The organism is Salmonella sp. SAL04162 (genome assembly GCF_046551535.1).
Lineage (GTDB): Bacteria > Pseudomonadota > Gammaproteobacteria > Enterobacterales > Enterobacteriaceae > Salmonella > Salmonella enterica.
Window position 1 is genome coordinate 1 of record NZ_JBGDVX010000011.1, and the last position, 115,343, is coordinate 115,343.

103 protein-coding genes (1 of these 103 running past the window's edge) are annotated in these 115,343 nt (G+C 53.2%); 32 read left to right on the forward strand and 71 right to left on the reverse strand.

Annotated features, from left to right (window positions below; translation table 11 throughout):
• From ACLJRH_RS19355 to napF, 8 genes are all read right to left on the reverse strand, one after another.
• A partial coding sequence (locus ACLJRH_RS19355) for an ATP-binding cassette domain-containing protein (RefSeq protein ID WP_046346559.1) occupies positions 1-152 on the reverse strand: 152 nt, incomplete at its 3' end.
• A gap of 20 nt (positions 153-172) precedes the next feature.
• On the reverse strand, positions 173-775 hold the full coding sequence (gene napC / locus ACLJRH_RS19360; protein WP_000431778.1) for a cytochrome c-type protein NapC: 603 nt from the start codon (positions 773-775) through the stop codon (positions 173-175).
• A 9-nt stretch (positions 776-784) separates the two neighbouring features.
• The gene (napB, locus tag ACLJRH_RS19365) at positions 785-1,234 is read right to left on the reverse strand and encodes a nitrate reductase cytochrome c-type subunit (protein WP_000835182.1); all 450 of its coding nucleotides are present in this window, start codon (positions 1,232-1,234) and stop codon (positions 785-787) included.
• A gap of 115 nt (positions 1,235-1,349) precedes the next feature.
• Positions 1,350-2,219, reverse strand: a complete 870-nt coding sequence (napH, locus tag ACLJRH_RS19370; RefSeq protein WP_023136731.1) for a quinol dehydrogenase ferredoxin subunit NapH — start codon at positions 2,217-2,219, stop codon at positions 1,350-1,352.
• Positions 2,206-2,901 (reverse strand): ferredoxin-type protein NapG, encoded by a 696-nt coding sequence (napG, locus tag ACLJRH_RS19375; RefSeq protein WP_000091679.1) that lies wholly within the window; start codon positions 2,899-2,901, stop codon positions 2,206-2,208. The genes napH and napG overlap by 14 nt, the downstream gene beginning before the upstream one ends.
• Positions 2,902-2,907: 6 nt before the next feature.
• Positions 2,908-5,394, reverse strand: a complete 2,487-nt coding sequence (gene napA, locus ACLJRH_RS19380) for a nitrate reductase catalytic subunit NapA (protein WP_000778097.1) — start codon at positions 5,392-5,394, stop codon at positions 2,908-2,910.
• Positions 5,391-5,654, reverse strand: a complete 264-nt coding sequence (napD, locus tag ACLJRH_RS19385) for a chaperone NapD (protein ID WP_001260056.1) — start codon at positions 5,652-5,654, stop codon at positions 5,391-5,393. Before napD ends, napA begins: the two co-directional genes overlap by 4 nt.
• Positions 5,644-6,135: a ferredoxin-type protein NapF gene (gene napF / locus ACLJRH_RS19390; protein WP_000228072.1), complete on the reverse strand. Its 492-nt coding sequence runs from the start codon at positions 6,133-6,135 to the stop codon at positions 5,644-5,646. The genes napD and napF overlap by 11 nt, the downstream gene beginning before the upstream one ends.
• Positions 6,136-6,548: 413 nt before the next feature.
• Here napF and eco point away from each other — a divergent pair, with 413 nt between their 5' ends.
• Positions 6,549-7,043, forward strand: coding sequence for a serine protease inhibitor ecotin (gene eco / locus ACLJRH_RS19395; protein ID WP_023223167.1), 495 nt, complete (start codon positions 6,549-6,551; stop codon positions 7,041-7,043).
• Positions 7,044-7,234: 191 nt separating this feature from the next.
• Here the strand turns inward: eco and ACLJRH_RS19400 are convergent, their stop codons facing one another.
• From ACLJRH_RS19400 to ACLJRH_RS19420, 5 genes are all read right to left on the reverse strand, one after another.
• Positions 7,235-8,878: a multidrug ABC transporter permease/ATP-binding protein gene (locus ACLJRH_RS19400; RefSeq protein ID WP_023136918.1), complete on the reverse strand. Its 1,644-nt coding sequence runs from the start codon at positions 8,876-8,878 to the stop codon at positions 7,235-7,237.
• 75 nt (positions 8,879-8,953) lie between these two features.
• Complete coding sequence (gene alkB / locus ACLJRH_RS19405) at positions 8,954-9,604, reverse strand: DNA oxidative demethylase AlkB (RefSeq protein WP_023223168.1); 651 nt, start codon at positions 9,602-9,604, stop codon at positions 8,954-8,956.
• 2 nt (positions 9,605-9,606) lie between these two features.
• Positions 9,607-10,668, reverse strand: coding sequence for a bifunctional DNA-binding transcriptional regulator/O6-methylguanine-DNA methyltransferase Ada (gene ada / locus ACLJRH_RS19410; RefSeq protein WP_031604504.1), 1,062 nt, complete (start codon positions 10,666-10,668; stop codon positions 9,607-9,609).
• An 80-nt stretch (positions 10,669-10,748) separates the two neighbouring features.
• Positions 10,749-11,801 (reverse strand): FAD:protein FMN transferase ApbE, encoded by a 1,053-nt coding sequence (gene apbE / locus ACLJRH_RS19415; protein WP_000784296.1) that lies wholly within the window; start codon positions 11,799-11,801, stop codon positions 10,749-10,751.
• A 114-nt stretch (positions 11,802-11,915) separates the two neighbouring features.
• The gene (locus ACLJRH_RS19420; RefSeq protein ID WP_023136791.1) at positions 11,916-13,052 is read right to left on the reverse strand and encodes a porin OmpC; all 1,137 of its coding nucleotides are present in this window, start codon (positions 13,050-13,052) and stop codon (positions 11,916-11,918) included.
• Between the two features lie 727 nt (positions 13,053-13,779).
• Between ACLJRH_RS19420 and rcsD the strand changes: the two genes are divergently transcribed.
• Entirely contained in the window at positions 13,780-16,449 is a 2,670-nt protein-coding gene (gene rcsD, locus ACLJRH_RS19425; protein ID WP_000083205.1) for a phosphotransferase RcsD, read from the forward strand.
• A gap of 16 nt (positions 16,450-16,465) precedes the next feature.
• Entirely contained in the window at positions 16,466-17,116 is a 651-nt protein-coding gene (rcsB, locus tag ACLJRH_RS19430) for a response regulator transcription factor RcsB (RefSeq protein ID WP_001061919.1), read from the forward strand.
• Between the two features lie 103 nt (positions 17,117-17,219).
• Here rcsB and rcsC read toward each other — a convergent pair whose 3' ends face one another.
• The 4 genes from rcsC to ACLJRH_RS19450 all read right to left on the reverse strand — a co-directional run bounded on the left by rcsC (position 17,220) and on the right by ACLJRH_RS19450 (position 25,772).
• Positions 17,220-20,066 carry a two-component system sensor histidine kinase RcsC gene (gene rcsC / locus ACLJRH_RS19435; RefSeq protein ID WP_023223171.1) on the reverse strand — a complete coding sequence of 949 codons (2,847 nt, stop codon included), beginning with the start codon at positions 20,064-20,066 and terminating at the stop codon, positions 17,220-17,222.
• A gap of 117 nt (positions 20,067-20,183) precedes the next feature.
• The gene (gene gyrA / locus ACLJRH_RS19440; RefSeq protein ID WP_001281271.1) at positions 20,184-22,820 is read right to left on the reverse strand and encodes a DNA topoisomerase (ATP-hydrolyzing) subunit A; all 2,637 of its coding nucleotides are present in this window, start codon (positions 22,818-22,820) and stop codon (positions 20,184-20,186) included.
• Positions 22,821-23,229: 409 nt separating this feature from the next.
• Positions 23,230-24,432, reverse strand: coding sequence for a mandelate racemase/muconate lactonizing enzyme family protein (locus tag ACLJRH_RS19445; protein ID WP_023136792.1), 1,203 nt, complete (start codon positions 24,430-24,432; stop codon positions 23,230-23,232).
• A gap of 14 nt (positions 24,433-24,446) precedes the next feature.
• Positions 24,447-25,772, reverse strand: a complete 1,326-nt coding sequence (locus tag ACLJRH_RS19450; RefSeq protein WP_023136793.1) for an MFS transporter — start codon at positions 25,770-25,772, stop codon at positions 24,447-24,449.
• Between the two features lie 49 nt (positions 25,773-25,821).
• Between ACLJRH_RS19450 and ACLJRH_RS19455 the strand changes: the two genes are divergently transcribed.
• From ACLJRH_RS19455 to yfaE, 5 genes are all read left to right on the forward strand, one after another.
• Entirely contained in the window at positions 25,822-26,706 is an 885-nt protein-coding gene (locus tag ACLJRH_RS19455) for a GntR family transcriptional regulator (protein WP_000944714.1), read from the forward strand.
• An 82-nt stretch (positions 26,707-26,788) separates the two neighbouring features.
• The gene (ubiG, locus tag ACLJRH_RS19460) at positions 26,789-27,517 is read left to right on the forward strand and encodes a bifunctional 2-polyprenyl-6-hydroxyphenol methylase/3-demethylubiquinol 3-O-methyltransferase UbiG (protein ID WP_023136794.1); all 729 of its coding nucleotides are present in this window, start codon (positions 26,789-26,791) and stop codon (positions 27,515-27,517) included.
• Positions 27,518-27,872: 355 nt separating this feature from the next.
• Positions 27,873-30,158: a class 1a ribonucleoside-diphosphate reductase subunit alpha gene (gene nrdA / locus ACLJRH_RS19465; RefSeq protein ID WP_001528471.1), complete on the forward strand. Its 2,286-nt coding sequence runs from the start codon at positions 27,873-27,875 to the stop codon at positions 30,156-30,158.
• A gap of 112 nt (positions 30,159-30,270) precedes the next feature.
• The gene (nrdB, locus tag ACLJRH_RS19470; protein ID WP_000332026.1) at positions 30,271-31,401 is read left to right on the forward strand and encodes a class Ia ribonucleoside-diphosphate reductase subunit beta; all 1,131 of its coding nucleotides are present in this window, start codon (positions 30,271-30,273) and stop codon (positions 31,399-31,401) included.
• Positions 31,401-31,655, forward strand: coding sequence for a ferredoxin-like diferric-tyrosyl radical cofactor maintenance protein YfaE (yfaE, locus tag ACLJRH_RS19475; RefSeq protein WP_000533921.1), 255 nt, complete (start codon positions 31,401-31,403; stop codon positions 31,653-31,655). The genes nrdB and yfaE overlap by 1 nt, the downstream gene beginning before the upstream one ends.
• 1 nt (position 31,656) lies before the next feature.
• On the opposite strand, the gene ACLJRH_RS19480 is transcribed toward yfaE, so the two are convergent.
• Positions 31,657-32,847, reverse strand: coding sequence for an MFS transporter (locus ACLJRH_RS19480; protein WP_000660248.1), 1,191 nt, complete (start codon positions 32,845-32,847; stop codon positions 31,657-31,659).
• Between the two features lie 161 nt (positions 32,848-33,008).
• On the opposite strand from ACLJRH_RS19480, the gene ACLJRH_RS19485 reads away from it, so the two are divergent.
• Complete coding sequence (locus tag ACLJRH_RS19485) at positions 33,009-33,887, forward strand: LysR family transcriptional regulator (RefSeq protein WP_000176719.1); 879 nt, start codon at positions 33,009-33,011, stop codon at positions 33,885-33,887.
• A gap of 115 nt (positions 33,888-34,002) precedes the next feature.
• Here ACLJRH_RS19485 and glpQ read toward each other — a convergent pair whose 3' ends face one another.
• Together glpQ and glpT are read right to left on the reverse strand one after the other, a co-directional pair.
• A complete protein-coding gene (gene glpQ, locus ACLJRH_RS19490) occupies positions 34,003-35,073 on the reverse strand; it encodes a glycerophosphodiester phosphodiesterase (RefSeq protein WP_023136795.1) in 1,071 nt (356 codons plus the stop codon).
• A gap of 4 nt (positions 35,074-35,077) precedes the next feature.
• A complete protein-coding gene (glpT, locus tag ACLJRH_RS19495; RefSeq protein WP_000948739.1) occupies positions 35,078-36,436 on the reverse strand; it encodes a glycerol-3-phosphate transporter in 1,359 nt (452 codons plus the stop codon).
• 272 nt (positions 36,437-36,708) lie between these two features.
• On the opposite strand from glpT, the gene glpA reads away from it, so the two are divergent.
• The 4 genes from glpA (at position 36,709) to sseL (ending at position 42,221) form a co-directional block, all read left to right on the forward strand.
• Positions 36,709-38,337, forward strand: coding sequence for an anaerobic glycerol-3-phosphate dehydrogenase subunit A (gene glpA / locus ACLJRH_RS19500; RefSeq protein WP_000857205.1), 1,629 nt, complete (start codon positions 36,709-36,711; stop codon positions 38,335-38,337).
• On the forward strand, positions 38,327-39,586 hold the full coding sequence (gene glpB, locus ACLJRH_RS19505; protein WP_000667152.1) for a glycerol-3-phosphate dehydrogenase subunit GlpB: 1,260 nt from the start codon (positions 38,327-38,329) through the stop codon (positions 39,584-39,586). The genes glpA and glpB overlap by 11 nt, the downstream gene beginning before the upstream one ends.
• The gene (gene glpC, locus ACLJRH_RS19510) at positions 39,583-40,773 is read left to right on the forward strand and encodes an anaerobic glycerol-3-phosphate dehydrogenase subunit GlpC (RefSeq protein WP_001285726.1); all 1,191 of its coding nucleotides are present in this window, start codon (positions 39,583-39,585) and stop codon (positions 40,771-40,773) included. Before glpB ends, glpC begins: the two co-directional genes overlap by 4 nt.
• Positions 40,774-41,198: 425 nt before the next feature.
• Positions 41,199-42,221, forward strand: coding sequence for an SPI-2 type III secretion system effector deubiquitinase SseL (sseL, locus tag ACLJRH_RS19515; RefSeq protein WP_023136796.1), 1,023 nt, complete (start codon positions 41,199-41,201; stop codon positions 42,219-42,221).
• 233 nt (positions 42,222-42,454) lie between these two features.
• Here the strand turns inward: sseL and ACLJRH_RS19520 are convergent, their stop codons facing one another.
• A complete protein-coding gene (locus ACLJRH_RS19520; protein WP_023136797.1) occupies positions 42,455-43,651 on the reverse strand; it encodes a nicotinamide mononucleotide deamidase-related protein YfaY in 1,197 nt (398 codons plus the stop codon).
• 114 nt (positions 43,652-43,765) lie between these two features.
• Entirely contained in the window at positions 43,766-44,308 is a 543-nt protein-coding gene (locus ACLJRH_RS19525) for a YfaZ family outer membrane protein (RefSeq protein ID WP_001562414.1), read from the reverse strand.
• A gap of 278 nt (positions 44,309-44,586) precedes the next feature.
• Here ACLJRH_RS19525 and nudI point away from each other — a divergent pair, with 278 nt between their 5' ends.
• Positions 44,587-45,012, forward strand: coding sequence for a nucleoside triphosphatase NudI (gene nudI / locus ACLJRH_RS19530; RefSeq protein ID WP_001249897.1), 426 nt, complete (start codon positions 44,587-44,589; stop codon positions 45,010-45,012).
• A 45-nt stretch (positions 45,013-45,057) separates the two neighbouring features.
• On the opposite strand, the gene pmrG is transcribed toward nudI, so the two are convergent.
• Positions 45,058-45,663 (reverse strand): lipopolysaccharide core heptose(II)-phosphate phosphatase PmrG, encoded by a 606-nt coding sequence (gene pmrG, locus ACLJRH_RS19535; protein WP_000879257.1) that lies wholly within the window; start codon positions 45,661-45,663, stop codon positions 45,058-45,060.
• 298 nt (positions 45,664-45,961) lie between these two features.
• Here pmrG and arnB point away from each other — a divergent pair, with 298 nt between their 5' ends.
• The 7 genes from arnB to arnF are packed head-to-tail and all read left to right on the forward strand — an operon-like array spanning position 45,962 to position 53,314.
• The gene (arnB, locus tag ACLJRH_RS19540; RefSeq protein ID WP_023136798.1) at positions 45,962-47,101 is read left to right on the forward strand and encodes a UDP-4-amino-4-deoxy-L-arabinose aminotransferase; all 1,140 of its coding nucleotides are present in this window, start codon (positions 45,962-45,964) and stop codon (positions 47,099-47,101) included.
• A gap of 2 nt (positions 47,102-47,103) precedes the next feature.
• Positions 47,104-48,087 (forward strand): undecaprenyl-phosphate 4-deoxy-4-formamido-L-arabinose transferase, encoded by a 984-nt coding sequence (gene arnC, locus ACLJRH_RS19545; protein ID WP_000458893.1) that lies wholly within the window; start codon positions 47,104-47,106, stop codon positions 48,085-48,087.
• The gene (gene arnA / locus ACLJRH_RS19550; protein ID WP_001630041.1) at positions 48,084-50,066 is read left to right on the forward strand and encodes a bifunctional UDP-4-amino-4-deoxy-L-arabinose formyltransferase/UDP-glucuronic acid oxidase ArnA; all 1,983 of its coding nucleotides are present in this window, start codon (positions 48,084-48,086) and stop codon (positions 50,064-50,066) included. Before arnC ends, arnA begins: the two co-directional genes overlap by 4 nt.
• Positions 50,063-50,962, forward strand: coding sequence for a 4-deoxy-4-formamido-L-arabinose-phosphoundecaprenol deformylase (arnD, locus tag ACLJRH_RS19555; RefSeq protein WP_000169775.1), 900 nt, complete (start codon positions 50,063-50,065; stop codon positions 50,960-50,962). Before arnA ends, arnD begins: the two co-directional genes overlap by 4 nt.
• Entirely contained in the window at positions 50,959-52,605 is a 1,647-nt protein-coding gene (arnT, locus tag ACLJRH_RS19560; protein WP_023892213.1) for a lipid IV(A) 4-amino-4-deoxy-L-arabinosyltransferase, read from the forward strand. Before arnD ends, arnT begins: the two co-directional genes overlap by 4 nt.
• The gene (arnE, locus tag ACLJRH_RS19565) at positions 52,602-52,937 is read left to right on the forward strand and encodes a 4-amino-4-deoxy-L-arabinose-phosphoundecaprenol flippase subunit ArnE (protein ID WP_000580688.1); all 336 of its coding nucleotides are present in this window, start codon (positions 52,602-52,604) and stop codon (positions 52,935-52,937) included. The genes arnT and arnE overlap by 4 nt, the downstream gene beginning before the upstream one ends.
• Positions 52,937-53,314, forward strand: coding sequence for a 4-amino-4-deoxy-L-arabinose-phosphoundecaprenol flippase subunit ArnF (gene arnF / locus ACLJRH_RS19570; protein WP_000538694.1), 378 nt, complete (start codon positions 52,937-52,939; stop codon positions 53,312-53,314). Before arnE ends, arnF begins: the two co-directional genes overlap by 1 nt.
• Here arnF and pmrD read toward each other — a convergent pair.
• The 9 genes from pmrD to ACLJRH_RS19615 form a co-directional block, all read right to left on the reverse strand.
• Complete coding sequence (gene pmrD, locus ACLJRH_RS19575; RefSeq protein WP_000455132.1) at positions 53,309-53,566, reverse strand: signal transduction protein PmrD; 258 nt, start codon at positions 53,564-53,566, stop codon at positions 53,309-53,311. The genes arnF and pmrD overlap by 6 nt on opposite strands.
• Positions 53,567-53,663: 97 nt before the next feature.
• Complete coding sequence (gene menE, locus ACLJRH_RS19580) at positions 53,664-55,031, reverse strand: o-succinylbenzoate--CoA ligase (RefSeq protein WP_023136800.1); 1,368 nt, start codon at positions 55,029-55,031, stop codon at positions 53,664-53,666.
• Complete coding sequence (gene menC, locus ACLJRH_RS19585; protein WP_023136801.1) at positions 55,028-55,990, reverse strand: o-succinylbenzoate synthase; 963 nt, start codon at positions 55,988-55,990, stop codon at positions 55,028-55,030. Before menC ends, menE begins: the two co-directional genes overlap by 4 nt.
• Positions 55,990-56,847 (reverse strand): 1,4-dihydroxy-2-naphthoyl-CoA synthase, encoded by an 858-nt coding sequence (gene menB / locus ACLJRH_RS19590; RefSeq protein WP_000640013.1) that lies wholly within the window; start codon positions 56,845-56,847, stop codon positions 55,990-55,992. Before menB ends, menC begins: the two co-directional genes overlap by 1 nt.
• Positions 56,848-56,861: 14 nt before the next feature.
• The gene (gene menH / locus ACLJRH_RS19595) at positions 56,862-57,620 is read right to left on the reverse strand and encodes a 2-succinyl-6-hydroxy-2,4-cyclohexadiene-1-carboxylate synthase (protein WP_023136802.1); all 759 of its coding nucleotides are present in this window, start codon (positions 57,618-57,620) and stop codon (positions 56,862-56,864) included.
• The gene (gene menD, locus ACLJRH_RS19600) at positions 57,617-59,287 is read right to left on the reverse strand and encodes a 2-succinyl-5-enolpyruvyl-6-hydroxy-3-cyclohexene-1-carboxylic-acid synthase (RefSeq protein ID WP_000116398.1); all 1,671 of its coding nucleotides are present in this window, start codon (positions 59,285-59,287) and stop codon (positions 57,617-57,619) included. Before menD ends, menH begins: the two co-directional genes overlap by 4 nt.
• Positions 59,288-59,372: 85 nt before the next feature.
• Positions 59,373-60,668, reverse strand: a complete 1,296-nt coding sequence (gene menF, locus ACLJRH_RS19605; RefSeq protein ID WP_023136803.1) for an isochorismate synthase MenF — start codon at positions 60,666-60,668, stop codon at positions 59,373-59,375.
• A gap of 101 nt (positions 60,669-60,769) precedes the next feature.
• Positions 60,770-61,075: a stress response protein ElaB gene (elaB, locus tag ACLJRH_RS19610; RefSeq protein WP_001522308.1), complete on the reverse strand. Its 306-nt coding sequence runs from the start codon at positions 61,073-61,075 to the stop codon at positions 60,770-60,772.
• Positions 61,076-61,129: 54 nt separating this feature from the next.
• Positions 61,130-61,591 (reverse strand): GNAT family N-acetyltransferase, encoded by a 462-nt coding sequence (locus tag ACLJRH_RS19615; protein WP_000568155.1) that lies wholly within the window; start codon positions 61,589-61,591, stop codon positions 61,130-61,132.
• Between the two features lie 60 nt (positions 61,592-61,651).
• Here ACLJRH_RS19615 and rbn point away from each other — a divergent pair, with 60 nt between their 5' ends.
• Positions 61,652-62,569, forward strand: a complete 918-nt coding sequence (gene rbn / locus ACLJRH_RS19620) for a ribonuclease BN (RefSeq protein WP_000419093.1) — start codon at positions 61,652-61,654, stop codon at positions 62,567-62,569.
• A gap of 65 nt (positions 62,570-62,634) precedes the next feature.
• The gene (locus tag ACLJRH_RS19625; protein WP_000368564.1) at positions 62,635-63,639 is read left to right on the forward strand and encodes a chemotaxis protein; all 1,005 of its coding nucleotides are present in this window, start codon (positions 62,635-62,637) and stop codon (positions 63,637-63,639) included.
• 140 nt (positions 63,640-63,779) lie between these two features.
• Here ACLJRH_RS19625 and nuoN read toward each other — a convergent pair whose 3' ends face one another.
• The 15 genes from nuoN to lrhA form a co-directional block, all read right to left on the reverse strand.
• Positions 63,780-65,237 (reverse strand): NADH-quinone oxidoreductase subunit NuoN, encoded by a 1,458-nt coding sequence (gene nuoN / locus ACLJRH_RS19630; protein WP_000156669.1) that lies wholly within the window; start codon positions 65,235-65,237, stop codon positions 63,780-63,782.
• A 6-nt stretch (positions 65,238-65,243) separates the two neighbouring features.
• Positions 65,244-66,773: an NADH-quinone oxidoreductase subunit M gene (gene nuoM, locus ACLJRH_RS19635; RefSeq protein ID WP_000926430.1), complete on the reverse strand. Its 1,530-nt coding sequence runs from the start codon at positions 66,771-66,773 to the stop codon at positions 65,244-65,246.
• Positions 66,774-66,849: 76 nt separating this feature from the next.
• Entirely contained in the window at positions 66,850-68,691 is a 1,842-nt protein-coding gene (gene nuoL, locus ACLJRH_RS19640) for an NADH-quinone oxidoreductase subunit L (RefSeq protein ID WP_001056581.1), read from the reverse strand.
• Positions 68,688-68,990 carry an NADH-quinone oxidoreductase subunit NuoK gene (gene nuoK, locus ACLJRH_RS19645; RefSeq protein ID WP_000612687.1) on the reverse strand — a complete coding sequence of 101 codons (303 nt, stop codon included), beginning with the start codon at positions 68,988-68,990 and terminating at the stop codon, positions 68,688-68,690. The genes nuoL and nuoK overlap by 4 nt, the downstream gene beginning before the upstream one ends.
• On the reverse strand, positions 68,987-69,541 hold the full coding sequence (nuoJ, locus tag ACLJRH_RS19650) for an NADH-quinone oxidoreductase subunit J (protein ID WP_000393522.1): 555 nt from the start codon (positions 69,539-69,541) through the stop codon (positions 68,987-68,989). Before nuoJ ends, nuoK begins: the two co-directional genes overlap by 4 nt.
• A 10-nt stretch (positions 69,542-69,551) precedes the next feature.
• The gene (gene nuoI, locus ACLJRH_RS19655) at positions 69,552-70,094 is read right to left on the reverse strand and encodes an NADH-quinone oxidoreductase subunit NuoI (RefSeq protein WP_000172747.1); all 543 of its coding nucleotides are present in this window, start codon (positions 70,092-70,094) and stop codon (positions 69,552-69,554) included.
• Positions 70,095-70,108: 14 nt separating this feature from the next.
• A complete protein-coding gene (nuoH, locus tag ACLJRH_RS19660; protein ID WP_000118515.1) occupies positions 70,109-71,086 on the reverse strand; it encodes an NADH-quinone oxidoreductase subunit NuoH in 978 nt (325 codons plus the stop codon).
• The gene (gene nuoG, locus ACLJRH_RS19665; protein WP_001528469.1) at positions 71,083-73,809 is read right to left on the reverse strand and encodes an NADH-quinone oxidoreductase subunit NuoG; all 2,727 of its coding nucleotides are present in this window, start codon (positions 73,807-73,809) and stop codon (positions 71,083-71,085) included. The genes nuoH and nuoG overlap by 4 nt, the downstream gene beginning before the upstream one ends.
• Positions 73,810-73,838: 29 nt before the next feature.
• The gene (nuoF, locus tag ACLJRH_RS19670) at positions 73,839-75,176 is read right to left on the reverse strand and encodes an NADH-quinone oxidoreductase subunit NuoF (RefSeq protein WP_000800048.1); all 1,338 of its coding nucleotides are present in this window, start codon (positions 75,174-75,176) and stop codon (positions 73,839-73,841) included.
• Positions 75,173-75,673 carry an NADH-quinone oxidoreductase subunit NuoE gene (nuoE, locus tag ACLJRH_RS19675; RefSeq protein WP_000545038.1) on the reverse strand — a complete coding sequence of 167 codons (501 nt, stop codon included), beginning with the start codon at positions 75,671-75,673 and terminating at the stop codon, positions 75,173-75,175. Before nuoE ends, nuoF begins: the two co-directional genes overlap by 4 nt.
• 2 nt (positions 75,674-75,675) lie before the next feature.
• Positions 75,676-77,478, reverse strand: coding sequence for an NADH-quinone oxidoreductase subunit C/D (gene nuoC / locus ACLJRH_RS19680; protein ID WP_000247855.1), 1,803 nt, complete (start codon positions 77,476-77,478; stop codon positions 75,676-75,678).
• An 86-nt stretch (positions 77,479-77,564) separates the two neighbouring features.
• A complete protein-coding gene (gene nuoB / locus ACLJRH_RS19685) occupies positions 77,565-78,227 on the reverse strand; it encodes an NADH-quinone oxidoreductase subunit NuoB (RefSeq protein WP_000386728.1) in 663 nt (220 codons plus the stop codon).
• Positions 78,228-78,242: 15 nt separating this feature from the next.
• The gene (gene nuoA / locus ACLJRH_RS19690; RefSeq protein ID WP_000062993.1) at positions 78,243-78,686 is read right to left on the reverse strand and encodes an NADH-quinone oxidoreductase subunit NuoA; all 444 of its coding nucleotides are present in this window, start codon (positions 78,684-78,686) and stop codon (positions 78,243-78,245) included.
• A gap of 394 nt (positions 78,687-79,080) precedes the next feature.
• On the reverse strand, positions 79,081-79,233 hold the full coding sequence (locus ACLJRH_RS19695) for a hypothetical protein (RefSeq protein WP_001121022.1): 153 nt from the start codon (positions 79,231-79,233) through the stop codon (positions 79,081-79,083).
• Between the two features lie 79 nt (positions 79,234-79,312).
• On the reverse strand, positions 79,313-80,251 hold the full coding sequence (lrhA, locus tag ACLJRH_RS19700; RefSeq protein WP_023136804.1) for a transcriptional regulator LrhA: 939 nt from the start codon (positions 80,249-80,251) through the stop codon (positions 79,313-79,315).
• Between the two features lie 932 nt (positions 80,252-81,183).
• On the opposite strand from lrhA, the gene alaA reads away from it, so the two are divergent.
• The gene (alaA, locus tag ACLJRH_RS19705; RefSeq protein WP_000074540.1) at positions 81,184-82,398 is read left to right on the forward strand and encodes an alanine transaminase AlaA; all 1,215 of its coding nucleotides are present in this window, start codon (positions 81,184-81,186) and stop codon (positions 82,396-82,398) included.
• Positions 82,399-82,491: 93 nt separating this feature from the next.
• A complete protein-coding gene (yfbR, locus tag ACLJRH_RS19710) occupies positions 82,492-83,091 on the forward strand; it encodes a 5'-deoxynucleotidase (RefSeq protein WP_000813882.1) in 600 nt (199 codons plus the stop codon).
• A gap of 105 nt (positions 83,092-83,196) precedes the next feature.
• Here yfbR and ACLJRH_RS19715 read toward each other — a convergent pair whose 3' ends face one another.
• From ACLJRH_RS19715 to yfbV, 4 genes are all read right to left on the reverse strand, one after another.
• Entirely contained in the window at positions 83,197-85,023 is a 1,827-nt protein-coding gene (locus tag ACLJRH_RS19715; protein WP_001012861.1) for an SLC13 family permease, read from the reverse strand.
• A gap of 76 nt (positions 85,024-85,099) precedes the next feature.
• Positions 85,100-85,777: a sugar phosphatase gene (locus tag ACLJRH_RS19720; RefSeq protein WP_001555201.1), complete on the reverse strand. Its 678-nt coding sequence runs from the start codon at positions 85,775-85,777 to the stop codon at positions 85,100-85,102.
• Positions 85,770-86,264 (reverse strand): YfbU family protein, encoded by a 495-nt coding sequence (locus tag ACLJRH_RS19725; protein ID WP_000426135.1) that lies wholly within the window; start codon positions 86,262-86,264, stop codon positions 85,770-85,772. The genes ACLJRH_RS19720 and ACLJRH_RS19725 overlap by 8 nt, the downstream gene beginning before the upstream one ends.
• An 82-nt stretch (positions 86,265-86,346) precedes the next feature.
• On the reverse strand, positions 86,347-86,802 hold the full coding sequence (yfbV, locus tag ACLJRH_RS19730; RefSeq protein WP_000106617.1) for a terminus macrodomain insulation protein YfbV: 456 nt from the start codon (positions 86,800-86,802) through the stop codon (positions 86,347-86,349).
• Between the two features lie 339 nt (positions 86,803-87,141).
• Here yfbV and ackA point away from each other — a divergent pair, with 339 nt between their 5' ends.
• The 3 genes from ackA to yfcC all read left to right on the forward strand — a co-directional run bounded on the left by ackA (position 87,142) and on the right by yfcC (position 92,303).
• Positions 87,142-88,344, forward strand: coding sequence for an acetate kinase (gene ackA, locus ACLJRH_RS19735; protein ID WP_000095689.1), 1,203 nt, complete (start codon positions 87,142-87,144; stop codon positions 88,342-88,344).
• Between the two features lie 76 nt (positions 88,345-88,420).
• The gene (pta, locus tag ACLJRH_RS19740) at positions 88,421-90,565 is read left to right on the forward strand and encodes a phosphate acetyltransferase (RefSeq protein ID WP_000086690.1); all 2,145 of its coding nucleotides are present in this window, start codon (positions 88,421-88,423) and stop codon (positions 90,563-90,565) included.
• Between the two features lie 217 nt (positions 90,566-90,782).
• Positions 90,783-92,303 carry a putative basic amino acid antiporter YfcC gene (yfcC, locus tag ACLJRH_RS19745; protein ID WP_023136749.1) on the forward strand — a complete coding sequence of 507 codons (1,521 nt, stop codon included), beginning with the start codon at positions 90,783-90,785 and terminating at the stop codon, positions 92,301-92,303.
• A gap of 48 nt (positions 92,304-92,351) precedes the next feature.
• On the opposite strand, the gene ACLJRH_RS19750 is transcribed toward yfcC, so the two are convergent.
• The 5 genes from ACLJRH_RS19750 to ACLJRH_RS19770 form a co-directional block, all read right to left on the reverse strand.
• Positions 92,352-93,305 (reverse strand): transketolase family protein, encoded by a 954-nt coding sequence (locus tag ACLJRH_RS19750; RefSeq protein ID WP_023136748.1) that lies wholly within the window; start codon positions 93,303-93,305, stop codon positions 92,352-92,354.
• Positions 93,298-94,128: a transketolase gene (locus ACLJRH_RS19755; RefSeq protein WP_001103265.1), complete on the reverse strand. Its 831-nt coding sequence runs from the start codon at positions 94,126-94,128 to the stop codon at positions 93,298-93,300. The genes ACLJRH_RS19750 and ACLJRH_RS19755 overlap by 8 nt, the downstream gene beginning before the upstream one ends.
• Positions 94,125-95,516, reverse strand: a complete 1,392-nt coding sequence (locus tag ACLJRH_RS19760) for a PTS ascorbate transporter subunit IIC (protein ID WP_001518515.1) — start codon at positions 95,514-95,516, stop codon at positions 94,125-94,127. The genes ACLJRH_RS19755 and ACLJRH_RS19760 overlap by 4 nt, the downstream gene beginning before the upstream one ends.
• 20 nt (positions 95,517-95,536) lie before the next feature.
• The gene (locus ACLJRH_RS19765) at positions 95,537-95,809 is read right to left on the reverse strand and encodes a PTS sugar transporter subunit IIB (RefSeq protein WP_000699818.1); all 273 of its coding nucleotides are present in this window, start codon (positions 95,807-95,809) and stop codon (positions 95,537-95,539) included.
• Between the two features lie 80 nt (positions 95,810-95,889).
• Positions 95,890-96,333 (reverse strand): PTS sugar transporter subunit IIA, encoded by a 444-nt coding sequence (locus tag ACLJRH_RS19770; RefSeq protein WP_023136747.1) that lies wholly within the window; start codon positions 96,331-96,333, stop codon positions 95,890-95,892.
• A gap of 252 nt (positions 96,334-96,585) precedes the next feature.
• On the opposite strand from ACLJRH_RS19770, the gene ACLJRH_RS19775 reads away from it, so the two are divergent.
• On the forward strand, positions 96,586-97,605 hold the full coding sequence (locus ACLJRH_RS19775; RefSeq protein WP_000026949.1) for a LacI family DNA-binding transcriptional regulator: 1,020 nt from the start codon (positions 96,586-96,588) through the stop codon (positions 97,603-97,605).
• A 5-nt stretch (positions 97,606-97,610) separates the two neighbouring features.
• Here the strand turns inward: ACLJRH_RS19775 and yfcD are convergent, their stop codons facing one another.
• The 3 genes from yfcD to yfcF are packed head-to-tail and all read right to left on the reverse strand — an operon-like array spanning position 97,611 to position 99,473.
• Entirely contained in the window at positions 97,611-98,165 is a 555-nt protein-coding gene (yfcD, locus tag ACLJRH_RS19780) for an NUDIX hydrolase YfcD (protein ID WP_000230214.1), read from the reverse strand.
• Between the two features lie 56 nt (positions 98,166-98,221).
• Entirely contained in the window at positions 98,222-98,773 is a 552-nt protein-coding gene (yfcE, locus tag ACLJRH_RS19785) for a phosphodiesterase (protein WP_023136746.1), read from the reverse strand.
• A gap of 55 nt (positions 98,774-98,828) precedes the next feature.
• On the reverse strand, positions 98,829-99,473 hold the full coding sequence (gene yfcF, locus ACLJRH_RS19790) for a glutathione transferase (protein ID WP_000043010.1): 645 nt from the start codon (positions 99,471-99,473) through the stop codon (positions 98,829-98,831).
• A gap of 142 nt (positions 99,474-99,615) precedes the next feature.
• On the opposite strand from yfcF, the gene yfcG reads away from it, so the two are divergent.
• Entirely contained in the window at positions 99,616-100,263 is a 648-nt protein-coding gene (gene yfcG, locus ACLJRH_RS19795; RefSeq protein WP_000566563.1) for a GSH-dependent disulfide bond oxidoreductase, read from the forward strand.
• 125 nt (positions 100,264-100,388) lie between these two features.
• A complete protein-coding gene (locus tag ACLJRH_RS19800; RefSeq protein WP_001166272.1) occupies positions 100,389-101,282 on the forward strand; it encodes a TIGR01777 family oxidoreductase in 894 nt (297 codons plus the stop codon).
• A gap of 51 nt (positions 101,283-101,333) precedes the next feature.
• On the opposite strand, the gene hisP is transcribed toward ACLJRH_RS19800, so the two are convergent.
• The 10 genes from hisP to ACLJRH_RS19850 form a co-directional block, all read right to left on the reverse strand.
• Positions 101,334-102,107 carry a histidine ABC transporter ATP-binding protein HisP gene (hisP, locus tag ACLJRH_RS19805; RefSeq protein WP_023136745.1) on the reverse strand — a complete coding sequence of 258 codons (774 nt, stop codon included), beginning with the start codon at positions 102,105-102,107 and terminating at the stop codon, positions 101,334-101,336.
• A gap of 13 nt (positions 102,108-102,120) precedes the next feature.
• Positions 102,121-102,828 (reverse strand): histidine ABC transporter permease HisM, encoded by a 708-nt coding sequence (gene hisM, locus ACLJRH_RS19810; protein ID WP_000569771.1) that lies wholly within the window; start codon positions 102,826-102,828, stop codon positions 102,121-102,123.
• Positions 102,825-103,511, reverse strand: coding sequence for a histidine ABC transporter permease HisQ (locus ACLJRH_RS19815; RefSeq protein ID WP_000965498.1), 687 nt, complete (start codon positions 103,509-103,511; stop codon positions 102,825-102,827). The genes hisM and ACLJRH_RS19815 overlap by 4 nt, the downstream gene beginning before the upstream one ends.
• A 180-nt stretch (positions 103,512-103,691) precedes the next feature.
• A complete protein-coding gene (hisJ, locus tag ACLJRH_RS19820) occupies positions 103,692-104,474 on the reverse strand; it encodes a histidine ABC transporter substrate-binding protein HisJ (RefSeq protein ID WP_023223172.1) in 783 nt (260 codons plus the stop codon).
• A gap of 237 nt (positions 104,475-104,711) precedes the next feature.
• Positions 104,712-105,494 (reverse strand): lysine/arginine/ornithine ABC transporter substrate-binding protein ArgT, encoded by a 783-nt coding sequence (gene argT / locus ACLJRH_RS19825; RefSeq protein ID WP_000754418.1) that lies wholly within the window; start codon positions 105,492-105,494, stop codon positions 104,712-104,714.
• Positions 105,495-105,782: 288 nt separating this feature from the next.
• Positions 105,783-106,352, reverse strand: coding sequence for a UbiX family flavin prenyltransferase (locus ACLJRH_RS19830; RefSeq protein ID WP_000825682.1), 570 nt, complete (start codon positions 106,350-106,352; stop codon positions 105,783-105,785).
• A gap of 26 nt (positions 106,353-106,378) precedes the next feature.
• Complete coding sequence (locus tag ACLJRH_RS19835) at positions 106,379-107,785, reverse strand: amino acid permease (RefSeq protein ID WP_000380353.1); 1,407 nt, start codon at positions 107,783-107,785, stop codon at positions 106,379-106,381.
• A gap of 63 nt (positions 107,786-107,848) precedes the next feature.
• Positions 107,849-108,952, reverse strand: a complete 1,104-nt coding sequence (locus ACLJRH_RS19840) for an alanine/ornithine racemase family PLP-dependent enzyme (RefSeq protein WP_000281907.1) — start codon at positions 108,950-108,952, stop codon at positions 107,849-107,851.
• A gap of 1 nt (position 108,953) precedes the next feature.
• Entirely contained in the window at positions 108,954-110,375 is a 1,422-nt protein-coding gene (locus tag ACLJRH_RS19845) for an APC family permease (protein WP_000072512.1), read from the reverse strand.
• A 90-nt stretch (positions 110,376-110,465) separates the two neighbouring features.
• Positions 110,466-111,863, reverse strand: a complete 1,398-nt coding sequence (locus ACLJRH_RS19850; RefSeq protein WP_000132314.1) for a diaminopimelate decarboxylase family protein — start codon at positions 111,861-111,863, stop codon at positions 110,466-110,468.
• A 210-nt stretch (positions 111,864-112,073) separates the two neighbouring features.
• On the opposite strand from ACLJRH_RS19850, the gene ACLJRH_RS19855 reads away from it, so the two are divergent.
• Positions 112,074-113,501: a sigma-54 interaction domain-containing protein gene (locus ACLJRH_RS19855; RefSeq protein WP_000168925.1), complete on the forward strand. Its 1,428-nt coding sequence runs from the start codon at positions 112,074-112,076 to the stop codon at positions 113,499-113,501.
• Between the two features lie 35 nt (positions 113,502-113,536).
• On the opposite strand, the gene purF is transcribed toward ACLJRH_RS19855, so the two are convergent.
• Together purF and cvpA are read right to left on the reverse strand one after the other, a co-directional pair.
• Complete coding sequence (gene purF / locus ACLJRH_RS19860) at positions 113,537-115,054, reverse strand: amidophosphoribosyltransferase (protein WP_000334205.1); 1,518 nt, start codon at positions 115,052-115,054, stop codon at positions 113,537-113,539.
• Positions 115,055-115,091: 37 nt separating this feature from the next.
• Positions 115,092-115,343 carry the 3' portion of a colicin V production protein gene (gene cvpA / locus ACLJRH_RS19865; protein ID WP_000262102.1) on the reverse strand. It continues 237 nt past the right edge of the window, so the window shows 252 of its 489 coding nt (coding positions 238-489); the start codon falls outside the window, past its right edge; the stop codon is at positions 115,092-115,094.

The following is a 115,343-nucleotide window of genomic DNA, read 5'->3' on the forward strand; positions in this document are numbered from 1 at the left end:
GCCAGCCCGGTCAGCAGGCGCAGCAGGGTGGTTTTTCCGGCGCCGTTGCCGCCGGTGACCTGCACCCACTCCCCGGCCTCCACGGTGAACGACAGCCCACTGAACAGCGTCCTCTCGTCCCGCTCGCAGTACAGATCTCTGGCTTCAAGCATTCCCACTCATCAACGTCCTGTCAGAAACCTGGTTTAACATCACGCATATCCGGCAGTTTATGCGCGATCCCTTTGTGGCAATCGATACAGGTCTGTCCGTCTTTGACCGCCTGATCGTGCATTTTCGCCGCGACGCCTTTTTGCGCGGTCAGATCCATAAAATCGAAATTGTGGCAGTTACGGCATTCCTGCGAGTTGTTGTCTTTCATGCGCCGCCACTCATTTTGTGCCATTGTCAGGCGATGAGCTTCAAATTTCTGCGGTGTATCTATCAGCCCAAATACCTTCGCGTACAGCTCTTTACTGGCTTTGATCTTACGGATCATCTTCGGCCCCCACTCATGCGGCACATGGCAGTCAGGACAGGTGGCACGAACGCCGCTACGGTTGTTGTAGTGGACGGTTTCCATATACTCCTCATACACCGTGTTGCGCATTTCATGGCAGCTAATACAAAACTCTTCGGTGTTAGCCTTTTCCATTCCGGTATTGAAGCCGCCCCAGAAGATGATGCCGCCGATAAAACCGATTAACAGCAGCGTCCCCAACGCCAGGCGGCTGGGGCTGCGCCACCATCGCCAGACGCGCTTTATCCAGCCGGGTTTACGGTTAGAATTTTCCATAATGACCTCTTATTTCCCGTAACCTTGCGAGGGGGTAAAGGTATTGTCGATAATCGGCGCGGTATCAGACTGCGGTACGTGGCACTGCAGGCAGAAATAACGACGCGGCGCGACATTGCCCGACACTTTACCGTCGCTGTCCATAAAGTGCGTCGGGCTGATACGCGGCGCGCCCGTCGTACGATAACTTTCCACGCCGTGGCATTGCAGACAGCGGTTGGTATTGGTCGTCACCTGGTAGCCCTCGACGCTGTGCGGGATCATCGGCGGCTGGTTGACGTAATTTAGCGGCATACGTTCCTGCTCTTTCGGCATACGAATCGCCCCTTCCTGCGTCCCGGATACTTCCGGCGACTGGCTCAGATCCACTCCGTTTGCCGCCCAAACCGCACCACTTACCACCAGGGCAAGCGTGGCCATCCATTGACACAGCGCTTTCATCAGGTCATGGCTTTTCATTGTTTCGCTCCCGAACTCCATCGCATTTACACTTCATCCTTCGAGCTGCCTCTTTGTTGGCTGCGCTCGAAAATCCCAGTCACATCGTTATCTATGCTCCTGGGGATTTCCTCGCTTACCGCCGCGATGCATCCCGAATGATGTTGTGTATCGTTATTGTAAAAACATCCTCAGAACAGACATCCACACAGCGACCGCAGGTCATGCAGTCGCGGTGAGTGACCTGCGCCGGGCTTTGCTCATCCAGCACCGGCGCACGTAGCACATGCGGTTCCGGGCAAACATGAAAACAATCCATACAGCGATTACATTTCTCACGTTTTTTGGCCGTCACGGTCACTACGCCTTTACTGCCCAGCACGCCATACAGCGCGCCCATCGGGCAAATATGACCGCACCAACCGTGCTCAACGACTAATAAATCAAATAAAAACAAAGCAATAATCAGCAACACGCCGCTACTAAATCCCATAACCAGACTACGGCCTAACAGCGACACGGGATTAATCCATTCCCACAGCAGCGTGCCGGTCAACGCCGAACCGATTAACACCACCACCAGAAGGACGTACCGTATATGGCGTGGAATCGTCGCAGACTGGTTCAGGTCAAATTTCCTGCGCATCCAGTTAGCCAAATCGGTAACGGGGTTTAGCGGGCAAACCCAACTGCAAAATAATCGCTTTCCCGCCAGCGCATACAGCACAGTGATAATCACTGCTCCCGTCAGCGCCACGGTAGCGGGAAGATGTCCACTGGCGAGACTTTCCAGGGTAATCAGCGGATCGGTCAACGGGAGGGTATCGAACAGCAAACTACTGCTGTAGTTGCCATGCAAAACCCAAAAGCCCAGCCATGGGCCGCTGAGAAACATCCCCAGCACCATAAACTGGCTGATACGGCGTAACACCAGCCAACGGTGGCTACGCCACCAGCCTTTTTTCGCCCGCGCTTCTCGCCCAGCGTCGCGTTTACGATTTGCCATCTTTCCCCTCCAGCCAGCCGAAGCGGTAATGGTGTCCTAACTCCCCTTTCGCCAATGACAACGGCAACACTTTTATCGCTGGTTGCTCCAGTACGCAGACTTTTTCGCATTTGCCGCAGCCGGTACAGGCGTCGCTGTGTACGGTGGGCAGAAAGCGCGCATGTTTGCCGGTGCGCATGTTGCGATCCAGCTCCAGCGTGATGGCCTCATCGATTTTCGGGCATTCGCGGTAACAAACGTCGCAGCGCAGCCCCTGAAAGTTGAGGCAGTTTTCCTGATCCAGCAGCACCGCCAGCCCCATGCGCGAGTCATCAATGGAGGCGATATCTTTATTCAGCGCCCCGCTGGGGCAGACTTTGGCGCACGGAATGTCTTCACACATTTCGCAGGGGATGTCGCGAGCGACGAAATAGGGCGTACCTGCCGATAGCCCGGAGGCCAGCGTCGCCAGTTTTAGCGTGTCGTATGGACACGCCTGAACGCACTGCCCGCAGCGCACACAGGCGCTGGCGAAGACATTTTCATTCAGCGCGCCAGGCGGACGCAGCCGCACGCCCGTTGCGCGCGCGGTTTGCTGTTGCAAGCCCAGCGCCACGCCAACCGCCGCCAGCCCGCCCGCAGTGCGCACAACATCACGCAGGAAGCGGCGGCGGCCATTTTGGGGTTTCGCTGTACGGGACATAACGCGTTACACCTTCGCCAGTTTAACGGCGCACTTCTTGAAGTCCGTCTCTTTAGAGAGCGGGTCCGTCGCATCCAGCGTCAGGTTGTTCACTAGCTGAGCGGCATCGAAGAACGGCATATACACCAGTCCCTGCGGCGGACGGTTACGTCCACGCGTTTCGACAATCGAAATCACTTCGCCGCGGCGGGACGACACTTTAACCTTATCCCCACGACGCAGATCGCGCGCTTTCGCATCCAGCGGGTGAATAAAGACCACCGCTTCCGGGAAGGCGCGATGCAATTCAGGCACGCGGCGCGTCATACTGCCGGTATGCCAGTGTTCCAGCACGCGACCGGTGGAAAGCCACAGATCGTACTCGTTGTCCGGCGACTCCGCCGCGGGTTCAAATGGCAGCGCGAAGATCACCGCTTTGCCATCCGGTTTACCGTAGAATTTGTACCCTTCCCCCGCTTTTACATACGGGTCGTTGCCTTCGCTGTAACGCCATTGCGTCTCTTTGCCTTCGACGACCGGCCAGCGCAGACCGCGCGCGTTGTGGTAATCGTCGAACGGCGCCAGATCGTGCCCGTGGCCACGTCCAAACCAGGCGTATTCTTCAAACAACCCTTTTTGCAGATAGAAGCCCAGTTCACGAGACTCATCGTTTAACTGATCCTCTTTCAGCTCGCTCAGCGGGAATTTGCTGACCGCCGGCGTGGCGAACAGAACGTCATACAGCGTTTTACCGCGCAGCTCCGGCTTCTGGGCCAGCAACGCCTCCGGCCAGACCTCCTCGGTTTTAAAACGACGGGAGAACTGCACCAGTTGCCAGAGGTCGGATTTAGCTTCGCCCGGCGCTTTAATTTGCTGACGCCAGAACTGCGTGCGGCGTTCGGCGTTGCCGTAAGCGCCTTCTTTCTCAACCCACATGGCGGTCGGCAGGATCAGATCCGCAGACAGCGCGCTCACCGTCGGGTAAGGATCGGAGACAATGATAAAGTTACGCGGATCGCGCCAGCCCGGCATCCGATCTTCATTGATGTTCGGCCCGGCCTGCATATTGTTATTACACATTACCCAGTAGACGTTCAGCTTGCCGTCTTTCAACGCGCGATCCTGCGCCACCGCATGTAAACCCACTTTTGCCGGGATAGTGCCAGCAGGGATCTGCCAGTGTTTTTCGCAGATATCACGGTGTTTTTCGTTCGTCACGACCATGTCTGCGGGCAGACGGTGTGAGAAGGTTCCCACTTCACGCGCCGTACCGCAGGCGGAAGGCTGGCCGGTCAGCGAGAAAGGACCGCAGCCAGGCTGGGAGATTTTTCCGGTCAGCAGATGGAGGTTGTAAACCAGGTTATTCGCCCACACGCCGCGAGTATGCTGGTTAAAACCCATCGTCCAGTAAGAGATCACGCGCTTATTCGGATCGGCGTAGAGCTGCGCCAACTGTTCCAGTTGATCTTTCGGCACGCCGGTCATTTCAGCGGTCTTGTCCAGCGTATATTCCGCCACGAAGGCTTTATACTCGTCGAAGCTCATCGGCTCGGAAGCGTCGGAGCCCGGATTCTTCGCCGCTTTTTCCAGCGGGTGCGTCGGGCGTAAGCCGTAGCCGATATCCGTCGCCCCTTTACGCAGATTCACATGCTTTGTGAAGAAATCCTGATTTACCGCGTTGTTCTGAATAATGTAATTCGCGATATAGTTAAGAATCACCAGATCGCTTTGCGGGGTAAAGACAATACCGTTGTCCGCCAGTTCAAAGCTGCGGTGCTGGAAGGTGGAGAGGACAGCAACCTTCACGTTCGGGTCGGACAAACGGCGGTTAGTGATGCGCGACCATAAAATCGGGTGCATCTCCGCCATGTTGGAACCCCATAGCACAAACGCATCGGCCTGCTCAATATCGTCGTAGCAGCCCATCGGTTCATCCATGCCAAAGGTGCGCATAAAGCCCACCACCGCCGAGGCCATGCAGTGACGCGCGTTCGGGTCAATGTTGTTAGAGCGGAAACCAGCCTTGAACAGTTTCGCGGCGGCATAGCCTTCCCAGATGGTCCATTGACCCGATCCAAACATGCCGATCGCTTCTGGTCCTTTCTCTTTCAGAGAGGTTTTAAACTTCTCTTCCATCACATCGAAGGCCTGTTCCCAGCTCACCGGCGTAAACTCGCCGTCTTTGTGATAGCTGCCGTCTTTCATGCGCAGCATCGGCTGCGTCAGACGATCTTTACCGTACATGATTTTGGGCAGGAAGTAGCCTTTAATGCAGTTCAGACCACGGTTGACCGGCGCGTCGGGGTCGCCCTGGCAGGCGACCACACGGCCCTGCTGCGTGCCCACTAACACACCGCAACCCGTTCCGCAAAAACGGCACGGCGCTTTATCCCATTTGATGGCTTCCTGCTGCCCGACAACGGCGCGGGCGACGCCCGGCACGCTCAGACCGGCAGCCGCCGCAGCGGCCGCAACGGCGTTAGCTTTCATAAAGCTACGACGACTGAGTTTCATGGTGTTTCCTCACCTTGCTCATCCTGCTGGTGATAAACCAGCGACACCGCCAGTACGCCCTCGACATTGCGTACTGACTCAATTGTTTGCATCAGCGTTTCACTCTGATCTGCTTCCGCCACCACGATCAGTTGCCCGCTTTCAACGTCGCTTAACGCGACTTCGCAACCCGGCAACGTGTTCAACTGTGGGCCAATGGCGGCGATGTTCTGACTTTTGGCCTGCACGACCAGGCTACAGACCTGCCAGTTAGTGCGCATGGTGGTTCTCCGCTTTGATGGCTGACACGGGACAGATAGCCACACACGCCCCGCATCCGTTACAGGCCTGCGAGTCAAGCTGCGGCTGGTAAATGCCGGATAGCGTGGGACGAAAGGTAATGGCCATAGGTTCACAACTGTCCTGGCAACGATGGCATTCAACCGATTGCCTGGCGAGGCAGTTTTCCGTGAGTGTAAAAATCAGATCCCAGGCCCTGGTGTGGCGCGGAAGAAAAAGCGATTCAGTACAGGCCTGCGCGCAGGCATAACAAAAGCTGCACTCGCCCCGTTTGAAATCTACGCTCGGATATCCCCCCGTCCCTCGCTGCAGGATGTCGGCCTCACACGCCTGGATGCAGGCGTCGCAACGCAGACAATGTGCGAGAAAATAGGTTGTTTCTCTGGCCCACGGCGGAAGAATCCCATTGCTGGCGTTGCGCCAACTGCCGGTCAACATGCTTCGACGGGATAAATCAACCATGATATCGCCCTTCCATAACGACACGCTTCCATAGGGAGTGAATGCCAATAAAAACCGTACAATTTATGAGTAGTTATTTTTGTAAATAAGATATTTCAGGATGTGTAAGAGATGCATACCCCGATAGAGGTAAATGCTGTTGCCGGATCAAAAGAGTGCCGGGTAAAGACCCGTAAACGTGCTTTTTCTCACATTTCAATGAGTTATATAGCTATCTATATAACGAAAGCCACTAATAGCTGATAATTCCATTTACATTATCAATATCGGAATATTCCACTATATAAAAAGACGATATTTTATTAATAATCTTGAAAATATGAGTAAATACAGATTAATAGATAATATGAATGTGTTAATCTGTTGTCCGTGCATACCGAAAACAGCAGAAAGGAAATACTGTGAACAATCAAATGAAGATGTTTGTCCCTGCCGTCGTCTTCGCCGCCCTCGCCAGCGCCTCTGCCTGGGCTAACAATAGCGATACCGCCCAGCCGCTGGAGAAAATCGCCCCCTATCCGCAGGCGGAAAAAGGAATGAAGCGGCAAGTGATAACCCTTACCCCTCAGCAGGATGAATCTACCCTCAAAGTGGAACTGTTGATTGGCCAAACGCTGAATGTGGATTGTAACCAGCATCGCCTCGGCGGCACGCTGGAAACAAAAACGCTGGAAGGCTGGGGCTATGACTATTATGTCTTTGATAACGTCACCTCTCCGGTATCAACCATGATGGCCTGCCCTGAAGGTAAGAAAGAGCAAAAATTCGTCACCGCCTGGCTGAGTGAAGACGGGATGCTGCGCTACAACAGCAAGCTGCCGATCGTGGTGTATACCCCAGCGAATGTGGACGTGAAATACCGCATCTGGAAAGCGGACGCTAACGTACAGAACGCCGTCGCGCGATAATGTTACGCTGCCCGGTCACACTTACCGGGCATCTGAACACGCCGGCTCACGCAGCGCTCCGGGGTTCTTTTTAAAACACGTCTGGACACCCGCTCGCCCGATGCCTGGTGGCGACGCGTAGCATCTTATCAGGCCTACCCGCGTGCGGACGTAGGGTTGCCATCAGGTGGTTCATCCGGCGCCATAGTCCATTACGCAGTACGCGCAACCGCATCACGCGAGGCGGCGTCACGTTCGTCGCCGGTGAGTTCGGTTAGCTGTCCGTTACGCATTTCAAGCAGACGATCGGCGTGAATAAAATAGTGATCATCATGGCTGATGGCGAAAATGGTTTTGCCCATTTCCTGCATTAACGGCAACAGTACCTGATAAAATTCCCGGCGGAAATGCGGGTCCTGATCGGCGGCCCACTCATCCAGCAAAATAATATCGCGCTCTTCCGCCAGCGCCAGCAGCAGCGCAATGCGCTTTTTTTGCCCTTTCGACAGTTTAAGATTCAAAATGCGCCCGTCGTTTAGCTCCAGCTTGTGCGTCATTTTCAGGTGCTCAAGCCACTTTTCGACCAGAGTGGGATTGGCGGGTTTCCCCTGCGGCCCCAGCAGGCGGTCGAATAACCACACATCGGTGAACACCGCAGAAAACAGTTTGCGATAATCTTCCGGCTGTCCGGCGGCAATAGGTTGACCATCAAGTAAAATCGTTCCCGATTGCGGCTGGTATAAACCGGTCAATAACATGGCCAGCGTCGATTTCCCGCTACCGTTGCCGCCAATTAAAAACAGCAGTTCGCCGCGGCGAATCGTCAGGTTGATGGGCCCCACGGAAAACGCGTTATCCTGATAGTGGAAAACCACGTTGCGCAGCTCCAGCGTCTTCCAGTCGGGAAAGGCTTTCGGCTGCGGAAAATCAGGCTTATACGGGGCGAGCGCGAATTTATTCAGTTTATTAAACGCCACCTGGGCGGTCAGTAGCGTTGGCAACGCCCCCACCGCAGACAGTAGCGGCGTGCGCAGGAACAGCAACGTCAGTGAATAGGTCGCCGCGACGTTGGTATCCGCCCAGCCGAGACTATTCGCCATCCAGAAGACCAGGCCTATCGCCCCCAGCATCATGATATTCGACCAGTTGACGGCGCTCAGGTGAAAAGTATCGGCACGGATAATGTGATGACGGTACTCTTTGGCGTCCGGGGTATAGCATTGCTGAAAAATCTGCTCCGCACGCTCGCGGTTTAGCGTCAGCTCTTTGCGTCCTTCCAGCACCGTCTGATAGTCGTTGTACAGCTTATCTTCGGTCTCGCGCAGGGTCGCCATATGCTGGTAAACCCGCGCCACCAGCACAAATCCGCCCCAGATAGTGACCGCCATCCAGATAGCCGTAACCAACAGCATTTTTGTCGATAGCATCGCCAGATACGCCGCCGAGCCGACGGTGAGGATAATGCCCTGTACCAGCTCAGGCAGACGCACAAAGGCGATAGTAATATTGCGAATATCGCTGGTCAGACCGGCCAGTAAAGAGGCGCTGCCCAGTTGCTCAATACGTTCAACGTGCGTATCCAGAATGCGCTTGATAAATTCGCTGCGCAGGCGGTAAACGAAATGGTGTCCCAGAGTGGTAAGCGCCAGTTGGGAACCTAATGTGACAACCATTAGCAACAGGAGCAGACCGAGAAATTCCGGCAGCACCATGACGGTGGTGTCCACCGTTTCAATCAGGCGCTGATTGATAAACGCGATCAGGCCAATCCCCAGCGCCGCGCTGGCGAGGCTCAGCGCCATCACGCTAATAAATGGCCAGCGGTACTGCCGCCAGACAAGAATAAGAAGTTCCATGCATACAACCCGGACCGATAATAACAGCCCGCAGTTTAACTAACTCCACCTGCACAGCAATAATAATTCTTATTTTTATTCTTTTTCAGCCGCCTGACGGAAGGTGAGATTGTAACGAAATTCACCGGTCATGGGATGAAAGCCCGCTTTAAGCGACTGGATACCATGATAAAACAGCCGGGACTCGCCGCCCCAGACCACGATATCGCCATGCTCCAGTAAGATCCGCTGGAGCGGATCGCTGCGACGCAGGCCGCCAAACTGAAAAATCGCCGGCACCCCCAACGAAACTGAGACGATAGGCGCGCGCAGATCCGGCTCGTCTTTATCCTGATGCAGCGACAGTTTTGCGCCGGGCGCGTAGCGATTGATCAGGCAGGCGTCCGGTTGGAAGCTCGCATACCCTGCCGCGATTGCCGCCTGACGACATACGCTGGCAAACGATAACGGCAGCGCAGGCCAGGGTTTATCGGTCAACGGATCGCGCACGGCATAACAATAACCGTGACGATCGGTGGTCCACCCTAACGCGCCGCAGTTGGTCATCGCCACCGACATGGTGTAGCCGCCCGGCGTCACCATCTGACGAAACGGAGACTGACTGGCGACAAACCCGATATCGTCTAATAGCGACTGCGCCGCGCGAAACGCAAAGCGGCGCAACACCACCGCGCCAGGCGCCAGGGGCTCTTGCCAGGGCGCTTCATCAGCAAATAGATCCAGCATTGCTACTCCTCTTTTTGCGCTTCTCGCTTTAATAGCTGCGCTTTTCGACGCACGCCCCAACGATAACCGGAGAGCGCGCCATCACGACGCACGACCCGATGACACGGGATCACCATCGCCAGTTTATTCGCGCCGCACGCGCTGGCGACCGCGCGTACTGCCGTGGGTTTGCCGATAGTCGCGGCAAGCTGTTGATAGCTTACGGTTTCGCCGCAGGGAATTGCGCATAACGCCTGCCAGACCTGCTGTTGAAACGCGGTTCCCTGGATATCCAGCGGCAACGAGAGCAGCACATCGCGTGTGTTGATAGCCGCGACAACCTGCCGCACCCGTTGCTGAAAAAGCGCGTCAGCAGGTGCGTGGCGGGCCGCCGGGAACAGGGTGTGTAATTCAGCCAGTAGCGCGTCGTCGCTATCACCGGGGAGAATCGCGCAAATCCCCCGCTCGCTCTCCGCCACCAGGCACCGTCCGTAAACCCAGTCCGTCAGCGCATAGCGAACGGAGACATTATCGCCGCCTTTGCGAAACTGTTTTGCAGTCATGCCCAGCGTCTGGTCGGCATGACGGTAGTAGCCACTGCTATCCGGGAAGCCGGCACGGTAAATAGCCGCCGTGATCTGCTCTCCTTTCGCCAACGCCTCACGCAGCCGCCGGGCGCGCCACGCCTGCTGCCACCCTTTCGGCGTCATTCCGGTGCTCGCTTTAAACAGGCGGTGCAGATGAAACGGGCTCATCGCCACCGCCTGCGCCAGAGACGCCAGCGTTACCGGCGTCTCCTGCTCAAGTAAACGGCAGGCGCAGGCAATCTTATCCAACCGCCGTTGCTGCGCGCGCGCATTATCCGGCTGACAGCGCTTGCAGGGGCGAAAACCGGCGTCCAGCGCCTGCTGCGCGTTGGCAAAAAAGCGAACATTTTTACGTAACGCCCGCTTCGAGCGACAAGAAGGGCGGCAAAAAACGCCGGTGGTTCGCACCGCAAAAACGAAACGCCCATCCGCGCTGGCATCGCGCGCCTGCACCCGCAGCCAGCATTCATCATCGGTAAGTAACGCTTTTTTCATCATAGACTCCTTCATTAAGCATAGTGCTTGCTTACATGCAGTGTGTCCGTAAATCCGCCCACAAAAACCCGTAATCTTGCGTTTTAATTCTTATCGCTCACCAGGAACGTTTTGAACTGCGGCGACATCCAGGTTTTAAAGCCCTCACCTTCTTTCATGATCATAAAGACCGCCAGCCCTTCCCGCCGCACGACCTCTTGCGCCTTTTGCGTACCGAGCACCATCAGGCCGGTGTCCCAGCCGTCCGCTTCCAGCGCCGTTGGCGCGATGACCGTAACCGATACCAGGTTGTGTTCAATGGGGCGCCCCGTTTGCGGATCGATAACGTGCGATACGCGCTTGCCATCCAGCTCATAATAGTTACGGTAGCTGCCGGAGGTGCTGATGCCATGCCCGTTGATATCCACAATCGCCTGCACCGCGTTTTCCCGGTCGGTCGGCTTCTGAATCGCGACGCGCCACGGCAGCCCTTGCGCATTCATCCCGCGACTGCTTAATGCGCCGCCCACCGAGACCAGATAACGCGCAATGCCCTCCTGCTCCATCAGACGCGCCAGATGATCCGCCGCATAGCCTTCCCCGACCGTGGAGAGATCAACATAAAGATCCGGCAGATCTTTTTGCAAAAACTGATGCCCAGCCCTGTCGATAACCTGCAAATGTTGCAGGCCTGTTTTCGCTTTTGCCGCATCGATTTGTGCTGGTGTTGGGATATGCAGCGGCTGCCGATCCGGTCCAAACCCCCACAGATTGACCAGCGGGCCCACGGTGATATCCATCGCGCCATCCGTCTTCGCGCCAATACGCAGCGCCGAGGTCACGATATCCGCCATAGCTTCGCTGACCGGCCAGGGCGCAAGACTGCGTGAATGGTTAAAACGCATCAGCGCGGAGTCATTTTTATAGGTAGAAAGCAACCAATCATCAGCATCAAGCTGAGTCTGGATTTTAGTCTGTAGCTCTGCGGCGCGTTTCGCATCGATGCCAACCACGCTCACCCGCCAGATAGTCCCCATCGTCTTACCTTCCAGCACCTGAGCGGCAGGTGACGCTGTTGTCGTTTCGGGAGCCTCATCGCAGCCCATAAGTAAAAAAGCCGCCGCCAGACACACGGCCCGGCAAAAAGTCATTTTCATCGCTGTTTATCCTCATTCGAATGGACGCAAGCGTATATCAAAACGTCGTATTTGTACGCCGGAATAAGGCATGAAAAAAGGGCCCGCAGGCCCTTTAGCAACATCTTTTGCTGATTAGAACTGGTAAACCAGACCCAGCGCTACGATGTCGTCGGTGTTGATGCCCGCATCGCGGGTAAAGTCGTTTTTATCCAGCAGGTTGATTTTGTAATCAACATAGGTGGACATGTTTTTGTTGAAGTAGTAAGTCGCGCCGACATCAACGTATTTTACGATGTCCTGGTCGCCATAGCTGGTGCCGTAGCCGTTGCTGATGTCCTTACCTTTAGACTGCAGGTAAGCCACAGACGGACGCAGACCAAAGTCGAACTGGTACTGAGCAACCACTTCAAAGTTCTGCGCTTTGTTGGCAAAACCGTAAGAGTCGGACTTATTGTTGCCGTTAGAGGTACCAAAACGGGTTGCGTTATAGGTCTGAGAATACTGCGCTGCCAGATAGATGTTGTTCGCATCGTATTTCAGGCCGCCGGTGTAGACCGTAGCGCGATCACCGTTACCATACAGGCGAGCGTCAGCGGTGTTGTTCTGATCGGCAGTACGTTTAGACGTGGTGATAGCGCCACCGACAGAGAAGCCTTCGCCGATTGCATAAGTCAGCGATCCGCCGTAACCGTCGCCGTTCTGGTTCAGCAGGCTGCGACCGTTGGTGTTTTCACCGCTCACGCTGCCGTTTTTGCCCTGATACTGTAACGCGAAGTCCAGACCATCCACCAGGCCGAAGAAGTCGGTGTTACGGTAGGTAGCATAGCCGTTACCACGCTGCTGCATAAAGTTGTCAGCGCCGTAGGTGTCGCCGCCGAACTCCGGCAGAACGTCGGTCCAGGAGGTCACGTCATAGGTTACGCCGTAGTTACGACCATAATCGAAGGAACCTGCGTCAGCGAATTTCAGACCCGCAAACGCCACACGCGTCCAGGAGTCGTTGCTGCCTTCAGTCTGGTTGCCCTGAATCTGATATTCCCACTGGCCATAACCGGTCAGCTGATCGTTAACCTGCGTTTCGCCTTTGAAGCCGATACGCATGTAGGTCTGGTCGCCGTCGCTGCCTTTGTCGTCAGAGAAGTAGTGCAGGCCATCAACTTTACCAAACAGGTCTAATTTGTTGCCGTCTTTATTATAAATTTCAGCCGCATTCGCTGCGCCCGCCACCAGCAGAGCTGGTACCAGGAGGGACAGTACTTTAACTTTCATGTTATTAACCCTCTGTTATATGCCTTTATTGCTTTTTTATGCCACTGCTTACTGGTTAACCCTCATTAACCAGTCGGCAAGTCCATTCTCCGCAAAAATACAGAATAATCCAACACGAATATGATACTAAAACTTTTAAGATGTTACAGTTATCTACATAGATGTTTCAAAATATGAATTTTACGGAACTTTTTTAAAGCAAAAATCAAGTAAAAATAAGCACAAATCGACAAAATATATTCACGAGACTTTTAAAATCAATGGGTTAAATTGATGAAATTCATAGCACTGAATGATAAAACAGAATCTTCATTCGCAACTAAAATAGTGACCGCTATCATCATTAACTTTATTTATTACCGTCATTCACTTCTGAATGTCTGTTTACCCCTATTTCAACCGAATGCTTCGCATTCGGTTTTTTTTACCCTTTTTCAGACACACCCGGCAGATTTATGCTACCTGCCTAAAACTATCACGGTTATTCACTACCCCCCCTGCTCTACCGTTCGTAAGACATTAGCAAATAATTTCTTGATATTTAGTGCTAAACATTTATAAGTAGTCTTTATATTTGTACCGTTCTGCGAAGGTTGTACGCTTTTCCCGCCCCGCCAACGGAGCGCGTGTTAAGTTGCCCGGCATGACGTAAGAGTCTGGAAATTCATTCATTACCCTTTATACTGCCCTTCACCTTCAGCGTTGCTTTTACAGGTCGTAAACATAAATGAGTCAGTCTGACACAACGGTCTCTACCCGATTCTCCCTTCTACCGGGAAGCATTACCCGTTTCTTCTTATTGCTGATCATTGTGCTGCTGGTAACGATGGGCGTTATGGTACAGAGCGCCGTCAACGCCTGGTTGAAAGACAAAAGCTATCAAATTGTCGATATCACCCACGCTATTCATAAACGCGTGGATACCTGGCGGTATGTTACCTGGCAAATTTATGACAACATCGCCGCGACCACTACGCCATCGACAGGTGAAGGACTTCAGGAAACGCGTCTGAAGCAGGATGTGTATTATCTTGAAAAGCCGCGACGTAAAACTGAAGCGCTGATTTTCGGTTCCCATGACAGCGCCACGCTGGAAATGACGCAGCGTATGTCAACTTATCTGGATACGCTGTGGGGCGCGGAAAACGTGCCGTGGTCAATGTATTACCTCAACGGACAGGATAACAGCCTGATTCTTATCTCTACCCTACCGTTGAAAGATCTCTCTTCCGGCTTTAAAGAGTCCACTATTGGCAATATCGTCGATTCCCGCCGGGCAGAGATGTTGCAACAGGCGAATGCGCTGGATGAGCGCGAAAGTTTCTCCTCATTGCGAAAACTGGCCTGGCAAAACGGTCACTATTTTACGCTACGCACGACCTTCAATCAGCCAGGACATCTGGCGACCGTGGTGGCGTTTGATCTGCCCATTAATGATTTAATCCCGCCGGGAATGCCGCTGGACAGTTTTCGGATAGAGCCTGACGCAACCCAGGCGACGGGGCGAAGCAGTGAAAAGGAAGCGCCTGATAGCGTCACGATTAGCTTTAACGGTTCAAAAATAGAGATCTCCTCAGCGCTTAACTCTACCGGAATGCGCCTGATCTGGCAGGTACCGTTCGGTACGCTTTTGCTTGATACGTTGCAAAATATTTTGCTGCCTTTACTGCTGAACATCGGGCTGCTGGCGTTGGCGTTATTTGGCTACGCTACGTTCCGTCATCAGCCGGGACGGACGACGGAATCGACATCCGGCAACGCGGCGAATAACGAGCTTCGCGTCTTACGCGCTATTAATGAAGAGATCGTTTCTCTGCTGCCGCTGGGTCTGCTGGTCTACGATCAGGAAGGAAACCGCACCGTGATCAGCAATAAAATCGCCGATCATCTGTTGCCGCATCTTAACCTGCAAAATATTACCAGCATGGCGGAACAGCATCAGGGCGTGATTCAGGCGACAATTAATAACGAACTGTATGAGATCCGTCTGTTTCGCAGCCAGATCGCCCCCCGCACGCAGATCTTTATTATCCGCGATCAGGACCGGGAAGTGCTGGTGAATAAGAAGCTTAAACAGGCGCAGCGTTTGTATGAGAAGAATCAGCAGGGCCGCGCCGCCTTTATGCAAAATATCAGCAACACGCTTAAAGAGCCCGTACGCCAACTGGCGGTTAACGCCGCGGCAGTCACCACGCCGGAAAGCCTGAAACTGGCGGATCAGGCGGATGTATTGGTACGTATGATCGATGAAATCCAACTGGCGAATATGCTGGAAAATGACGCATGGAAGAGCGAAGCAACGCTGTTCTCCCTGCAGGATCTTATTGACGAAGTCGTGCCGGAAGTGCTGCCCGCCATTAAGCGTAAAGGGCTGCAACTGCTGATTAATAACCATCTTAGCGGCAACGATGAACGCTGGGGCGATCGCGACGCCCTGCGCCGGATTTTGCTGCTGTTGATTCAGTATGCCGTCACGACGACCGCTATGGGTAAAATTACGCTTGAAGTCGAGCAGGATGAATCTATCGCGGAGCGTCTGACTTTCCGTATTCTGGATACGGGCGAAGGCGTAACGTTAAACGAGATTGATAATCTGCATTTCCCGTATATGAATGAAACGCAGGGCGACCGTTACGGCAAAGCAAATCCGCTCACCTTCTGGCTGTGCAATCAACTGGCGCGCAAACTGGGCGGTCATCTCAACATTAAAGCGCGGGAAACGCTGGGCACGCGCTATACCGTTCATGTCAAAATGCTTCCTCACGATCAGCATACCCAGGTCGAAGAGCGCCTGCTGGACGACGTGAGCGTGATGGTCGATGTGACGTCCAACGAGGTTCGCGCGATTGTGCTGCGTCAGTTAGAAAACTGGGGCGCCACCTGCATCACGCCGGATGAAAGGCAGATAAGTCAAGAATATGATCTCTTTTTAACGGATAATCCGTCTAATCTTACTGCCTCGGGCTTGCTTTTAAGCGATGATGAGTCAGGCGTGCGGAAAATTGGCCCGGGTCAGTTGCGCGTCAACTTTAATATGAGCAATGCTATGCAGGAAGCTGTACTACAACTTATCGAAGAGCAGCTGGCGCAGGAAGAGATTCCCGCCTCCCCGCTCGGCGGAGATGAAAATGCCGAGCTTCATGCCAGCGGCTATTATGCGCTATTTGTAGACACAGTACCGGATGATGTTAAGAGGTTGTATACTGAGGCGGCAACCAGCGATTTCGCTGCGCTGGCCCAAACGGCCCACCGCCTGAAAGGGGTGTTTGCCATGCTTAATCTGGTACCCGGCAAGCAGTTATGTGAAACGCTGGAACATCTGATTCGTGAGAAAGATGCTCCAGGTATAGAAAAATATATCAGCGACATTGACGCCTACGTCAAAAGCTTGCTGTAGCAAGGTAGCCCAATACATGAACAATATGAACGTAATTATTGCCGATGACCACCCGATTGTACTGTTCGGTATTCGCAAATCACTTGAACAAATCGAGTGGGTGAATGTTGTCGGCGAATTTGAAGATTCCACAGCATTGATCAACAACCTGCCGAAATTAGATGCGCATGTGTTGATCACTGACCTCTCCATGCCGGGAGATAAATACGGCGATGGGATCACCTTGATCAAGTACATCAAGCGTCATTTTCCGAGCCTGTCTATTATCGTTCTGACCATGAACAACAATCCGGCGATCCTGAGCGCCGTGTTGGATCTTGATATTGAAGGGATCGTACTCAAGCAGGGTGCGCCAACCGATCTGCCTAAGGCGCTGGCCGCGCTGCAAAAAGGCAAAAAATTCACCCCGGAAAGCGTTTCTCGTCTGCTGGAGAAAATCAGCGCAGGCGGTTACGGCGATAAGCGCCTGTCGCCAAAAGAGAGCGAAGTATTACGCCTGTTCGCCGAGGGTTTCCTGGTCACCGAAATCGCCAAGAAGCTCAACCGCAGCATTAAGACCATCAGCAGCCAGAAGAAATCGGCGATGATGAAACTGGGCGTAGAGAATGATATCGCGCTGCTCAACTATCTCTCTTCCGTCACCCTGAGTCCGACAGACAAAGAATAAATCGCTTTTATGTTACCCAGCCTGATGGCGCTACGCTTATCAGGCCTACCAGTCGACTCATCTTTTGCAGGCCGGATCAGGCGACGCCGCCATCCGGCATTTTTTATGTCCGCGTTTTACGTACCCGCTCGGCATACACCGCCAGCGTCTGTTTCAACACGTCCAGCGTCACAGGCTTCGACAAACAGCTGTCCATACCGGACTCCAGGCAACGTTGTTTCTCTTCCGCCAGCGCGTTCGCCGTCACGCCGACGACCGGCAGCGTCAGCCCAAGCTGACGGATACGCTGCGTCAGGCGATAGCCGTCCATGTTCGGCATGTTCACATCGCTCAGAACAATATCGATAGCATTTTTACTCAGCACATTCAGAGCGTCCACACCATCATTAGCTGTCTTACACTGATACCCCAGCGATCCCAATTGATCGGCCAGCAAGCGGCGATTGATAGGATGATCGTCAACGACCAGAATCATCATATCGTCATTTGAATCTGCGGTTTTATCCGTCGTCGGCAATGCGCTGGAAAGCGCTTCACTATCCAGCTCAATACTATAGATACGCGCCAACAGCGCGGGCAACTCATGCACCGACGCCACACTATGCACCCACTCGCCCGGCGCTCTTTCCAACGGAATCCCGATATGACGGCGGCAAAAGACGACCGCCGCCCTCCCCTGCCAGGTATGCTCCAGCGCGTCATCGACAATCAAAATATCGTCCGCGGCGGGTTCTTGCCCTTCATAACGCTGCGTATGAACGCCGCTACGCGCCAGACTGGTCTCAATAAACTGGCACAAAGAAGTATTGCGCACCGCCAGCCAACAGCAGGTTCCGGCGAGTCCTTCCACGCTCTTTTTCACAGGGTATTGCGCGCCATAAAGCGGGATGCGCAGCGTAAACTGGCTTCCCATGCCAGGCTCCGAATCGACGGAAATATCGCCGTCCATCATGCTGATCAATTTTTCGCAAATCGCCAGCCCCAGACCGGTCCCCTGAAAGTTACGCTGTACGCCGGTTCCCACCTGGAAGAAGGGATCGAACAGGCGAACCACCTCTTTTGCCGGAATACCGACGCCGGTATCCCGCACGCGAATGCTGAGATAATCCCCATCACAGCGCACATGCAGCACGATGCAGCCAATATCGGTAAACTTAATGGCGTTGCTCAACAGGTTTGAAATGACCTGCTGTAAACGCATCGGGTCGCCGTTCAGCGATACCGGCACGTCAGGCTCAATAAAACAATACAGGCCGAGCTGCTTACGCACCACCAGCGGCAGATAATTGGCGGTGATATGGTTCATCACCTCTCGCGGTGAAAATTCGCGCGGCTCAATCTTTAGCTGTTCCGACTCAATTTTCGAGAAGTCGAGAATGTCGCTGATAATTTTCAGCAACAGACTGGAGGAGTTATTCATCGCCGTGACCAGCCGATCCACGCCTTTTGGCAGCTCTTTGGTTTGCAGCAGATCGAGATTGCCGATGATACCGTACAGCGGTGTGCGCAATTCATGGCTGACCGTCGCAAGGAACATGGATTTAGACTGGCTTGCCTGTTCCGCCGCCTGCGCCATCTCCTGCAGCGACTCTTCCATTTTGACGCGCGTACTCACATCTACCAACACGCAAATCGCGACGTTTTCATTACGATAGCGGGAATGGACGAAGCTAATTTGCAAATTGGTATTATTGCTGGTCAATACATCAACAAAGTTGACCTGCTGGCCGCAAATGATTTGCGTCAGGCGCTGTCTGTCTTCATGCGTGAGCATGTTCAGGTAGGTGTGCGCCAGTTCGTTACTCAGAATATTGACGCCATCAATAGTGCGCAGAATACAGATCCCCACCGGCGCGGAGGCGACGATTTTACGGTTGAACTGTTCATGCTCTTCCAGACGCTGGGCATCGCTCTCCGCCGGAATAAAAATTCGCCGCTCATACATCCGCGCAAGCGTAAACAGCCCTGCGCCCACCAGCACGTTCAGCAGGATAGCGTTCAGGATAAGAATACGAATACGCTCCAGGACTAAATCTACAGGCACAGAATAGACAATACTGAGCGAGGATGGCGGCAGGCTTTTTTTGAGTACCAGTTCGCGAAAACCTGGCGTATAACCAAACCAGGAGCGCTCCTGCATCCAGCGCGGCTCCGCTTTAATAATGCCGTCAGGACCGGCCAACGAAATCAGCGAATGGCCGTTCTCATCAATAATGGTGACGCCCATCGGCAAACTGCCCGGCGTGAAAAAATTTTCCATGCGGATGGACTGCTCGACGCCCAGCAGCGCCTGCAGACGGTTGGCCAGATACACCGGCGTCAGCGCATAAAAGTAGCCCACGCCCTGACGCGCGCCCTGGCTTATCCAGAAAAGGTTATTCCCACTTTCTTCTTGCGGCGCGTTGCGGTATTTCATAATCCGCTCATGTAACGCTTTTAACGCATCATCGCGCTCCACGGGCATTTCACGCAGGCCGAAATTCGCCATACAGAGGTTATCGCTGCCAATCAGGAAAACGCGGTTAAGATCATACGCTGCTGAAAAGTTGTCGCGCCAGTAACGCATAAACCAGGCCAGCGACTCCAGCGATCCGCGCCATGCGGAGCCCATCGCCGCACAGTCTGAGTCGGCGAATAGCGGTTCAAAGTCCGGCACCACCATTTTGTCATCACGCGCACGCGACGACATGACGCCGTTTTCCGCCGTTAAACGGTTCTCGGCGATATATTTGAGCTCTTTCATCACATCCGACGTGCGCTGGATAAAACGCTGCGCCTGATCGGAGCTAAGGTTGAACTCCTGACGAATTTCAGACTCCCGCTGGTGCAGGGCATTGACGATGTAAAACACCGAAACAAAGGCGATTAAGAGCCAAATGAGTAACGCTAACGCTCTGAATAAGTAGCGCGAGACTTTCAGCGTAGTTCGAAAGGAAGCAAGGTATTTCAAAGGGGCGAAGCTCCGCCTCAGGATGTAAATAGAGTGTGACTAAGGTAGCGGTAAATGACGTAGCCCGCAACGGCAAAGAAAAAGGGCCGGATATCCGGCCCTCGCACAGCAATAACATTACTCGTCAGCGTCATCCGCAACGTCGTCATCGCTTTCCGCTTCCGGGGCGATATCCTCATCCCCTTCCGCCACGCTGCCGTCGATAGCGTCGAGTTCTTCGTCATCTACCGGTTCAGCAACGCGTTGTAGACCCACCACGTTTTCATCTTCCGCCGTGCGGATAAGGATAACGCCCTGGGTATTACGTCCCACTACGCTGATCTCGGACACTCGGGTACGCACCAGAGTACCGGCATCCGTGATCATCATGATCTGGTCGCAATCGTCTACCTGTACCGCACCGACAACGGAACCGTTGCGCTCGGTCACTTTGATAGAGATAACGCCCTGCGTCGCACGAGACTTGGTCGGGTACTCGTCCGCTGCGGTACGCTTCCCGTAGCCGTTTTGCGTTACGGTCAGAATAGCGCCTTCGCCGCGTGGGATGATCAGAGAGACGACTTTATCGTCTCCCGCCAGCTTAATACCGCGCACACCGGTCGCGGTACGCCCCATCGCACGGACGGCGTCTTCTTTGAAGCGCACCACTTTACCCGCAGCCGAGAACAGCATGACTTCGTCAGAACCAGAAGTCAGGTCAACGCCAATCAGCTCGTCGCCGTCGTTGAGGTTCACCGCGATAATACCGGCGGAACGCGGACGGCTGAATTCGGTCAACGCCGTTTTCTTCACGGTACCGCTGGCGGTCGCCATAAAGACGTTGACGCCTTCTTCGTACTCACGAACCGGCAGAATCGCGGTGATACGTTCGTTGGCTTCCAGCGGCAGCAGGTTGACGATCGGACGACCGCGCGCGCCGCGGCTGGCTTCCGGCAGCTGATAGACCTTCATCCAGTACAGACGGCCCCGGCTGGAGAAGCAGAGGATAGTATCGTGGGTGTTGGCCACCAGCAGGCGGTCGATAAAGTCTTCTTCTTTAATACGCGCGGCAGATTTACCTTTCCCACCACGACGTTGCGCTTCGTAATCCGTCAGCGGTTGATATTTGACGTAACCCTGGTGAGACAGCGTCACGACAACATCTTCCTGGCTAATCAGATCTTCGATATTAATATCGGCGCTGTTGGCGGTGATTTCGGTACGACGCTCATCGCCGAACTGATCGCGAATTAACTCCATCTCTTCGCGGATCACTTCCATCAGGCGATCGGCGCTGCCCAGAATGTGCAGCAGTTCAGCAATCTGCTCCAGCAGCTCTTTGTATTCGTCGAGCAGTTTTTCATGCTCCAGGCCGGTCAGTTTCTGCAAACGCAGATCCAGAATCGCCTGCGCCTGCTGCTCAGTCAGGTAGTACTGACCGTCACGCACGCCAAATTCTGGCTCCAGCCATTCCGGGCGCGCGGCGTCATCACCGGCGCGCTCCAGCATCGCAGCAACGTTGCCCAGATCCCACGGACGCGAAATCAGCGCCGCTTTTGCTTCTGCCGGTGTTGGCGCACGGCGAATCAGTTCGATAATCGGGTCGATGTTAGCTAGCGCAATCGCCAGAGCTTCAAGGATATGCGCGCGGTCACGGGCTTTACGCAGTTCAAAAATAGTCCGACGCGTCACCACTTCACGGCGGTGGCGCACGAACGCTGAAATGATGTCTTTCAGGTTCATGATCTTCGGCTGGCCGTGATGCAGCGCCACCATGTTAATACCGAAGGAAACCTGTAGCTGGGTCTGGGAGTAGAGATTATTAAGCACCACCTCGCCCACCGCATCGCGTTTTACTTCAATCACGATGCGCATACCGTCTTTGTCGGATTCGTCACGCAGCGCGCTGATGCCTTCCACGCGTTTATCTTTCACCAGCTCGGCGATTTTCTCGATCAGGCGCGCTTTGTTCACCTGATAGGGAATTTCATGGACGATGATGGTTTCACGGCCCGTTTTGGCGTCAGCTTCAACTTCCGCGCGGGCGCGGATGTACACTTTGCCACGACCGGTACGGTAGGCTTCTTCGATACCACGACGACCGTTGATGATCGCGGCGGTCGGGAAGTCCGGACCCGGAATATGTTCCATCAGCCCTTCAATGCTGATGTCTTCGTTGTCGATATACGCCAGGCAGCCGTTAATCACTTCCGTCAGGTTGTGCGGCGGGATATTCGTCGCCATACCTACTGCGATACCGGAAGAACCGTTCACCAGCAGATTCGGAATTTTGGTCGGCATGACGTCCGGAATTTTTTCCGTACCGTCATAGTTATCCACGAAATCCACCGTCTCTTTTTCGAGATCGGCCATCAGTTCGTGGGCGATTTTCGCCAGACGGATCTCCGTATAACGCATTGCCGCCGCGGAGTCGCCGTCAATAGAACCGAAGTTACCCTGACCATCCACCAGCATGTAACGCAGCGAGAATGGCTGCGCCATACGAACGATGGTGTCATACACTGCGGAATCGCCGTGGGGATGGTATTTACCGATTACGTCACCAACGACACGGGCAGATTTTTTATAGGCTTTGTTCCAGTCATTGCCCAATACGTTCATGGCGTAAAGTACGCGACGGTGTACCGGCTTCAGGCCATCTCGGACATCCGGCAGCGCACGGCCAACAATGACCGACATCGCATAATCCAGATAGGAGCTCTTCAGCTCTTCCTCAATGTTGACCGGTGTAATTTCTCTCGCAAGGTCGCTCATCTAACCGCTATCCCTCTACTGTATCCCGGATTCAAAGGTCGCAAATTATAACACATTCGCCCACGTACTGGTAAACGGAATGCAGCCAGACAATGCTTTATTCGGGTGCCGCATGCTCTCTTCATTTATAAGCGTGGTCTCGGCGTTTATTGGCGATCGGCTTCAGAGGCGACACAGGGGAGATCGGGGCCTGGCCAGGAAGAGGTTAGAAAATCAATACCTCCCGTGTATACCCGTCATACTTCAAGTTTCATGTGCGTTGGCGGCAAGTTACTCGGCCCATCCCTGGGCCTCGCCCCGTCGGGGTTAGCGCAAGCGCTGTTCAAGACGGTTAACCATTTTATCCTGCAACTCGAATTATTTAGGGGATATGCCGGGAGGCATAAACCATAATCAGTATCACCAGATGCTATTTAATCACATAGGCCAGGTATTCTTTCACTACCTCATCGTTTAATTCCTGACCCAATCCGGGCTGTTCCGGCGCGACATAATAGCCATTTTCCGGTTGATAATCGTGGGTACAAAGTTCCCGAATAGATGCTTTCATCGCATTAGTATGATGCTCATGAATAATAAAGTTGGGAATTGCTGTTTCCATATGCAGCGCGGCTACCGTGGAAACAGGACCGCCGCAAACATGCACCTGTACAGTGGTGTCATAAATATTAGCATAGTCACAGATTTTCTTTCCTTCGGTAATTCCGCCGCAGAGACACAAATCAGGTTGAGCTACGGCAATAGACTGCTTCTCCAGTAATTCCCTGTATCCCCATCTTGTGTAGGAACGCTCGCCAGTGGCGATTGGAATCGTTGTTGAACGGGAAACTTTCTGCATATTATCAGAATTTAATGGATGAATCGGTTCTTCATAAAGAAAGATACGATACTTTTCTATCGCCTTCGCAAATTGAATAGCTGAGTTTGTACCGAGAAGAGAATGGATTTCCACGATAATATCAGCATCATCCCCCATTGCTTCACGCATAGCGGCAATTCGCGCTTCCCCCATTTTTAATTGATCGGCCAGTAACAATCCTGAATAGTTACGATTTTTATTCTGAAAAACACAGTCATCGCCATTACGATCTATTTCGAGTGGATCCACTTTAATCGCATCATATCCATCGTCAAGAGCCGCACGCGCCGCCTCAGCATATTCATCAGGTGTCACTAATATCTGGCGTTTATCCCCCCAACCAAATTGTAACTGACTAGCATAGGTTCTTAATTTTTCATTAGTTTTCCCGCCAAGGAGCTGATAAACAGGTACACCTAAATATTTACCTTTGATATCCCAAAGAGCAATATCAATAGCGCTCATTCCGGCATAAAAAACGTTCCCGCCTCCCATCCCCCAAAAAGTCTTTCTGAAAAAGAACTCCCAAATTTTTTCGATATTTAATGGATCTTCACCCACAATCAATGGCGCCAGATCTCTGATGATCCCTACGCCAGCTTTAGCGCCTGCGCCATAGGCCAGTCCTACTTCGCCAATACCACTTAATCCTGAGTCGGTATTCACCCGAATAAGTACTGGATTATAGGAGGACATCGTTTGATCTCTTTTTTTTAATTCACAGTCAAAAAATTCAATAGACGTAATTTTCATAATTTCTCCATTTATCAGGTTCGTGATACAACATTTGTTTGTTGGCTTTTTTCTTTTTTCACATCAATTTTCATTAACGCCAGAACGGCTACCGCAGCGAAGCAAAGTATTGCCTCTACAATAAATATTCCTGTCGCACCATAATGAGTAGAAACGAATCCCAGTGATTTATTAATCAGGAATCCGCCAAGACTTGAACATGAGTTAATAAACGCAATGCTGACAGCCAACCCTGACGGCGACAATAATGCAGAAGGCAGCGCCCAGTAAGGTCCGTAATAGCTGAGGATCCCAACACCATAGAACGTTAGCCCCAGCATTCTCAGCGACATTGAGGGGACAAGAGCAATCATCAGAAAACCATAGCCTGCCAGAAACATGGGTAATGCAGCATGCCATTTTCGTTCATTCTTTTTATCGGAATGCCAGCCCCACCAGGGCATGCTGAACATAGCGAAAATAAACGGAATACTCATGATTAAACCGACGTCAGTATCCGTAAAATCAGCTGAAAATCCCTTCACCAACCCCGGCAACCAGTAGTTTGCCGCCAGAGCAGCCGCCTGAATCAACATGTAGGCGAAAGAAAGCTGAAGCAAAACTGGATTTTTGATTACGGAAAGAAAGGATGAGTTGGTATTTTTATTTAATGCAGCTGCGGTTTCATTGTCAGTGCGTAATTTATTAACTAAGGCCGATATCTGCTGTGGCGTAAGCCATTTAGCCTTTTCTGGACTGTCAGGCAGTAAATAAAATGTCAGGATGCCAAGGAATACGGTTGGGATACCTTCAATAGCAAAAAGCCAGCGCCAGCCTTCATAATCCGGGGTATTCAAATGCTCGATGATCCAACCAGACATCGGTGCAGCCAATACCGATGCTACAGCAATAGATAACATGAAGAAACTATTGACTTTTCCGCGTTCACGAGCCGGAAACCAGCATGCAAGATAATAAACCATGCCCGGGAAAAAGCCAGCTTCAAATACCCCCAAAAAAATGCGAGCCAGCAAAATATGTTGAGTATCTTTAGCAAAAAAAATCAGCCCAGTTACCGCTCCCCAGCCGATAATAATGGAACTAATCCATTTTCTTGCGCCAAGCTTTTGCAAGCCAATGCTACTCGGAATTTGAAAGATTAAATATGATATGAAGAATATAGAAGAAATATTAGCGAAATCCTCAGGCGTAATACCGAGAGATTCATTCATGCGTAATGCAGCAAACCCAATATTGACACGATCCATATAGTTAAAAAAGTAAAGAATAAAGGCCAAAGGAATGATTTTCCTTTTTACAATACGAATTGCATCGTATAAATTTTCTTGTGGACTACTCATTTTGCATCACCTTTTATGATTCAATGAATAAGGGTATTGACCGGAATCGATGTTACGTAAAAAACAATACAATTCAAAAGCTAATGTGTCATATCTGATATATCAGCAAGCAAACTTAATGAAATATACAATAACAACAATAAAGTATGTAAATTTTCTTATATCTGATATATTAGATCCGTTAATTTTGAATAAATTAATTACAATGGAGCCGGGTTTAACCATGGAGGAGAAGAAAATGAAAAATAGATTAAAGCGTGACTTTAGTCACATATCAATTGAAATACCCAAATCCATCACCCAGGTGATTAAAGAGAAAATAAGGGAGATGATTATCCATGGCGATTTCGATCTTGGGCAAGCGATCAGTGAAAATGAACTATCAAATATTCTGATGGTAAGTAAAACACCAATTCGTGAAGCTTTTATTTGGCTAAGCTATAATGAAAACCTGGTCAACATCATTCCCCGCAGTGGGACATTTGTTTTTTCTGTCACCGACGAGGATATCAATGATCTCATCAAAATGAGGGTTATCCTTGAACAGGGCGCAATTCGTGAAGCGATGGAGAAAAATGCTAACAATGTCATAGTCGAATTAAGCAATATTTTATCGAAGTCAGCAAAAATTAATGCAGAGCGAGATACGCAAGCTTATCTCAAACTGGATCATGATTTTCATTATGTTTTTGTGAAATATGCCGATAATAAATACATTTCGCAAGCACACCTGTTGATCTCAGCACGTTTATTGGCAATTCGCTACAGACTGGATTTTACCGCTGAATATATCACCAGCTCTAACCGGGGACATGCCACTATTTTGGATATGTTAAAAAACAACAACGTCGAGGGCGTCTGTAATTTTATCACGCACCACATCGGTAGCGGTTTTACAGAACGCGCAAGAAAACTTCTTGCGCTGAAAGCGTAATAAAGACGGCAGTAGATATAACGCAGCGACTTTGCACCTGCTATACTGCCCCGATAGATCAATAGCGGAATCTCATGTACTCATGAACACTGAAAAACCGTCGGTAGCTCACAACGTTGACCATAATGAAATCGCCAAATTCGAAGCCGTCGCGTCGCGCTGGTGGGATCTGGAGGGCGAATTCAAGCCATTGCATCGCATCAACCCTCTACGCCTTGGCTACATTACTGAGCGCTCAGGCGGCCTGTTTGGTAAAAAGGTACTCGACGTCGGCTGCGGCGGCGGTATTCTGGCGGAGAGCATGGCGCGTGAAGGCGCTACCGTTACCGGGCTGGATATGGGCTTTGAGCCTTTGCAGGTCGCCAAGCTGCATGCGCTGGAAAGCGGCATCGAGGTAGAGTACTTGCAGGAGACGGTTGAGGAACATGCGGCAAAACACGCTCAGCAATACGACGTCGTCACCTGTATGGAAATGCTGGAGCACGTTCCCGATCCGCAATCGGTCGTCCACGCCTGCGCCCAACTGGTTAAACCCGGCGGTGAGGTGTTCTTCTCAACGTTGAACCGCAATGGGAAATCCTGGCTGATGGCAGTCGTCGGCGCTGAGTATATTCTGCGCATGGTGCCAAAAGGCACGCACGACGTGAAGAAATTCATTAAGCCTGCTGAACTGTTAAGCTGGGTAGATGAAACCGTCCTGAAAGAGCAACATATCACCGGGCTGCACTACAACCCGATAACCAATACTTTCAAACTCGGTCCCGGAGTAGACGTTAACTATATGTTGCATACCCGCGCTAAAAAAGCCTGACATCAAAGAATTTTCCTATAAGGGTTGCGTTAGATCATCGGGCGCAACCTTTCTCTTCGATGAAGAAATCAGCATTCGATCAAATTTTGATTTTTTTTTATGAATTGTTGACATCCTCTCCAGGCCTTATCAGACGCGCATTTAGCGATTCTTACGCTTTTACAACCGCAATTTAACGCCAAAATCAACTCTTGTACTCAAAAGAATCCCTACTAGAATACTCACCATATAGCGTTTCACTTATCGATTACCCCCTATATATAGTATTTATCCACAGAGTTAGTCACAACGTGACGTTGTGGATAAGCGGGGGGATATTTTTCTTTCACGGACAGGTAAACAGGTAGAAAACCACATGAATCAGAGTCTGCTGGTGACAAAGCGTGACGGCCGTACTGAGCGCATCAATCTCGACAAAATTCATCGCGTGCTTGATTGGGCGGCAGAAGGACTGAATAACGTATCGGTTTCTCAGGTCGAGCTACGCTCGCATATTCAGTTTTATGATGGGATTAAGACCTCCGATATCCATGAAACTATCATTAAGGCCGCCGCAGACCTGATCTCTCGCGATGCGCCGGATTATCAATACCTGGCTGCACGTCTGGCGATTTTCCACCTGCGTAAGAAAGCCTTCGGCCAGTTTGAGCCGCCCGCACTTTACCACCATGTGGTAAAAATGGTTGAGCTTGGCAAATACGACAATCATCTGCTGGAAGACTACACGGAAGAAGAGTTCAAGCAGATGGATTCGTTTATCGTTCACGATCGCGATATGACCTTCTCCTACGCTGCCGTTAAGCAGCTGGAAGGGAAATATCTGGTGCAAAACCGCGTGACCGGCGAAATCTATGAAAGCGCGCAGTTCCTCTACATTCTGGTAGCGGCCTGCCTGTTCTCTAACTATCCGCGTGAAACGCGTCTTGACTATGTAAAACGTTTTTACGATGCGGTCTCTACGTTCAAAATCTCGCTGCCGACGCCAATTATGTCCGGCGTGCGTACCCCAACCCGTCAGTTCAGCTCCTGCGTACTGATCGAGTGTGGCGACAGTCTGGATTCCATCAACGCCACCTCCAGCGCTATCGTGAAATACGTTTCTCAGCGCGCCGGTATCGGTATCAACGCGGGACGCATTCGTGCGCTGGGCAGCCCGATTCGCGGCGGCGAAGCCTTCCACACCGGCTGTATTCCGTTCTACAAGCACTTCCAGACGGCGGTGAAATCCTGCTCGCAGGGCGGCGTGCGCGGCGGCGCGGCGACATTGTTCTATCCGATGTGGCACCTGGAAGTGGAAAGCCTGCTGGTGCTGAAAAACAACCGTGGCGTGGAAGGCAACCGCGTACGTCACATGGATTACGGCGTACAGATCAACAAACTGATGTACACCCGCCTGCTGAAGGGCGGCGACATTACGCTGTTCAGTCCGTCTGATGTACCCGGACTATACGATGCGTTCTTCGCCGACCAGGACGAATTCGAACGCCTGTACGTGAAATATGAAAACGACGACAGCATCCGCAAACAGCGTGTGAAAGCGGTCGAACTGTTCTCGCTGATGATGCAGGAACGCGCCTCTACCGGTCGTATCTATATCCAGAACGTTGACCACTGCAATACTCACAGTCCGTTCGATCCGGTTGTCGCCCCGGTACGCCAGTCTAACCTGTGTCTGGAGATTGCCCTGCCAACCAAACCGCTGCACGATGTCAACGATGAAAACGGCGAAATTGCGTTGTGTACGCTGTCTGCATTCAACCTGGGCGCCATTAAAACTCTGGACGAGCTGGAAGAACTGGCTATTCTGGCAGTACGCGCTTTGGATGCTCTGCTCGATTATCAGGATTACCCGATTCCGGCTGCCAAACGCGGCGCAATGGGCCGTCGTACGCTGGGCATTGGCGTGATTAACTTCGCCTACTGGCTGGCGAAAAACGGTAAACGTTATTCCGACGGCAGCGCCAATAATCTGACGCATAAAACCTTCGAAGCCATTCAATACTATCTGCTTAAAGCGTCCAACGAACTGTCGAAAGAGCAAGGCGCCTGCCCATGGTTCAACGAAACCACCTATGCAAAAGGCATTCTGCCGATCGACACCTACAAAAAAGATCTGGATGCGATCGTCAACGAACCGCTGCACTACGACTGGGAACAGCTGCGTGAATCGATCAAAACCCACGGTCTGCGTAACTCCACGCTATCGGCGCTAATGCCGTCGGAAACGTCGTCCCAGATCTCCAACGCCACTAACGGTATCGAACCACCGCGCGGCTACGTCAGCATCAAGGCCTCGAAAGACGGTATTTTGCGTCAGGTCGTGCCGGATTATGAGCATCTGAAAGACGCTTACGAACTGTTGTGGGAGATGCCGAACAACGACGGTTATCTGCAACTGGTGGGTATCATGCAGAAGTTTATCGATCAGTCGATTTCCGCCAATACCAACTACGATCCGTCACGTTTCCCGTCAGGAAAAGTGCCGATGCAGCAACTGCTGAAAGATTTGCTCACCGCGTATAAGTTTGGCGTGAAAACTCTGTACTATCAAAATACCCGCGACGGCGCGGAAGATGCGCAGGACGATTTGGCGCCTTCTATTCAGGACGATGGCTGCGAAAGCGGCGCTTGTAAGATCTGATGAATAGTGCCGGGTAGCGCTATGCTTACCCGGCCTACGATTGTACGGTTTGTAGGCCGGATAAGGCGCTTGCGCCGCCATCCGGCGCTCATCCCATAAAGGATTCACTTCAATGGCATACACCACTTTTTCACAGACGAAAAACGATCAGCTCAAGGAACCCATGTTCTTTGGCCAGCCGGTCAACGTTGCACGCTATGACCAGCAGAAATATGACATCTTCGAAAAACTGATCGAAAAACAGCTCTCTTTCTTCTGGCGTCCGGAAGAGGTCGACGTCTCCCGCGATCGTATCGATTATCAGGCGTTGCCGGAGCACGAAAAACATATCTTCATCAGCAACCTCAAATACCAGACGCTGCTGGATTCCATTCAGGGACGTAGCCCGAACGTCGCCCTGCTGCCGCTCATTTCCATCCCGGAGCTGGAGACGTGGGTAGAGACCTGGGCGTTTTCTGAGACGATTCACTCACGATCCTACACCCACATTATTCGTAACATCGTCAACGATCCGGCGGTCGTGTTTGACGATATCGTGACCAATGAGCAAATTCAGAAGCGCGCCGAAGGGATCTCCGCCTACTACGACGAACTTATTGAGATGACCAGTTACTGGCATCTGCTCGGTGAAGGCACCCATACCGTTAATGGCAAAACGGTTGTCGTGAATCTGCGTGAGCTGAAGAAAAAACTGTATCTGTGCCTGATGAGCGTGAACGCGCTGGAAGCCATCCGCTTCTACGTCAGCTTCGCCTGCTCTTTCGCATTTGCCGAGCGTGAACTGATGGAAGGCAACGCCAAAATTATCCGTCTGATCGCCCGTGACGAAGCTCTGCATCTGACCGGCACGCAACATATGCTGAACCTGTTGCGTAGCGGCGTGGACGACCCGGAGATGGCGGAAATCGCCGAAGAGTGTAAACAGGAATGTTATGACCTGTTCGTGCAGGCAGCGCAGCAGGAAAAAGAGTGGGCGGACTATCTGTTCCGCGACGGTTCGATGATCGGCCTGAATAAAGATATCCTGTGTCAATACGTTGAATATATTACTAATATTCGTATGCAGGCGGTAGGGCTGGATCTGCCGTTCCAGACCCGCTCCAACCCAATCCCGTGGATCAATACCTGGCTGGTGTCCGATAACGTTCAGGTCGCGCCACAGGAAGTGGAAGTTAGCTCTTATCTGGTCGGACAAATCGATTCGGAAGTCGATACCGACGATCTGAGTAATTTCCAGCTCTGATGGGACGCGTCACGCTGCGTATCACTGGCACACAGCTGCTGTGCCAGGATGAACACCCTTCTCTGCTGGCCGCGCTGGAATCACATAACGTTGAGGTGGAGTATCAGTGCCGCGAAGGATATTGCGGCTCCTGTCGTACCCGGCTGGTTGCCGGTCAGGTTGACTGGATTACGGAACCTTTAGCGTTTATCCAGCCGGGAGAGATTTTGCCCTGCTGCTGCAGGGCAAAAGGCGATATCGAAATCGAGATGTAACTCAGTGCAACTCGCTGGTGGAAACCAAAGGCATCACGCCACGTTTTTTCATCTGCACGGCATACAGTGCGCCAGCGAGTACCACCAGCACCGCGCCAGCGACATAAATCATACGATAGCCAACCGACTCAACCATCATTCCCATGATAAAGGCGCCAATCGCCATTCCGGCGTCCATCGCGTTAAAGAACAGTGAATTCGCCACGCCGATTTTATGCGGTTCAACCGAGCTGATAATTTGCGTCTGGAAAACCGGCGTGACCGAACCGTAGCCGATACCGATTAGACCGCCGGAAATAATCATCATGATGCTGCCATTGGTGTAGCCCAGCGCCACCAGACCGATGGTAAAAGCCAACAGGCATGGATAAACAACATATTTCGGCCCTTTTTTATCACAAATATTCCCGGTGAAGGTACGGCATATCATCAGGAAAATCGCGTAGCACAGCAGGAAATTACTGGCCGCCGCCATTAAATCCAGCTCACGCGCATACAGCGCCAGGAAAGCCGACACGCCGGCATAGGAGAAAGTCATAAAAAAGGTGACCAGCGCAAAAGGCAAGGCGGCGCGGTCAAACATCGCGGCAAAACCCAGATTCGGTTTCGAACCATCGGCATGACGAATTACCGGAGGGACCGTCACAATCAGGGAAAGCACAATCCCTAACGCCGCTACAGCGGAACAAAGCCAGAATGCGGCAGTGAACGCGTTCCAGCGGGCCATATTCAAACCGATCCACGGTCCGACGACCATCGCCAGGCCCATCGCTAAAGAGAAAAAGCTGATGCCCTCTCCACGTCGGGAGGCCGGAATTAACCGCGCTGAAATAGTTCCTTTTACCGTGGTAATAACACCAAACGTAATCCCATGAAGTACGCGGATAAAGAGCAGCGACTCGATAGAATGGCAAACCGGATACAGCGCGGTAATCACCAAAAAAGCCAGAGAAGAGAGCACCAGAATCTTTTTATTCGAATATTTTCCCACCCACTGTCCGGCAAATGGCCGAATAACAATTGCCGCGGCCAGGAAACATGTCACTAACAGCCCGGCCTTATCTGCAGAAGCATGCAGGCGGTCAGCGATATAAATGGGTAATAAAGTTAGCAGTACATAAAAAACAAAAAAGATAATAAAACTGACTATGGTGATTGCCCAAAAATCCTTCGTCCATAATTTTTCTTTCATTCTTAACGACCCGTTCAGATGGCGCACGCAGGCAACGCTCAGCTCAACTGAACACCTATCAGGTGCGTCAAAATGTGATGTATTCGATAGAATCACAGTATAAACAAGTGCACTCTATTAGAAAAATTAATCGTTTTAATTATATTGATTAGGTTTTACTAATGACGCTAACCCAAATCCACGCCCTGCTTGCCGTACTGGAGTACGGCGGATTTACCGAAGCCAGCAAACGGCTATACATGACGCAATCCGCCGTCAGCCAGGCCATCTCCGCGCTTGAGGAGGAGCTCGGCGTTGACATATTGATTCGTGAGCGTCGTAAAGAGATTGAGCTTACCGCCGCCGGTAGCCGCATCGTCAGGCATTTACGCGCGATCCAGCGCGACGTCAACGCGGTAAAAGAGATTGCCGAACAAGAAAAAAAGAACCCGGCCCGTACGCTACGGATTGGCTGTTTTCCCAGCGCCTGCGCCTGCATTTTACCCGGCGTCATTCGCTATTTTGAAAGCCATCATCCAAATGTAAAAATTATCCCCTATGAAGAGAACAGTACGGCTATTATTGATTCGCTGCAGGACGGAAGTATTGATGCCGGTTTCGTTCCTTTTCCGGTCAACGGTATGTATTGCGTCCCCATTTACCGGGATAAATTCACCGTAGTGGTGCCTGAAAATCATCCCCTGGCGGCCAATAGTACAGTAACGGTTGAAGAACTGATGGACGAACCCCTTATTGTCAGTAAAGGTCGTTATGAATTAAGCATTATGGCGTTGTTTAAAGAAAAGGGTATTGAGCCGATATTTAAATATGAATTTAACCATCCCGATACTGCGCTGAATTTTATTCGCCAGGGATTAGGTATCGCCTTATTGCCAGAATTAACCTTAAAAGCCACGACAGGAAAATTATGTTCCGTGGCGCTGGAACCCACCTTTTATCGACAAATTTCCCTGTTAGCAAAAGAACCGCCAGTAGAAGGAAGCCCGCTATTTTTATTACAAAAATGTATGGAAACACTGACCGATGAGGGGTTGCTATAAAACAACACCGCCTGATGGCATTGCGTTTACCAGACTTACGCTGGCAAACGTTGCGCCAGGCCGGATGAGGCGTTTATGGCCTCATCCGGCGCGTCACTTCGACTAGGGCAAACCTTTAGTCATTTTTTTGCAGGAACATGACCGCCTTATCCGGGAAGTCAGTGAACAGCCCGTCGACGCCCGCCTTGTTATACAGGATGTCGTACAACTGATTAACGTCTGTGGCATAGTCCGGCAATTGATCGGCACGCACAGTGTAAGGATGCACTACCATCTTATTCTGATGTGCGTCTTGCACCATTCCAGTCAGCTTGATATTCCCTTTCGTTGAGCCTTCCGCGACCAGCATATGGTAATCCGGACCAATACCGTCCGCATATTCCGCCACCTGCTTCATAGCGCCCGGCTTAAACATCCAGTCGTAGTTGTAATTTACCCAACGACCGTCCGGCTGTTTCTGCTGTGTTTCATTCCAGTCGGTATACGCAATAAGCTGAACCAGATTGAGATCCATCCCCATTTTGGGTTCCAGTTCATTCTTAATACGTTTCAGTTCAGCGACATCAAAACACTGCAAATAGACATTGTCCTGCTTGCCGGTGTAACCATACTTCTTCAGCACTTCCAGCGTTTTCGCGGCAATATCTTTCCCTTCCTGATGATGGAACCACGGCGCTTTAATTTCCGGATAAATACCGATATTTTTACCGGTAGAGTGATTTAATCCCTGAACGAATTCAATTTCCTCTTCAAAGGTATGAATGCGGAAATCAGATTTTCCCATCGGGAAACGGCCCGGATAAGTTTGTACTTTTTTGCCGTTTTCAATATCAAACCCTTCGGTAAACTTCAGGGATTTAATTTCATCCAGCGTAAAATCGATAGCGTAATAGCGCCCATCTTTACGCGCCCGGTCCGGAAAACGGTCAGCGACGTCAGTCACCCGGTCAAGGTAGTGGTCATGGAGGACGACCAGATGGTCGTCCTTTGTCATCACTAAATCCTGTTCCAGATAATCTGCCCCTTGCGCATACGCCATCGCTTTCGCTGGTAGCGTATGCTCCGGCAGATAACCGCTGGCGCCACGGTGGGCGATAACGACTTTTTCAGCCGCCACGGCACAGCTTCCGATGGTCATTCCTGCCAACATTAACGCCACGCTAAGATTTTTCAGTGTGGTTTTCATGTTATTAGCCTCCGTTGCGTTTTAACTGCAGCTCATCATGATGGCGTTTTTCACCAATCATCACGACCACCAGCAGGATTACCGCCAGAATGCTGCCGCCAATCATCACCATAAAGCCGCCATCCCAACCGAAGAAGTCAACGGTATAACCCACAATGGCGCTTGCAGCGACAGAACCGCCCAGGTAACCAAACAGACCGGTGAAGCCCGCCGCCGTACCCGCCGCTTTTTTCGGCGCCAGTTCCAGCGCGTGCAGACCGATCAACATTACCGGGCCGTAGATCAGGAAGCCGATGATAATCATACAAGCCATATCAACGTTCGGGTTTCCTGCCGGGTTCATCCAGTAAACGATGGTCGCGATAGTCACCAGGGTCATAAAGAACACGCCCGTCGCACCGCGGTTGCCGCGGAAGACTTTATCCGACATCCAGCCACACAGCAGCGTGCCCGGAATACCCGCGTATTCATACAGGAAGTAGGCCCAGGAGGATTTATCCAGTGCGAAATGCTTCACTTCTTTCAGGTAGGTCGGCGACCAGTCGAGGATACCGTAGCGCAGCAGATAGACAAACACGTTGGCGATAGCGATGTACCACAACAGTTTGTTCGGCAGTACGTACTGCATGAAGATCTGCTTCGCAGTCAGCTCTTCTTCCGCTTTTTCGTTGTAGTCATCCGGATAGTCGTTTTTATACTCTTCGATAGGCGGCAGACCGCAGGATTGCGGCGTATCGCGCATCATTGCGAAAGCGAACAGCGCCACCACAATCGCGCCAAAGGCTGGCATATAGAGCGCCGCTTTCCAGTCGTTAAACCACGCCATCCCCAGCAGGAACAGCAGTGGCGGGATCCCGCCGCCGACGTTATGCGCACAGTTCCAGACCGACACAATGCCGCCGCGCTCTTTCTGCGACCACCAGTGAACCATCGTACGTCCGCACGGCGGCCACCCCATCCCCTGGAACCAGCCGCAAAGGAACAACAGCACAAACATCACGGCGATGCTGGATGTCGCCCACGGTACAAAGCCCATAAACAACATGACTGCTGCGGCCAGAATCAACCCTGCCGGCAGGAAAACGCGCGGATTCGAGCGATCGGACACCGAACCCATTATAAATTTCGAAAAACCATAAGCGATGGAAATCCCGGACAGCGCAAAGCCCAGATCGCCGCGTGAAAAACCCTGTTCTACCAGGTAGGGCATCGCGAGGGCAAAGTTCTTGCGCACCAGATAATACGCGGCATAGCCAAAGAATATCCCCAGGAAAATCTGCCAGCGTAATCGGCGATAGGTCGGATCAATCTCCGCCGCTGGCAAGCGCGCTTTATGCGGCGCTGGTTTAAAAATACTCAACATATTGTAGCCTCCGTGGCCCGTATTTTATTTAGAGGTAAACACCGCAGTTTGTTCAAACAACCCCGCTGCTCCCAGTGTGGCCGCGATGTTAAGTAAAGATACGTCACGTTAATGTGAATTACAGCACATATTGTTACAGTTTTATGACCAATGTTCAGAAAGGCGCACGAAATCACGTTTCATTTTCGAATAGTGAGCGATTATGCGCGAAATCAAACATTTCATATGATTTGTATGGCTAAATGATAAAAAACGAACTGTGAGGAAAAACAATGAAAACTCGCGACTCGCAAGCAAGTGACGTGATTATCATTGGCGGTGGAGCAACAGGCGCAGGGATCGCCCGCGACTGCGCGCTGCGCGGTTTACGTGTCATTCTGGTGGAGCGGCATGATATAGCGACCGGCGCGACCGGGCGTAACCACGGGCTGCTGCACAGCGGCGCTCGTTATGCGGTTACCGACGCGGAATCCGCGCGCGAGTGCATTAGTGAAAACCAGATTTTAAAACGGATCGCCCGCCATTGCGTCGAACCGACGGATGGTCTGTTTATTACGTTGCCGGAAGATGATCTTGCGTTTCAGGCCACCTTTATTCGCGCCTGTGAAGCGGCAGGCATTCGCGCTGAAGCCATCGATCCGCAGCAGGCTCGCATCATCGAACCTTCCGTTAACCCTGCGCTCATCGGTGCGGTAAAAGTGCCGGATGGCACCGTGGACCCTTTCCGCCTTACCGCCGCCAATATGCTGGATGCCAGAGAACATGGCGCAATCGTGTTAACGGCGCATGAAGTGACCGGGCTCATTCGTGAAGGCGCAACGGTCTGCGGCGTCCATGTGCGCAACCATCTCACTGGCGAAACCCAGACGCTTCACGCGCCGGTGGTGGTCAATGCGGCTGGTATCTGGGGGCAACGGATCGCCGAATACGCCGACCTGAGTATTCGCATGTTCCCGGCGAAAGGCTCGCTGTTGATCATGGACCATCGGATCAACCAGCATGTCATTAACCGCTGCCGGAAACCATCGGATGCCGACATTCTGGTACCTGGCGATACGATTTCACTGATCGGCACCACCTCTACCCATATTGATTACAATGAGATAGACAGCAACCGCGTCACCGCAGATGAAGTCGATATCCTGCTGCGTGAAGGGGAAAAACTGGCCCCTGTCATGGCGAAGACGCGTATTCTGCGCGCGTATTCCGGCGTCCGCCCGCTGGTGGCCAGCGATGACGATCCCAGCGGTCGTAACGTCAGCCGCGGTATTGTGTTGTTCGACCACGCCGAACGCGACGGGCTTGATGGCTTCATTACCATTACCGGCGGGAAGCTAATGACTTACCGCCTGATGGCGGAATGGGCGACCGACGCCGTGTGCCGCAAGTTGGGCAATACTCGCCCCTGCATCACGGCGGATACGCCGTTGCCTGGCTCAAAAGAGTCTACGGAACATACGCTGAAACGCATTATCTCGCTTCCCGCGCCGCTACGCGGATCGGCGGTTTATCGGCATGGCGATCGCACGCCGGGGTGGCTGAGCGAAGGCCGCCAACACCGTAGCCTGGTCTGTGAATGCGAGGCCGTCACGGCGGGAGAAGTGCAGTATGCCGTCGAAAACTTAACCGTGAATAGCCTGCTGGATCTCCGTCGTCGCACCCGCGTAGGGATGGGCACTTGCCAGGGCGAGCTGTGCGCCTGCCGCGCGGCCGGGCTATTGCAGCGTTTTAATGTGACGACCGCGGCGCAATCTATTACGCAACTCTCTGAATTTCTGAATGAGCGCTGGAAAGGCGTACAACCTGTCGCCTGGGGAGACGCGCTGCGCGAAAGCGAATTCACGCGCTGGGTTTATCAGGGATTATGCGGTCTGGAGAAGGAGCACCAGGATGAAATTTGATACGGTTATTATGGGCGGCGGTCTCGCCGGTTTGCTGTGCGGACTGCAGCTCCAGCAGCATGGATTACGCTGCGCCATCGTCACCCGCGGACAAAGCGCACTGCATTTTTCCTCCGGCTCGCTGGATCTACTCAGCGCCCTGCCCGACGGCCAACCGGTGACCGACATTACCGCCGGGCTTGATGCGCTGCGCCGCCAGGCACCTGAACATCCTTATTCACGTTTGGGCGCGCAAAAAGTCCTTACGCTGGCGCAACAGGCGCAAACGCTACTTAACGCCAGCGGCGCGCAGTTATACGGCGACGTACAGCAGGCGCACCAGCGTGTCACGCCGCTTGGCACATTGCGTTCAACCTGGCTTAGCTCGCCGGAAGTACCGGTCTGGCCGTTATCCGCACAGCGAATTTGCGTCGTCGGCGTTAGCGGATTACTGGATTTCCAGGCGCACCTTGCGGCAGCGTCGCTGCGTCAACGCGATCTCAACGTGGAAACCGCAGAAATCGACCTTCCGGAACTGGACGTACTGCGTGATAACCCGACGGAATTTCGCGCGGTCAATATTGCGCGTCTGCTTGATAACGAAGAAAAATGGCCACTGCTGTACGACGCGCTGTCGCCAATAGCGACAAACTGCGACATGATCATCATGCCCGCCTGTTTCGGGCTGGCGAACGATACGCTGTGGCGCTGGCTTAACGAACGTCTGCCCTGCGCGCTCACGCTGCTGCCGACGCTGCCGCCATCGGTGCTCGGTATTCGTCTGCACAATCAGCTCCAGCGCCAGTTTGTTCGTCAGGGCGGCATCTGGATGCCGGGCGATGAAGTGAAGAAAGTCACCTGCCGTCGCGGTACCGTGAGCGAAATATGGACCCGCAACCATGCCGATATCCCACTGCGCCCGCGTTTTGCCGTACTTGCCAGCGGTAGCTTCTTTAGTAGCGGTCTGGTTGCCGAGCGCGAAGGGATCCGCGAACCTATTTTAGGGCTCGACGTACAGCAAACGGCCACCCGCGCCGAATGGTATCAACAACATTTCTTCGACCCACAGCCCTGGCAGCAGTTTGGCGTCGTGACGGATGACGCTTTCCGCCCCTCCCTTGCGGGCAATACGGTAGAAAATCTGTATGCAATAGGTTCTGTGCTGGCGGGATTCGATCCTATAGCTGAGGGATGCGGCGGCGGCGTCTGCGCAGTCAGCGCCCTCCAGGCCGCGCACCATATCGCTGAGCGTGCAGGAGAACAGCAATGAGCGACACACGTTTTGAAAGTTGTATTAAATGTACGGTGTGCACCACCGCGTGCCCGGTCAGCCGCGTTAATCCAGGCTACCCTGGCCCTAAACAGGCCGGACCGGATGGCGAACGCCTGCGTCTGAAAGACGGCGCCCTGTATGACGAGGCGCTGAAATATTGCATTAACTGCAAACGGTGTGAGGTCGCCTGTCCGTCGGACGTGAAGATTGGCGATATCATCCAGCGCGCCCGCGCGAAATACGATACGACGCGCCCGTCATTGCGTAACTTTATTCTCAGCCATACCGATCTGATGGGCAGCGTTTCAACGCCGTTCGCGCCGGTGGTCAATACCGCCACCGCATTAAAGCCAGTGCGCCAGTTGCTTGATTACGCGCTCAAAATCGATCATCGCCGCACCTTACCAAAATACTCTTTCGGCACCTTCCGCCGCTGGTATCGTAGCGTGGCGGCGCAGCAGGCTAAATACAAAGATCAGGTCGCCTTTTTCCATGGCTGTTTTGTGAATTACAACCATCCGCAGCTCGGAAAAGATCTGATTAAGGTGCTGAACGCAATGGGTACCGGCGTACAGTTACTGAGTAAAGAGAAGTGTTGCGGCGTACCGCTGATCGCTAACGGTTTTACGGATAAAGCTCGCAAGCAGGCTATCAGCAATGTGGAGTCGCTACGCGAGGCGATTGCCGTCAAAGGTATTCCGGTCATCGCCACGTCATCCACCTGTACGTTTGCGTTGCGCGATGAATATCCTGAAGTGCTGGACGTGGACAACGCCGGGCTGCGCGAACATATCGAGCTGGCCACCCGCTGGCTATGGCGCAAACTGGATGCCGGGAAAACGCTGCCGCTTAATCCTTTGCCGCTGAAAGTGGTCTACCATACGCCGTGTCATATGGAAAAAATGGGCTGGACGCTTTACACGCTTGAACTATTGCGGCAAATTCCGGGGCTTGAATTGACGGTACTTGATTCACAGTGCTGCGGCATTGCCGGTACGTATGGATTTAAAAAGGAAAACTATCCGACATCACAGTCCATCGGCGCGCCGCTGTTCCGCCAGATTGAAGAGAGCGGCGCCGACATTGTCGTCACCGATTGTGAAACCTGTAAGTGGCAAATTGAGATGTCTACAAGCAAACGCTGCGAACACCCCATTACGCTACTCGCCCAGGCGCTCGGCTAAGTAAAAAGCGCCGGAGCCCCTCCGGCGCCATTACCCTACTCACCAGGGCCGATTTTCCATCAGACATATACCCTTCATACTTCAAGTTGCTTATGTGTTGGCTACGGATTATTTTGGGTATAAACGCGGATGTCTCTTTGCAATAACCTGCCCTATTTGGTTAACCATGACCGCTAACCCACGGTGGCATGACAGATAACGACGTTACTGTTTATAGAGCAATATCTCTTGTATCGACGCGTTACCAGCCTCCTTTAAAGAGGGAGATAACTGAATATCTCCGATAATAATTGAGTGCTATGTGAATAATAATAAAATCAGGTCTATGCCTGATTTAATATATCCCCCACTAACAATAATATTTTTACAAATAATTATAAATTACATCATATTCGCTACTTTCACCTACCAGGAAACAGAGCAAAATGAATATATGTGTAAATTCACTTTACCGATTGAGCATACCGCAATTTCACAGCTTATATGCAGAAGAGGTGAGCGATGAGACGCTTGCGTTGTTGTTTAGCGCCGTAGAGAACGGTGATCAGAATTGTATTGATCTGTTATGCAATCTTGCGTTACGCAACGATGACCTGGGACATAGAGTTGAGAAATTTCTTTTTGATCTCTTTAGCGGAAAAAGATCGGGATCACCAGATATAGACAAAAAAATCAATCAGGCTTGCCTTGTATTACATCAAATCGCCAATAACGATATAACAAAAGATAATACTGAGTGGAAAAAGCTACATGCCCCTTCCAGATTACTTTATATGGCTGGTTCCGCGACAACCGACCTTTCTAAAAAAATAGAAATAGCACATAAAATTATGGGCGACCAGTTCGCTCAGACAGATCAAGAACAGGTGGGAGTTGAAAACCTTTGGTGTGGTGCGCGAATGATGTCGTCAGATGAGCTGGCAGCTGCAACGCAAGGTCTGGTTCAAGAATCACCTTTTCTCTCGGTAAACTATCCTATTGGGCTTATTCATCCTACCACCAAAGAAAATATATTACGCACTCAGCTACTTGAAAAGATGGCTCAATCAGGATTATGTGAAAATGAAATCTTTCTGATAAATACAGGAGATCACTGGCTTCTCTGTTTATTTTATAAACTTGCAGAAAAAATAAAATGCCTTATATTTAATACTTATCATGATTTAAATGAAAATACTAAGCAAGAGATTATAGAAGCAGCAACAATTGCAGGCATATCAGAAAAAGAAGATATTGATTTTGTTGAGACTAATTTACAAAATAATGTACCCAACGGCTGCGGTCTATTTTGTTACCATACAATTCAACTCTTATCGAATGCCGGGCAAAACGATCCTGCTACCACACTACGAGAATTTGCGGAAAATTTCTTAACGCTTTCAGTAGAGGAACAAACACTATTTAACACCCAAACCCGGCGACAAATATATGAATACAGTCTCCAGTAATGGTGAGTACTTAGAGCCTATCCCATTAGGCTATTTTATTCGCCATTTTGGGACCGGGCAGTGCTCAAAATCCTCACGTACTACGTGTACGCTCCGGTTTCTGCGCGCTGGCCGGCCCCAAACTGGCTTCAACAATTACGCCTGGTGGGATAGGCTCTTATCCTGAAATGATGCTCTGCGAAGAATTTATAAGTATATAAGGGTGGGAAGGCCAGGCCTTCCCACTAAAAGTTCTATGCCGTCAATGATTCAACCACGTCTATCCAGCCATGCCCGCTGATAATGTCCTCGCCATTAAGCCAGCGGCGCAGCATATTTAGCGCCATCATCGCGCAGACCTCCTGACGTATTGCCAGACTATACCGATTGGCGCTAAAACGCACGCGTAAGGCATACGTGCCATCCGGCGTCGCCAGCGCGAAATTAAGATGTTCGTTTTCCAGCCCCGACACGGCCAGCGCCAGACCGGCATAATGATTGCTGCGCCGTTCTGTCGTCCAGTGCGCCGTTTGCGCCAGCGTCTCTTCCTGAGAGGGAACGACTTCGCTGGCAAGAACCGGCGCCCCGGCGCGGGAAAGCTGTAGCGCCAGTAAGCCGCTGGTGTATTGCTCGCTCAACGTCAGACTCAACTGCCTTTCCTGCAGGCGGCGGGCTATTTGCGCCGGCAGGTTTTCCGTACCTTCAAAAATCAGGTTCTGCCCGGCAACCCGTTTGACCTCTGGCCATAACGCCAGCATCGCCTCCCGTTGCGTCGCCGGGCCGGTCAACTTCAGTTCAATGATAGGCATTGATGAGCGATACCCCATCGTCACGCCGGGCGGCAACGGCAGTGCGTCGAGACGCTGCGCCAGGTCGCTTTCTGAACGTCCAAAAGTCGTTAACCGCAGGCAAAGCGGCGGCTCCGGCAGCGAAAAACGCGCGCGTAACCGCGGTAAGATTTCCTTCTCCACCATAACCTTAAATTCAGACGGTACGCCGGGGGTGAAAAACATCAGGCAGCGGTTGAGCTGTAGCGTAAATCCACAGGCAGTGCCGACCGGATTATTAATAAACTCCGCGCTGGCAGGCAGTTCCGCCTGTTTACGGTTGCTCGGCGCCATCACACGACCGCGCTGCTGAAAATAACGTTCCATTTCGGTCAGCCACGCCTGGTGCAGTACTAATCCTTCGCCTTTTGCCGTTGCCGCGGCGAGCGCGCTTAAATCATCGCTGGTCGGCCCTAACCCGCCATTAACAATCAAAACATCAGCATGTTGACTGCGTTCACGCAAGATAGCGACCAGACTGTCCAGGTTATCGCCTACCGTATTTCGCCGTGATAACGGAACGCCCTGATGAAAGAAAAAATCAGCCAGCCAGGCGGCATTGGTGTCAACGATTTGTCCGTGCAACACCTCATCCCCGGTGGATAGCATTTCCACATTTAGCATTGTGTTCTCCTGCTCTTATGATGAAAACACTATAACGCAAAGACGAATATGACGTGGAAAGAAGAATGACGGGAAAAGGAGGAATATGGCGCGACGATTGCCGCGCCGTTAGCATCAAAAGCTGGCGTTTACACCAACATAAGGGCCGTCAGCAATCGCATTGTCGCGGTTGCCGTCTTTACCCGCCAGGTTCAGGTAACGATAACCGGCTTCAATGCTCAGCGGGCGCATAATGGTGAAACGCGCGCCTGCATTCGCTTCTTCATAACTTTCGATACCGCTGGACAGCGAATCTGGTGAATAATAATACTCGCCGAACAGACGGAAGCTGTCGCCGATTTTCCATTGTAACCCACCGCCGACAGCCGCCGCATAGCCTTCATCACTGTCTTTCGGATTGGTATAAATACCTTTACCGCCGACCGTCGCCAGCAGCGGTCCCACCGGAATGTTCAGCCCCAGACCAACGCCCGCAGCATCGCCATCATCATCGTTGTGCATCCAGTTACCGCTTAGCGCCAGTCCCGTCGATTCCGTACCAAAACCCACGCCAATGTTGGTGTAATCTTCGCCCGCCTGGCCGCTAATACTGATAGCCTGCGCCGATGCAGAAACGAACAGCATTCCGGCAAAACCTAATAATATGCTTTTTTTCATTTTTACCCTTTCCAGCAAGCACATAAAGAAAAACTCCCCAAAACGGCAGAATTGTACTGCCAGACGCTGAGGAATCAATGCACTAAGAAACCATTCCAAAAACATATTGTAACGAAATACTACTTTCGCCATGACGCATCATTGCGCCATCACATGGCGACGCCTGCATCAACAAAATTAACCAAAAACGCAGTCTGCGTTATCGCTTCCATTTTTCACAAAGAATTTCGCAGAATGATTTGTTAAGCTGATGTCCTGGTGGTTTAAGGAAGCGACTTATGCGTCAACGAACTATAGTTTGCCCATTAATTCAAAATGATGGCTGTTATCTGCTGTGCAAAATGGCCGACAACCGCGGCGTCTTTCCCGGTCAGTGGGCGCTGTCGGGCGGTGGGGTCGAGCCAGGCGAACACATTGAAGAGGCACTGCGTCGGGAGGTTCGGGAAGAACTCGGCGAACAACTGATTCTGAGCGATATTACGCCGTGGACCTTCCGCGACGATATCCGTGTTAAAACGTACGCTGATGGCAGACAAGAAGAGATTTATATGATTTATCTCATCTTCGACTGTGTTTCCGCTAATCGCGATATATGTATTAACGACGAATTTCAGGACTACGCCTGGGTCAAGCCAGAAGAACTGGCGCTGTATGATTTGAATGTAGCGACACGCCACACATTAGCATTGAAAGGGTTATTATAATGACGACAGCCGCTTCAGGCTGTCTTTACGCTTTTAACATGCCGGCTAGCCGGGAACAAATTCACCATCTAAAAAGAGTTTTCCGTTTTCCGCATGCATAACGAGCGCATCAAGATAGTCCGGATCAAACTTTACGCCGCGCTTATTTTTTGCAATATACGTCAAACAATGATTATGGGTAAAAATGACTATATTTTTATTCTGCGACTTTTTCAGCAACGTATTGATTGAAGCATAAATACCGCTGCCGCAATCCATCATTTTTTTATCCACCGTAAGCGACCTGCCCGCAGAAAACCAGGTTGCCGACTGGATGGTGCGCACCGTATTACTGGAATAGAGATTGTAATTTTGTATATCGGCACTAAAGGCTTTACCCAGCGCTCTGGCGTCTTGCGCACCGTTGACCGTAATCCCCGTGCTGTCTGACAGGCAGGTATTATCGGAACGATCGCACCGCTCGGCATGGCGGAATAACACGACTACCGGATGCTGTTTCGCCAGCGCCGCCAGCGCTTTACCGTTAATCTGCGGTAGACCGTTACCACTCCAGGCATGTTGTGAGGTCAACCCGGCGATAATAACCAACGCCCCCGCCAGAGTCGCGAGATAGCGTTTGTTTTTAATAAAGCGTAGGGTAAATGCCAGCACATTAACCTCTCAGGCAGACAGTGCAGCTAACTTAATAGCAATACGATTAAAATGAAATTCCGCAACGGAAGACCAGGCCAGAAACATAAAAACAGCTTTTGGGCATGCATAAAATGCCTTAAACTTTCGGCGAAAGCAAAGCATAATTCCGTTAAAAATTATCTTTTTACTTCACCTTAATTTCTTAATGTTAATTTAATATTCATCCAGTAGGGTTCAGTTAAATGCGTTAAAAAATAAGCCCTTTTCTATTCCCGAAATATTTGAAAAGCGGCTTTCAATGGCTGAAGGAAAAATGATGTCGGACTTTTTGCCTTTCTCTCGTCCGGCGATGGGCGCGGAAGAGCTCGCTGCCGTTAAGACCGTACTGGACTCAGGTTGGATAACAACCGGCCCGAAAAATCAGGAACTGGAAGCGGAGTTTTGTCGGCTAACAGGCAATCAATATGCCGTTGCCGTCAGTTCAGCCACTGCCGGTATGCACATCGCGTTGATGGCGCTGGGCATTGGTGAAGGCGACGAGGTCATTACACCGTCAATGACGTGGGTTTCTACGCTAAATATGATCGTTTTACTCGGCGCGAACCCCGTCATGGTCGATGTCGATCGCGATACGCTGATGGTCACGCCTGAACATATTGAAGCCGCGATTACGCCACAAACCAAAGCAATTATCCCCGTCCACTACGCTGGCGCGCCCGCCGATCTGGACGCTATTTACGCTCTTGGCGAGCGTTATGGCATTCCGGTGATTGAAGACGCGGCGCACGCGACAGGAACCAGCTACAAAGGTCGCCACATTGGCGCCCGGGGCACCGCGATTTTCTCCTTCCACGCCATTAAGAACATTACCTGCGCTGAAGGCGGTATCGTCGTCACGGATAACCCGCAATTCGCCGATAAACTGCGCAGTCTCAAGTTTCACGGGCTTGGCGTTGATGCCTGGGATCGACAGAGCGGAGGACGCGCGCCACAAGCGGAAGTCCTGGCGCCGGGCTACAAATATAATTTGCCCGACCTCAACGCCGCTATCGCGCTTGCCCAGTTACAGAAACTGGATACGCTTAACGCTCGCCGCGCCGCCATCGCAGCGCAGTACCACCAGGCAATGGCAGGCCTGCCTTTTCAGCCTCTGAGCCTTCCGTCGTGGGAGCATATTCACGCCTGGCATTTATTCATTATCCGGGTCGATGAAGCCCGCTGCGGTATTACCCGGGATGCTCTGATGGCATCGCTGAAAGCGAAAGGCATCGGCACAGGGCTGCATTTCCGCGCCGCGCATACGCAAAAATATTATCGCGAACGTTTCCCAACGCTCACGCTGCCTGACACCGAGTGGAACAGCGAGCGGATCTGCTCACTGCCGCTCTTCCCGGACATGACCGAGAGTGACTTTGATCGGGTCATTACCGCCCTTCATCAGATAGCAGGACAATAAGCATGTTTGACGCCGCCCCCATAAAAAAAGTCTCGGTGGTTATTCCTGTCTATAACGAACAGGAAAGCCTGCCGGAATTGATAAGACGCACCACCACCGCCTGCGAGAGTCTGGGCAAAGCGTGGGAGATTTTATTGATAGATGATGGTAGCAGCGATAGCTCGGCGGAGCTGATGGTTAAGGCGTCCCAGGAGGCCGATAGCCATATCATCTCTATTTTACTCAACCGTAACTACGGTCAACATGCAGCGATTATGGCGGGGTTTAGCCATGTAAGCGGCGATCTTATCATTACGCTGGATGCCGATCTGCAAAACCCGCCGGAAGAGATCCCGCGCCTGGTGGCGAAAGCCGATGAAGGGTTCGATGTGGTAGGCACCGTGCGACAGAACCGACAGGACAGCCTGTTTCGCAAATCGGCGTCAAAAATCATTAATCTGCTGATCCAGCGCACAACGGGCAAAGCGATGGGCGATTACGGCTGCATGTTACGCGCCTATCGCCGCCCTATTATCGATACTATGTTGCGCTGCCATGAACGCAGCACCTTTATCCCTATTCTGGCCAACATTTTCGCTCGTCGGGCTACCGAGATCCCGGTGCATCACGCTGAACGTGAATTTGGCGACTCTAAATACAGTTTTATGCGTCTCATTAACCTGATGTATGACCTGGTGACCTGCCTGACGACGACGCCGCTGCGCCTGTTGAGCCTGCTGGGCAGCGTTATCGCCATCGGCGGGTTTAGCCTGTCGGTATTGCTTATTGTACTTCGCCTGGCGCTGGGGCCGCAGTGGGCGGCGGAAGGCGTATTTATGCTCTTTGCCGTCCTGTTTACCTTCATCGGCGCGCAATTCATCGGTATGGGACTGCTGGGCGAATACATCGGTCGCATTTATAACGATGTCCGCGCCCGCCCCCGCTATTTTGTTCAACAAGTTATCTACCCGGAAAGCACGCCGTTTACTGAGGAAAGTCACCAATGAAAGCCGTTATTTTTGCCTATCACGATATGGGATGTCAGGGCGTGCAAGCCGTACTGGATGCCGGGTATGAGATTGCCGCGATTTTCACTCATGCCGATAATCCTGCGGAAAACACCTTTTTTGGCTCCGTCTCCCGGCTGGCGGCAGAATTAGGTATTCCGGTTTATGCGCCGGATAACGTAAACCATCCTATCTGGGTCGACCGCATCGCTGAGCTTGCGCCGGATATTATTTTTTCGTTCTATTACCGTAACCTGTTAAGCGAAGAAATTCTGCACCTCGCCCCGGCTGGCGCGTTCAATCTGCACGGTTCTCTATTGCCTGCCTATCGTGGCCGTGCGCCGCTAAACTGGGTTCTGGTTAACGGCGAAAGCGAAACGGGCGTAACGCTGCATCGTATGGTCAAACGTGCCGACGCCGGAGAGATTGTCGCCAGTCAACGCGTCGCTATTGCGCAGGACGATGTTGCGCTTACCCTGCATCATAAGCTATGTCAGGCCGCGCGCCAGTTGCTTAATAGCGTCCTGCCCACCATGAAATGCGGCGATATACCTTCTGTTCCTCAGCGTGAGTCTGACGCTACATATTATGGTCGCCGCAGGCCGGAAGATGGCCTTATTGACTGGCACAAACCGGTTTCCACTGTGCATAACCTGGTGCGGGCGGTAGCCGCCCCCTGGCCCGGCGCGTTCAGCTATAACGGCTCGCAAAAATTCACTATCTGGTCTTCCCGAATTTGTCCGGATGCGCAGGGCGCGCTTCCCGGCTCGGTAATTTCGGTCTCTCCGCTGCGGGTCGCCTGCGCCGATGGCGCGCTGGAGATTATTACCGGCCAGGCCGGAGACGGTATTACTGTACAGGGCTCGCAGCTTGCACAGACGCTTGGTCTGGTGGCGGGCGCTCGTTTGAACCGTCCACCAGCGACCAGCGGTAAACGTCGCATTCGCGTTCTCATCCTCGGCGTCAACGGTTTTATCGGCAATCATTTGACCGAACGGTTACTGAATGAAGAGAATTACGAGGTCTACGGTATGGATATCGGCAGCAACGCCATTAGCCGATTCCTGCTCCACCCTCGCTTTCATTTCGTGGAGGGAGATATCAGCATCCACTCAGAATGGATCGAATACCATGTCAAAAAATGCGATGTCGTACTGCCGCTGGTAGCAATTGCTACCCCGATTGAATACACCCGCAACCCGCTGCGCGTCTTTGAACTTGATTTTGAAGAAAACCTGCGGATTATCCGTTATTGCGTGAAATACCGTAAACGCGTGGTTTTCCCGTCTACCTCTGAAGTGTACGGCATGTGTACGGACGCCTCTTTTGACGAGGACAAATCGAATCTGATCGTCGGGCCGGTGAATAAGCCACGCTGGATTTATTCCGTTTCCAAACAGCTTCTCGACCGGGTGATTTGGGCTTATGGCGAAAAAGAGGGATTGCGCTTCACGCTTTTCCGTCCCTTTAACTGGATGGGGCCGCGGCTGGATAGCCTGAACGCGGCGCGTATCGGCAGTTCACGCGCGATAACGCAGTTGATTCTGAACCTGGTAGAAGGGACGCCGATAAAGCTTATCGACGGCGGTCAGCAGAAGCGCTGTTTCACCGATATTCGTGACGGGATCGAAGCCTTATTCCGCATTATTGTGAATGATGGCGATCGGTGCGATGGCAAAATCATTAATATCGGCAATCCTGACAACGAAGCCAGTATTCAGGAACTGGCGACGCTGTTGCTCGACAGTTTTGATAAGCATCCGCTGCGCTGCCATTTCCCACCGTTTGCCGGTTTCCAGGCCGTCGAAAGCCGTAGTTATTACGGCAAGGGTTATCAGGATGTCGCACACCGGAAACCCAGTATCGACAATGCCAGGCGCTGTCTGGACTGGGAACCGTCTATTGCGATGCGGGATACGGTTGAAGAAACGCTGGACTTCTTTTTGCGCAGCGTAGATATCGCGGAACGCGCATCATGACGAAAGTCGGTTTACGCATTGATGTTGATACCTTGCGAGGAACGCGTGAAGGTGTTCCCCGGCTACTGGAGACATTGCATCGCCACGGCGTTCAGGCCAGCTTTTTCTTCAGCGTCGGGCCGGACAATATGGGACGTCATCTTTGGCGTCTGATAAAACCGCGATTTTTATGGAAAATGCTACGTTCAAACGCCGCTTCGCTCTACGGTTGGGATATTCTGCTGGCCGGTACTGCCTGGCCGGGAAAAAATATCGGCAACGCCAATGCCGGGATTATTCGTGAAACGGCAACATACCATGAGACGGGACTACATGCCTGGGATCACCATGCGTGGCAGACTCACAGCGGCCACTGGAGTATCCGCCAGCTTGAAGAAGATATCGCGCGCGGCATAACGGCGCTTGAGGCCATTATCGGAAAACCCGTCACCTGCTCAGCCGCGGCCGGCTGGCGAGCGGATGGGCGCGTTGTTCGTGCGAAAGAGCCGTTCAACCTGCGGTATAACAGCGATTGCCGTGGAACCACCTTATTCCGTCCGCTACTGATGCCGGGCCAGACAGGGACGCCGCAAATCCCCGTCACCTTACCCACATGGGATGAGGTTATCGGCCCCGCCGTTCAGGCACAGTCGTTCAATACCTGGATTATCTCCCGTATGTTGCAGGACAAAGGCACGCCGGTATATACCATCCATGCGGAAGTCGAAGGTATTGTCCATCAGCCGCTGTTTGAAGATTTGCTCGTTCGTGCACGTGACGCGGGGATCACCTTTTGTCCTCTGGGCGAACTGCTGCCGACATCGCCTGAGTCTCTGCCGTTGGGGCAAATTGTACGTGGACACATCCCTGGCCGTGAAGGTTGGCTGGGGTGCCAACAGGCAGCGAGCGCCTCATGATGAAATCGATACGCTATTATCTGGCTTTCGCCGCATTTATCGCGCTCTACTATGTTATTCCTGTCAATAGCCGCCTGCTCTGGCAGCCGGATGAAACGCGCTATGCCGAAATAAGTCGGGAGATGCTGGCGTCTGGCGACTGGATCGTGCCGCATTTTCTGGGATTACGTTATTTTGAAAAACCGATAGCCGGTTACTGGATAAACAGTCTGGGTCAGTGGCTTTTTGGCGCTACCAATTTTGGCGTGCGGGCTGGCGCTATTTTGACGACATTACTGGCCGCAGCGCTGGTGGCGTGGCTGACGTTCCGCTTATGGCGGGATAAACGTACCGCGTTGCTCGCCTCCGTGATCTTTCTCTCCCTCTTTGCCGTTTACAGTATCGGGACGTATGCGGTACTCGACCCGATGATCGCGCTTTGGCTTACGGCCGGGATGTGTTGTTTCTGGCAGGGGATGCAGGCCACGACCCGAACGGGCAAGATTGGGATGTTTTTGCTACTGGGCGCAACCTGCGGTCTGGGTGTATTAACTAAAGGGTTCCTCGCCCTGGCCGTACCGGTGGTGAGCGTGCTGCCGTGGGTTATTGTTCAGAAACGCTGGAAGGACTTTTTGCTATACGGCTGGCTGGCGGTCTTGAGCTGCTTTGTGGTTGTCCTTCCCTGGGCGATCGCCATTGCGCGACGCGAAGCCGATTTCTGGCATTACTTTTTCTGGGTGGAGCATATCCAGCGATTCGCCATGAGCGATGCCCAGCATAAAGCCCCTTTCTGGTACTATCTGCCGGTACTGCTCGCGGGAAGTTTACCGTGGCTGGGATTACTGCCTGGCGCGCTTAAACTGGGCTGGCGCGAGCGAAACGGCGCATTCTATTTGCTTGGATGGACGATCATGCCGCTTCTCTTTTTCAGCATTGCGAAAGGGAAACTGCCCACCTATGTTCTTTCCTGTTTCGCACCGATAGCGATACTCATGGCGCGCTTCGTCCTGCATAACGTAAAAGAAGGCGTCGCCGCGCTACGTGTCAACGGCGGGATCAACCTGGTGTTCGGGTTAGTCGGGATCGTCGCAGCGTTTGTCGTCTCCTCATGGGGCCCGCTGAAATCGCCGGTGTGGACGCATATCGAAACCTATAAAGTTTTTTGCGTCTGGGGCGTCTTTACTGTTTGGGCGTTTGTGGGCTGGTATAGCCTCTGTCATAGCCAAAAATACCTATTACCCGCGTTTTGTCCGCTGGGACTGGCGCTGCTGTTCGGCTTTTCCGTCCCCGACAGGGTGATGGAGTCCAAACAGCCACAGTTTTTTGTCGAAATGACCCAGGTGCCTTTGGCATCAAGCCGCTATATTCTTGTCGACAACGTGGGCGTCGCCGCCGGGCTGGCCTGGAGTCTGAAACGAGACGATATTATGCTCTACGGACACGCGGGCGAACTCAGGTATGGTCTTAGCTATCCTGATGTGCAGGATAAATTCGTTAAAGCCGACGATTTTAACGCCTGGCTCAACCAGCATCGTCAGGAGGGCATTATTACGCTAGTACTTTCAATAGCCAAAGATGAAGACATCAGCGCTCTTTCCCTCCCCCCTGCGGACAATATTGATTATCAGGGGCGTCTGGTGTTAATTCAGTATCGGCCTAAATGATCGGCGTCGTTCTGGTGCTTGCCAGTCTGCTCAGCGTTGGCGGTCAGCTCTGCCAGAAGCAAGCGACACGGCCATTGACGACAGGCGGACGCCGCCGCCACCTGATGCTGTGGCTGGGCCTGGCGCTGATATGCATGGGTGCAGCGATGGTGCTGTGGCTGCTGGTGCTACAAACCCTGCCGGTGGGGATTGCTTACCCGATGTTGAGTCTGAATTTTGTCTGGGTCACGTTGGCGGCATGGAAAATCTGGCATGAACAGGTTCCGCCCCGCCACTGGTTGGGCGTCGCATTGATTATCAGCGGCATTATCATTCTGGGGAGTGCGGCATAATGGGCGTAATGTGGGGACTGATAAGCGTTGCGATTGCCTCCCTCGCCCAATTGAGTTTAGGATTCGCCATGATGCGGCTGCCATCGATAGCGCATCCACTGGCGTTTATTTCCGGACTGGGCGCATTTAATGCCGCGACCCTGGCGCTATTCGCCGGTTTGGCGGGGTATCTGGTTTCCGTCTTCTGCTGGCAGAAAACATTACACACGCTCGCGCTCAGCAAAGCCTATGCGCTACTGAGTCTCAGCTATGTGCTTGTCTGGGTAGCCTCAATGCTGTTACCCGGTTTGCAAGGCGCTTTCAGCCTAAAAGCGATGCTCGGCGTATTGTGTATTATGGCGGGGGTAATGCTGATTTTTCTGCCCGCCAGATCATGAAGGCTTGCGCGTCAACCGCTGCCATTCGTCGCAGGAATAACAGCGTGCATCAACGATTTTTAAGGTCTGGTGTTTTTCCCGATTAATACAATACTGCGCATCCTGTAAAGGCGACAGGATATCGCCGGGACTCAGTAATATCATGGAATTCGCCTCGGCGATCATTTTTAGCGAACCGCCGCTATCGCACAGCACCAGAACATGGCACGCCCTCTTTTTGACATAATGCGATTTCTTAACCAACCATTCCATAGCGCCCCCGTTTCACGCTGATTGTTCATAACACGTTACACATCAACGGATAAACAAAACGGCAATAGCGATGGAATGGTTGTATATTAACCTAACATTAATTTTTACAGCTCTCACACACCCACTGCTGGAGCGCACGGCGAGATATTTTAATCCCTCCGTTTTTCAGTTCTGACGGCAGCGTCAACCAGCGAACCGGCTGTTGAAAACGCGCCAGCTTATCACGGACCCATTCAGCGAGGTTCACGTCTCCGGCCTGCGATGCATACTCCACAACCGCAACGGGACGATGACCAAACTCTTTATCTTCTACCGGCACGACGAAGGCTTGTTGCACCAGCGGATGCGCGTTAATAACGCGTTCGACTTCCTCCGGCTGAATGCCTTCGCCGCCGCTAAAGAACAGGTTGTCCAGCCGCCCGGCGATGGTTAGCCTGCCGTGGTTCAGCTCGCCGCGATCGCGCGTGGCAAACCAGCCCTCGTCATTAACCAGCGGGATCAGTTTGCCATCACGCCAGTAACCTTCCGCCATACTGGCGGCGCGCAGCCAGACTTCATTATCGACGATCCTGATCTCTCTTCCGGGGAGCGGCGCGCCAACATCATCCGAACCATCGGCCTCTTTGGCGCATACCGTAGACGCGAACTCCGTGAGCCCATACCCGCACCAGCAACGAATCCCTTGTTTGCTGGCCTGGTCGGTGAGTTCAACCGGAATCACCGCGCCGCCGAGCAAAACGGCTTTCAGCGTCACCGCCGCCCGATTCGCCAGCAGCCGCCACAGCTGCGTCGGCACCAGCGAAGCATGAGTACACCCTGCCAGCATCTGCTCCAGCGGTTGCTTATCGCGTACCGTCATGCGCGCCCCGGCGAAGAGCCAACGCCACATAATACCCTGCCCGGATACATGAAACAGCGGCAGCGATAGCAGCCAGTCATCCTGAGGGCCAAACGGCATTAGCGAAAGCACCCCCTGCGCGCTGGCAAGATGCGCCTGGCACGTATGTACAGCCGCTTTTGGCAATCCTGTGGAACCCGATGTCAGCGTCATAGAAACCAGACGCTGCGGTTGCCAGGCCACGGCATACGCCGCTGTGCTCTTTTGTATCTGCAACGCGGTTAACCCGGAAAATACGTTTTCGCCTTCCAGTGTCAGCGCAAAACGCAGCGTTAACTCCGGTAACAGCGCCTCCAGCAATGTCTGGGGCAACTGCGGGTTGACGGGCAGAACCCGCGCGCCGCACTGCATCAGCGCAAGCCATGCCAACACAGTGCGCGGCTGATTCCCGGCGCGCAGCAGGACACCGTCGCCCTCCCGTACGCCCTGCGCGGCAAACCCATCCGCCAGCGCATCAATACGCTCACAGAGGGCGCGCCAGCTTAGCACTTCATCGTTCAGGCGCAGAGCGGGCGCCTGACTGCGTACCTGACGCCAGTGGCGCCACGGCCAGTCCGTGAATGTCATAACAGTCGTTCCAGCTCATCACGCTTCAGACAAGGCAACGCGCTACCGGGCCAGGGACGAACCTGTTGCGCCTGCATCAGATGCAAGGTATCCAGTCCGGGCAGCGTTCCCGGCGTCAACCAGGCGGCAATCCGCGCCAGTTGCGTCAGGCCGAGGCTGGACTCGATCGAAGAGCTGATGACCGCCGTCAGTCCCAACGCATGGGCGGTAGCGACTTGCTCACGCACTTTATCAAGCGATCCGGTCAGCGTAGGTTTGATAACCACAGCCTTGACGCCCTCTTCGGCTTCAAAGGTGAAATCCGCTTCGCGCAGACTTTCGTCCCAGGCAATCGCGATGCCGGTTTCACGGGCAAAGGCGCGGGAATCATCCCGCGTCTTACATGGTTCTTCGAGAAAGGCGATACGAGCGCGGTAGTCCGGATTAACATACTTTGCGAACTGTTGGGCTTTTAGCGGCGTCCAGGCGCGATTCGCATCCAGACGCAGATGCAGATCCGGGATCGCCTCCAGCAGCAAATTAACCACCATGCCGTCACGTACCGCTTCATAGAGACCCACTTTGACCTTAGCGATTTTCTCGCCGGGCATATCGGCAAGCCGTAGCACCAAATCGTCAGGATCGCCAGTGCATAACGGCGCGGCGCGATAGTCCGCCGCCTCCGGCAAGACGCCAGTCAGTTCCGCCAGCGCGCAGCTTGCGCCAAACGCGACCGAAGGCATCTCCGGTAATCCCTCGCTCTCCTGAAGCCAGTCGTTCACCCATGTCAGGAGCGCCGTCTGCGCCTCTTCCCACGTTTCCTGACTGAAGCCCGGCAGCGGAGAGATCTCTCCCCATCCCTCACGCTCGCCGTCACGCAGACAAACATACAGCCCGTCGCGAGTTTTTAACCGCCTGTCGCGCAGAACCACCCCCGCGTCCATGGGGATCTGCCAGCGGTATACCTGCGCGCTACGCATTATGGGTTCCGTTTGAATTTGCTGAAGTCAGGCTGACGCTTCTGGTTAAAGGCGTTACGGCCTTCCTGCCCTTCTTCAGTCATGTAGAACAGCATGGTGGCGTTGCCCGCCAGCTCCTGTAGACCCGCCTGACCGTCACAGTCAGCGTTCAGCGCGGCTTTCAGGCAGCGCAGCGCCATCGGGCTGTTTTGCAACATTTCGCGGCACCAGCGCACGGTCTCTTTTTCCAGATCCGCCAGCGGCACAACGGTGTTAACCAGCCCCATGTCCAGCGCCTGTTGCGCATCGTACTGGCGGCACAGGAACCAGATTTCACGCGCTTTCTTCTGACCAACGATACGCGCCATATACGAAGCGCCCCAGCCGCCGTCAAAGGAGCCAACTTTCGGACCGGTCTGGCCGAAGATGGCGTTTTCCGCCGCGATGGTGAGGTCACACATCATATGCAGCACATGTCCACCGCCGATGGAATATCCCGCGACCATCGCGACAACCGGTTTTGGACAGGTGCGGATCTGGCGCTGGAAATCCAGCACGTTCAGGTGATGCACGCCGGAGTCATCCTGATAACCGCCGTAATCGCCGCGCACCTTCTGGTCGCCGCCCGCGCAAAACGCTTTATCGCCTTCGCCGGTCAGAATAATCACGCCCACGTTGTCGTCGTAACGGGCATCCGCCAGCGCCTGAATCATCTCTTTGACGGTCAACGGACGAAATGCATTGCGCACCTGCGGACGATTAATGGTGATTTTTGCAATACCGTCGGTGGATTTTTCATAACGAATGTCGGTGTAACCCTCCGAGCAGTCGTGCCATTCTACCGGTGCGTAAAGCATTGTTTCATCAGGATAGATCATAGTGTGTCCTTTAGTCAGAGACGCAGAATCTGAGCCAGACTGTCTACCACGCCAGCGGGGTTTTCCCGATGCGCGTTGTGTCCGGCGTTACGAATAACATGGCATGTCGCCGCCACTTCCTGCGCCAGGGCGCGGAATTTGCTGTCGCGTTCGCCACATAAATAATAAAACGGAAATGCCAGCGCGTTGAGCGCCTCGCGTAAATCCGGCTGGGCGGCAAGCGATGTCGCCTTCAGCATCGCAGCCAGCGTTTCGCCGTTATTCTGGCTACGCAGCGCCGTCAGCGCCTGCCTTTGCTGCGCCGTCAGCGAGGCGAACACCGGCTGCTGATACCAGTCGTGAAAAACCTCAGTCAGGGGTTCACGACGAAAACGCTCTGCCCAGCGCCCGTCGGACAATCGTCTTTCAGCGCGCGCCTGTTCATTTTGCAGCCCCGGATGACCGCCTTCGACCACCAGGCCGCACAGGCCTGGTATTCCCTGACAGGCTGCCATCATCGCCACCCGGCCTCCAAGAGAGTATCCCACCAACCAGAACTTTAGTATGTTGTAACTAATTAACGTAGCGCGCAGTAATCTGATGACATCGGCAAAGCCGCCGACCGGAATAGCCGCAGATCCGCCATGTCCCGGTAAGTCAATATAGAGCCGCGAACAGCCGTGAAACTGTTCGCCAACCGGCTGCCATTCACGGCAATCGCCAGAAAAACCGTGCAGGAAAACCAGCGAGGGCGCCCCAGGCTGTCCGGGCATGTGCTGCGCGTGCAACATCATAGATGGCTTACCTGAGCCAAAAGTTGCTGCAACGTCTGCGCGCCGTCCGTATCGTTTACCACCAGCTCAATCACCGTCGTCGCCGGGGTTCGCCACGCGCCAGCCAGCGCAGACTCCAGTTCTTCCCAGTTTTCCGGGCGATGATAGCGCAGGTTAAACATGGCGGCCGCATGGTCAAAATGGACGTTTTGCGGCATCAAATAAAAGCGCTCACGTTTGCTTTGCGGCGTCGGCAGCAGGGAAAAGATCTGCCCGCCGTTATTGTTGACCACAATCAACACAAACGGCGCGGATACCTGACGTAGTAACGCCAGCGCGTTAAGATCGTACAGCGCGGATAAATCGCCGACGATAGCCAGCGTCGATTTGGCGCTGGCGCGCTGCACGCCCGCCGCTGTGGAAAGCAGGCCGTCAATGCCGCTCGCCCCGCGATTGCTGTATACCGGATAGCCAGCCGGCAACTGCGACAGCGCGTCGATCAGACGCACCACCAGACTATTGCCCACGAACAATTGCCCCTGCTCCGGCAGATAGTCGCGGATACGGTGCGCCAGCTGTGCTTCGCCAAAGGTGTCTCGCTGCGCGACCACCCGTTGCCACGCCAGTTCCGCCAGACGCGGGATCTCTACACACCACGGTTTACGTTTTTCCGCCGGATGCATCTCCAGCCAGTCGGCGATTTTCGCTATCAGTCTGCGTCCACGATGGTGCGCCGGGTCCAGACGACCTTCAATATTGTCGATTACCCAATACTCTTCCGGCTCGCAGGTTGCCTGCCATTGCAGTAAGCGTTTTCCGGTAAGGCTACTGCCAAGCTGGACGACAATTTGCGCCTGCTGCAGTTCGGTCACCGCTTTGGCGTTGCCGAGCCACAGGTCGGCGCACGGCAGCGGCTGCCCGGTTTGCGACAATACGTCGCCAATTAATGGCCATCCCAGAGTTTGCGCCCACTGCGCCACTTTTTTGCCTTCTTCCGCGCTCATACGCCCGGCGACGACGACGCCGCGTTTTTGTCGCCAGAAGAACCAGTCGCGCTGTTTGTCGCTTGCCAGTCGACGCGCTTCGCGCAGCCAGGGTTTTTCATCCTGCCACCAGTCGCCGAGACGCTGCTGCCAGACCAGGCCGGTGTCATTCATATCGCCATACAGCGGTTCGGCAAAAGGACAGTTAATGTGCAGAGCGCCCGCATGAAGCATGGCGAGCGCATTATCGATGGTCGACACCAGCCAGCGCGCCGGAATATCCTGCGTGGGACGCGGCAACGACAGAGTTTGGGAGGGGTGCGAGGAAAACATCCCCGCCTGACGGATCGCCTGGTTGGCGCCGCAGTCAATCAGCTCCGGCGGGCGATCGGCGGTAAGTAAAATAAGCTTCTCGCCCGTCAGCCCCGCCTCAATCAAGGCCGGATAGAGGTTCGCCACGGCGGTACCTGAAGTGACAATAACGGCAACAGGCTGTTGGCTGACTTTCGCCAGCCCTAACGCCAGATGACCAAGCCCACGCTCATCAAAGTGCGTATGGTGAATAAAAGCAGGATTCTCTGCCGCCGCCAACGTGAGCGGCGTGGAACGGGAACCAGGGGCGATACAAACATGCCTGACGCCATGACGGGTTAAGGCTTCCAGGATGACCGCCGCCCAGCGCCGGTTAAATGCACTTACTGACATGAGTTTGTCCGGTATCAATCATTGGGACTAAGTATAAAGAGCTGCAAAAATGGATTATTGATATGGGTCGGGAATATGTGACTCATTACACATCCATCTGCAATAAGGTACGTAACCCGGCCGCTTTATTATCTATTTCCTGCCATTCCTGTTCCGGATCGGAGCCGCGGACGATTCCCGCGCCGGCATACAATCGCACCACATTGGCCGTCACTTTGGCTGAACGTAACGTCACGCAAAACTCACTTTGCCGCGTGGAGAGATAGCCTGCCGACCCGGCATACCATTCACGTTCGAACGGCTCATGTTGTTCTATAAAACAACGCGCGGGTTCACGAGGGATCCCCGCGACCGCTGCGGTAGGCTGTAACTGGTGCAGGCAGAGCGTGTCGTCCGCCTGATTAAGCGCCGTCCAGATACAGCGGCGCAAATGCTGTACCTTGCGCAGTCTGAGCACCTGCGGCGGCAGCACATCCAGCGAGTGGGTGCAGTTTTGCAGTCGCTGGCAGATGTCTTCGACAACCAGCATATTTTCTCGCTGGTTTTTATCGTCTTTCATTAACCATTCGCCAAGCTGCCAGGCTTTATGGTTATCCGGATGGTTCGCCACCGTCCCGGCCAGAGCTTCGGTACGTAGCGCCGTTTCACGCCGCCGCCAGAGCCGCTCCGGCGATGATCCCAGAAAGGCGGTATCGGCGGAAAAGGCCATAAAAAAGTGGTAGCAGTTGAGATTTAAACGACGACTGGACGCCATCATCGCGGCGGCATTGACCGGACGGGAGAATTGTAAGTCGGTGGCCCGCGCCAGCACAACTTTATCAAACGCCTCTTGCGCAATGGTGTGGGTGGCCTGCTGAATCAGCTTCACCCAACCGTCTTTGTCCGGCCAGTGCTGTTCGCTCGTGAGCGAAAGGCGCAGCGCCGGAACAGGCTTAATACCGACCAGAGAAGCGAGAAACGCTTTCGCCTGGCGCGCATCATCGCGTAGCGAAACGTCACTGTGCAGATGTAAGCGTAAGGTCGCCGTACCACCGCTACGTCGCCACTCCAGCCGCGGCAGCAATAAGTAGCCCTCTTTCGGCTCGAACGCATTCAGCCCCCAAATACGCAGGTCAGGCTGCGCGTGCTGACGTAAAAACTGTTGCGCCAGATCGAGCGATGAAAAGACGGTGATTGCCCCGAGAACGGCAGCTTCTTCGTCGCCATTGCGCTGTTGCCAGTAGAATTGCGGAAAGGATGACTGGCTGGCCAGCCAGCTCAATGCATCGAAGGCATCGTTTAAAGGGAAAGGCGCATCGAAAACGCAAAGCCCTGGCGTCGCCGGTATCTCTTGCGATAGCTGACGCGTCAGATTTTCCAGCGCAGTAGTAATAGAATGCACGCGGACCCTCCCTGTTAAAAACCCCACATTATACGGGGTACTGCCCTAAAAAAGCAGTACCTCATTTAGGGAGGGTTGCAATTCTGTTCAGTGGGAGGGATTTAGCGCCGCGCCAGCAGCAGTCCAAGTACCAGTCCTACCGCCGCGCCTACGCCAATACCCTGCCAGGGTTTTTCATGAACGTAGTCATCCGCTTTATAAACGGCCTGCTTTGCCCGGTAATAATAGCTATCCGACGCGTGGCTTACGCGGTTTTTCACCTCTTCCAGCGCTTGTTCCGCGCGGGCTTTCAGCTCAATGTATTTTTGATCGGCGGGATCGCCTGAGGAACGTAAAACCTCTTCCAGCGTTTCGCTGAGCAAAGTCAGATCATCATCAACACGTGATTCACCAAATTGATATGACATTCTCATTCTCCGTTGTGTTAACACCTGCTCCTAACTATAGTCAACGGTTTCGGTTTATGCCTGATGAACCTCCCGCGCCATTCCCCGGTGCGGAATGCCATCTTCGTCATAAACATCGGTGACCGGAATAAAACCAAACCGCGCATAAAAAGGTTGCAGATGCGCCTGCGCCCCCAGATATAGCGGCTTATCCGGCCAGTGCCGCCCACAAGATTCCAGCGTTTTCGCCATTAATTGCTGGCCCAGTTTCGCCCCTCGCCAGGCATCGCTGACGATCACCCGGCCAATAACAACCGGGTCTGATTCGTTATCGCTTTTCAGAATCCTCGCATACGCCACCAGCTCATCCTGATGCCAGCCCAGAATATGCCGATTGTCGCCGACTAAATCATCGCCATCCACATCCAGGTAAGGACAGCGCTGTTCTACCACAAAGACCGCGCAGCGCAATTTGAGTAACGCGTAAAGTTGAGGAACGGTAAGTTCGCTATGGTGGAGATCCTGCCAGTCAATCATGATGCGCTCCTGTGTTGTGGTAATCTTGGGTTAAACGATAACCAAACGTGTATGGACAAGATGGAATTAATTTTTTTAGGTACGTCCGCAGGCGTTCCCACGCGCTCACGCAATGTAACGGCAATTTTATTACATCTGCAACATCCAACGCAGCCGGGAGTATGGCTTTTTGATTGCGGCGAAGGGACACAGCATCAAATGCTTAATACCGCGTTTCATCCCGGTAAGCTTGAGCGCATTTTTATCAGCCATCTTCACGGAGATCATCTGTTTGGCCTGCCGGGTCTGCTATGCAGCCGGTCGATGGCGGGGAATCCCCATCCGCTAACCGTATACGGGCCTCAAGGCGTGCGTGAGTTTATTGCAACCACACTGCGCCTTAGCGGTTCATGGACCGATTTTCCGTTGCAAATTGAAGAAATTAGCGCAGGCGATATTCTTGACGACGGTCTGCGTAAAGTGACCGCATTCAGGCTGGAGCATCCACTGGAGTGCTACGGATATCGCGTTGTTGAACATGACAAGCCTGGCGCGCTGAATGCCAGGGCGTTAAAAGCCGCAGGCGTTACGCCCGGCCCGCTGTTTCAGGCGTTGAAGGCAGGAAAAACCGTCACGCTTGCCGATGGAAGGCAGATCAATGGCGCCGACTACCTTGCTCCCGCCGTGGCCGGGAAATCAGTGGCGATTTTCGGCGATACCGCGCCCTGCGAGGCCGCCCTCGCGCTGGCGCAAGGCGTGGATGTGATGGTACATGAAACCACGCTGGATGCGTCAATGGAGGAGAAAGCCAACGCTCGCGGACACAGCTCCACCCGTCAAACCGCGACGCTGGCGCGGGAAGCTGCCGTCGGTCGGCTGATCATGACCCATATTAGCTCACGCTATGACGATAAAGGCTGTCAGCGCTTACTGGCGGAATGCCGCGCTATTTTCCCGGCGACGGAACTGGCTTACGATTTTTCTGTTTTCCCGGTTTAGCGCTCCATTTTTTGTCCTCATTGCCGATAACACTAAAAAAGGCAGGCTTTCATAATGAGGTGAGGATGGACAATTTTCAGAAAGATATTGATGACAGGGCGAATTTAACCCTGTCAAACCGTTTTGAGCTGCTGTTATTCCGTCTTGGTACATCGCTGCATGAACAGAAGTCAGAGCTGTTCGGCATCAATGTATTTAAGCTGCGCGAAATCGTACCGATGCCCGCCTTTACGCGCCCGGCAGGCATGAAAGCGCCGCTATTGGGCATGGTCAATATTCGGGATCAGGTCATTCCGGTGATTGATTTGCCAGCGGTAGCGGGCTGCAAGCCGGAAACCGGGCTGAATATTTTGCTGATCACCGAATATGCGCGCAGCGTACAGGCATTTGCCGTCGAGTCGGTGGAAAATATTATGCGTCTTGACTGGCAGCAGGTGCATACCGCCGAGAAAGCCGTCAACGGTCGCTACATCACCAGTATTGCCTGCCTGGATGACAACAAAGAAACCAACAACCTGGCGCTGGTGCTCGACGTTGAGCAGATCCTTTATGATATTGTCCCCTCCAGCCACGATCTGCGCGCCACCAATCTGAAGACCAATAAATTTTATATTACCCCAGGCGCGGTAGCCATTGTGGCGGAAGACTCCAAAGTCGCCCGCGCGATGCTGGAAAAAGGGCTGAACGCAATGGGAATTCCGCATCAGATGCATGTGACCGGCAAGGATGCATGGGAGAGAATCCAGCAACTGGCGCAGGAAGCGGAGGCCGAAGGTAAGCCAATTAGCGAGAAAATCGCGCTGGTCCTGACAGATCTTGAGATGCCGGAGATGGATGGCTTTACGTTAACGCGTAAAATTAAAACCGATGAACGGCTGAAAAAGATCCCGGTCGTTATTCACTCTTCCCTTTCCGGCAGCGCCAACGAAGATCATGTGCGTAAGGTAAAGGCCGACGGCTACGTCGCCAAATTTGAAATCAATGAACTCTCTTCAGTGATACAGGAAGTGATGGAGCGCGCGGCGCAAAACGTCAGCGGCCCGTTGGTAAGCCGGCAGTTGCTAAGTTAAATTCCGGTCGCTGAGACCTTACCTGCCGGATGGCGGCGCAAGCGCCTTATCCGGCCTACAATCCATAGTTATTTCAACGTATTACATCAGATAATAAAAAACCCGCTTCGTGAAGCGGGTTTTTCGTTTTTACTTATTGTTTACATCAACGGCGTCGCTAACTGCACAAGGCTAATCAGCGGCTGCGGCCAGACGCCCAGTACCAACACCAGCAACGCGGAGATCAGCACCACGATCCCACCCGCGCTGTACTGCCAGTTTGTCGGCGCGTCGCGTCCCGGTTGCTGCGGCGCGTGCAGGTAGAGACTCACCGCAACGCGCAGGTAGTAGTACAAACCAATCGCGGAACCCACCACCACGGCGGCGACCAGCCACCACAGACTGGCCTGAACGCCGACCGCCAGCACGTAGAATTTGCCGATAAAGCCCAGCGTCATCGGGATACCTGCCAGCGACAGCATCATCACCGTCATCACTGCGGCAAGAACCGGACGGTGCCAGAACAGACCACGGTAAGAGTACAGAGAATCCGCATCCGGACCGCGGAACGGGCTGGACATCAGGCTAACCACGCCAAACGCGCCGAGGCTGCTGAACAGATAACCGGCCAGATAAACGCCTACCGCTTCCATCGACATCTCGCCGCTCTGCAGGGCAATCAGCGCCACCAGCAGATAGCCGAGGTGAGAGATAGAAGAGTAACCGAGCAGACGTTTGATGTTGGTCTGGCTCAGCGCCATCAGGTTACCGAAGATGATAGAGGCAAAGGCGATAATGCCCAGCACCACGCGTACCGCTTCGCTGTCGCCTACCGGCGCATAGAGGAACAGACGCATCACCACGCCGAAGATAGCGATTTTGCTCGCCGTCGCCAGGAAGGTGGAAACCGGCGCAGGCGCGCCCTGGTATACGTCTGGCGTCCACAGGTGGAACGGCACCAGAGAGAGTTTAAAGCCCAGACCGACAATCATCAGGCCAAAGCCCGCCAGCAGCAACGGCTCGTGCAGCATACCATCGCCGAGGCTCTTACCGAGCGCTTCGAAAGACAGGTTGCCGGACTGCGCATAGACCAGCGCCATCCCGAACAGCAGGAAAGACGAGGCGGCGGCGGAGAGGATGGTGTATTTGATACTGGCTTCCAGCGAGCGCTTCTGGCGGAAAGCATAACCAATCAGGCCGAACAGCGGCAGCGAGATCAGTTCAATACCAAGGAACAGCGCCGCCAGGTGGTTGGCGTTCGCCAGCAGAATTCCCCCCAGGCTGGCGATTAACACCAGCAGGTAGAACTCTTCCTGGTTATCGTTATAGCCTTCCAGCCACGGGTAGGCAAAGGTGCAGGTGGCGAGGCTCGCCAGCAGCACCAGCCCGGTGTAGAGCATCGCAAAGCCGTCAACGCGCATCAGCGGCGTGACGTCCATTGCCCCGGCCTGGCCGACAAACCAAAGCGAAACCAGAGCAGCGTTAAGCCCAATGACCGACAGCGTGGCATTGAGGAAGTGATTGCGTCGCCACGCAATGGAGAGCATCACAACCACCACCGTCAAGCCGACGATCAGCAGCGGTAGCAGCGCAATCAGGTGTTGTGGAGTTATTGTCATGGCGATTTACGGCCTTGTAGTAGTAACAGAATTAACAAACCACTGCTGGATGTTGCTCATCGCAGAATGCGAGGTATCCAGAATCGGCTGCGGATAGAAGCCAAGCAGTACCAGAAGCACCACCAGCAACAGAATGATAAACAGCTCGCGCAGCGACATCCCTGGCAGTTCCTGGCTGGCAATCTGGCTCTTCGCTTTACCAAAGTAAGCGCGATGCAGCATCGCCAGCGAGTATACAGAGGCGAATACCAACCCAAAGGTGGAGATAACGGTAATCACCGGCACCACCTGGTAGCTGCCGAACAGAATCATAAATTCGCCGACAAAGTTACCGGTGCCCGGCATCCCGAGCGTCGCCACCGCAAAGAACATGGACAGCGCAGGCAACCACTTCATCTTGCCCCACAGGCCGCCCATCATACGCATGTCACGCGTATGCAGACGTTCGTACAACTGGCCACACAGAATGAACAGACCGGCTGCGGACAAACCGTGCGCAATCATCTGAATCACCGCGCCCTGGTACGCCAGTTGGCTGCCGGTGTAGATAGCGATCAGCACGAAGCCCATATGCGAAACGGAGGTATAGGCAATCAGGCGCTTGATGTCGTATTGGGTAAAGGCCATCCACGCGCCGTAGAAAATGCCGATAACGCCCAGCCACATGGCGATCGGCGCAAACTCCGCCGACGCGTTCGGGAACAATGGCAGGGAGAAACGCAGCAGACCGTAAGCGGCGGTTTTCAGCAAGATACCGGCCAGGTCGACGGAACCGGCGGTCGGCGCCTGGGAGTGCGCATCTGGCAGCCAGCCATGCAGCGGCACCACCGGCATTTTCACCGCGAAGGCGATGAAGAAGCCCAGCATCAGCAGATATTCCACACCGTGGGACATCGGCGTGTTCAGCAGCTCTTCATAGTTGAAGGTCCACACGCCGGTCGCGTTGTAGTGCACAAAGACCAGCGCCAGGATGGCAATCAACATCACCAGACCACTCGCCTGGGTATAAATGAAGAACTTGGTTGCCGCCGTGATACGCGTTTTCCCGTCAGAAGCTTTATGCCCCCACAGCGCTATCAGGAAGTACATCGGCACCAGCATCATTTCCCAGAAGAAGAAGAACAGGAACATGTCGATAGCCAGGAACACGCCGATAACGCCGCCTAAGATCCACATCAGGTTCAGGTGGAAGAAGCCCTGATATTTTTCGATTTCTCGCCAGGAGCAAAGCACCGCCAGAACGCCGAGCAGGCCGGTCAGCACCACCATTAGCAGCGACAGTCCGTCGAGCGCCAGATGGATAGAGATGCCAAAACGCGGGATCCACGGCAGGACAAATTCAGATTGCCACTGTGGAATACCGGCGGATTGCGTCAGTGAGTAGCCGCCCTGCAACCACAATTGCAGACCGAGCGCCAGCGTCAGCCCCATGGTAATCAGCGCTATCCAGCGCGGCACCTTCACGCCAAAGCGTTCGGTCTGCCAGCACAGAAAGCCGCCGATAAAGGGAATCAATATTAGCCAGGGTAGTAACATGGCGATTTTTATTCCTTTTTAAGGCCTCTGACAGAGGCCTGATTTTCAACGAATTTGGATAAAATTCACTTTACGATCAACGCAGTGCCATCAGCAGCGCCAGCACCACAACCGCGCCGATGCTCATGGATGCCACATACCAGCGCAAATAACCGTTCTCGCTCAGTACCAGGCCTTTGCCTGCAAAACGGGAAAGGATAGCCGGAATGTTCATCAACGCATTAAGCGGGTCGCGCTTCAGCAGCCAGGCGATACCGAGGAATGGCTTGACGAATACTTTGTCGTACAGCCAGTCAAAGCCCCAGGCGTTATACCACCAGGTCCCCAGCAGACGGCCCGGCGCGCTGTTGGCGATCGACGTCACCAGCGTGCGTTTACCCAGCCACAGCCATGCGGCAATCAGGATGCCGGCAATCGCTACTACGCCAGAGGTAATTTCCAGCGTCATGACGCGACCATGCGCCAGTTCAGTTGTCTGCGGCAGCACCCCCTGCAATGGCGGCACAATCAGCGCGCCAACAAAGGTAGACAGAATCATCAGGACAATCAGCGGCAGATGGTGGGTAATCCCCTTCCCTGCATGAGCGTGAATTTGTTCTTTACCGTGGAAGACGATGAAAATCATCCGGAAGGTGTACAGGGAGGTCATGAACGCGCCGACCAGACCCGCCACCATCAGATTGATATGACCGTTCGCCATCGCGCCAGCCAGGATCTCATCCTTACTGAAGAAGCCCGCAGTGACCAGCGGCAGCGCCGACAACGCCGCGCCCCCCACCAGGAAGCAGGCATACACCAGTGGAATCGACTTACGCAGACCGCCCATCTTAAAGATGTTCTGTTCGTGATGGCAGGCCAGAATGACCGAGCCGGACGCCAGGAACAGCAGCGCTTTAAAGAAGGCGTGCGTCATCAGGTGGAAAATTGCCGCATCCCACGCCTGTACGCCGAGCGCCAGGAACATGTAGCCAATCTGGCTCATGGTGGAATAGGCCAGCACGCGTTTGATGTCGGTCTGCACCAGCGCGGCGAAACCCGCCATGACCAACGTAATCGCCCCGATAATGCCCACCAGATGCAGAATCTCCGGGGTCATCAGGAACAAGCCATGGGTACGAGCGATCAGGTAGACACCGGCGGTCACCATGGTAGCGGCGTGGATCAGCGCGGAGACCGGCGTCGGGCCGGCCATCGCGTCGGCAAGCCAGGTCTGCAACGGAAGCTGCGCAGATTTACCGACCGCGCCGCCCAGCAGCATCAGCGTCGCCCACATCAGCATGTTGTTGCCGTCAGCAAAGTGCGCTGGCGCCAGCTCGACCATTTCGCGGAAGTTCAGCGTGCCCAGTTCGTTGTAGAGGATGAACAGCGCGAAGGCGAGGAATACGTCACCGACACGGGTCACCACGAAGGCTTTCATTGCCGCTGCGCCATTCTTCGGATCGCTGTAATAGAAGCCGATCAACAGATAAGAGCACAGGCCCACGCCTTCCCAGCCGAGGTACATCAACAGCAGGTTATCGGACAGCACCAGAACAACCATACTGGCGATAAACAGGTTGGTATAAGCGAAGAAGCGGGAGTAACCCTCTTCTCCACGCATGTACCAGGACGCGAACATGTGGATCAGGAAGCCGACGCCGGTGACCACAGAGAGCATGGTCAGCGACAGGCCGTCCAGCACCAGGTTAAAACCGATGTTGAAGTTACCGACCGACATCCACGTCCACAGCGGCTGGCTGAACGCCTGTTTGCCGTTGGCGAAGAAATCCATCCCGACAAACGCTGTCACCAACGCCGCCAGACCAACGGAGCCCACGCCAATGGTCGCGGAGAGATTTTCCGACCAGCGTCCGCGAGAGAACGCCAGCAGTACAAAGCCAATCAATGGCAGAATAATGGTTAAGGCAAGCATGTTCATCCACGCATCTCACTTACTGAATCGATGTTCAGGTTCTGGCGACGGCGATGGAGTTGCAGCAACAGCGCAAGTCCAATACTCGCTTCCGCAGCCGCAAGGCTGATGGCGAGAATGTACATCACCTGACCATCGGTCTGGCCCCAGTAGCTCCCGGCGACCACAAAGGCCAGCGCGGAGGCGTTAATCATGATTTCCAGCCCAATCAGCATAAACAGCAGATTGCGGCGGATAACCAGACCGGTTAAACCCAGGACAAATAAAATCGCAGCGAGGATCAGTCCGTGTGTTAAGGGGATCATGCGCGCTCCTCCGTTTTTCTTTTCGCGCGGTCATCGGCGCGGTTGCTTAGCACTTCACCCGCACGCTCTTCACGACCGACATGGAACGCCACCACCAGGCCTGCCAGCAGCAGCATCGACGCCAGTTCCACCGCCAGAACATAAGGCCCGAACAGCGTGATGCCCACCGCTTTCGCGCTAATCGGCGTGCCGTCGATGCCCTGGTCGTTAACGCCCAGAATGGCGTACACAATGACCGCCAGCATAATGGCCGACAAAACCGCCGGACCAATCCACACCTGCGGCTTCAGCCACTGGCGTTCCTGTTCGATTTCGCTGCCGCCGAGGTTGAGCATCATCACCACGAACACAAACAGCACCATGATGGCGCCTGCGTAGACGATAATTTCCAGCGCACCGGCAAAATAAGCGCCCAGCGAAAAGAACACCCCGGAAATCGCCAATAGCGATATCACCAGATACAACAGCGCGTGTACCGGATTGGTATGGGTGATCACTCGCAGGGTCGCGAGGATGGCTATCAGGCCACAGATATAAAAAGCGAATTCCATTGCCCTCTCCTTACGGTAACAGGCTCTTGACGTCGATAGGCTTGGCTTCGTTCTCTGCTTCGCCTTTATCTTTGCCGTCGATTGCCATACCCGCCATCCGGTAGAAGTTATATTCCGGGTATTTGCCCGGACCGGAAATCAGCAGATCCTCTTTTTCGTACACCAGATCCTGACGTTTGTATTCGCCCAGTTCGAAGTCCGGGGTCAACTGAATCGCCGTGGTCGGGCACGCTTCTTCGCACAGGCCGCAGAAGATGCAGCGTGAGAAGTTAATGCGGAAAAATTCCGGATACCAGCGGCCATCTTTGGTCTCCGCTTTTTGCAGAGAGATACAGCCTACCGGACAGGCTACCGCACACAGGTTACAGGCAACGCAGCGCTCTTCACCGTCCGGGTCGCGCGTGAGCACGATACGGCCACGGTAACGGGGCGGTAAATAGACCGGCTCTTCCGGATACATCCGCGTTTCGCGTTTGGCGAACGCATGCAGGCCGATCATCCAGATACTGCGTACCTGAGTGCCGAAACCTACTAATAATTCTTTTAAGGTCATGGTCTTTGTGTCCCTTATTGCGCCTGCCACAGAATGACAGCCGCCGTTACCAGCAAGTTGATGAGCGTCAGCGGCAGGCAAACTTTCCAGCCGAAGGACATTACCTGGTCATAACGCGGACGCGGTAACGACGCACGAATCAAAATGAACATCATCATGAAGAACGCGGTTTTCAGCGCGAACCAGACGAATGGCGGTAAGAACGGGCCATGCCAGCCACCGAAGAACAACGTTACCATCAGCGCGGAAACGGTGACGATGCCGATGTACTCCCCCACAAAGAACAGACCGAATTTCATACCGGAATATTCGATGTGGTAACCGTCCGCCAGTTCCTGCTCGGCTTCCGGCTGGTCAAACGGGTGACGGTGACAGACCGCTACGCCCGCGATGGCGAAAGTAACAAACCCAAAGAATTGCGGAATCACGTTCCACAGATGCGCCTGGTTATTGACGATATCGGTCATATTAAATGAACCGGCCTGCGCCACCACGCCCATCAGGGAAAGACCAAGGAACACTTCGTAGCTCACCGTCTGGGCAGACGCGCGCATCGCGCCCAGCAGCGAGTATTTGTTGTTGCTCGACCAACCGGCGAACAGCACCGCGTAAACCGCCAGACCGGCCATCATCAGGAAGAACAAAATCCCGATGTTTAAATCGGCCACCACCCAATTAGGGCTAACCGGCACAATGGCGAAGGAGAGCAGCAGCGAAGTAAACGCGATCATCGGCGCCAGGGTAAAGATGACGCGATCCGAGAATTTCGGGATCCAGTCTTCTTTAAAGAACATCTTGATCATGTCCGCGACCAGCTGGAGCGAGCCGCCCCAGCCAACGCGGTTTGGTCCATAACGGTTCTGGAACAGACCCAGCAGACGACGTTCGCCAAAGCTCATGAAGGCCCCGCAGGTGACGACCACCAGCAGAATCACCACCGCTTTGAGAATGCTCAGCAGGATCTCAATCAGATCCGGTGTAATCCAACTCATTGTTGCGCCTCCCGCAGATCCTCAAGACGCGCGCCAGCCAGAACCGGCGCGATGCCAGGCATACCCATCGGCAGCCCTACCTGCCCTGCCGCTAACCCTTCAGAGATTTCAACCGGCAGCGTCACCGTATTGCCATCGTAGCTAAAGGAGACGCGCGTCCCGGCATTGACACCCAACTTCGCGGCATCCGCCGGGTTAAGTTTGATATACGGCTGCGGCATACGGCTCTGGAAGACCGGAGAACGCTGAGACAATTCGTCGCTGCCAAACAGGTGGTAATACGGCGCAATACGCCACTGACCGTCCTGCGCCTGGAAGCTTGCCGGCACGGTAGTGAAATAATCCAGACCGCCCTCAGTCGCTTCAATCAAACGCACGCCCGGATCGCCGTGACGCAGTTTGCCGCCCACTTCATCCTGGAATTTGTTCCACGCCTGCGGGGAGTTCCAGCCCGGTGCCCAGGCGAACGGAATTTCAGATCGCGGGGCAGTCGGTTGGTTATTCCCTTCCATTGAGAAGGCGAACATGGTGTCTTTATCCTGCGGCTGACGTGGTTCGTGCACGCTGATATTGGCGCGCATTGCGGTACGACCGCTGTAACGATGCGGTTCGCGCGCCAGCTTCTGCCCACGAATGCGGAAGGTCGCATCCGGCGCGGCGTCTTTAATACCGGCAAATTGCGGCATGGCGGCAATGACCGCGTCGATCACGTGGTCAAGCTGAGTCCAGTCCACTTCGCGGTTTTCGACGGTGCTGTGCAGTGAATGCAGCCAGCGCCAGCTTTCCAGCATAATCGTCTTGTTATCGTAGTAGGCCGGATCATAAACCTGGAAGAAGCGCTGCGCGCGCCCTTCGTTGTTGATGACCGTACCATCGCTTTCGGCGAAGCTTGCCGCGGAAAGCACCAGATGCGCGTTTTCCATAATCGCCGTGCGCTGATGGTCAACCACCATCACCAGCGGCGCTTTGGCGAGCGCAGCGTTCACGCGCGTAGCGCTTGCATGACGGTGGAGATCGTTTTCCAGCACCACCACCGCGTCCGCACTGCCGGTTTCCAGCTCGCCCAACGCATCATCAAGCGAACCGCCGCCCATCATACCCAGCCCCATGCTGTTCACGGAACGAGCAATCATAGTAATACCGACGTCGGCGCCACGGCCTTTCAGCGCTTTCGCCACGTTGGCGGCCGCCTGAATCACCTCACTGCTACCGGCGTTAGTGCCGGAGATAATCAGCGGTTTTTTCGCGCCGGCCAACGCCTGCACAATGACATCAATTTTGTTTTGTAAGTCGCTGTCGATACCGTCAACCGCAGGCGCTGTATTGTCCAGCGCATGAGCAATCGCAAAGCCCAGGCGCGCCTGATCTTCCACCGGCGCGCGATAGGTCCAGGCGGCGATATCATCCAGACGGGTGCCGTCCACGTTGGTCACGAACAGCGGATGTTTGGCACGCTGGCCGATGTTAAGGATGGCCGCAATCTGCCAGTCGGCTACTTTCTGCGCCGCTGCCATTTCACGCGCTTTACCTTTCACCGCCTGGCGTACCGCCAGCGCAACGCGCGCGCCGGTCTGGGTAACGTCTTCGCCCAATACCAGTACCGCGTCATAAGATTCGATTTCCCGCAGCGCCGGGGTGTAAATTCCGCCTTCACGCAACACTTTCAGCGCCAGTTGCAGACGTTCCTGCTCGCCGCGCGCGATACCGGTGTAGAAGTTTTCCGCACCAACCAGCTCACGCAGCGCAAAGTTGCTCTCAATGCTGGCGCGTGGCGAACCGATACCGATCACTTTCTTCGACTGGCGCAGAATATCCGCCGCGCCCTGCATCGCCTGCTCGGCGTTGAGAGTAATAAAGTCATCACCACGGCGCTGAACCGGCTGACGCGGACGGTCTTTCAGGTTCACATAGCCATAGCCGAAACGACCGCGGTCGCAGAGGAAGTAGTGGTTAACGGTACCGTTGTAACGGTTTTCGATACGGCGCAGTTCGCCATAGCGCTCGCCCGGGCTGATGTTACAGCCGATGGAACACTGCTGGCAGATGCTCGGCGCAAACTGCATGTCCCATTTACGGTTGTAACGCTCGGAATGCGTTTTATCGGTGAAGACGCCGGTCGGGCAAATCTCGACCAGGTTACCGGAGAATTCGCTTTCCAGCGTACCGTCTTCCGGACGCCCGAAGTAGACGTTGTCATGCGCGCCATAGACGCCCAGATCGGTGCCGTCGGCATAATCTTTGTAGTAACGCACACAACGGTAGCAGGCGATGCAGCGGTTCATTTCGTGAGAGATGAACGGCCCCAGATCCTGGTTGCGGTGGGTACGTTTGGTGAAACGGTAGCGACGGAAACTGTGACCCGTCATCACGGTCATATCCTGAAGATGGCAGTTACCGCCCTCTTCACAAACCGGACAGTCGTGCGGGTGGTTAGTCATCAGCCACTCCACCACGCTTTCACGGAACTGTTTCGCTTCTTCGTCGTCAATAGAGATAAAGGTACCGTCGGTGGCTGGCGTCATACAGGACATCACCAGGCGACCACGCGTATCTTCCGCGTTTTGGTATTGCTTCACCGCACACTGGCGGCAAGCACCGACGCTTCCCAGCGCCGGGTGCCAGCAAAAATACGGAATATCAAGGCCCAGGGACAGACATGCCTGTAGCAGGTTGTCCGCGCCGTTGACCTCGTATTCTTTGCCGTCTACATGAATCGTAGCCATTAGCATGCTTCCAAATTAAAATCGTTAACTCACCAGCGCTCTTTGAGCAGGTTCGGCTGAATACCATTGATTAAATGGGTATTGCTGAACGGCTGCTTGATGCCAGCTTCGAATTCTTCGCGGAAATACTTAATTGCGCTTTGCAGTGGCTCAACCGCGCCCGGCGCATGCGCGCAGAAGGTTTTACCCGGTCCGAGGAAACGACACAGTTGCTCAAGTGTCTCGATATCCCCCGGCTGGCCTTCGCCACGCTCCAGCGCGCGCAGAATTTTCACGCTCCACGGCAACCCGTCGCGGCATGGCGTACACCAGCCGCAGGATTCGCGGGCAAAGAACTCTTCCAGGTTACGCACCAGCGATACCATGCCGATTTCGTGGTCTACCGCCATCGCCAGCGCGGTGCCCAGACGGCTGCCTGCTTTACCGATGCTTTCGAACTCCATCGGCAGGTCAAGATGCGCCTCGGTCAGGAAGTCGGTTCCCGCCCCGCCCGGCTGCCAGGCTTTGAATTTCAGGCCATCGCGCATACCGCCCGCGTAGTCTTCGAGGATCTCGCGCGCGGTGGTGCCGAACGGTAATTCCCACAGGCCCGGATTCTTCACGCGGCCTGAGAAGCCCATCAGCTTGGTACCCGCATCTTTGCTTTTCGAAATGTTCTGGTACCACTCCACGCCGTTGGCGAGGATTGCCGGGACGTTGCACAACGTTTCGACGTTATTCACACAGGTCGGTTTGCCCCATACGCCGGAGGTCGCAGGGAAGGGCGGCTTGGAGCGTGGGTTCGCGCGGCGGCCTTCGAGGGAGTTAATCAGCGCCGTTTCTTCACCACAGATGTAACGCCCTGCCCCGGTGTGGACAAACAGTTCAAAGTCGAACCCGGTGCCCATGATATTTTTGCCAAGCAGCCCGGCCTCGGTTGCTTCAGCAATCGCACGGCGCAGATGTACAGCCGCTTCGATATATTCGCCGCGCAGGAAGATGTAACCACGATACGCTTTCAGCGCGAACGCGGAGATCAGCATACCTTCCACCAGCAGGTGCGGCAGCTGTTCCATCAGCAGACGGTCTTTATAGGTGCCCGGCTCCATTTCATCGGCGTTACACAGCAGGTAACGGATGTTCATGGATTCATCTTTCGGCATCAGGCTCCACTTCAGACCGGTGGAAAAGCCCGCGCCGCCGCGCCCTTTCAGACCGGCGTCTTTTACCTGGCTGACGATTTCATCCGGAGACAGGCCGGTCAGCGCCTTACGCGCGCCTTCGTAGCCGTTTTTGCTACGATATTCATCCAGCCAGACCGGCTGTTTGTCATCGCGCAGACGCCAGGTCAGCGGGTGGGTTTCGGGAGTACGGATAACGTTTTTCATTTATACCGCTCCAGTAGTTCAGGAATGGCTTCCGGGGTCAGATGGCTGTGAGTATCCTCATCAATCATCATGTTCGGCCCTTTATCGCAATTCCCCAGGCAGCAGGTCGGCAGCAGCGTAAAGCGACCATCAAAGGTCGTCTGCCCCGGTTTGATGTTGAGATTTTTTTCCAGCGCGGCCTGAATCCCCTGATAGCCGGTGATATGGCACACCACGCTGTCGCAGTAGCGAATCACGTGGCGACCGACCGGCTGACGGAAGATCTGGCTGTAGAATGTGGCGACGCCTTCGACGTCGCTCGCCGGAATACCCAGCACATCGGCAATAGCGTAGATCGCGCCGTCCGGCACCCAGCCACGCTGCTTCTGAACGATTTTCAGCGCTTCAATGGACGCCGCACGCGGGTCTTCGTAGTGGTGCTTCTCGTGCTCTATCGCTTCACGCTCTGCCGCACTCAGCTCAAAAGCCTCGGTTTGTGGTTGTTGATTCTCGTGCATAATTAGCGGTCCACATCTGACATAACAAAATCGATACTACCCAGATAGACAATCAGGTCGGAGACCAGGCTACCGCGGATCGCCGAGGGAATCTGCTGCAGGTGCGCAAAGCTCGGCGTGCGCACGCGGGTACGGTAGCTCATAGTGCTGCCGTCGCTGGTCAGGTAGTAACTGTTAATCCCCTTAGTCGCTTCCACCATCTGGAAGGACTCCTGCGCCGGCATTACCGGGCCCCAGGAGACCTGCAGGAAGTGGGTGATCAGGGTTTCGATATGTTGCAGCGTGCGCTCTTTCGGCGGCGGCGTGGTCAGCGGGTGATCCGCTTTGAACGGGCCTTCCGGCATGTTATCGAGGCACTGCTGAAGAATGCGCAGACTCTGGCGCAGCTCTTCCACTTTCAGCATCACGCGGGTATAGCAGTCGGAAACGCCGCCGCCCACTGGCACTTCAAAGTCAAAGTTTTCGTAGCCAGAGTATGGACGCCATTTACGCACGTCGAAGTCGATCCCGGTCGCGCGCAGCCCTGCGCCGGTGGTGCCCCACTCCAGCGCCTCTTTCGCGCCGTAAGCGGCAACGCCCTGCGAACGCCCTTTCAGAATGGTGTTACGCAGCGCGGCTTTCTCGTAAGAATCCAGACGCTTCGGCATCCACTCAAGGAACTCTCGCAGCAGGCGATCCCAACCGCGCGGCAAGTCGTGCGCGACGCCGCCGATACGGAACCAGGCCGGGTGCATACGGAAACCGGTAATGGCTTCCACCAGGTCATAAATTTTCTGCCGGTCGGTAAAGGCAAAGAAGACCGGCGTCATCGCGCCGACGTCCTGAATAAAGGTCGAAATGTACAGCAGATGACTGTTAATGCGGAACAGTTCGGAGAGCATCACGCGGATGACGTTCACACGATCCGGGACGGTGATCCCTGCCAACTTTTCTACCGCCAGCACGTACGGCATTTCATTGACGCAACCACCGAGGTATTCGATACGGTCGGTATAGGGAATGTAGCTATGCCAGGACTGGCGCTCGCCCATTTTTTCGGCGCCGCGGTGGTGATAGCCGATATCCGGCACGCAGTCGACGATTTCTTCACCGTCAAGTTGCAGGATAATACGAAACGCACCGTGCGCAGACGGGTGGTTCGGGCCGAGGTTGAGGAACATAAAGTCCTCGTTGTCAGTCCCGCGCTTCATCCCCCAGTCTTCCGGCTTAAAGGTCAGCGCTTCCATTTCCAGATCCTGCTTGGCTTTGGTCAGCTCAAACGGGTCGAATTCGGTCGCGCGCGCCGGATAATCTTTACGCAGCGGATGGCCTTCCCAGGTTTGCGGCATCATGATGCGCGTCAGGTGCGGGTGACCTTCGATATCAATGCCAAACATCTCCCAGGTCTCACGCTCGTACCAGTTGGCGTTAGGGAAAAGTTTAGTGAAGGTCGGCACGCGCAGGTCGTTTTCAGACAACGCCACCTTGAGCATGATATCGCGATTACGCTCAATGGAAATCAGGTGGTAGAAAACGGAAAAATCCGCGGCGGGTAACCCGTCACGGTGCGTACGCAGGCGTTCATCCATGCCGTGTAAGTCAAACAGCATGACGTAAGGTTTCGGCAGTTTCTTTAAGAAATCGCCAACCTCCAGTAGTTGTTCACGCTTGACCCAAACAACGGGGATACCGGTGCGGGTCGCCTGAACGGTAAAGGCATCCGGCCCAAAACGGTTGCGCAGTTCGCCGATAACCGGATCATCAAGATGATCGCGGGTACTCCATGCAGCGTCTTGCGCGGTTAAGTCGGTCATATTGTTCACCATTGCAAATGGTCCGTGGTGGTCGGCAGTGCTTCGCGCTATTAAAATAGTGGTTAGCGAAGTGAAGTGCTGCTGCCGACAGGCGCAAATTAAATCTCGTCCGGGGTACGCAGGTTCGTGACGGCAATACGCTCGCCGCGTTTACGTTCGCGTTCTGGCTGCATATTGGCGCGATACACGCCCTGATCGCCCACCACCCATGAGAGCGGACGGCGCTCTTTGCCAATCGATTCTTGCAGCAGCATCAACGCCTGCATATACGCTTCCGGACGCGGCGGACAGCCAGGGATATACACATCCACCGGGATAAACTTATCAACGCCCTGCACTACCGAATAAATATCGTACATGCCGCCGGAGTTGGCGCAGGCGCCCATAGAAATGACCCATTTTGGCTCCAGCATTTGGTCATACAGACGCTGAATAACCGGGGCCATTTTGGTAAAGCAGGTACCGGCCACCACCATCAGGTCAGCCTGACGTGGCGACGCACGCAGCACTTCCGCGCCGAAACGGGCAACGTCATGCACTGCGGTAAAAGAGGTCACCATCTCTACATAGCAGCAAGAAAGGCCGAAGTTGTAGGGCCAAATTGAGTTTTTACGGCCCCAGTTAACCATGTCATGCAGTTTGCCCATGAACACGTTTTTGTTAACTTCCTGCTCCAGGGGGTCAGTTACGATCTCCTGTTTTTGCAGGGGGTAACGGTCATTCTCACCGTTAGGATCTATGCGGGTGAGCGTATAATCCATCTTAATGCCTCGCGGTTAGCGTTGACGATTAGCGATACTGTTCGTTTCCGGGTTCATACGCTCGCGGCGTGAACGCGCGGGCGTCCAGTCTAACGCGCCAATACGCGCCAGATAAACCAGACCAGCCAGTAACACAAAAATAAAAATTGCAGCTTCCACAAAGCCAACCCAGCCGCTTTCGCGGATAGAAGTCGACCATGCGAACAGATACAGCGCTTCAACGTCGAAGATAACGAAGAACATGGCTACCAGGTAAAACTTGGCAGACAAGCGTAAGCGGGCGGTGCCGACCGAGTCGATACCTGATTCAAACGGAACGTTCTTGTGCCTCGCGCGTGCGCGACCGCCCAAAAACCAACCGCCTACCAGCATCAGGCAGCACAGGCCAATGGCAACGATAAGAAAGATAGCGAATGCCCAGTGATGAGCGATGACTTCAGTGGATGTTGACATACTCATTGCTTACTCATCAAAAGTAGCGCCAGTTTCTCTGCTCTTTACGGCAGATGGGCGCCACATCGATTCATGGGGAGGAATAAAAAAAACCCTACAATTACTGTAGAAAATGATAAAAACAGCTAATTGATGTGGTTTTTTACTCCTTTCTATAACCTTTTGTCAACTTTAACAAAAGTTCCTTCACATTAATTTACATCAATTCATCACCATTAACATTAAGTGCCATCCTGGAGAAAATGACTCTTCGGCCAGGGGGGATTTTATGTTGTTGAATCGTGTCCGTTGTGAAGCAAAAGAAATAACACACACCTATTTTGACAGGAATTTGTGAAGATGCCTCCCCCTAAATGGGAGTATTTTCTTGATCTGTGACACGCTTTTGTTAATTCACCCCCTAAAACAGCAACAATTTCTCTAGTTTTTTAACATGCAAATTCATAAAATGGATGTTCTGGTTATTTTTTACCCACATTGAACTGCGAATCGCTACTGGCTGATTTACCGCAACTTTTACAATTTGTGCGGTTAAGCGCGTACAGATGGGCACAAAAAAAGAGCCACTGAGCGTTTTTTCATCGCCAGCGGCTCTTTTTTACATTTACGACTTAGCGCCTTTTGCCTGCGAGCTACTCAAAACCCCCTTCCACCATCAGCGGATCATCTCCGCCCTCTGCAGAAAACTGGTTGTAATGCCATGGGTTTTGATAGCTTTCCATCGCATGGAAAATCACCATCGCCAGCTCGTTCTGGCTATTGGGATCGCGGCACAACAGATATTCCGTATCCGGCAAAGGCGGTAATCCGTCTGCGGCGCCCAGCACGCGAAGGTCGGGACTCATCATTTCGACAGGTCGAGCCGTTACGCCAAGACCGGCTTTAACGGCCGCGCGTACCGCCGGTAATGTAGACGCCACATAGGCCAGCCGCCAGGGAATACCCGCTGCATTTAGCGTCTCCAGCACCATATCGCGGAATGGGCTGGGATCGTCCAGCAGGACTAATGGTACGGGCTCTCCCCTTTGCAAAACATACTCAGCCGCACAATACCAATGGGTGGGCGAGGTCCGCAAATTCAGACAGTCCAGCGAATTAGGTTGGTTAGTCGTCACCACCAAATCTACTTCCTGCGATTTAACCATGTCCACCATATAGGCGTTGCGTTTTACCCGTACATCAAGCGCGAGTTTCGGATAAACCGAGCTGATTCGGCTAAGCAAAAAAGGCAGGATAGTATCAGCTGATTCATCAGAAGCGCCGATTGTTAACACTCCCTGAAGATTACTGAACATTAATGATGAACACGCCTCATCATTAAAACGCAGGATTTTTCTGGCGTACCCCAGAAGCTGGATACCGTGTTCGGTCAAAAGTTTGTTACGACCATGGCGGGCGAACAATTCCTTTCCCACGAGTTGCTCAAGACGCTGCATTTGCTGACTGACCGCAGACTGAGTACGACATACCGCCGCCGCCGCCGCGGCGAAGGTGTTCAGATCGGCAACGGCCACGAACGTTCTCAGCAGATCGAGATCGAGGTTAATTATCGGACGATTTGCATTTATCATAATTTTTCACTTACTGGCGGGTCATATCGGGCTGACCTGGTTAATGCTGTGCATTCAGAAACAAGCAATTCCATTTGTAATGTGCATCCTTCGCAGTACCGCCTGGTTACCCAGGTAAATGTTAGAATGTAATTGAAAATACGACCAAAACACTTCTCTTACTTACTGATATAATACCAAATGCAACTGATCGGGATATATCAAAGAGAATGTGTCATACCTTTAGGCGTCTACAGATTTCTGCTAATGATGGACGTGTAAATCTTGTAACAAGCGTCAAATAGTTTACCGAGACGCACAGATACAAAAACAATATATTGAACAATAGGTTATGTATGAAATCGCGTCATGAAAATTAGCAGACAACGCAGACTACGCCCCCGTTTCGGATCATTATCTTAACCTAAAACCGCTATATTTATAAGTATTATTACGAATAATCTTAACCTGGGATATGTTATACTAATCGGACCAGAAAGATATTATTACGACTTTAGTAAATGCTTTTTAAATATTAAATAATAATTAATTAAGATTTCTACCATTCATTAATTATACTTAACAATAGTTTCACACCCCCCGCCGCCGGAAAGGTCTAACCTTCTCATTTTACCTTTAATACTCAGTATTTCCGAAATAGCCAGCGCGACACTAATGATGAATGCTTATCTCTCATAAAACAGATAATTTCTAACAACATAAAAAACCACATTACTCGCAATCACATAGAATAAAACACTATACATACAGACAAAAATAGAAAATGCATCTAACCAAATGATTTTATGAAGTTTTAAACAGTACGAAAGCGCGTTAAAAATAAACAAAATCTTCTTCTGTTCACTCTTCAAAACTCACCGTCGTGGGAGTACATTGTTTCGTGCTGACTTCCACGGCAGGGAGTGGCAATAACAGCTAAAAGGTCAAGATTCATGTCCCCCATTGAAAAATCCAGCAAACTCGAAAATGTCTGTTATGACATTCGTGGCCCCGTTCTGAAAGAAGCGAAACGCCTTGAGGAAGAAGGTAATAAAGTTCTTAAACTGAATATCGGCAACCCCGCCCCCTTCGGATTCGAAGCGCCGGACGAAATTCTGGTCGATGTCATTCGTAATTTGCCGACGGCGCAAGGATATTGCGACTCGAAAGGGCTTTATTCCGCCCGTAAAGCAATTATGCAGCATTATCAGGCCCGTGGAATGCGCGATGTAACCGTGGAAGATATCTATATCGGTAACGGCGTTTCCGAGCTGATCGTTCAGGCGATGCAGGCGTTGCTTAACAGTGGCGATGAAATGCTGGTTCCCGCGCCCGATTATCCGTTATGGACAGCGGCGGTATCGCTCTCCAGCGGCAAGGCGGTACATTATCTTTGCGATGAATCTTCCGACTGGTTCCCGGACCTTGACGATATCCGCGCCAAAATCACCCCACGTACGCGTGGTATTGTCATTATTAATCCAAACAACCCTACTGGCGCCGTCTATTCTAAAGAATTGTTGATGGAAATTGTCAACATTGCGCGCGAGCATAATCTCATCATCTTCGCCGATGAAATTTATGACAAGATTCTCTATGACGATGCCGAGCATCACTCTATCGCCGCACTGGCGCCTGATCTGCTGACCATCACCTTTAATGGGTTGTCTAAAACCTATCGCGTCGCCGGCTTCCGCCAGGGCTGGATGGTGCTGAACGGGCCGAAAAAACATGCGAAGGGCTATATTGAAGGACTGGAGATGTTAGCCTCAATGCGCCTGTGCGCCAACGTCCCGGCGCAACATGCTATTCAGACCGCGCTCGGCGGCTATCAAAGCATTAGCGAATTTATTCTGCCGGGCGGCCGACTGTATGAACAGCGTAACCGCGCCTGGGAGTTGATTAACGATATCCCCGGCGTTTCCTGCGTAAAACCGCGCGGCGCGTTGTACATGTTCCCCAGGATCGACGCTAAACGTTTTAATATTCACGACGACCAGAAGATGGTGCTGGACTTCCTGCTACAGGAAAAGGTGCTGCTGGTGCAAGGTACCGCCTTTAACTGGCCGTGGCCGGATCACTTCCGCATTGTGACGCTACCGCGTGAAGATGACCTGGAGATGGCCATCAACCGCTTTGGGCGATTCCTCTCAGGTTACCATCAATAATCTTAAATTCAGGCTACTTCGGTAGCCTGAATTGCATCTTCATCTCCCTCCCCGCACAATGAAGTTTGCCGCAGTGAAAACAAAAGGTAATCTATGAAGCAGAGCCATTTTTTCGCCCATCTCTCCCGCATGAAGTTGATTAACCGCTGGCCGCTGATGCGTAACGTGCGTACGGAAAACGTCTCCGAACATAGTCTGCAGGTGGCGATGGTCGCCCATGCGTTGGCGGCGATAAAAAACCGTAAATTTGGCGGTCAGCTCAATGCTGAACGCATCGCGCTTCTGGCGATGTATCATGATGCCTCGGAAGTACTGACCGGCGATCTGCCGACGCCGGTAAAATATTTTAATTCCCAGATAGCCCAGGAATATAAAGCGATCGAAAAAATCGCCCAGCAAAAGCTGGTTGATATGGCGCCGGATGAATTGCGCGATATTTTCGCACCGCTTATTGATGAGAATGCCTGGAGCGAAGAAGAACAGGCAATCGTAAAACAGGCCGATGCGCTTTGCGCCTACCTGAAATGCCTGGAGGAGCTATCGGCGGGAAACAATGAGTTTGGACTGGCAAAAACGCGGCTGGAAAAAACGCTGGAATTACGTCGCAGCCAGGAGATGGACTATTTTATGGCGGTGTTCGTACCAAGTTTCCATCTCTCTCTTGACGAGATAAGCCAGGATTCACCGCTTTAAACGGTTGTGCCGGATGACGACGTCAACGTCTTATCCGGCCTGGACGTAGCGTGATATCCGTAGGCCTGATAAGCGCAACGCCATCAGGCCTTTTCCTGTCTGGGGTTAAAACGGAAACAACATCGGAATCATCACAATACAAACCGCCATCACAATAAGCGTGAACGGCACGCCAAGCTTCACAAAATCGCTAAAGCTATAGTTTCCCGGCCCCAGAACCAGAGTATTGACCGGCGATGAAACCGGCGTCATAAAGGCGGCGGAGGCCGCCATCGCCACCGCCATCGCAAACGGATAGGGCGACACCCCCATCGATTTCGCCGCCGCCAGCGCAATCGGCGCCATCAGCACCGCCGTTGCCGTGTTAGAAATGAACAGTCCTATGACGGCGCACAGCACGAACAGGCATCCCAGCATCATATACGGCCCATAGCCGCCGCCGATATCCATTAACCCTTGCACGACCAGAGAGACGCCGCCGGTTTTTTGCAACGCCAGCGCAAACGGCATCATACCCACAATCAAGATAATACTCGGCCAGTGGATCGCTTTATACGCGCTTTCAGCATCAATACAGCGAAATTTTCCCATCAGCAGGCAGGCGATAATCGCCGCGATCGGGTTGGGAATTTCATCGGTCAACATCAGCGCCACCATCAGTACCAGGCAGAAAATGGCGTGCGGCGCCTGGCTGTGCGCAGGAGAGGCTTCGCTGACCTCGACCGGCATATTCAGCACCACAAAGTCGCGGCCTTTTTGCCCCAGCAGGCTGATTAACTTCCAGTTCCCCACGACCAGAATGATATCGCCCATCAATAACGGCTCATCGGCCAGCGACCCTTCCAGCGCGACGCCGTCGCGTTTCAGGCCGACCACATTCAGCCCGTAACGTGTACGGAAGGCGATTTCACGCACCGACTTGCCAATCAGTTCCGACTCCGGAATAAGCGAAATTTCCGCCATCCCGACATCCAACGCCTGATCGGAAAAATATTCTCCTCGCAATACCATCGGTTCCAGCAGTTGCTCGGCGCAGAACTCTCTGAGGTCAACCTCCGCCGCCGACATATCAATCAGCAGAACGTCGCGAGCGCGAAACTCCGATACGCCGTTCACATTGACGATAACCCGCCGAAAGCGCCGCCAGCGTTCAACGCCGATGACATTGGCGCCGTAACGTTCGCGCAGTTTAAGGTCGTCCAGTCGCTGTCCCACCATCGGCGAACCGGGGCGAATCGCCAGACGGCGAGCGCGCCCCGTCAGACGGTACTCGCGGATAAGATCGCGGAAAGTGCGCCGCTTACCGGCCTGTTGTCCGGGCGCATCGCCTTTTAGCATGAAGCGCATCACCAGCATATAAACAATGCCGAGCGCCAACACCACTACCCCCAGCGGCGTCACGCTAAAAAAGTTGAACCCGTGCAGGCCTTCACGCAGCAGTTCACTGTTAACCACCAGGTTCGGCGGCGTCGCCACCAGCGTCATCATTCCGCTGATAAGCCCGGCAAAACTCAGCGGCATCATCAGGCGCGAAGGCGAGGTCTGCATATGCATAGAAACGCTAAGAACAACGGGGATAAAAATCGCCACCACGCCGGTTGAACTCATGAAAGCGCCAAGTCCGGCGACAGTGATCATCAGTAAAACCAGCATTTTGATTTCACTGCTGCCCGCCATTTTAACCAGCCAGGTACCGACCACCGTAGCAACGCCGGTGCGCACGAGGCCGTCGCCAATAATAAATAAGGCGGCGATAAGAATGACATTCGGATCGCTAAAGCCGGAGAAGGCTTCCGGAAGGGTCAAGGTACCGCTAAGGACAAAAGCAACAATGACGAATAAAGCCACCGCATCCATACGTACTTTGCCCGTCGCAAACAACACGACGGCAATCGCCAGTAAAGAGAGAACCCAAATCAATTCACCGTTCACAACATATCCTTGTCAGATGAGAAGATAACGAGATTCTGCCATAAATATGCCCCGCCAAAGCGGGGCGATATCATGATCAGGTCTTTCTTAACACCACCACATCGCCGTTTGGTTGTTTAGCGACCGATAATTGCGTCAGGCTATCCAACGCAAAATCAACATCCGCCAGACGCGGCGTGTCGGCCGGCGCATTGACCGCAATGACGTGGCAGCCCGCAGCCAGTCCGGACAGCACGCCAGCCGGGGCATCTTCTACTACGACGCACTCCTGAGGGGCCAGGCCAAGCAGTTGTGCGCCCAGCAAATACGCATCCGGCTCCGGTTTGCCGCGTTTGACTCGTTCGGCGGTGACAAACACCTCTGGCGCTGGAAGGCCCGCGACCTGATGGCGCGCACGCGCGACCGGCATTGAACCGGAGGTGACGATAGCCCACGGAATGCCCGCTTTATTCAGGTGATTGAGTAAATCGACTGCCCCCGGCAACGCGGTGATCCCTGCGGTTTCAGTGGCTTCTATTTGCTCCAGGCGCGTAAACTCAGCGGCAATTTCCGCCTCCGATTTACCCGCCATAAAATGCCGCAACGAGGTGATCGCCTGTTTGCCATGAATAAAGCCCAGCACCTCATCATGAGCAAGGTTAAAACGATCGGCCCAGCTACACCACGCGCGTTCGACGGCAGGTAATGAGTCAACCAACGTTCCATCCAGATCAAACAGAAAACCTTTACACTGCACGCGAGCCTCCTCAGGCATTAATGATTTGATTGATTTCATTCGCGCTCAGGTGGTACTGACGCGGGCAGGCATGCCAGACATTCAACATCCGCTGGTATTTTTCCCACATCGGCGTCTGGGCATTAAAGCCGTGCGTCCCGGCGTCAAAGTGAGTGTAGCGTCCTTCTATATTCACCATAAAACGGACATAGCCGAGGTAACGCGCTTCCGTCGCGGCGTCAAACCCCAGGAAGGTGACGCGACGTTCGTCGATGGCTTGCGTATCTTTGAGGTTGGTCCAGGAGACGTGCAGCGCATGGTACATCTCCATAATATCGATGATGGTACGACAGGTCTCTTCCGTCAGCTCGCCAAACTCGCGATCCAGCTCGCGCATCTGCAGGCCGTAGCCGCGTTCAATAATTGTTTGTAAGCGACGGTAACGCTCGGCGTTGGTGGGATCGAGCATCGTCATCATTTTGTACTGGTTAGACAAAATCAGACGTTGCGCGTTGGTCATTTCCATTTTGAACTCCTGTATCACGCTATGGCGATGAAAAAAAGAAGGCATTGGTATGCCTTCTTTTATATGCGTAATCCGGGGTCAATTACAAATCATCCAGGAAAGTTTTATCCAGTTGTTTGAAGGCGCGCTTAAGCGTGTCAGCTAATGCCTGGTAATCCGGCTTTCCTTCTACCGGCGCCAGCGCTTGTCCAGCCTCCTGCAATTTACCGCGAACTTCGTAAAACCAGTTAAGGATTGAAGGCGGCAACGGCGTCACGGAACGTTTCCCTAACCACCATAATCCCTGCATAGGTAAGCTCAGGGCGAACAGGGCGGTCGCCACGGCCGGACCTAACTGACCGCCCAGCGCTATCTGCCAGCATAATGTAAAAACGGCGACAGGCGGCATAAATCGTATGGCATAGCGCGTCATACGAATGACGCGGTTTTCGACGAAAACGGGCGCCAGCCGTTTTTCCATCGGCCACGTCTTCGCGTAGTGCTGCCCCCGGCGAAATAAGCTAAAAAAATTTACGGAGCGATTATCCGGTGTCGACATGGCCTACCTCAACTTCACATATAAAATTTAAAAAATTTGTGCAAAACAACAACTGCGAGGGACAACGTTCAAAACATTTTGTCTTCGATACCCACTATCAGGTATCCTGTGTCGGCCTGTCAAAGGCCGGTAGTTTAAAATCATTGAGTCGTCAATATTACACATAGTATGCCATTGGCTGAAAAATACGCAAAATGGCATAGACTCAAAGGTATTTCTTCCATCATGCCCAAAAAAACTCCTGCGCATGATGTTAATCATAAATGTCAGGGCTATCATGCGCTACGCTCTATGGCTCACTGACGTTTTTTTAGCCACGTATCATAAATAGGTACTTCCATGTCGAGTAAGTTAGTACTGGTTCTGAACTGCGGTAGTTCTTCACTGAAATTTGCAATTATTGATGCAGTTAATGGTGATGAATACCTTTCTGGTTTAGCCGAATGTTTCCATCTGCCAGAAGCACGCATCAAATGGAAAATGGACGGCAGTAAACAAGAAGCGGCTTTAGGTGCAGGCGCCGCTCACAGTGAAGCGCTGAACTTTATCGTTAACACTATTCTGGCACAAAAACCAGAACTGTCTGCGCAGTTAACTGCAATTGGTCACCGTATCGTACACGGCGGCGAGAAGTATACCAGTTCCGTAGTCATTGATGAGTCCGTCATTCAGGGCATCAAAGATTCCGCCTCTTTCGCACCGCTGCATAACCCGGCTCACCTGATTGGTATCGCCGAAGCGCTGAAATCTTTCCCGCAGCTGAAAGATAAAAACGTTGCAGTATTCGATACCGCCTTCCATCAGACCATGCCGGAAGAATCTTACCTGTATGCCCTGCCGTACAGCCTGTATAAAGAACACGGCGTTCGTCGCTATGGCGCACACGGCACCAGCCACTTCTATGTAACTCAGGAAGCGGCAAAAATGCTGAACAAGCCGGTAGAAGAACTGAACATTATCACCTGCCACCTGGGCAACGGCGGTTCTGTTTCTGCTATCCGTAACGGTAAATGCGTGGATACCTCTATGGGTCTGACCCCGCTGGAAGGCCTGGTCATGGGTACCCGTTCCGGCGATATCGACCCTGCGATTATCTTCCACCTGCACGACACTCTGGGCATGAGCGTGGATCAGATCAACAAAATGCTGACCAAAGAGTCCGGTCTGCTGGGTCTGACTGAAGTGACCAGCGACTGCCGTTATGTTGAAGACAACTACGCCACCAAAGAAGACGCTAAACGTGCGATGGACGTTTACTGCCACCGCCTGGCGAAGTACATCGGTTCTTACACCGCTCTGATGGACGGTCGTCTGGATGCAGTCGTGTTCACCGGCGGTATCGGTGAAAACGCCGCGATGGTTCGCGAACTGTCTCTGGGTAAACTGGGCGTGCTGGGCTTTGAAGTCGACCACGAACGTAACCTGGCGGCCCGCTTCGGCAAATCTGGTTTCATCAACAAAGAAGGTACCCGTCCGGCGGTGGTGATCCCAACCAACGAAGAACTGGTTATCGCGCAGGACGCGAGCCGTCTGACTGCCTGATTTGACACCGCCAGCCTCGCTGGCGGTGCTGTTTTGTAACCCGTCTCCAAAAGACGGTAACGAAAGAGGATAAACCGTGTCCCGTATTATTATGCTGATCCCTACCGGAACCAGCGTCGGCCTGACAAGCGTCAGCCTCGGCGTCATCCGTGCTATGGAACGCAAAGGCGTTCGTCTGAGCGTCTTTAAGCCTATCGCCCAGCCTCGCGCTGGCGGCGATGCGCCTGACCAGACCACCACTATCGTTCGCGCGAACTCTACCCTGCCGGCGGCTGAACCGCTGAAGATGAGCCACGTTGAATCTCTGCTCTCCAGCAACCAGAAAGACGTGCTGATGGAAGAGATCATCGCGAACTACCATGCGAATACCAAAGACGCGGAAGTGGTGCTGGTTGAAGGTCTGGTTCCGACCCGTAAACATCAGTTCGCTCAGTCTCTGAACTATGAAATCGCGAAAACGCTGAATGCGGAAATCGTTTTTGTCATGTCTCAGGGGACCGACACGCCAGAACAGCTGAACGAGCGTATCGAATTGACGCGCAGCAGCTTCGGCGGCGCGAAAAACACCAACATCACCGGCGTTATCATCAACAAACTGAATGCGCCGGTTGATGAACAAGGCCGTACTCGCCCGGATCTGTCGGAGATCTTTGACGACTCTTCCAAAGCGCAGGTGATCAAAATCGATCCTGCTAAACTGCAGGAATCCAGCCCGCTGCCGGTTCTGGGCGCGGTGCCGTGGAGTTTCGACCTGATTGCGACCCGCGCTATCGATATGGCGCGTCACCTGAACGCCACCATCATTAACGAAGGCGATATCAAAACCCGCCGCGTTAAATCCGTCACGTTCTGCGCGCGTAGTATTCCGCATATGCTGGAACATTTCCGCGCAGGATCGTTGTTAGTGACCTCCGCTGACCGTCCGGACGTACTGGTCGCAGCTTGCCTGGCCGCGATGAACGGCGTAGAAATCGGCGCCCTGCTGCTGACCGGCGGCTATGAAATGGACGCGCGCATTTCTAAACTGTGCGAACGCGCATTCGCCACCGGTCTGCCGGTCTTTATGGTGAACACCAACACCTGGCAGACTTCACTGAGCCTGCAAAGCTTCAATCTGGAAGTCCCGGTTGATGACCATGAGCGCATCGAGAAAGTTCAGGAATACGTCGCGAACTACGTTAACGCTGACTGGATCGAGTCGCTGACCGCCACTTCCGAGCGTAGCCGTCGTCTCTCTCCGCCGGCGTTCCGCTACCAACTGACTGAGCTGGCGCGTAAAGCCGGTAAACGCGTAGTGCTGCCGGAAGGCGACGAACCGCGTACCGTCAAAGCGGCGGCAATCTGCGCTGAACGCGGCATCGCCACTTGCGTACTGCTGGGCAACCCGGATGAAATCAACCGCGTCGCGGCATCTCAGGGCGTTGAGCTGGGCGCAGGTATTGAAATCGTCGATCCGGAAGTGGTGCGTGAAAGCTATGTCGCTCGCCTGGTTGAGCTACGTAAGAGCAAAGGCATGACCGAACCGGTTGCCCGCGAACAGCTGGAAGACAACGTGGTGCTCGGCACGCTGATGCTGGAGCAAGACGAAGTCGACGGCCTGGTTTCCGGCGCGGTTCATACCACCGCCAACACCATCCGTCCGCCGCTGCAGCTTATTAAAACGGCGCCGGGTAGCTCCCTGGTCTCTTCTGTGTTCTTTATGCTACTGCCGGAACAGGTTTACGTTTACGGCGACTGCGCAATCAACCCAGACCCGACTGCAGAGCAGCTGGCAGAAATCGCGATTCAGTCTGCGGATTCCGCCATTGCCTTCGGCATCGAACCGCGTGTGGCAATGCTCTCCTACTCCACCGGCACCTCTGGCGCGGGCAGCGACGTAGAGAAAGTACGTGAAGCGACGCGTCTGGCGCAGGAAAAACGTCCTGACCTGATGATCGACGGTCCGTTGCAGTACGACGCCGCGGTCATGGCTGACGTAGCGAAATCTAAAGCGCCGAACTCGCCGGTTGCGGGTCGCGCTACCGTGTTCATTTTCCCGGATCTGAACACCGGTAACACCACCTACAAAGCGGTACAGCGTTCTGCCGACCTGATCTCCATCGGGCCGATGCTGCAGGGTATGCGCAAGCCGGTGAACGACCTGTCCCGTGGCGCGCTGGTTGACGATATCGTCTACACCATCGCCCTGACGGCGATCCAGGCTTCTCAACAGCAGCAGTAACAGTAAAAGCCAATGCCGGATGGCGGCGTGAACGCCTTGTCCGGCCTACAGGTGAAATACCGTTGTAGGCCGGATAAGACGCGTTAGCATTGCCATCCGGCATTCTGCTATTTACCCTGCAAAGCGGAATTTTTTGCTTAACTGCGCTGCATCAATGAATAACTATTCCCTTCTTCTCATACTTAGCCTCTTTGCTTTGCAACAGGGATAGTCTGTCATGTCTGTCGTTACAGAATCAAAAACAGCCAGAAAATGGGCAATGCCCGATACGCTGGTCATCATCTTTTTTGTCGCCATTTTAACCAGTATCGCCACCTGGGTCGTCCCCGTTGGGATGTTTGATAGCCAGGAAGTGCAGTATCAGGTCGATGGTCAGACAAAAACCCGCAAAGTCGTCGACCCGCACTCTTTTCGCATTGTGACCAATGAGGCCGGGGAAGCGCAGTATCATCGCGTACAATTTTTCACTACCGGCGATGAAAGACCAGGGCTGATGAATTTTCCGTTTGAAGGGTTAACATCCGGATCGAAATTCGGCACTGCCGTCGGCATCATTATGTTTATGTTGGTGATTGGCGGCGCATTCGGCATCGTGATGCGTACCGGCACCGTGGATAACGGCATTCTGGCGCTTATTCGCCACACGCGGGGCAACGAAGTCCTGTTTATTCCGGTGCTATTTGTCCTCTTTTCGTTAGGGGGCGCCGTATTTGGCATGGGCGAAGAGGCGGTCGCCTTTGCAATTATCATAGCCCCGCTGATGGTCAGGCTGGGCTATGACAGCATTACCACCGTCCTGGTGACCTATATCGCCACCCAAATTGGCTTTGCCAGTTCGTGGATGAACCCTTTCTGCGTAGTCGTCGCCCAGGGGATTGCCGGCGTGCCGGTACTTTCCGGCTCCGGGCTGCGTATTGTGGTCTGGATTGTCGCCACGCTGATTGGGCTGGTTTTTACGCTGGTCTACGCCTCACGCGTGAAAAAGAATCCGCGGCTTTCCCGCGTCCACGAATCCGATCGCTATTTCCGCGAACAGCAGGATGAAGTCGTCCAGCGCCCTTTCACCTTCGGTGACTGGCTGGTACTGCTGGTCCTGACCGGCGTAATGATTTGGGTCGTCTGGGGTGTGATTGTCCACGCCTGGTTTATTCCGGAGATCGCCAGCCAGTTTTTCACCATGGGCGTGGTGATCGGCCTCATCGGCGTTATCTTCCGCCTCAACGGTATGACGGTCAACGTGATGGCGTCCTCATTCACCGAAGGGGCGAGGATGATGATCGCGCCCGCCTTGCTGGTAGGTTTTGCCAAAGGCATTCTGCTGCTGGTCGGCAACGGCGAAGCCGGGGAACCCAGCGTGCTCAATACGCTGCTTAACAATATCGCGCATGGCATCAGCGGGCTTAATAATGCTATCGCCGCCTGGTTTATGCTGCTCTTCCAGGCGGTATTTAATTTCTTTGTCACGTCCGGTTCGGGTCAGGCGGCATTAACCATGCCATTACTGGCGCCGCTCGGCGATCTGGTCGGTGTTAACCGTCAGGTGACTGTTCTGGCCTTCCAGTTTGGCGATGGCTTCAGCCATATTATCTATCCGACATCAGCTTCGCTGATGGCCACGCTGGGCGTGTGCCGGGTCGATTTTCGCAACTGGCTGAAAGTGGGAGCGTCGCTGCTGGGACTACTGTTTATTATGTCCAGCGTGGTCGTCATTGGCGCGCAGATGATGGGATATCATTGATCTAAAATGCCGGATGAGCATCAGCGCCATCCGGCAATATCTCCATGATTAAAGCAGTGATTTCGCGGCTTCTACAATCGCTTCGGCGGTGAGTCCGTACTCTTGTTGTAAGAAATCCTGCGTTCCTACCTGCCCATAACGATCTTTGACGCCAACACGGCGCATCGGCACCGGGCAGTTTTCCACCAGCACTTCCGCCACCGCTGATCCCAGTCCATTATGGATGCTGTGGTTTTCACACGTGACGATACGCCGCGTTTTTTCCGCGTAGTTTTTCACCAACATGCGATCGATAGGCTTTAAGGTGAACATATCAATGACTGCGGCGCTCACGCCTTCCTGCTCCAGTTGGCGCGCCGCCTCCAGCGCCTCCGCCACCATAATGCCGTTGGCGATAAGCGTAATATCATCGCCCTCGCGCAGTACGTTGCCCTTGCCAATGGTAAAGGTAGAGCCTGGCGCATAGATACTCCGCGCCTGCTTACGGATGGTACGTAGCCAGTAAAAACCGTCCAGGTCCATTAGCTGGCGTAAAATATCCGCGAACATCACCGCATCCGTCACCTCCAGTACTACGGAGTGCGCCAGCCCGCGAACAATCCCCATATCTTCAAAAGACATATGGGTGCCGCCGTTATGGCACGCTGTCACTCCGGCATCGGAGGCGATCACTTTGACGTTGTTACGCTGATAATCCAGCGCCATAAAAAGCTGATCAAAACAGCGGCGGCTGGCAAAAGCGGTAAAAGTATGCACAAACGGTTTACGACCGGTCAGCGCCAGCCCCGCCGCAGTGCCAATCACATTCGCCTCCATAATACCGCAGTTAATGACATGCTGCGGGTAGTCACGCGCCACGCTGTCCATCGCCATTGAGCTCATTAAATCAGCCTCAAGCGCAATAATTGGGCTTCCGGCCTCAATCTGCCCGGCGACAAAACCGGCGTAAACTTTGCGCATTTCGATATCGTCTTTAAGCCCTGCGGGCGCAAGCTTAATCATGCATGACCTCCAGTTGATGAATGGCCTCATTGAGCGTCTGCTTCATGCCATCCGTCAGGCGTAAGTGGTGAGAATTCGTTAACTGCTCCAGGCATGGCACCCCCTGCCCTTTAATGCTGTCAAGGATCACAACCCGTGGCTGGGCATCGGCGGGCGGCACAGGCTGAACCACCGCCAGTAGTCCGGCGATATCATCGCCTTTGACTGTGACGACATCGAAACCAAACGCGCGGAATTTCCCTTCCAGATCGAATGGATTGATAATCTCCTCCAGCTCGCCGTCAAGCTGCTGTTTGTTCCAGTCAATGAAAACGGTCAGATTATTCAGGCGATGGTGGGCAATAAACTGAAACGCCTCCCAGCACTGCCCTTCATTGAGCTCCCCATCACCGACAATGCAAAATACCCGGTTGGGTCGCCGCGCCAGTTTATGCGACAAAGCCATTCCGCCCGCAATAGAGATGCCCTGTCCCAGTGAGCCGGTCGTGGCGTCCACGCCGCGCGTTTTTAGCCGATCCGGATGGCTGGGAAGACGGGTGCCGTTCTGGTTAAGCGTATTCAGCTCTTCGCGCGGGAAATAGCCTTTAATCGCCAGGGTACTGTACAACGCGGGGCCCGCATGGCCTTTCGACAGCACGAAGTAATCGCGCTCCGGCCAGTCCGGGTCGGCAGGGTCGATTTTCATCACCGCGCCGTACAGAACCGCCAGAGTCTCCACTACCGACATGCTGCCGCCATAGTGACCAAAGCCAAGATGGTTTAAGGATTTGAGCGTGGCGACGCGAATGTCGCGCGCCAGTTGGGTGATTTCGGTTACGTTCATTCTTTCGCTCCGCTATTTTCCTGCACTTCGGCATTCGCTTTTTTGTTTTTGGCCAACACGTTGTACGCCACCAGTAGCGCGAATAGCGCCACCACCAGCCCCGTGATAGCCATCGGCGACAGATAACGCGCCAGGTTGCCCAGCAAAATACCGATTACGCCAAAGTCAGCATCCGAGAACGTGGTATTGGCGAAGCCGATCGCGCCGAGAACCGGCAGTAACAGCACTGGCAGGAAAGTGATTAATAGACCATTAGCAAATGCGCCGATCATCGCCCCGCGGCGACCGCCGGTGGCATTGCCAAAGACGCCTGCGGTCGCGCCGGTAAAGAAGTGCGGCACAACGCCTGGCAGGATTAACACAAGCTTCATCTGTCCAAGCAGGAACAGCCCCACCAGCCCGCCGAGAAAACTGAACAGGAAGCCAATCAGTACCGCGTTAGGGGCATAGGGATACACCACCGGGCAGTCCAGCGCCGGACGCGCGTTTGGCACCAGTTTTTCTGAAAATCCGGTAAAGGCCGGAACAATTTCCGCCAGAATCAGACGGACGCCTTGCAGAATGATGAATACGCCGGCGGCGAAGGTGATTGCCATGATGATGGCGTACACCAGATAGTTTTGCCCGCCGCTAAACGTCGCTTCGACATACTCACGCCCTGCGCTGACTGCCATGATCAGATAGATAATCATCATGGTCAGCGAAATCGAGATAGAACTGTCGCGTAAAAAACTGAGGTTTTTCGGCAGGTTCATCTCTTCCGTGGAGCGGGAGCCTTTACCACACAGGCTGCCAATCCAGCCGGAAAGCACATATCCCAGGGTACCGAAGTGACCAAACGCAATGTCATCGGTACCGGTAATCCGCCTCATATAACGTTGGGCCAACGCCGGGAAGAAGGCCATCACCAGCCCCAGGATCAGCGATCCGGTGAAGACCAGCCCTACGCCCTCAAACCCCGCCACGGTCAGGATTACGCCAATCATACAGGCCATGTAAAAGGTGTGATGCCCGGTCAAAAAGATATATTTAAGACGCGTAAAGCGCGCCACGACAATATTGGCCACCATACCAAATGCCATAATTAACGCCGTGGACGCGCCATATTTCTCCAGCGCGATTGAAACTATCGCTTCATTATTAGGAATAATGCCCTGAATATTAAAAGCGTGTTCAAACATACCCCCTAGCGGATTTAATGAACCCACCAGTACGGTTGCGCCGCCGCCAAGCACAATAAAACCTAAAATGGTTTTAATCGTGCCTTTTACCACATCGGAAAATGCTTTTTTCTGCGCCACCAGACCAATCAGCGCAATTAATCCTACAAGCACCGAGGGCACTTTTAAAATATCAACAACAAAATTCAGCGTTTCAAGGATAAACATATCCACCTCGCCAGCAATAATTATTGTTTAGCGAACCATGCGCGCAGCTGCGTTTCCAGTTCGTTGATGTCGATGATGTTATTGATCACCACCAGTTGGCTTTCCGGTACGCTAGCGCTGGCCGCAATATCTTTGGCCATTACAAAAAGATCGGCGGCCCCGGGCGTGGCCGATGAGAGATCGGAGTGTTCCACTTCAGCGTCAATATTGAGTTTCTTTAATACTTTTTTAATGTTCATTTCTACCATAAAACTACTACCCAGGCCGGAACCGCAAATTGCCATGATTTTCATTATTGTCACCTTTTAAAAGTAGAGTTGGTCTGCATCACGCACGGGCGCAATGTTATTTACCGCAAGAAAATGGAATAAAATCAGAAACGGTCAATAATCGTTTTAATGTCCTCCAGGTTTTTTGCCTGATGTAATTTTTCCATATCTACATCACTGGAAAATAATTCCGCCAGCGCCGATATCATTTCGATATGACTGTGCTGATCAGGCGCCGCCAGCATAATAATGATGTCAACCGGATCGAATTCGTCTGCGCCAAATGAAACGCCGCGCTGTAGTTTCAGTAACGATAAACCTAACCCTTTCGCCCCCTCTTCCGGCCTCGCATGCGGCATCGCTAACCCTGGCGCTAATACATAATACGGCCCAAGCTTTTGGTGCTGCTGAACAATCGCCGTAATGTATTCCGGTGCGATAACACCTGCGTCCAGCAGGGGTTTGCCGCAAATTTCCAGCGCCTGCGGCCACGTTTCCACGCTCTCCTGTAGCGTGATGGTTGCGTCAGATAACCAGGTTCCCAGCATGTTATTCGCCCCCACGGTGTATGAAATTATGAACAAACTTTATTCAAGCCATTCGATATTAGCTGCGATCGTTATCACAAAGATAGCGCTACCAGCGACTATTACTCAGAATTGTGATAGCGCTATCAAATTAAAATCATGGTGTGAAATCACAGCAAAAAAGCGGATTTAAGGCGTATACTGCCAATTATGCGAAGCAAAGAACGACAATAAAAAAGCATCTCAACATGTTGTAATGACGCAGGAATTTGTATGTCGATACCCCGTAAACGGCGCAGTACCGGTAAAGTGACTATCGCCGATGTAGCCCAACTTGCTGGTGTAGGCACGATGACCGTATCACGAGCCTTACGCACGCCGGAACAGGTCTCTGATAAACTCCGGGAAAAAATCGAAGCGGCAGTGCATGAGCTGGGCTATATGCCTAATCTCGCCGCCAGCGCGCTGGCGTCTGCCTCCTCGCACACCATCGCGATGGTCGTACCGAACCTTGCGGAAGCGGGGTGTTCTGAAATGTTCGCCGGGCTGCAACAAATTTTACAGCCCGCAGGCTACCAGATTATGCTGGCGGAATCGCAGCATCGCGTGGAACAAGAGGAGAAGCTGCTCGAAACGCTGCTGGCCTCCAACATTGCCGCGGCGATTCTGCTTAGCGTCGAACATAGCACTACCGTGCGCCAGTGGCTGAAAAATGCCTCTATCCCGGTGATGGAGATGGGCGCGATTCGCAGCGATCCTATTGATATGAATATCGGTATTGATAACGTTGCGGCAATGTATGAGCTGACGGAAATGCTGATTCAGCGCGGTTATCAGAATATCGGGCTACTATGCGCCAATCAGGAGCAGTGGATTTTTCAGCAACATCTGCACGGCTGGTACAAAGCGATGCTTCGCCACCATATGTCGCCAAACCGGGTGATTAATGCCGCCTTGCCGCCCAATTTTTCTACCGGCGCGTCGCAACTGCCGGAGTTTTTACTGGCGTGGCCGGAGCTGGACGCGCTGGTATGCGTATCGGATGAGCTGGCCTGCGGCGCGTTATACGAGTGCCAACGACGGCGGATCAAAGTTCCGGACGATTTAGCAGTGGTCGGGTTTGGCGATAGCGATGTCAGCCGGGTCTGCCAGCCGCCGTTAACCACAATGGCCGTACCGCACCGTAAGATTGGCAGTGAAGCCGGACGGGCGCTGTTGGAAAGGTTAAATCAGGGAAACTGGAGCGATCGAAAATCCATCGCCTCCAGTTTATGTATGCGGGAAAGCTGCTAAAACGCTTATTCCGTCTCTTCCGGTTTCTCCTGGAGCGCGGCTTCGTTTTTGGCGTTGCGGGTCATCCACAGCGCCAGCGCTTTGAGCGAGTCCGGCGTAAACTCATCACAGCGCGCGGTGATCTCCTCCGGAGTCAGCCAACACACTTCGCTGACTTCATCTTCCTGAAGCGCGAAAGGCCCGTGGGAAACGCAGCTAAACAGAGCGCCCCAAACCCGGCAATGTGGGTCTTCAAAGTAAAACAGACCGTGTTCGGCAAACGGCACGCCTGCAATACCCAACTCTTCTTCCGCTTCGCGGCGGGCAGATTCCAGTAGCTGCTCATCAGCCTGGACCACGCCGCCTGCGGTAGCATCTAACATACCGGGCAAAAAATCTTTTGTTTCGGTACGACGCTGCACCAGAATTTTACCCATACCATCATGAACGACGATATACGTCGCACGATGCCGTAAGCGTTGCGCACGCATCTGTTCCCGGCTGGACTGTGCAATGACTTCATTGTCTTCATTCACAATATCCACCCATTCCGTACTTGCCAAACGACGCTGTTCCACCATCAGGAAACCTTCTTATTTCTGGCGCTCTTACGGCGCATTTACGTTTGTGAGGTAAATTACGAGTTAATTGCAACCTGCGCAATGATACTTTGATCATTGAGTGCGATTACGCTCAACACATTATTATCCAGAATACCGTAGCTTGCCGCATACCCGCCTTTCGGGATGCTCACTGACCCAGGATTAAAGTGATACAGTCCTTCCTGCTGTTGCGCCACCGGCAGATGCGTATGACCATAGACCAACACATCGCCAGTATGCAGAGCGGGCAGATTCGTCGGCCCGAAGAGGTGCCCATGCGTTAAAAATAGCCGCCTCTCTTGCGTCAATATTTGCTGCCACGGCGCTGTTATCGGGAAATGCAGCAGCATCTGATCCACTTCGCTATCGCAGTTGCCGCGCACGGCAATGATTTGCGTCGCCACCGCGTTCAGGCGTTCGGCGACCTGGGCGGGCGCATAGCCTTCAGGCAGCGCATTGCGCGGCCCGTGGTTAAGGACATCGCCTAATATCACCAGCCAACGCGCGCCGCTTTGCGCGAACCGCTCAAGCACGCGTTCCGTGGCGGGTAAAGAACCATGAATGTCCGATGCGAACATCAGTTTCATCGCTCACTCCTCGTTGTGAAAAACGGCGTTATGATACTGGAATATGAATAGATTTTCAGCCTGAACGCTTCGAGGAAAGCGCAATAAAACGCTGTACGGAAGCACGCTGCCACTGGAATGTCGCATACGCCGCCAGCGACGCCGGCACGTCATCGCCATGCAGCGCCAGACGATTGATCATCAATGCCAGATCGGTATCGGCAATGCACCATTCACCAAATAAATTTTGCGTCCCCTGCCCCAATAGCGCTTCAGCCGTCGCAAACAGTTTTGCCGCGCTGGCTTTTCCAGCCTCGCTTAGCGGCGCTTTTTTCGCCCCGGCAAACACCACGTCGGTAGGCCGTTCTTCGCGAAGCGGCAGTAAATCGCTGCGTAGCCACGCCTGAATCTGTCGCGCGCGGGCGCGTTTTTGTAAATCGTGCGGGTAGATACGCTCCCACTGCGGCGGCGCGAAACGCTCCTCCAGGTATTCCGCAATAGCGGACGACTCGCTCAGCTCAAAATTGTCGGCCTCAAGCACCGGTACGCGCTGCGTCAGCGCATATCCCCGCCAGCCAGGTTGCAGATGTTCTCCCTGGTCCAGATCGCGGGTTTTCAGAGTAAAGGAAAGCCCTTTTTCTTGTAATGCCACCCAGGCGGACAAGACGTAGGGAGAGAAAAAGTTCGCATCCGACCACAGCACAATAACAGGCTTACTCATAATGTCCTCTTGAGGGCGTATTAGGTTTCTTCCCAAAATATAGCGTCTTTCGCCTGCTGTCACCTGATGAAAACTCACACACATCAGGAGGCTTTCTATACTTAATTCAGCCCAGACTCTTTACGCACATGCAGGAGCCAAAATGATTGACCTTTACTACGCCCCCACGCCCAACGGGCATAAAATAACGCTGTTTCTGGAAGAGGCGGAGCTGGCGTATCGTTTGCTAAAAGTAGATATCAGCAAGGGCAATCAGTTTCGCCCTGATTTTTTGGCTATCTCTCCCAATAATAAAATTCCTGCCATCGTCGATCACGCCCCGGCAGACGGCGGTCAACCGCTTAGTCTTTTTGAATCCGGCGAAATTCTTCTCTACCTGGCGGAAAAAAGCGGCAAACTGCTTAGCGGGGAGCTGCGTGAACGCCATACCACGCTGCAATGGCTGTTCTGGCAGGTCGGCGGGTTAGGGCCGATGCTGGGCCAGAATCACCACTTTAACCACTTTGCGCCGCAGGCCATCCCCTATGCGATTGAACGCTATCAGGTTGAAACGCAACGCTTATACAACGTCCTGAATAAACGCCTGGAAACCTCCCCGTGGCTGGGCGGCGACCACTACAGTATTGCGGATATCGCCAGTTGGCCGTGGGTTAACGCACATCAGCGTCAGCGAATCGATCTTGATACCTACCCGGCGGTGTATAACTGGTTTGAACGCATTCGCACGCGTCCTGCGACAGCGCGCGCACTGTTACAAGCGCAACTGCACTGTAACAGTACGAAAGCGTAACGCGGTAGCATACATCATGTATGATGTAGAGGTGTATACACGGAAAAAACCTGCGTCCGGCACCCTTATTCGTATTAAAAACCTGACATTAGGGAAGAGGAAATCCTCCCTACTCTGGAGGTCATATGCAGATTCTGATTACCGGCGGTACGGGCCTGATAGGGCGTCATCTCATTCCCCGGCTGCTAACACTGGGGCATCAGGTGACGGTCGTTACGCGCAATCCCGATAACGCGCGTCAGATTCTCGATTCCAGAGTGACATTATGGAAAGGGCTGGCGGAACGTGAGCACCTCAATGAGATTGATGCCATCATCAATCTGGCGGGCGAACCGATTGCCGACAAGCGCTGGACGTCGCAACAAAAAGAACGGTTGTGCCAAAGCCGCTGGGCTATCACGCAAAAGTTGGTGGATTTAATTCATGCCAGCGCAACGCCGCCCTCGGTGTTGATATCCGGCTCCGCCACGGGCTATTACGGCGATCTGGGCGACGCTGTCGTCACTGAAGATGAGCCGCCGCACAACGAATTTACGCATAAACTTTGCGCCCGCTGGGAACAGATTGCCTGTCGTGCGCAGAGCGACCAGACCCGCGTCTGCCTGCTGCGTACCGGCGTTGTCCTGGCGCCGCAAGGCGGGATTCTGGGGAAAATGGTTCCGCCGTTTCGCCTCGGGCTCGGCGGTCCGGTGGGTAATGGTCGACAATATCTGGCCTGGATTCACATCGACGATATGGTCAACGGCATCCTGTGGCTGCTGGATAACGATCTTCGCGGTCCCTTCAATATGGTCTCGCCGTATCCCGTCCATAATGAGCATTTTGCTCATGCGCTGGGTCGCGCGCTGCGCCGTCCGGCGATTATTCGCATTCCGGCGACGGCAATTCGCTTATTGATGGGAGAGTCGTCAGTGCTGGTGCTGGGCGGACAGCGGGCGCTGCCAAAACGGCTTGAAGCCGCCGGATTCGCATTTCGCTGGTATGATTTAGAAGAGGCGCTGGCGGATGTGATTCGCTAGTTCCCAAAGCGCCGTATCCTGCCCGGTAAGCGATGCGCCGCCGGGCTTCTTTTATTTCAGCGAGCCTTTCAGGAATTGCTGTAAACGCGGGCTTTGCGGATTGCCGAACACCTGCTCCGGATCACCCTCTTCTTCAATTTTCCCCTGATGCAGAAAAATAACGTGCGAAGAGACATGGCGAGCGAAGCCCATTTCATGCGTGACCACCACCATCGTTTTGCCTTCTTCCGCCAGTTGTTGCATGATGCGCAACACTTCGCCGACCAGTTCAGGATCGAGTGCCGATGTGGGTTCATCGAACAGTAAAACGTCAGGCTCCATCGCCAGCGCACGCGCAATAGAAACGCGCTGCTGTTGGCCGCCGGAGAGATGGACGGGATATTTGCCCTGAGCGCGCTCATCAATCCCCACCTTCGCCAGATATTTCAACGCCCGCTCGCGCGCGTCGTGCTTGCTTAATCCCAGTACCTGAATCGGCGCTTCCATCACATTTTCCAGCACCGTCATGTGGCTCCAGAGGTTGAAGTGCTGAAACACCATCGTCAGGCGGGTACGCAACAAGCGTAGCTGATTTTTATCCGCCACTTTGAGCTGCCCGTCTTTATCGCGGACCAGATTAATGTTCTGACCGTTCACGATAATCGCGCCTTCGCTCGGTTTTTCGAGGAAGTTAATACAGCGCAAAAAAGTACTTTTACCGGAGCCGGACGAGCCGATAATGCTAATCACATCTCCGGAGCGGGCCTGCAGCGATACCCCTTTCAGCACTTCATGACCGCCGTAGCGTTTGTGCAAATCGATAACGTGTAATTTATTTTCTGACATCATGTTACTCGAATTATTTAGAGGACACGTGCTGCAACCAGCGTCTTTCCGCCCGACGGAACAGGCTTATCAGGACATACGAAATGAGTAAATACAACACGGCGGCAATGCCAAACGCGGTAAACGGCTGGTAAGTCGCTGAGTTAATATCGCGGGCGATTTTCAACAAATCCGGCACCGTCGCGGTAAACGCCAGCGCCGTAGAGTGCAGCATTAAAATCACTTCGTTGCTGTAGGCAGGCAAGGCGATGCGTAATGCCGACGGCAAAATAATGCAGCGATACATTTTAAATGACGAGAAGCCATAGGCCCGTGCCGCTTCAATTTCACCGTGCGGCACCGAGCGAATCGCCCCGGCGAAAATTTCCGTGGTGTACGCGCAGGTATTCAGCGTCAGCGCCAGTACGGTACAGTTCAGTCCGCTGCGGAAAAACGCGTTAAGAAGATCGGTGCCTTTGACTATCTCCAGCGTATACATTCCCGAATAGAACACCAGTAGCTGTACGTACAGCGGCGTGCCGCGAAAAATATACGTAAACAGCCAGATGGGAAAACGGATGAATTTATTACTGGAAACGCGGCCTACCGCCAGAATCACCGCCAGAAGACCGCCCATCACCACCGATGAAATTAACAGCCACAGCGTAATCGCCACGCCGGTAAAACGATAGCCATCCGTCCACAGCAGGGATTTCCAGTACTCCTGAATGATCTCAATCACAAATCGGCCCTCTTCACGCCCACGGAATAGCGACGCTCAAGTAAGAGCAGCACACCATTGGAAACGGTGGTAAATACCAGGTAGATGAGTCCACAGACCACGGCAAAATAGAAAGGCTCCCAGGTGCTTTTGCCGGCAAGCTGCGTGGCTTTGACGACATCTTCCAGGCCCAGCAGCGACACCAGCGCCGTCGCTTTGAGTATCACCTGCCAGTTATTGCCGATCCCCGGCAGGGCGTAACGCATCATCGCCGGGAACATAATCCGCCGGAAGGTTTGCCCGTGGGTAAAACCAAAGGCCGTCGCCGCCTCGATATGGCCTTTCGGCACCGCCATAAACGCGCCGCGAAAGGTTTCGGTAAAATAGGCGCCGTAGATGAAACCAAGGGTGATAATACCGGCCACCATCGGATCAATATCTATCTGGTCGATACCCAGCGAATCGGTCACCACGTTAAGCGCGATTTGCAATCCGTAAAATATCAGCAGCATTAAGACCAGATCCGGCACCCCGCGAATCAGGGTGGTGTATCCTTCAAAAATAAGCCCCGTTACCCGGTTTTGCGAAAGCTTCGCCCCCGCGCCGACAAGACCGATAAGCACGGCCAGCACCACGGAACTGAGCGCCAGTTCCAGCGTGACGATCGCGCCCTGTAAAATTACGCCTGAAAACCCGTACAACATGCAGCCTGTCCTGTTGTGTGTGGTGAAGTAAGAAGCCTCTTTTGCATTTTTGCCTCACATCACGCCGGATGGCGGCTGTGCCTTTCCCGACCTACGATGCTCCGTAGGCCTGACATGCACAGCGCCATCAGGCAATGCAGACAGTCAACATTCTTTGGGCTTTATCTGCACCGACGGTGATTAACCGCCATAAACATCAAAATCAAAGTACTTTTTCGCCAGCTTTTCGTAAGTACCGTCAGCACGCATTTCAGCAAAGGCTTTGTTCAGCGCTTCGCGCAGCTCGTTATCCTCTTTGCGCAGCCCCATACCGGTTCCTACGCCGAATAACTTCTCATCTTTCACCGCCGGGCCGCCGAATTTATAGTCTTTTCCGACGGGCTGTTTAAGGAAACCTTCGCTGGCCGCGACCTCGTCCTGGAACGCTGCATCAATACGGCCAGCCGTCAGATCGGAATAAATGTTGTCCTGCCCCTGGTAAGAGACGATCTCAATCCCTTTCGGCGCCCAGTGCTCATTGCCGAAGGTCTCCTGCGTTGTCCCCTGTAGCACGCCGACGCGCTTGCCTTTCAGCGACGCGACGGTCGGCTGAATATCAGAGTTCTTCGCCACCACCAGACGGGAATCAGCGGCGTAAAGCTTGTCGGTAAACTCGATTTCCTGCTGGCGCTTTTCAGTGATGGACAGCGAGGACATGATGGCATCAATTTTCTTCGCTTTTAAAGACGGAATCAGCGCATCCAGCGGGTTTTCCACGAACGTACACTGTGTGTTGATACGTTTGCACAGCTCTTTGGCCAGATCGATATCAAAGCCGACCAATTCACCTTGTGCATTTTTGGATTCAAACGGTGCGTAAGTTGGATCGGTACCGATACGAATCTTTTGTGGAATAGCGGCAAATGCTGCGGTAGCGCTGGAAAATGCCAGCACCAGAGAAAGGGATAACGCCAGTTTTTTCATAACTATCCTCAACAGACTGTCTTTCCAGGAGATCTTTACAGATCCGATGCGACTATCGTGCCATTAATCAGGCCGACAAGGCAAAGCATTCTACCTTGTCAGCCGGTTTATTTTGCATAAAAATCGATTAAGTATGCATTTATGTGCCTGTTCCGCAACGGCTTATGCACCAAAAAGGTGCAAAACATCTATTTTGCACCGTGATAGTTCCCCATCGCGGCGCGTTATCCCCTTCCCTCAATCGCCGTAGACATTAAAATCGAAGTACTTTTTGGCCATTTTGTCGTAAGTTCCGTCCTGGCGCAGTTCGGTCAGCGCTTTATCAAACGCGGCTTTTAGCTCGGTATCGTCTTTGCGCAGCCCAACCCCCGTCCCGTCGCCAAAATATTTTTTATCCTTCACGGAAGGACCGGCAAACGCATACTCTTTGCCCGCTGGCTGCTTCAGGAATCCTTCGCTGGCGGCGACTTCATCCTGCAATGCGGCATCCAGACGACCGGCGGTTAAATCGGAATAGATAAGATCCTGGTTGGCATAAGCCACCACATCCACACCTTTAGTGCGCCAGTTATCATTGGCGTAAGCCTCTTGCGTGGACCCTTGCAGCACGCCGACATGCTTGCCTTTCAGCGATTCCAGCGTCGGCTGAATGGGAGACCCTTTTGCCGCAATCAGGCGTGAATCCGCCGCGTAAAGTTTGTCGGAAAACGCAATTTCTTGCTGGCGTTTATCGGTGATAGAGAGCGATGAAATAATGGCATCAATTTTTTTCGCTTTTAGTGAGGGAATAAGCGCATCAAAGTCGCTGGCGACCCAGGTACATTTCACCTGCATACGCTTACACATTTCATTACCGAGATCGATATCAAAGCCAATAAAGTCGCCTTTGGCATCTTTCGATGAGAAAGGCGCGTAGGTGGTATCTGTTCCAATACGAACCGTTTGCGGAAGCGCGGCGTAACTGGCCGCCGTCGCGCCCAGACCTATCAGCAAAGACAAAGCGAGAACGGTCTTCTTCATACATACCCCTCAAGTAGCGTTATTTTCTTATGTTTTACGTGGTGTTGTGTGTTTGCAGACTTTTTCATGCAGGTCTTATGCCATTTTCACGTCAGCAAAACGATTCGACGTTAAATTTGTTAATAAAACGTTGCAATATTGTCCTGATGTTGAAGATAGCAGGTATGACGGTTGAACCGCAGCGTTTCGGCGGCTTTTAACGAATTAAATGTTGAGGATATGATCGCGGTTACAAAATTGCCCTGAAACAGGGCAACAGGGACAATAATGCACGCTAAACAGACAACGCTATGCGCCCTGCCAGCGAACAAAAAGATCGTGCGGAAGGGGGATATCAAACTGATCCAAAACTCGGTTAACCGTTTGATTTATAACATCATCTAACGTCTGAGGAAGATGATAAAAAGCCGGAACCGGCGGCATAATCACCGCGCCTATCTCAGCGGCCTGGGTCATTAAACGCAAATGCCCGATATGCAGCGGCGTTTCGCGCACACACAGCACCAGAGGTCGCCGCTCTTTTAATATCACATCCGCCGCGCGGGTAAGCAGTCCGTCAGTATAACTGTGGACAATCCCAGACAGCGTTTTAATCGAACAGGGCAAGATAACCATTCCCGCCGTCGGGTAAGAGCCCGAGGAAATGCTGGCGGCAATGTCGCGCGCATCGTGCGTCACATCGGCCAGCGCCTGCACCTCGCGCAGCGAAAAATGGGTCTCCAGCGCCAGCGTTTGCCGGGCCGCCTGGCTCATCACCAGATGCGTTTCCACGCTATCGACATCGCGCAAAATTTGTAATAAGCGCACGCCATAAATCGCTCCGCTGGCGCCGCTAATTCCTACAATGAGTCGTTTCATGTTCTCTTACCGTTTACGAGCGCCGTTCATCCCACTGTGTTACGTAATCGGCTCAAAGTGGGTCTGAAGAGATACCATGACAAAAGAATCCCTATCATAAAAGCCAGCTCAACCAACATTATCACTACCCCTTGCTCACTAAACCAGGTGCCGACCATAATGGCAAAATTGGTGATAATGACAAATCGGGCCGTCCAGGGGAAAAGCGGCGATCGATAGCGTAGCAAATCGCTGGCGTACGTTCCATTACGCACCGATTGTCGGAAGCGATACTGGCACCATCCGATGGTTATCCATGCCAGGCAACCCACCTGCCCGGTACTGGCGATCAGATATAAATAAAATTGCTGTGCGGGAATATAGCGGGTCAGCAACGACACCAACGCCAGCAAGGCCGTGATTAAAATAGCATACACCGGCACGCCGCCGCCGTTCGTTTTACCAAAGCAGGCTGGCGCAAAGCGATCGCCCGCCATAGACCACAGCATACGCGAACTGGCGTAAATGGCCGAGTTAGCGGCAGAAACCGCGGCGGAAAAGATCACCAGCGTCATCAGCGTATCCGCCCCCGGAATGCCCGCGTGGGAGAATACCCATACAAAGGGACTTTGTCCATTTGGCGTCAGTTCATGCGGATAGACCAGCGCCAGCACCGCAATCGCCAGGCCGTAAAACAAAATGATTCTGAGACCGATCCCCAGGATCACTTTCGGTAAAATAATGTGCGGCGATTCGGTCTCCCCTGCCGCATTTCCTACCAGTTCCACCCCCTGGAAGGAGTAAATCACGATCGTCATACAGACCACAATTTGCTCCCAACCGTGGGGAAACCACATTCCGTCTATTTTTAACGTCGGGTGCCAGTCACTATGGCCCATTAGCGAGTAGATCATGACCCCGCCCGCGCAGATAAACAGCACGATCGCGAAGACCTTAATGGCCGAAAGCCAGTATTCGCATTCGCCAAAACTTTTTGCGGAGGTGAGATTGATAGCCGTCAGGATGAGCAGAATCGCCAGGCAGAACATATATACCGGAACCGCGGGGAAAAACTGGTGAGCAATAAACCCTGCGGCAGTGAGGTCGGCTGCCAGGGAAAAGACCCAGCTAAACCAGTAAAGCCAGCCAATGGTATAGCTCCAGCAAGGTGACGGCATAAACATCAGCGCGTAATGTTGAAATGAACCGGAGTGAGGAAAGGCGCATGATAATTCGCCAAGACACATCATCGTCGCCAGCATAATGGTTCCGGCAAACAGATAGGCCAGTAAGGTTCCCGCCGGCCCGACGCTGCTTAACGGCTCGGCAATGCCGATAAATAAGCCGGTGCCAATCGTGCCGCCCAGCGACATCATCAGCAGATGCCGTTTCTTCAGGTTACGCCGCAGACCGCCTTCAGGCTCTGCTGGCGGTGATTGTTGCAGGGTATCCATCGTTACTCCCTGTCTTTCGTGAGGTCAAAGATGCCGCCGCGACATAGCCGCGGCGGTTATGCGTTAACGCGTAAACCTCCAGGCGACGCCTTTGGTCTGGCAGGCCATTAACAGGCCCGTATAATCCAGCTCAAAGCGAACCACATCGCCTACTTTTAGCGACTGACGACAATCTTCAATATCCACCAGCGTATGATCGCTGGTTTGCCCTAAGATAGTGATCGCGTCGTCGCATGGCACACAGTTATCCGACGGCACATCCTGACGACCAAACGCCAGCAATGCGCGTCGGCGTATGCCACGATCGACAAAGGTTTTACTTTGCAAAAAGGCATCGACGCCCAGCTCCCCGACCGGGACGGTCGGTTTACTGTTCAGTTCGATGATTTCCGCTTCCAGGATATACATATCGGAACAGGCTTTATCGACCGGTTTTGCGGAGTGGTGAAATTCATTCAGGTATTTCATGTCCACATATTCAATGCCGAATTCATGCAGTCCGCCGATGCGCAGATGATTCAGCCCCTGCGGCCAGATACCTTTATCCAGCAGGTGATAGCTGGTGCAATTTCCCGCAGAAAGCCGCCGGACAGGAATACCGCTGTCGGCTTCCAGCCGGGCGGCCAGCGCCAGAAAATCCTCGCCATTTTTTACCGTTGGCAACACGGTGCCGTAACAATTAAAGTTGGTGCCCAGTCCATATAATTCCAGACCGGGCAGACCAGTAATCAGAGTCACGGTCTCAAGAATGCGTTGATATTCACCAAACCAGATACCCTCGCGTAAATCGCCCATATCCACCATCAGTAATACCTGATGCGTTTTCCCCTGGCGTTGGGCTTCCTGCGATAATGCCCGTAATACCACCGGCTCGCTATTTAAACTAATATCCGCGTAGCGCACCACATCTTCGATTTCACTCAGACACGGGCTGCGTAACAGGCAGGTCGTACATCCTGTCTCGCGTATTTTTTTCAAATTATAGGTTCGTGATTCAGCAATAACGGTAATTCCACCGTTGAATACCGCCTGCGCGGTTTCCACGCAGCCGTCAAAAACTTTATTGACAGCCATCACGTCAATACCGCTGCTTGCCAGCAGAGCTTTTTCCGTGCGGGCGTTTTCTTCCAGCTTGCGTAGATTTATTTCCAGAACTGGCATATACATTTTATTTTCCTCCCGCCATGCTTAAACGGGCATTACGTTTCTGCGCCCGATGGTAAATGTACTCCGCGACGACAACCGCCAGCACGGCTCCGCCAATAATCTTCCCGGCGTACTGGAAATATCCGCCCATATCAATTTGAGAAGGCGGAATAAATAACAGCGCAACGGCAAAGGCGATAGAAAGAAAACCCAGCGCGGGTAAAATAGCCGGTAAAACCTTGCCCGGAATTTTAAAACTTCTTGGCGTATCCGGCTGAGTCTTACGTAAACGCCAGAACGCCGGGAACATCACCAGATAAGGAATAAAATAGGTGATGGTCGTTAGCGCCGTTAACATCCAGTAAGCCGCCGCAACGCTTGGCGAAATAAAAGTCGAAAAACACAGGACCGTGACAATAATCGCCTGTACAGTCAAGGCAAAGGCGGGCGTTTTCCACACCGGATGTAATTTGCCGATTCGGTCCCCCAGCAGATTATCTTCACGCGAGGCTTCCTGGAGCATATAAATCGGCCCCACCAGCCAGGAGTTAATCTGCCCGAGAGCGCCAAAAAACATACAGATGGCCATAACAGGAATTAACCACGGCATATGCAGCGTGTCCGCAGCAGCATGCATAGCCTGCATGACGCCTGCCACGATGTCGGTTTTCCCGGCGGGTAAAAGCGTGTTTAGCGCCCAGGTGCCGACCATATAGATCCCAACGATAACGGCGGCGGAGACGGCCATCGCTCGCGGAAAATCACGCTGTGGATTACGGGTACGCCCGGCAATCATCGGGGCGACCTCCAGTCCGGCAAACGCAAACATCATGCTGGATAAGAAAACGATCGTATCCCAGTGTCCGAGATCCGGAATCCAGTTTTTCGCTGTAGTGTAGTCCGTCTGCATCTGGTGTCCGGTACATAGCCATACCACCGCCAGCAAAATGAGGATAGCGGAGGGAATAAATACGCCGCACCAGGCGCTGATGCTATTAATAATTTTTGTCCATTCCATCCCGCGGATATTCATCAGCGTTAATAGCCAGAAAATTACCGCGGAACCAATACCGATAAATGCTTTATTTTCCGCCAGGCCGCCGCCGATCATATAGCCCAACGCGGTAAAGCCGAATTGCAGCATTAATGGGAAAAACAGTACGCAGGAAAAGAGAAAACAAACCACGACAATCCATGCAATACGTTTACCAAATGCCTCTTTAATCCAGACAAATATCCCGCCATCTTTCGGCCAGCCGGTTGACAGCTCGCCGCATACCATCGCTAAAGGAAAAAACAAGCAGAATGCGGCTATCACCCATAACAACATGGCCGATGCCCCGTAAGGCGCCACGTTAGGGATTTGCCGCAAACTCAGAATAGCGATGACATTCATAAAGACAATGTCTTTGATGCCAAGTAAGCCAGAATTCGTGTTACTCATGGCCATCTCCTGTTATGCATTCAGGCATCACTGCCCTCTTCTTATCATCTGACGACGGGCTTCAGCATGAAACTGAAGCCCAAAACAGTATTAATAAATGTCGTACTTGACCATATCTTCGTAACTGTCTTCCCGACGAATCAGACGCGTTTCACCATTTTTATCGATCATCACCACGCCCGTGCGCGGACGGTTGTTATAAACGGTTTGACTTTCAATGGTGTATGCCCCGGCATCAAGAAATGCGACAATATCGCCAACATGAGTCTCCTTCGGCAGTAAAAACTCTTCGCCTTTCACTCCCATGTGGAAATAATCCCCGCCATCACACAGCGGCCCGGCTAATTTTATCCAGGCGTCGTGCGCTGCCGTCATGCGAGAGGCGTTATAGACATAAAAGAACCAGTCAAAATGCTGGCTGTCAGAGAGTACGCTGTAACCAGCGTCGACAAATTTCCATTCAACGTGGCATTCCACATTGCCGTTAAGATCGTAATTTGTTTTACGTTTTTCGCAGGAGACTTCCGTCAGTAAAACCGCCGCCGACCCGGTCACTTTACGTCCCGGTTCAATACATATTTCCACATCGGTACGCCATTTATGCACTTCGCGAATGACCGCATCGGCAAAATCCTGGGCGGTAATACCGGCATACATATTATCTTTTAACGGGTCGCCATTCTCGTCGTCATATTTATAGGGAACCGGAATTCCGCCGCCCACGTTGATCAAATCAAATTTAATACCGAGCACCTCTTCCAGGCGACGGGATTCATCCACCAGCACTTTAGTCGCTTTTGCGAAAGGCTCTGACTCCGGCACCTGATCGCCCACATGCATATGCAAGCCGCGCAAATGCACATAAGGCATCGCCAGAATGCGGCGGCAGGTTTCTTCCGCCTGTTCCAGGTCGAGACCCGACTTCGCATGGAAAGCGGTAACCAGTTCCGCATGCGTCGCCGAGGGAACATTCGGCTCTACGCGGACGCAAACATTGGCGACTTTCTTCAGCCTGCGAGAGATGGCATCAATATGTTCCAGCTCATAGAGGCTATCAACATTAATAAGATACAGATCGTTAGCGATGGCATATTCCAGATCGGCAGGCTTTTTCACCACGCCGTTGAAGACGATCTGATCGCCGCGAAAGCCTATCTCCAGACACTTGCGAACCTCATATTGTGAGTTTGCCTCCGCGCAAATTCCGGCGTCACGAATGGCTTTCAACACCCCCATGACCGAGCAGGTTTTTGACGCAAAGAAGGTTTTGGTATTTTTATGCGCCGCAAATGCCTGCTGGATTTCATGAATGTTACGAATAATCTCCGGCTCAGAAAACACATAGAACGGCGTGGGGTACTGGCGCGCCAGAGCGTCCAGATCGACCCCTTCAAAACACAAATGACCGTCTTTGTGCTGGAAACGGCGATCGCCGTTGATTACCTGCTCACGTAGCTGGTTGTAATTCTGCATAATCGAGTCAGTCATAACGCCCTCTGCTTAATGTTTATGGTAAAAATCCGCATTCTTTACAGGGATAAAGCAAAAGGTATGCCACTATTTTTTATCAAAATAATCAATTAGTTATAAAAATAAGTTTTTCCTCATTTTCGTCATTGAGTTTGCTATTCATCACAACGACGAAAATTCGTCACTTTTATAATGACAACATGAACAATAGATATGAGGAATGCGTGTATGGCATCCACCAATCAGGAACTGGCCTCGGCGCTCAGGATGTTTTCCCGCTTTTTCGATTTGATTCATCAGCCGTTGGCCGTCATTAATGAGCGTGGTGAATACGTTTACTACAATCAGGAAAGCGCGGATCTGGACGGCTACAGTATTGAACGGGCAATGGGAAAACATATGCTGGATGTCTATCCGGGCATGAAAGAGACCCAAAGTACGATGCTTTCATCGTTAAAAAAAGGCGTGGAATACATTGGCCATTATCAAATTTATTACAATGCGCGAGGCCAGGCCGTTGACTATCAACACACCACCGCGCCGCTCTATGCAAGCGATGGCGGCATGGTCGGCGTTATCGAAATCGGCAGGAATATGTCCGGCGTCAGGCGGCTCCAGGAGCAGGTGGTAGAACTGAACCAACTGCTGTATGCCGATCACCATGAGAAGCACCATGCCATTATTACCGAAAACCCGGAAATGCTCAGTAATATTGCCAAAGCCAAACGGCTGGCCGCCAGTAATATTCCGGTGACGATTGTCGGGGAGACGGGTACGGGTAAGGAGCTATTTTCCCGCCTGATCCATCAATGCAGCAAGCGGGCGAATAAACCATTTATCGCCCTGAACTGCGGCGCTCTACCGCCTACGCTTATCGAAAGTACGCTTTTCGGCACCGTGCGCGGCGCCTATACCGGCGCGGAAAATAGCCAGGGCTATCTGGAGCTGGCAAACGGGGGAACGCTCTTTCTTGATGAGCTGAACGCCATGCCGATAGAGATGCAAAGTAAGCTGCTGCGATTCTTGCAGGATAAAACCTTCTGGCGGCTCGGCGGACAACAGCAACTCCACTCTGATGTCAGGATCGTTGCCGCCATGAACGAAGCGCCCGTCAAATTAATTCAACAAGAACGCCTGCGAGCAGATCTTTTTTATCGGTTGAGCGTCGGAATGTTGACGTTACCGCCGCTGCGCGCCCGCCCGGAAGATATTCCCTTACTGGCGAATTATTTTATTGATAAATACCGTAATGACGTGCCGCAGGACATTCACGGATTAAGCGAGACGGCGCGTGCTGATCTGCTCAATCACGCCTGGCCGGGTAATGTCAGGATGCTGGAAAACGCGATTGTACGCAGCATGATCATGCAGGAAAAAGACGGACTGCTCAAACACATCATTTTTGAACAGGACGAGTTAAATTTAGGCGTACCGGAAACCGCGCCGGAAAATCCCCTTCCCTCGTCACCCGATCCGCAGTATGAAGGATCGCTGGAGGTACGGGTTGCCAACTACGAAAGGCATTTAATAGAAACCGCGCTGGATACGCATCAGGGGAATATTGCCGCCGCGGCCCGCAGCCTTAACGTATCGCGCACCACGTTACAGTACAAAGTACAAAAATACGCTATTCGCTTCGGCGTGGTGCGTAATTGACATCGGCCAGCGGCATTGCGCCGCTGGCAAAGCCATTAGCCTTCGTTATGCATTTCCAGGTTTTCCATTTCGTTCTGGAACAGCACCGCTTTGGCGTCGTCATTACGTAATGAATCCAGGAAGTCGAGGTATTGCTGGTCGACGTCTTTGGTGACATATACCCCGTTAAATACCGAACACTCAAACTGCTGGATATCCGGGTTTTCCGCGCGTACGGCTTCGATCAGATCGTTCAGGTCCTGGAAGATAAGCCCGTCTGCGCCGATGATCTGACGAATCTCATCCACCTCGCGACCATGCGCGATCAGCTCATTGGCGGTCGGCATATCAATGCCATAGACGTTAGGGAAACGAATTTCCGGCGCGGCGGACGCCAGATAAACCTTCTTCGCGCCGGCTTCCCGGGCCATCTCGATGATCTGCTCTGATGTGGTGCCACGCACGATGGAATCATCCACCAGCAGGACGTTCTTATCGCGGAATTCCGCGCGATTAGCATTGAGCTTACGGCGCACGGATTTACGGCGTAGCTGTTGGCCCGGCATGATAAAGGTACGTCCCACGTAACGATTTTTGACAAATCCCTGGCGGTACGGCTTGCCGAGAATACGGGCAATTTCCAGTGCGATATCGCAGGAGGTTTCCGGGATAGGGATCACGACGTCGATGTCCAGATCTTCCCATTCACGAGCGATTTTTTCGCCAAGTTTGGTGCCCATATTCACACGAGCGCTGTAGACGGAGATCTTGTCGATAAAGGAGTCCGGGCGAGCAAAATAAACGTACTCAAACAGACAGGGGTTACTGACCGGGTTATCCGCGCACTGGCGCGTGAACAGTTGCCCCTTTTCGGTAATATAGATAGCTTCGCCCGGCGCGACATCGCGCAGGAATTCAAAGCCCAGCGTATCCAGCGCCACGCTTTCAGAAGCGACCATATACTCCGTACGACCATCGCCAACGTCACGCTTGCCCAGCACTAATGGGCGAATGCCGTGCGGATCGCGAAAAGCCACCATACCGTGACCGATAATCATCGCCACGCAGGCATAGGCGCCGCGGATTTGACGGTTAGTCGCGGCAATCGCGGCAAAAATATTGTCGGCTTCCAGCGGATAGTGACGGAAGTTGTCGAGCTCGCTGGCGAAAATATTGAGCAGGATTTCGGAATCGGAGGTGGTGTTGATATGACGGCGCTTTTCTTCAAACAGCTTTTTACGTAGCTCGTGCGCGTTAGTCAGGTTGCCATTATGGGCCAACGTGATGCCATACGGCGAGTTAACGTAAAAAGGTTGCGCTTCCGAAGCGCTGGAGCTGCCTGCGGTAGGGTAGCGCACATGGCCGATCCCCATGTTGCCCTGCAAACGCTGCATGTGGCGAGCTTCAAAAATATCGTTCACCAGTCCGTTTGCCTTACGCAAGCGGAAGCAGTTATTCGCATCAATGGTGATGATACCGGCAGCATCCTGACCACGATGCTGGAGCACTGTTAACGCGTCATAAATCGACTGGTTGACCGGCATAACACCGGCGATACCGACAATACCGCACATACGTCATTTTCCTCGTTAAGCCACATCTCAGAACCTGTTACGTCCTGGGCAAGAAACTCGACGAGCTTTGCAGATAGTCAAAGAACCATCTGATGATGAAGCTGAACTGCGGGATGAGCTGCGATTTGCTCCAGTCTTCGCTTTTCGACAAGCCGGTAAAGGTATCAAGGAAGAACAGAATGGCGGCGACAATCAGCGCCCCTCGCAGTGCGCCGAAACAGATCCCCAACACCCGGTCAGTTCCCGACAGGCCGGTCTTTTCTACTAGCTGACCTATCACAAAATTCAC

Bases quoted from the DNA above. Each gene is read 5' to 3' on its own strand.
- pmrD (WP_000455132.1), bottom strand. From the start codon at position 53,566: ATGGAATGGTTGGTTAAGAAATCGCATTATGTCAAAAAGAGGGCGTGC.
- glpT (WP_000948739.1), bottom strand. From the start codon at position 36,436: ATGTTGAGTATTTTTAAACCAGCGCCGCATAAAGCGCGCTTGCCAGCG.
- ACLJRH_RS19830 (WP_000825682.1), bottom strand. From the start codon at position 106,352: ATGAAACGACTCATTGTAGGAATTAGCGGCGCCAGCGGAGCGATTTAT.
- ACLJRH_RS19450 (WP_023136793.1), bottom strand. From the start codon at position 25,772: ATGAGTAGTCCACAAGAAAATTTATACGATGCAATTCGTATTGTAAAA.
- menH (WP_023136802.1), bottom strand. From the start codon at position 57,620: ATGATGTTGCACGCGCAGCACATGCCCGGACAGCCTGGGGCGCCCTCG.
- yfbV (WP_000106617.1), bottom strand. From the start codon at position 86,802: ATGTCGACACCGGATAATCGCTCCGTAAATTTTTTTAGCTTATTTCGC.
- lrhA (WP_023136804.1), bottom strand. From the start codon at position 80,251: ATGATAAATGCAAATCGTCCGATAATTAACCTCGATCTCGATCTGCTG.
- ubiG (WP_023136794.1), top strand. From the start codon at position 26,789: ATGAACACTGAAAAACCGTCGGTAGCTCACAACGTTGACCATAATGAA.
- nuoG (WP_001528469.1), bottom strand. From the start codon at position 73,809: ATGGCTACGATTCATGTAGACGGCAAAGAATACGAGGTCAACGGCGCG.
- ackA (WP_000095689.1), top strand. From the start codon at position 87,142: ATGTCGAGTAAGTTAGTACTGGTTCTGAACTGCGGTAGTTCTTCACTG.
- ACLJRH_RS19420 (WP_023136791.1), bottom strand. From the start codon at position 13,052: ATGAAAGTTAAAGTACTGTCCCTCCTGGTACCAGCTCTGCTGGTGGCG.
- nuoL (WP_001056581.1), bottom strand. From the start codon at position 68,691: ATGAACATGCTTGCCTTAACCATTATTCTGCCATTGATTGGCTTTGTA.
- nuoI (WP_000172747.1), bottom strand. From the start codon at position 70,094: ATGACCTTAAAAGAATTATTAGTAGGTTTCGGCACTCAGGTACGCAGT.
- hisJ (WP_023223172.1), bottom strand. From the start codon at position 104,474: ATGAAAAAACTGGCGTTATCCCTTTCTCTGGTGCTGGCATTTTCCAGC.
- ACLJRH_RS19775 (WP_000026949.1), top strand. From the start codon at position 96,586: ATGTCGATACCCCGTAAACGGCGCAGTACCGGTAAAGTGACTATCGCC.
- ACLJRH_RS19855 (WP_000168925.1), top strand. From the start codon at position 112,074: ATGGCATCCACCAATCAGGAACTGGCCTCGGCGCTCAGGATGTTTTCC.
- napC (WP_000431778.1), bottom strand. From the start codon at position 775: ATGGAAAATTCTAACCGTAAACCCGGCTGGATAAAGCGCGTCTGGCGA.
- arnF (WP_000538694.1), top strand. From the start codon at position 52,937: ATGGGCGTAATGTGGGGACTGATAAGCGTTGCGATTGCCTCCCTCGCC.
- ACLJRH_RS19400 (WP_023136918.1), bottom strand. From the start codon at position 8,878: ATGGAACTTCTTATTCTTGTCTGGCGGCAGTACCGCTGGCCATTTATT.
- glpQ (WP_023136795.1), bottom strand. From the start codon at position 35,073: ATGAAAACCACACTGAAAAATCTTAGCGTGGCGTTAATGTTGGCAGGA.
- alaA (WP_000074540.1), top strand. From the start codon at position 81,184: ATGTCCCCCATTGAAAAATCCAGCAAACTCGAAAATGTCTGTTATGAC.
- napF (WP_000228072.1), bottom strand. From the start codon at position 6,135: ATGGTTGATTTATCCCGTCGAAGCATGTTGACCGGCAGTTGGCGCAAC.
- nrdA (WP_001528471.1), top strand. From the start codon at position 27,873: ATGAATCAGAGTCTGCTGGTGACAAAGCGTGACGGCCGTACTGAGCGC.
- ACLJRH_RS19770 (WP_023136747.1), bottom strand. From the start codon at position 96,333: ATGCTGGGAACCTGGTTATCTGACGCAACCATCACGCTACAGGAGAGC.
- ACLJRH_RS19520 (WP_023136797.1), bottom strand. From the start codon at position 43,651: ATGCTAAATGTGGAAATGCTATCCACCGGGGATGAGGTGTTGCACGGA.
- ACLJRH_RS19750 (WP_023136748.1), bottom strand. From the start codon at position 93,305: ATGATTAAGCTTGCGCCCGCAGGGCTTAAAGACGATATCGAAATGCGC.
- glpC (WP_001285726.1), top strand. From the start codon at position 39,583: ATGAGCGACACACGTTTTGAAAGTTGTATTAAATGTACGGTGTGCACC.
- rbn (WP_000419093.1), top strand. From the start codon at position 61,652: ATGGAATTAATTTTTTTAGGTACGTCCGCAGGCGTTCCCACGCGCTCA.
- ACLJRH_RS19835 (WP_000380353.1), bottom strand. From the start codon at position 107,785: ATGGATACCCTGCAACAATCACCGCCAGCAGAGCCTGAAGGCGGTCTG.
- ACLJRH_RS19850 (WP_000132314.1), bottom strand. From the start codon at position 111,863: ATGACTGACTCGATTATGCAGAATTACAACCAGCTACGTGAGCAGGTA.
- nuoK (WP_000612687.1), bottom strand. From the start codon at position 68,990: ATGATCCCCTTAACACACGGACTGATCCTCGCTGCGATTTTATTTGTC.
- yfcD (WP_000230214.1), bottom strand. From the start codon at position 98,165: ATGGTGGAACAGCGTCGTTTGGCAAGTACGGAATGGGTGGATATTGTG.
- ACLJRH_RS19445 (WP_023136792.1), bottom strand. From the start codon at position 24,432: ATGAAAATTACGTCTATTGAATTTTTTGACTGTGAATTAAAAAAAAGA.
- ACLJRH_RS19845 (WP_000072512.1), bottom strand. From the start codon at position 110,375: ATGAGTAACACGAATTCTGGCTTACTTGGCATCAAAGACATTGTCTTT.
- arnE (WP_000580688.1), top strand. From the start codon at position 52,602: ATGATCGGCGTCGTTCTGGTGCTTGCCAGTCTGCTCAGCGTTGGCGGT.
- menE (WP_023136800.1), bottom strand. From the start codon at position 55,031: ATGACATTCACGGACTGGCCGTGGCGCCACTGGCGTCAGGTACGCAGT.
- ACLJRH_RS19765 (WP_000699818.1), bottom strand. From the start codon at position 95,809: ATGAAAATCATGGCAATTTGCGGTTCCGGCCTGGGTAGTAGTTTTATG.
- ACLJRH_RS19480 (WP_000660248.1), bottom strand. From the start codon at position 32,847: ATGAAAGAAAAATTATGGACGAAGGATTTTTGGGCAATCACCATAGTC.
- ACLJRH_RS19615 (WP_000568155.1), bottom strand. From the start codon at position 61,591: ATGATTGACTGGCAGGATCTCCACCATAGCGAACTTACCGTTCCTCAA.
- nrdB (WP_000332026.1), top strand. From the start codon at position 30,271: ATGGCATACACCACTTTTTCACAGACGAAAAACGATCAGCTCAAGGAA.
- alkB (WP_023223168.1), bottom strand. From the start codon at position 9,604: ATGCTGGATCTATTTGCTGATGAAGCGCCCTGGCAAGAGCCCCTGGCG.
- ACLJRH_RS19725 (WP_000426135.1), bottom strand. From the start codon at position 86,264: ATGGAAATGACCAACGCGCAACGTCTGATTTTGTCTAACCAGTACAAA.
- eco (WP_023223167.1), top strand. From the start codon at position 6,549: ATGAAGATGTTTGTCCCTGCCGTCGTCTTCGCCGCCCTCGCCAGCGCC.
- hisP (WP_023136745.1), bottom strand. From the start codon at position 102,107: ATGTCAGAAAATAAATTACACGTTATCGATTTGCACAAACGCTACGGC.
- purF (WP_000334205.1), bottom strand. From the start codon at position 115,054: ATGTGCGGTATTGTCGGTATCGCCGGTGTTATGCCGGTCAACCAGTCG.
- nuoC (WP_000247855.1), bottom strand. From the start codon at position 77,478: ATGGTGAACAATATGACCGACTTAACCGCGCAAGACGCTGCATGGAGT.
- ACLJRH_RS19755 (WP_001103265.1), bottom strand. From the start codon at position 94,128: ATGAACGTAACCGAAATCACCCAACTGGCGCGCGACATTCGCGTCGCC.
- yfcE (WP_023136746.1), bottom strand. From the start codon at position 98,773: ATGAAACTGATGTTCGCATCGGACATTCATGGTTCTTTACCCGCCACG.
- rcsD (WP_000083205.1), top strand. From the start codon at position 13,780: ATGAGTCAGTCTGACACAACGGTCTCTACCCGATTCTCCCTTCTACCG.
- menB (WP_000640013.1), bottom strand. From the start codon at position 56,847: ATGATCTATCCTGATGAAACAATGCTTTACGCACCGGTAGAATGGCAC.
- nuoH (WP_000118515.1), bottom strand. From the start codon at position 71,086: ATGAGTTGGATTACACCGGATCTGATTGAGATCCTGCTGAGCATTCTC.
- napD (WP_001260056.1), bottom strand. From the start codon at position 5,654: ATGCGCACTAACTGGCAGGTCTGTAGCCTGGTCGTGCAGGCCAAAAGT.
- menD (WP_000116398.1), bottom strand. From the start codon at position 59,287: ATGTCAGTAAGTGCATTTAACCGGCGCTGGGCGGCGGTCATCCTGGAA.
- napH (WP_023136731.1), bottom strand. From the start codon at position 2,219: ATGGCAAATCGTAAACGCGACGCTGGGCGAGAAGCGCGGGCGAAAAAA.
- ACLJRH_RS19840 (WP_000281907.1), bottom strand. From the start codon at position 108,952: ATGTATATGCCAGTTCTGGAAATAAATCTACGCAAGCTGGAAGAAAAC.
- arnD (WP_000169775.1), top strand. From the start codon at position 50,063: ATGACGAAAGTCGGTTTACGCATTGATGTTGATACCTTGCGAGGAACG.
- nuoM (WP_000926430.1), bottom strand. From the start codon at position 66,773: ATGTTACTACCCTGGCTAATATTGATTCCCTTTATCGGCGGCTTTCTG.
- elaB (WP_001522308.1), bottom strand. From the start codon at position 61,075: ATGTCATATCAATTTGGTGAATCACGTGTTGATGATGATCTGACTTTG.
- napG (WP_000091679.1), bottom strand. From the start codon at position 2,901: ATGTCCCGTACAGCGAAACCCCAAAATGGCCGCCGCCGCTTCCTGCGT.
- menC (WP_023136801.1), bottom strand. From the start codon at position 55,990: ATGCGTAGCGCGCAGGTATACCGCTGGCAGATCCCCATGGACGCGGGG.
- ACLJRH_RS19800 (WP_001166272.1), top strand. From the start codon at position 100,389: ATGCAGATTCTGATTACCGGCGGTACGGGCCTGATAGGGCGTCATCTC.
- nuoA (WP_000062993.1), bottom strand. From the start codon at position 78,686: ATGAGTATGTCAACATCCACTGAAGTCATCGCTCATCACTGGGCATTC.
- nuoE (WP_000545038.1), bottom strand. From the start codon at position 75,673: ATGCACGAGAATCAACAACCACAAACCGAGGCTTTTGAGCTGAGTGCG.
- ACLJRH_RS19485 (WP_000176719.1), top strand. From the start codon at position 33,009: ATGACGCTAACCCAAATCCACGCCCTGCTTGCCGTACTGGAGTACGGC.
- argT (WP_000754418.1), bottom strand. From the start codon at position 105,494: ATGAAGAAGACCGTTCTCGCTTTGTCTTTGCTGATAGGTCTGGGCGCG.
- arnC (WP_000458893.1), top strand. From the start codon at position 47,104: ATGTTTGACGCCGCCCCCATAAAAAAAGTCTCGGTGGTTATTCCTGTC.
- arnT (WP_023892213.1), top strand. From the start codon at position 50,959: ATGATGAAATCGATACGCTATTATCTGGCTTTCGCCGCATTTATCGCG.
- yfaE (WP_000533921.1), top strand. From the start codon at position 31,401: ATGGGACGCGTCACGCTGCGTATCACTGGCACACAGCTGCTGTGCCAG.
- ACLJRH_RS19625 (WP_000368564.1), top strand. From the start codon at position 62,635: ATGGACAATTTTCAGAAAGATATTGATGACAGGGCGAATTTAACCCTG.
- yfcF (WP_000043010.1), bottom strand. From the start codon at position 99,473: ATGAGTAAGCCTGTTATTGTGCTGTGGTCGGATGCGAACTTTTTCTCT.
- arnB (WP_023136798.1), top strand. From the start codon at position 45,962: ATGTCGGACTTTTTGCCTTTCTCTCGTCCGGCGATGGGCGCGGAAGAG.
- yfcG (WP_000566563.1), top strand. From the start codon at position 99,616: ATGATTGACCTTTACTACGCCCCCACGCCCAACGGGCATAAAATAACG.
- gyrA (WP_001281271.1), bottom strand. From the start codon at position 22,820: ATGAGCGACCTTGCGAGAGAAATTACACCGGTCAACATTGAGGAAGAG.
- ACLJRH_RS19815 (WP_000965498.1), bottom strand. From the start codon at position 103,511: ATGTTGTACGGGTTTTCAGGCGTAATTTTACAGGGCGCGATCGTCACG.
- ACLJRH_RS19720 (WP_001555201.1), bottom strand. From the start codon at position 85,777: ATGCCTGAGGAGGCTCGCGTGCAGTGTAAAGGTTTTCTGTTTGATCTG.
- rcsB (WP_001061919.1), top strand. From the start codon at position 16,466: ATGAACAATATGAACGTAATTATTGCCGATGACCACCCGATTGTACTG.
- ACLJRH_RS19760 (WP_001518515.1), bottom strand. From the start codon at position 95,516: ATGTTTATCCTTGAAACGCTGAATTTTGTTGTTGATATTTTAAAAGTG.
- ACLJRH_RS19525 (WP_001562414.1), bottom strand. From the start codon at position 44,308: ATGAAAAAAAGCATATTATTAGGTTTTGCCGGAATGCTGTTCGTTTCT.
- glpA (WP_000857205.1), top strand. From the start codon at position 36,709: ATGAAAACTCGCGACTCGCAAGCAAGTGACGTGATTATCATTGGCGGT.
- napB (WP_000835182.1), bottom strand. From the start codon at position 1,234: ATGAAAAGCCATGACCTGATGAAAGCGCTGTGTCAATGGATGGCCACG.
- yfcC (WP_023136749.1), top strand. From the start codon at position 90,783: ATGTCTGTCGTTACAGAATCAAAAACAGCCAGAAAATGGGCAATGCCC.
- nuoJ (WP_000393522.1), bottom strand. From the start codon at position 69,541: ATGGAATTCGCTTTTTATATCTGTGGCCTGATAGCCATCCTCGCGACC.
- ada (WP_031604504.1), bottom strand. From the start codon at position 10,668: ATGATGAAAAAAGCGTTACTTACCGATGATGAATGCTGGCTGCGGGTG.
- yfbR (WP_000813882.1), top strand. From the start codon at position 82,492: ATGAAGCAGAGCCATTTTTTCGCCCATCTCTCCCGCATGAAGTTGATT.
- sseL (WP_023136796.1), top strand. From the start codon at position 41,199: ATGAATATATGTGTAAATTCACTTTACCGATTGAGCATACCGCAATTT.
- ACLJRH_RS19455 (WP_000944714.1), top strand. From the start codon at position 25,822: ATGTTACGTAAAAAACAATACAATTCAAAAGCTAATGTGTCATATCTG.
- nuoN (WP_000156669.1), bottom strand. From the start codon at position 65,237: ATGACAATAACTCCACAACACCTGATTGCGCTGCTACCGCTGCTGATC.
- glpB (WP_000667152.1), top strand. From the start codon at position 38,327: ATGAAATTTGATACGGTTATTATGGGCGGCGGTCTCGCCGGTTTGCTG.
- apbE (WP_000784296.1), bottom strand. From the start codon at position 11,801: ATGAAAATGACTTTTTGCCGGGCCGTGTGTCTGGCGGCGGCTTTTTTA.
- nuoB (WP_000386728.1), bottom strand. From the start codon at position 78,227: ATGGATTATACGCTCACCCGCATAGATCCTAACGGTGAGAATGACCGT.
- nudI (WP_001249897.1), top strand. From the start codon at position 44,587: ATGCGTCAACGAACTATAGTTTGCCCATTAATTCAAAATGATGGCTGT.
- arnA (WP_001630041.1), top strand. From the start codon at position 48,084: ATGAAAGCCGTTATTTTTGCCTATCACGATATGGGATGTCAGGGCGTG.
- nuoF (WP_000800048.1), bottom strand. From the start codon at position 75,176: ATGAAAAACGTTATCCGTACTCCCGAAACCCACCCGCTGACCTGGCGT.
- napA (WP_000778097.1), bottom strand. From the start codon at position 5,394: ATGAAACTCAGTCGTCGTAGCTTTATGAAAGCTAACGCCGTTGCGGCC.